General features: G+C 73.1%; 96 protein-coding genes and 3 pseudogenes (1 of these 99 running past the window's edge). 70 read left to right on the top strand and 29 right to left on the bottom strand.

Annotated elements, in window-relative coordinates; translation table 11 throughout:
- Positions 1-284, bottom strand: partial view of a hypothetical protein gene (locus ACH4T9_RS23895; protein WP_396673549.1) — the start only. 2,581 nt of this gene lie to the left of the window's left edge; the window shows 284 of its 2,865 coding nt (coding positions 1-284); it begins with the start codon at positions 282-284; the stop codon falls past the left edge of the window.
- 595 nt (positions 285-879) lie between these two features.
- Between ACH4T9_RS23895 and ACH4T9_RS23890 the strand changes: the two genes are divergently transcribed.
- Positions 880-1,305, top strand: a complete 426-nt coding sequence (locus ACH4T9_RS23890; protein WP_396673547.1) for a nucleoside deaminase — start codon at positions 880-882, stop codon at positions 1,303-1,305.
- A gap of 179 nt (positions 1,306-1,484) precedes the next feature.
- On the opposite strand, the gene ACH4T9_RS23885 is transcribed toward ACH4T9_RS23890, so the two are convergent.
- Together ACH4T9_RS23885 and ACH4T9_RS23880 are read right to left on the bottom strand one after the other, a co-directional pair.
- Positions 1,485-1,730 (bottom strand): flavin reductase, encoded by a 246-nt coding sequence (locus ACH4T9_RS23885; protein ID WP_387025171.1) that lies wholly within the window; start codon positions 1,728-1,730, stop codon positions 1,485-1,487.
- A complete protein-coding gene (locus ACH4T9_RS23880) occupies positions 1,730-1,909 on the bottom strand; it encodes a hypothetical protein (protein ID WP_396673545.1) in 180 nt (59 codons plus the stop codon). The genes ACH4T9_RS23885 and ACH4T9_RS23880 overlap by 1 nt, the downstream gene beginning before the upstream one ends.
- Before the next feature lie 584 nt (positions 1,910-2,493).
- Here ACH4T9_RS23880 and ACH4T9_RS23875 point away from each other — a divergent pair.
- The 3 genes from ACH4T9_RS23875 (at position 2,494) to ACH4T9_RS23865 (ending at position 4,170) form a co-directional block, all read left to right on the top strand.
- Positions 2,494-3,261: a DUF5753 domain-containing protein gene (locus ACH4T9_RS23875; protein WP_396673544.1), complete on the top strand. Its 768-nt coding sequence runs from the start codon at positions 2,494-2,496 to the stop codon at positions 3,259-3,261.
- Positions 3,252-3,452, top strand: coding sequence for a DUF397 domain-containing protein (locus ACH4T9_RS23870; protein WP_396673542.1), 201 nt, complete (start codon positions 3,252-3,254; stop codon positions 3,450-3,452). Before ACH4T9_RS23875 ends, ACH4T9_RS23870 begins: the two co-directional genes overlap by 10 nt.
- A 64-nt stretch (positions 3,453-3,516) precedes the next feature.
- Positions 3,517-4,170, top strand: coding sequence for a GNAT family N-acetyltransferase (locus ACH4T9_RS23865; protein ID WP_396673540.1), 654 nt, complete (start codon positions 3,517-3,519; stop codon positions 4,168-4,170).
- Between the two features lie 98 nt (positions 4,171-4,268).
- On the opposite strand, the gene ACH4T9_RS23860 is transcribed toward ACH4T9_RS23865, so the two are convergent.
- A complete protein-coding gene (locus ACH4T9_RS23860; RefSeq protein WP_396673538.1) occupies positions 4,269-5,837 on the bottom strand; it encodes a polysaccharide lyase family 1 protein in 1,569 nt (522 codons plus the stop codon).
- A 659-nt stretch (positions 5,838-6,496) separates the two neighbouring features.
- Between ACH4T9_RS23860 and ACH4T9_RS23855 the strand changes: the two genes are divergently transcribed.
- The 9 genes from ACH4T9_RS23855 to ACH4T9_RS23815 are packed head-to-tail and all read left to right on the top strand — an operon-like array spanning position 6,497 to position 34,336.
- Entirely contained in the window at positions 6,497-10,060 is a 3,564-nt protein-coding gene (locus ACH4T9_RS23855) for an amino acid adenylation domain-containing protein (RefSeq protein WP_396673536.1), read from the top strand.
- The gene (locus ACH4T9_RS23850) at positions 10,057-13,206 is read left to right on the top strand and encodes a thioesterase domain-containing protein (protein WP_396673535.1); all 3,150 of its coding nucleotides are present in this window, start codon (positions 10,057-10,059) and stop codon (positions 13,204-13,206) included. The genes ACH4T9_RS23855 and ACH4T9_RS23850 overlap by 4 nt, the downstream gene beginning before the upstream one ends.
- Positions 13,203-15,521 carry a lantibiotic dehydratase gene (locus ACH4T9_RS23845; RefSeq protein ID WP_396673533.1) on the top strand — a complete coding sequence of 773 codons (2,319 nt, stop codon included), beginning with the start codon at positions 13,203-13,205 and terminating at the stop codon, positions 15,519-15,521. The genes ACH4T9_RS23850 and ACH4T9_RS23845 overlap by 4 nt, the downstream gene beginning before the upstream one ends.
- Positions 15,518-19,036 carry an amino acid adenylation domain-containing protein gene (locus ACH4T9_RS23840; protein WP_396673531.1) on the top strand — a complete coding sequence of 1,173 codons (3,519 nt, stop codon included), beginning with the start codon at positions 15,518-15,520 and terminating at the stop codon, positions 19,034-19,036. Before ACH4T9_RS23845 ends, ACH4T9_RS23840 begins: the two co-directional genes overlap by 4 nt.
- A 14-nt stretch (positions 19,037-19,050) precedes the next feature.
- Entirely contained in the window at positions 19,051-24,552 is a 5,502-nt protein-coding gene (locus tag ACH4T9_RS23835) for an SDR family NAD(P)-dependent oxidoreductase (RefSeq protein WP_396673530.1), read from the top strand.
- Positions 24,553-24,580: 28 nt separating this feature from the next.
- Entirely contained in the window at positions 24,581-25,534 is a 954-nt protein-coding gene (locus ACH4T9_RS23830; protein WP_396673528.1) for a TauD/TfdA family dioxygenase, read from the top strand.
- Positions 25,534-25,722: an MbtH family protein gene (locus tag ACH4T9_RS23825; protein WP_396673526.1), complete on the top strand. Its 189-nt coding sequence runs from the start codon at positions 25,534-25,536 to the stop codon at positions 25,720-25,722. Before ACH4T9_RS23830 ends, ACH4T9_RS23825 begins: the two co-directional genes overlap by 1 nt.
- A complete protein-coding gene (locus ACH4T9_RS23820; protein ID WP_396673524.1) occupies positions 25,719-28,838 on the top strand; it encodes an amino acid adenylation domain-containing protein in 3,120 nt (1,039 codons plus the stop codon). The genes ACH4T9_RS23825 and ACH4T9_RS23820 overlap by 4 nt, the downstream gene beginning before the upstream one ends.
- Positions 28,835-34,336: an amino acid adenylation domain-containing protein gene (locus tag ACH4T9_RS23815; protein WP_396673523.1), complete on the top strand. Its 5,502-nt coding sequence runs from the start codon at positions 28,835-28,837 to the stop codon at positions 34,334-34,336. The genes ACH4T9_RS23820 and ACH4T9_RS23815 overlap by 4 nt, the downstream gene beginning before the upstream one ends.
- A gap of 111 nt (positions 34,337-34,447) precedes the next feature.
- Here ACH4T9_RS23815 and ACH4T9_RS23810 read toward each other — a convergent pair whose 3' ends face one another.
- The 3 genes from ACH4T9_RS23810 to ACH4T9_RS23800 form a co-directional block, all read right to left on the bottom strand.
- Positions 34,448-35,707: a hypothetical protein gene (locus ACH4T9_RS23810; protein ID WP_396673521.1), complete on the bottom strand. Its 1,260-nt coding sequence runs from the start codon at positions 35,705-35,707 to the stop codon at positions 34,448-34,450.
- A gap of 30 nt (positions 35,708-35,737) precedes the next feature.
- Entirely contained in the window at positions 35,738-36,253 is a 516-nt protein-coding gene (locus ACH4T9_RS23805; RefSeq protein ID WP_396673520.1) for an NUDIX hydrolase, read from the bottom strand.
- A gap of 185 nt (positions 36,254-36,438) precedes the next feature.
- The gene (locus tag ACH4T9_RS23800; protein ID WP_396673784.1) at positions 36,439-37,041 is read right to left on the bottom strand and encodes a DUF4291 domain-containing protein; all 603 of its coding nucleotides are present in this window, start codon (positions 37,039-37,041) and stop codon (positions 36,439-36,441) included.
- Positions 37,042-37,165: 124 nt separating this feature from the next.
- Between ACH4T9_RS23800 and ACH4T9_RS23795 the strand changes: the two genes are divergently transcribed.
- A complete protein-coding gene (locus tag ACH4T9_RS23795; protein WP_396673518.1) occupies positions 37,166-37,657 on the top strand; it encodes a type II toxin-antitoxin system PemK/MazF family toxin in 492 nt (163 codons plus the stop codon).
- A gap of 69 nt (positions 37,658-37,726) precedes the next feature.
- Here ACH4T9_RS23795 and ACH4T9_RS23790 read toward each other — a convergent pair whose 3' ends face one another.
- Positions 37,727-38,377: a GGDEF domain-containing protein gene (locus ACH4T9_RS23790; RefSeq protein ID WP_396673517.1), complete on the bottom strand. Its 651-nt coding sequence runs from the start codon at positions 38,375-38,377 to the stop codon at positions 37,727-37,729.
- A 266-nt stretch (positions 38,378-38,643) separates the two neighbouring features.
- On the opposite strand from ACH4T9_RS23790, the gene ACH4T9_RS23785 reads away from it, so the two are divergent.
- The 5 genes from ACH4T9_RS23785 (at position 38,644) to ACH4T9_RS23765 (ending at position 43,590) form a co-directional block, all read left to right on the top strand.
- Positions 38,644-38,883, top strand: a complete 240-nt coding sequence (locus ACH4T9_RS23785) for a DUF397 domain-containing protein (RefSeq protein ID WP_387025209.1) — start codon at positions 38,644-38,646, stop codon at positions 38,881-38,883.
- Positions 38,884-39,034: 151 nt separating this feature from the next.
- A complete protein-coding gene (locus ACH4T9_RS23780; RefSeq protein ID WP_396673783.1) occupies positions 39,035-39,916 on the top strand; it encodes a helix-turn-helix domain-containing protein in 882 nt (293 codons plus the stop codon).
- A 106-nt stretch (positions 39,917-40,022) separates the two neighbouring features.
- Entirely contained in the window at positions 40,023-40,871 is an 849-nt protein-coding gene (locus ACH4T9_RS23775) for an SAM-dependent methyltransferase (protein WP_396673515.1), read from the top strand.
- Positions 40,872-40,997: 126 nt separating this feature from the next.
- On the top strand, positions 40,998-42,632 hold the full coding sequence (locus ACH4T9_RS23770) for a serine/threonine-protein kinase (RefSeq protein ID WP_396673514.1): 1,635 nt from the start codon (positions 40,998-41,000) through the stop codon (positions 42,630-42,632).
- 127 nt (positions 42,633-42,759) lie between these two features.
- Positions 42,760-43,590 carry a DedA family protein gene (locus ACH4T9_RS23765; RefSeq protein WP_396673512.1) on the top strand — a complete coding sequence of 277 codons (831 nt, stop codon included), beginning with the start codon at positions 42,760-42,762 and terminating at the stop codon, positions 43,588-43,590.
- Positions 43,591-43,644: 54 nt separating this feature from the next.
- On the opposite strand, the gene ACH4T9_RS23760 is transcribed toward ACH4T9_RS23765, so the two are convergent.
- The gene (locus ACH4T9_RS23760) at positions 43,645-44,160 is read right to left on the bottom strand and encodes a nuclear transport factor 2 family protein (protein ID WP_396673511.1); all 516 of its coding nucleotides are present in this window, start codon (positions 44,158-44,160) and stop codon (positions 43,645-43,647) included.
- A gap of 17 nt (positions 44,161-44,177) precedes the next feature.
- Positions 44,178-45,053 (bottom strand): TIGR03619 family F420-dependent LLM class oxidoreductase, encoded by an 876-nt coding sequence (locus ACH4T9_RS23755; protein ID WP_396673510.1) that lies wholly within the window; start codon positions 45,051-45,053, stop codon positions 44,178-44,180.
- A gap of 387 nt (positions 45,054-45,440) precedes the next feature.
- On the opposite strand from ACH4T9_RS23755, the gene ACH4T9_RS23750 reads away from it, so the two are divergent.
- The 10 genes from ACH4T9_RS23750 to ACH4T9_RS23705 all read left to right on the top strand — a co-directional run bounded on the left by ACH4T9_RS23750 (position 45,441) and on the right by ACH4T9_RS23705 (position 54,908).
- A complete protein-coding gene (locus ACH4T9_RS23750; protein ID WP_396673508.1) occupies positions 45,441-46,616 on the top strand; it encodes an acyl-CoA dehydrogenase family protein in 1,176 nt (391 codons plus the stop codon).
- A 5-nt stretch (positions 46,617-46,621) separates the two neighbouring features.
- Positions 46,622-47,653, top strand: coding sequence for a bifunctional MaoC family dehydratase N-terminal/OB-fold nucleic acid binding domain-containing protein (locus ACH4T9_RS23745; protein ID WP_396673506.1), 1,032 nt, complete (start codon positions 46,622-46,624; stop codon positions 47,651-47,653).
- Complete coding sequence (locus tag ACH4T9_RS23740) at positions 47,653-48,783, top strand: acyl-CoA dehydrogenase family protein (protein ID WP_396673505.1); 1,131 nt, start codon at positions 47,653-47,655, stop codon at positions 48,781-48,783. Before ACH4T9_RS23745 ends, ACH4T9_RS23740 begins: the two co-directional genes overlap by 1 nt.
- Positions 48,780-49,226, top strand: coding sequence for an acyl dehydratase (locus ACH4T9_RS23735; RefSeq protein ID WP_396673504.1), 447 nt, complete (start codon positions 48,780-48,782; stop codon positions 49,224-49,226). The genes ACH4T9_RS23740 and ACH4T9_RS23735 overlap by 4 nt, the downstream gene beginning before the upstream one ends.
- Positions 49,223-50,404, top strand: a complete 1,182-nt coding sequence (locus ACH4T9_RS23730) for a lipid-transfer protein (RefSeq protein ID WP_396673503.1) — start codon at positions 49,223-49,225, stop codon at positions 50,402-50,404. The genes ACH4T9_RS23735 and ACH4T9_RS23730 overlap by 4 nt, the downstream gene beginning before the upstream one ends.
- A gap of 23 nt (positions 50,405-50,427) precedes the next feature.
- Entirely contained in the window at positions 50,428-51,369 is a 942-nt protein-coding gene (locus ACH4T9_RS23725) for an ABC transporter permease (RefSeq protein ID WP_396673502.1), read from the top strand.
- Positions 51,366-52,274, top strand: coding sequence for an ABC transporter permease (locus ACH4T9_RS23720; protein ID WP_396673501.1), 909 nt, complete (start codon positions 51,366-51,368; stop codon positions 52,272-52,274). Before ACH4T9_RS23725 ends, ACH4T9_RS23720 begins: the two co-directional genes overlap by 4 nt.
- 1 nt (position 52,275) lies before the next feature.
- Positions 52,276-53,310 carry an ABC transporter ATP-binding protein gene (locus ACH4T9_RS23715; RefSeq protein WP_396673500.1) on the top strand — a complete coding sequence of 345 codons (1,035 nt, stop codon included), beginning with the start codon at positions 52,276-52,278 and terminating at the stop codon, positions 53,308-53,310.
- Positions 53,310-54,140 carry an ATP-binding cassette domain-containing protein gene (locus tag ACH4T9_RS23710; RefSeq protein WP_396673499.1) on the top strand — a complete coding sequence of 277 codons (831 nt, stop codon included), beginning with the start codon at positions 53,310-53,312 and terminating at the stop codon, positions 54,138-54,140. Before ACH4T9_RS23715 ends, ACH4T9_RS23710 begins: the two co-directional genes overlap by 1 nt.
- 102 nt (positions 54,141-54,242) lie before the next feature.
- Positions 54,243-54,908 carry a PaaI family thioesterase gene (locus ACH4T9_RS23705; RefSeq protein ID WP_396673498.1) on the top strand — a complete coding sequence of 222 codons (666 nt, stop codon included), beginning with the start codon at positions 54,243-54,245 and terminating at the stop codon, positions 54,906-54,908.
- Positions 54,909-54,925: 17 nt separating this feature from the next.
- Here ACH4T9_RS23705 and ACH4T9_RS23700 read toward each other — a convergent pair whose 3' ends face one another.
- Positions 54,926-55,849: a zinc-binding alcohol dehydrogenase family protein gene (locus tag ACH4T9_RS23700; protein WP_396673497.1), complete on the bottom strand. Its 924-nt coding sequence runs from the start codon at positions 55,847-55,849 to the stop codon at positions 54,926-54,928.
- 113 nt (positions 55,850-55,962) lie between these two features.
- Entirely contained in the window at positions 55,963-57,285 is a 1,323-nt protein-coding gene (locus ACH4T9_RS23695) for a MaoC family dehydratase N-terminal domain-containing protein (protein WP_396673496.1), read from the bottom strand.
- A 328-nt stretch (positions 57,286-57,613) separates the two neighbouring features.
- On the opposite strand from ACH4T9_RS23695, the gene ACH4T9_RS23690 reads away from it, so the two are divergent.
- The 3 genes from ACH4T9_RS23690 (at position 57,614) to ACH4T9_RS23680 (ending at position 62,032) form a co-directional block, all read left to right on the top strand.
- A complete protein-coding gene (locus tag ACH4T9_RS23690) occupies positions 57,614-59,227 on the top strand; it encodes an AMP-binding protein (protein WP_396673495.1) in 1,614 nt (537 codons plus the stop codon).
- Positions 59,228-59,246: 19 nt separating this feature from the next.
- Positions 59,247-60,410, top strand: coding sequence for a CaiB/BaiF CoA transferase family protein (locus tag ACH4T9_RS23685; protein ID WP_396673494.1), 1,164 nt, complete (start codon positions 59,247-59,249; stop codon positions 60,408-60,410).
- 227 nt (positions 60,411-60,637) lie between these two features.
- Positions 60,638-62,032 carry an ABC transporter substrate-binding protein gene (locus ACH4T9_RS23680; RefSeq protein ID WP_396673493.1) on the top strand — a complete coding sequence of 465 codons (1,395 nt, stop codon included), beginning with the start codon at positions 60,638-60,640 and terminating at the stop codon, positions 62,030-62,032.
- Between the two features lie 336 nt (positions 62,033-62,368).
- Here ACH4T9_RS23680 and ACH4T9_RS23675 read toward each other — a convergent pair whose 3' ends face one another.
- Positions 62,369-63,580: an MFS transporter gene (locus tag ACH4T9_RS23675; RefSeq protein WP_396673492.1), complete on the bottom strand. Its 1,212-nt coding sequence runs from the start codon at positions 63,578-63,580 to the stop codon at positions 62,369-62,371.
- Positions 63,581-63,709: 129 nt separating this feature from the next.
- Entirely contained in the window at positions 63,710-64,471 is a 762-nt protein-coding gene (locus tag ACH4T9_RS23670) for an SDR family NAD(P)-dependent oxidoreductase (protein WP_396673491.1), read from the bottom strand.
- A 147-nt stretch (positions 64,472-64,618) separates the two neighbouring features.
- Between ACH4T9_RS23670 and ACH4T9_RS23665 the strand changes: the two genes are divergently transcribed.
- The 3 genes from ACH4T9_RS23665 to ACH4T9_RS23655 are packed head-to-tail and all read left to right on the top strand — an operon-like array spanning position 64,619 to position 67,733.
- A complete protein-coding gene (locus tag ACH4T9_RS23665; RefSeq protein WP_396673490.1) occupies positions 64,619-65,494 on the top strand; it encodes an SDR family oxidoreductase in 876 nt (291 codons plus the stop codon).
- A 19-nt stretch (positions 65,495-65,513) separates the two neighbouring features.
- Positions 65,514-66,662 (top strand): acyl-CoA dehydrogenase family protein, encoded by a 1,149-nt coding sequence (locus ACH4T9_RS23660; RefSeq protein WP_396673782.1) that lies wholly within the window; start codon positions 65,514-65,516, stop codon positions 66,660-66,662.
- Positions 66,663-66,671: 9 nt separating this feature from the next.
- Entirely contained in the window at positions 66,672-67,733 is a 1,062-nt protein-coding gene (locus ACH4T9_RS23655; protein WP_396673489.1) for an acyl-CoA dehydrogenase family protein, read from the top strand.
- Between the two features lie 32 nt (positions 67,734-67,765).
- Here the strand turns inward: ACH4T9_RS23655 and ACH4T9_RS23650 are convergent, their stop codons facing one another.
- Both ACH4T9_RS23650 and ACH4T9_RS23645 read right to left on the bottom strand, forming a co-directional pair.
- Positions 67,766-68,587 (bottom strand): SDR family oxidoreductase, encoded by an 822-nt coding sequence (locus ACH4T9_RS23650; RefSeq protein ID WP_396673488.1) that lies wholly within the window; start codon positions 68,585-68,587, stop codon positions 67,766-67,768.
- Positions 68,562-69,719, bottom strand: coding sequence for an acetyl-CoA C-acetyltransferase (locus ACH4T9_RS23645; RefSeq protein ID WP_396673487.1), 1,158 nt, complete (start codon positions 69,717-69,719; stop codon positions 68,562-68,564). The genes ACH4T9_RS23650 and ACH4T9_RS23645 overlap by 26 nt, the downstream gene beginning before the upstream one ends.
- 45 nt (positions 69,720-69,764) lie before the next feature.
- Here ACH4T9_RS23645 and ACH4T9_RS23640 point away from each other — a divergent pair, with 45 nt between their 5' ends.
- Positions 69,765-71,360, top strand: a complete 1,596-nt coding sequence (locus tag ACH4T9_RS23640; protein ID WP_396673486.1) for a FadD3 family acyl-CoA ligase — start codon at positions 69,765-69,767, stop codon at positions 71,358-71,360.
- 288 nt (positions 71,361-71,648) lie between these two features.
- Positions 71,649-72,869, top strand: coding sequence for an acetyl-CoA C-acetyltransferase (locus tag ACH4T9_RS23635; protein WP_396673485.1), 1,221 nt, complete (start codon positions 71,649-71,651; stop codon positions 72,867-72,869).
- A gap of 139 nt (positions 72,870-73,008) precedes the next feature.
- Here ACH4T9_RS23635 and ACH4T9_RS23630 read toward each other — a convergent pair whose 3' ends face one another.
- Positions 73,009-73,602, bottom strand: a complete 594-nt coding sequence (locus ACH4T9_RS23630) for a TetR/AcrR family transcriptional regulator (RefSeq protein WP_396673484.1) — start codon at positions 73,600-73,602, stop codon at positions 73,009-73,011.
- A gap of 260 nt (positions 73,603-73,862) precedes the next feature.
- Between ACH4T9_RS23630 and ACH4T9_RS23625 the strand changes: the two are divergent.
- From ACH4T9_RS23625 to ACH4T9_RS23570, 12 genes and pseudogenes are all read left to right on the top strand, one after another.
- Positions 73,863-74,699 (top strand): annotated as a pseudogene (locus ACH4T9_RS23625) (CoA transferase subunit A); the annotation flags it as partial.
- 95 nt (positions 74,700-74,794) lie between these two features.
- Positions 74,795-75,547: a CoA-transferase subunit beta gene (locus ACH4T9_RS23620; protein WP_396673781.1), complete on the top strand. Its 753-nt coding sequence runs from the start codon at positions 74,795-74,797 to the stop codon at positions 75,545-75,547.
- Positions 75,544-76,617 (top strand): NAD(P)H-dependent flavin oxidoreductase, encoded by a 1,074-nt coding sequence (locus ACH4T9_RS23615; protein ID WP_396673483.1) that lies wholly within the window; start codon positions 75,544-75,546, stop codon positions 76,615-76,617. The genes ACH4T9_RS23620 and ACH4T9_RS23615 overlap by 4 nt, the downstream gene beginning before the upstream one ends.
- Before the next feature lie 110 nt (positions 76,618-76,727).
- The gene (locus ACH4T9_RS23610; RefSeq protein ID WP_396673482.1) at positions 76,728-77,495 is read left to right on the top strand and encodes an SDR family oxidoreductase; all 768 of its coding nucleotides are present in this window, start codon (positions 76,728-76,730) and stop codon (positions 77,493-77,495) included.
- A gap of 31 nt (positions 77,496-77,526) precedes the next feature.
- Positions 77,527-77,970, top strand: a complete 444-nt coding sequence (locus ACH4T9_RS23605; protein WP_396673481.1) for a MaoC family dehydratase N-terminal domain-containing protein — start codon at positions 77,527-77,529, stop codon at positions 77,968-77,970.
- Complete coding sequence (locus ACH4T9_RS23600) at positions 77,967-78,425, top strand: MaoC/PaaZ C-terminal domain-containing protein (RefSeq protein ID WP_396673480.1); 459 nt, start codon at positions 77,967-77,969, stop codon at positions 78,423-78,425. Before ACH4T9_RS23605 ends, ACH4T9_RS23600 begins: the two co-directional genes overlap by 4 nt.
- Positions 78,422-79,159 (top strand): enoyl-CoA hydratase family protein, encoded by a 738-nt coding sequence (locus ACH4T9_RS23595; RefSeq protein WP_396673479.1) that lies wholly within the window; start codon positions 78,422-78,424, stop codon positions 79,157-79,159. The genes ACH4T9_RS23600 and ACH4T9_RS23595 overlap by 4 nt, the downstream gene beginning before the upstream one ends.
- The gene (locus tag ACH4T9_RS23590) at positions 79,160-80,293 is read left to right on the top strand and encodes an acyl-CoA dehydrogenase family protein (RefSeq protein WP_396673478.1); all 1,134 of its coding nucleotides are present in this window, start codon (positions 79,160-79,162) and stop codon (positions 80,291-80,293) included.
- Between the two features lie 26 nt (positions 80,294-80,319).
- Positions 80,320-81,312, top strand: a complete 993-nt coding sequence (locus tag ACH4T9_RS23585) for an acyl-CoA dehydrogenase family protein (protein ID WP_396673477.1) — start codon at positions 80,320-80,322, stop codon at positions 81,310-81,312.
- 8 nt (positions 81,313-81,320) lie between these two features.
- Entirely contained in the window at positions 81,321-82,265 is a 945-nt protein-coding gene (locus ACH4T9_RS23580) for an enoyl-CoA hydratase (protein WP_396673780.1), read from the top strand.
- A 104-nt stretch (positions 82,266-82,369) separates the two neighbouring features.
- Positions 82,370-83,341, top strand: a complete 972-nt coding sequence (locus ACH4T9_RS23575; protein ID WP_396673476.1) for a pirin family protein — start codon at positions 82,370-82,372, stop codon at positions 83,339-83,341.
- Between the two features lie 75 nt (positions 83,342-83,416).
- Positions 83,417-84,082 (top strand): hypothetical protein, encoded by a 666-nt coding sequence (locus ACH4T9_RS23570; RefSeq protein WP_396673779.1) that lies wholly within the window; start codon positions 83,417-83,419, stop codon positions 84,080-84,082.
- Positions 84,083-84,299: 217 nt separating this feature from the next.
- Here the strand turns inward: ACH4T9_RS23570 and ACH4T9_RS23565 are convergent, their stop codons facing one another.
- Together ACH4T9_RS23565 and ACH4T9_RS23560 are read right to left on the bottom strand one after the other, a co-directional pair.
- Positions 84,300-84,947, bottom strand: coding sequence for a DUF1345 domain-containing protein (locus ACH4T9_RS23565; RefSeq protein WP_396673475.1), 648 nt, complete (start codon positions 84,945-84,947; stop codon positions 84,300-84,302).
- Positions 84,948-84,972: 25 nt separating this feature from the next.
- On the bottom strand, positions 84,973-85,242 hold the full coding sequence (locus ACH4T9_RS23560; RefSeq protein ID WP_396673474.1) for a DUF2795 domain-containing protein: 270 nt from the start codon (positions 85,240-85,242) through the stop codon (positions 84,973-84,975).
- A 199-nt stretch (positions 85,243-85,441) separates the two neighbouring features.
- Between ACH4T9_RS23560 and ACH4T9_RS23555 the strand changes: the two genes are divergently transcribed.
- Positions 85,442-85,855 carry a DUF2267 domain-containing protein gene (locus ACH4T9_RS23555; protein ID WP_396673473.1) on the top strand — a complete coding sequence of 138 codons (414 nt, stop codon included), beginning with the start codon at positions 85,442-85,444 and terminating at the stop codon, positions 85,853-85,855.
- Between the two features lie 72 nt (positions 85,856-85,927).
- Here the strand turns inward: ACH4T9_RS23555 and ACH4T9_RS23550 are convergent, their stop codons facing one another.
- The gene (locus tag ACH4T9_RS23550; protein WP_396673472.1) at positions 85,928-87,133 is read right to left on the bottom strand and encodes a CaiB/BaiF CoA transferase family protein; all 1,206 of its coding nucleotides are present in this window, start codon (positions 87,131-87,133) and stop codon (positions 85,928-85,930) included.
- Positions 87,134-87,393: 260 nt separating this feature from the next.
- Between ACH4T9_RS23550 and ACH4T9_RS23545 the strand changes: the two genes are divergently transcribed.
- From ACH4T9_RS23545 to ACH4T9_RS23520, 6 genes are all read left to right on the top strand, one after another.
- Positions 87,394-88,413 (top strand): TerC/Alx family metal homeostasis membrane protein, encoded by a 1,020-nt coding sequence (locus ACH4T9_RS23545; RefSeq protein WP_396673471.1) that lies wholly within the window; start codon positions 87,394-87,396, stop codon positions 88,411-88,413.
- 169 nt (positions 88,414-88,582) lie between these two features.
- On the top strand, positions 88,583-89,173 hold the full coding sequence (locus ACH4T9_RS23540; protein WP_396673778.1) for a sulfite oxidase-like oxidoreductase: 591 nt from the start codon (positions 88,583-88,585) through the stop codon (positions 89,171-89,173).
- Positions 89,170-89,916 (top strand): ferredoxin reductase, encoded by a 747-nt coding sequence (locus ACH4T9_RS23535; RefSeq protein ID WP_396673470.1) that lies wholly within the window; start codon positions 89,170-89,172, stop codon positions 89,914-89,916. Before ACH4T9_RS23540 ends, ACH4T9_RS23535 begins: the two co-directional genes overlap by 4 nt.
- 64 nt (positions 89,917-89,980) lie before the next feature.
- Positions 89,981-90,274, top strand: a complete 294-nt coding sequence (locus ACH4T9_RS23530; RefSeq protein WP_396673469.1) for a DUF6510 family protein — start codon at positions 89,981-89,983, stop codon at positions 90,272-90,274.
- A 213-nt stretch (positions 90,275-90,487) separates the two neighbouring features.
- Complete coding sequence (locus ACH4T9_RS23525; RefSeq protein WP_396673468.1) at positions 90,488-91,645, top strand: ThiF family adenylyltransferase; 1,158 nt, start codon at positions 90,488-90,490, stop codon at positions 91,643-91,645.
- A 408-nt stretch (positions 91,646-92,053) separates the two neighbouring features.
- Positions 92,054-93,355: an NAD(P)/FAD-dependent oxidoreductase gene (locus ACH4T9_RS23520; RefSeq protein ID WP_396673467.1), complete on the top strand. Its 1,302-nt coding sequence runs from the start codon at positions 92,054-92,056 to the stop codon at positions 93,353-93,355.
- 76 nt (positions 93,356-93,431) lie between these two features.
- Here ACH4T9_RS23520 and ACH4T9_RS23515 read toward each other — a convergent pair whose 3' ends face one another.
- From ACH4T9_RS23515 to ACH4T9_RS23505, 3 genes and pseudogenes are all read right to left on the bottom strand, one after another.
- Positions 93,432-94,490: an AI-2E family transporter gene (locus ACH4T9_RS23515; RefSeq protein WP_396673466.1), complete on the bottom strand. Its 1,059-nt coding sequence runs from the start codon at positions 94,488-94,490 to the stop codon at positions 93,432-93,434.
- Between the two features lie 62 nt (positions 94,491-94,552).
- Complete coding sequence (locus tag ACH4T9_RS23510) at positions 94,553-95,341, bottom strand: spermidine synthase (protein ID WP_396673465.1); 789 nt, start codon at positions 95,339-95,341, stop codon at positions 94,553-94,555.
- A gap of 75 nt (positions 95,342-95,416) precedes the next feature.
- A pseudogene (locus ACH4T9_RS23505) lies at positions 95,417-96,067 on the bottom strand (DUF2267 domain-containing protein); the annotation flags it as partial.
- Positions 96,068-96,275: 208 nt separating this feature from the next.
- On the opposite strand from ACH4T9_RS23505, the pseudogene ACH4T9_RS23500 reads away from it, so the two are divergent.
- Positions 96,276-96,603 (top strand): annotated as a pseudogene (locus ACH4T9_RS23500) (hypothetical protein).
- A 70-nt stretch (positions 96,604-96,673) separates the two neighbouring features.
- On the opposite strand, the gene ACH4T9_RS23495 reads toward ACH4T9_RS23500, so the two are convergent.
- The gene (locus tag ACH4T9_RS23495; RefSeq protein WP_396673464.1) at positions 96,674-97,009 is read right to left on the bottom strand and encodes an STAS domain-containing protein; all 336 of its coding nucleotides are present in this window, start codon (positions 97,007-97,009) and stop codon (positions 96,674-96,676) included.
- A gap of 238 nt (positions 97,010-97,247) precedes the next feature.
- Between ACH4T9_RS23495 and ACH4T9_RS23490 the strand changes: the two genes are divergently transcribed.
- The 5 genes from ACH4T9_RS23490 (at position 97,248) to ACH4T9_RS23470 (ending at position 101,629) form a co-directional block, all read left to right on the top strand.
- Positions 97,248-98,990: a SpoIIE family protein phosphatase gene (locus ACH4T9_RS23490; RefSeq protein WP_396673463.1), complete on the top strand. Its 1,743-nt coding sequence runs from the start codon at positions 97,248-97,250 to the stop codon at positions 98,988-98,990.
- 25 nt (positions 98,991-99,015) lie between these two features.
- Entirely contained in the window at positions 99,016-100,062 is a 1,047-nt protein-coding gene (locus tag ACH4T9_RS23485) for a B12-binding domain-containing protein (RefSeq protein WP_396673462.1), read from the top strand.
- Positions 100,063-100,150: 88 nt separating this feature from the next.
- Complete coding sequence (locus ACH4T9_RS23480; protein WP_396673461.1) at positions 100,151-100,498, top strand: STAS domain-containing protein; 348 nt, start codon at positions 100,151-100,153, stop codon at positions 100,496-100,498.
- A 70-nt stretch (positions 100,499-100,568) separates the two neighbouring features.
- Complete coding sequence (locus ACH4T9_RS23475) at positions 100,569-101,015, top strand: response regulator (protein WP_396673460.1); 447 nt, start codon at positions 100,569-100,571, stop codon at positions 101,013-101,015.
- A 128-nt stretch (positions 101,016-101,143) separates the two neighbouring features.
- Positions 101,144-101,629: an ATPase gene (locus ACH4T9_RS23470; protein WP_396673459.1), complete on the top strand. Its 486-nt coding sequence runs from the start codon at positions 101,144-101,146 to the stop codon at positions 101,627-101,629.
- Positions 101,630-101,686: 57 nt separating this feature from the next.
- Here the strand turns inward: ACH4T9_RS23470 and ACH4T9_RS23465 are convergent, their stop codons facing one another.
- The 3 genes from ACH4T9_RS23465 to ACH4T9_RS23455 form a co-directional block, all read right to left on the bottom strand.
- On the bottom strand, positions 101,687-102,532 hold the full coding sequence (locus ACH4T9_RS23465; RefSeq protein ID WP_396673458.1) for a hypothetical protein: 846 nt from the start codon (positions 102,530-102,532) through the stop codon (positions 101,687-101,689).
- Positions 102,533-102,774: 242 nt separating this feature from the next.
- Positions 102,775-103,200, bottom strand: coding sequence for an OsmC family protein (locus ACH4T9_RS23460; protein ID WP_396673457.1), 426 nt, complete (start codon positions 103,198-103,200; stop codon positions 102,775-102,777).
- Positions 103,201-103,406: 206 nt separating this feature from the next.
- Complete coding sequence (locus tag ACH4T9_RS23455) at positions 103,407-104,366, bottom strand: serine/threonine-protein kinase (protein WP_396673456.1); 960 nt, start codon at positions 104,364-104,366, stop codon at positions 103,407-103,409.
- A 189-nt stretch (positions 104,367-104,555) separates the two neighbouring features.
- Here ACH4T9_RS23455 and ACH4T9_RS23450 point away from each other — a divergent pair, with 189 nt between their 5' ends.
- The 4 genes from ACH4T9_RS23450 to ACH4T9_RS23435 all read left to right on the top strand — a co-directional run bounded on the left by ACH4T9_RS23450 (position 104,556) and on the right by ACH4T9_RS23435 (position 107,963).
- A complete protein-coding gene (locus ACH4T9_RS23450) occupies positions 104,556-104,780 on the top strand; it encodes a hypothetical protein (RefSeq protein ID WP_396673455.1) in 225 nt (74 codons plus the stop codon).
- A 233-nt stretch (positions 104,781-105,013) separates the two neighbouring features.
- Positions 105,014-105,760, top strand: coding sequence for a response regulator transcription factor (locus ACH4T9_RS23445; RefSeq protein WP_396673777.1), 747 nt, complete (start codon positions 105,014-105,016; stop codon positions 105,758-105,760).
- On the top strand, positions 105,738-107,231 hold the full coding sequence (locus ACH4T9_RS23440) for an ATP-binding protein (protein ID WP_396673454.1): 1,494 nt from the start codon (positions 105,738-105,740) through the stop codon (positions 107,229-107,231). Before ACH4T9_RS23445 ends, ACH4T9_RS23440 begins: the two co-directional genes overlap by 23 nt.
- A 45-nt stretch (positions 107,232-107,276) precedes the next feature.
- Positions 107,277-107,963, top strand: a complete 687-nt coding sequence (locus tag ACH4T9_RS23435; protein ID WP_396673453.1) for a helix-turn-helix domain-containing protein — start codon at positions 107,277-107,279, stop codon at positions 107,961-107,963.
- 71 nt (positions 107,964-108,034) lie between these two features.
- Here ACH4T9_RS23435 and ACH4T9_RS23430 read toward each other — a convergent pair whose 3' ends face one another.
- Positions 108,035-108,433: a VOC family protein gene (locus tag ACH4T9_RS23430; protein ID WP_396673452.1), complete on the bottom strand. Its 399-nt coding sequence runs from the start codon at positions 108,431-108,433 to the stop codon at positions 108,035-108,037.
- A 192-nt stretch (positions 108,434-108,625) separates the two neighbouring features.
- Between ACH4T9_RS23430 and ACH4T9_RS23425 the strand changes: the two genes are divergently transcribed.
- The 4 genes from ACH4T9_RS23425 to ACH4T9_RS23410 all read left to right on the top strand — a co-directional run bounded on the left by ACH4T9_RS23425 (position 108,626) and on the right by ACH4T9_RS23410 (position 113,792).
- Positions 108,626-108,775: a hypothetical protein gene (locus ACH4T9_RS23425; RefSeq protein WP_396673451.1), complete on the top strand. Its 150-nt coding sequence runs from the start codon at positions 108,626-108,628 to the stop codon at positions 108,773-108,775.
- Between the two features lie 15 nt (positions 108,776-108,790).
- Complete coding sequence (locus ACH4T9_RS23420; protein ID WP_396673450.1) at positions 108,791-110,221, top strand: class I SAM-dependent methyltransferase; 1,431 nt, start codon at positions 108,791-108,793, stop codon at positions 110,219-110,221.
- Positions 110,214-112,265: a sulfatase-like hydrolase/transferase gene (locus ACH4T9_RS23415; RefSeq protein WP_396673449.1), complete on the top strand. Its 2,052-nt coding sequence runs from the start codon at positions 110,214-110,216 to the stop codon at positions 112,263-112,265. The genes ACH4T9_RS23420 and ACH4T9_RS23415 overlap by 8 nt, the downstream gene beginning before the upstream one ends.
- Positions 112,266-112,508: 243 nt before the next feature.
- Entirely contained in the window at positions 112,509-113,792 is a 1,284-nt protein-coding gene (locus tag ACH4T9_RS23410; RefSeq protein ID WP_396673448.1) for a citrate synthase, read from the top strand.
- A gap of 681 nt (positions 113,793-114,473) precedes the next feature.
- Here ACH4T9_RS23410 and ACH4T9_RS23405 read toward each other — a convergent pair.
- On the bottom strand, positions 114,474-115,343 hold an 870-nt coding region (locus ACH4T9_RS23405; protein ID WP_396673446.1), incomplete at its 5' end, for a glycosyltransferase family 4 protein.

The raw sequence follows: 115,343 nt of genomic DNA, 5'->3' as shown, positions 1-115,343 counted from the left end.
ACCAGGCGCACCGGTGATGCCTCCGGGTCCGCACACCACGTCTGCAACCCCCGCAGGACCCAGCCCCGGCCGAAGAACCGAATCACCGCCGCTTGGGGATGCAACAACCACGCCACCGAGGCCGGGAGGTCCGCCACCAACACACCGGCCACCGCCCGGCCCTGCCGCTCGTGTCGTTCTCGCCGGGCCGCCGCCCACTGCCCCAGGGACGGGCCGAACCCACCCGCAACGGCCGCCGTAGCGCCCGCGACGACCGTCCACCCCGTCTTGTCGTCGGCGACCAAGGCCCACACCGTCGCCCCGGCCACACCCCCCGGCACCCCCGCAGCCAGGAACCGCCACCACAACCCGCCGCCCCGGCCCCGGACCATGCCCGCACCCTACTGAAAGCGATCGAGCCAACACACCTACGAACATCCGGCGGCGACCTCCGCTTATCGGTCGCAGCGAGCCTGTACGCGTGGGATGAGGCCCGTCCCGGGCCGGCCCCTGGGAGGGAACCGGATGGCTCTCCCTCGTCCCTCGAGATTGGAGAGGGGACCGCCCGCTCGGCTCGGTGCGGAAGGCCCCAGGGCGGCCCCCTCGACGAACGCGAGCCGGGAACTTACCAGCCGACCCCGTGTCGCCCTGAGAACGCCATCGCTCTCCGGATTTGAGTGCCTACAATGCGTAGGCATGTGTTCTGTAGGTGTTGAGGACGTCGGTGAGGGATGAGGATGACTCACGCGCTACGGGCAGCGATGGTCGCCACAGGCCAACCTTTCGAGAGCCTTGCTGGGCAGGTCGGTTCAACGGCGACCTGACTGAGATCCGTCAGCCCGAACGCGCCTGGCGGGCACCAGCGGCCGTGGCCGCACACCACGAATCCCAGGAGGACCGATGATCCCCGACGACGAGATATTTCTCCGCCGTGCCTTGGAAATCGCCAGCCAGGCCGGGGCGTCCGGCGAACAGCCATTCGGCTCGTTGCTTGTCGGTGCGGACGGCACAGTCCTGGCCGAGGACCACAACACCGTGGTCTCCGACTCCGACATCACCGCCCATCCGGAACTGAAGCTGGCCCGCTGGGCCGCCCGGGAACTTGCCCCCGATGTGGCGGCCGGCACCACCATGTTCACCAGCTGCCAGCCCTGCCCGATGTGCGCTACCGCGATCGAACGCTCCGGCCTCGGCCGGGTGGTGTACGCCCTGTCCACCGAACAGCTCAAGGAGGTCAGATCGGCTGCCCCGCCGCTGCCCCCGGTGCGGTACGAGGGGCCGGCACTATTCGATGAGGCGCGCCAGCCGATCGACAACTACTACTAGCGCACATGTGAGTGCGGTGACTCGCTCCGCCACGCTGGCATCCTGGGCCCTGTCGTCGGAAGAAGGGTTGTGCGCCAGCGAGGTACGAGCTGTTCGCGCGGGATCAGGCCCGCCCCGGGCCGGTCCCGGGGGAGGGAACCGGACCGGGGCGGGCGGTCGGGGAGAGCGGTCGGGGAGGGCTACCGTGGCGCGCGGACCCAGGACAGGAAGCGGTTGGTCAGGTCGACCGGCGGATTCGACGGATTCAACGCCGTCAGGTGGACGTTTGCCTCTTCTTTGAGCATCGCCAGGTAGAACAGCAGGGCCGTCCGGTTGCCCTGGTACTCAGCCAGCAGCGACAGCCGCGCCGGGCCGCACGGCCACGGGGCCCCGCAGCGCCTGCACAGCCAGAGAGGACGGATCGGGAGGTGCGGGCTGCCGGGCATCAGCGGTACCGCAGCGCGGTCGCCCGCGCCTCCTCGTCGGTCATCGGCAGGAACCACAGGAACCGCTTCACGATTTCCGGCGGGGTCGGGCCCTCGGGTCGGCCCCGCAGGTCGCGGATCGCCGGGCGGAGGAACAGCGTGAAGCTCGCCAGCAGTGCGCCGCGAAGGTGGTCGTCCATCGGCAGACCTCGCCATACGGAGCACGGGAACGGCTCGCCGTCGGCCTCGCACAGCCAGGCGGGGCCCGCCGCACAGTGCAGTTCCAGCGCCAGCGGGCCGGGAGTCGACCTCACCACCGACCCCCGTTCCCGTGCCACGTCTCCGTCCGGCCGCGCGGCTCGCCGGCGAGGCTCCACCTGACCCGCGTCTCCGCGTCGTTACGCGGTACGCGCAGCGGCGGGATCATCGGGCCGACAAGCGGCGGGTCGTACCGCGCGGTCTTCGGCTCGGTCTTCGGCTCGCGCTTCTCCTTCCTGGCCCTGTCCTCCCTGCACACCTGGCACGCGCAGTGCCGGCCGCGATAGGCCCGGTGAAGTCCTCCTCGGTGCGACATGGCTCTCCTTGCCCGTCGAGATTGGAGAGGGAGCCGCCCGCTCGGGGTGTGGTGCGGGAAGGACCGGGCGGCCCCCTCGACGAACGCGAGCCGGGAACCTGTCAGCCGACCCGCGCCGCCCTGACACCAGCTTTCTGACGGTTGCGAGACAATCACACCGCGTAGCATTATGGGGTCGGAGTGGACGGGACAATCCAGATGGGAAGCCGGATGAACCATGCCGTGATCGAGGCCATGACCTCCGGCGGGTTGACCGCCGAAACTCTCGCAGCTCAGGTTGGTGTGGATCCCAAAACTGCGGCACGGTGGGCAAACCCAGGGCATATTCCGCAGTCCCGCCACCGCGCGAAGGTCGCGAAGCTGCTCGGGAAGGAAGTAGGCACGCTGTGGCCTGACGCTCTGAAGCGCCGAGCACCAGCCTGGTTCCGACCATGGGCCGAGATCGAACGGGAGGCTGTGTCCCTGCGGAGCTTCCAGCTCGCCTGGGTGCCGGGTCTGCTGCAGATCGAGGCGTACGCACGGGCGACGCTCGCGGGTGAAGCGTTGTCGTCGGCCGAGGTGGATAATCTCGTCGCAGCTCGACTCAGCAGGCAGGGCATCCTACGGCGGGACCGTCCGCCTCTACTCGTCGCGGTGATCGATGAATCCGTGCTGCGGCGGACCCTCAACGGTGACCGCGCCATGATGGCGGACCAGCTCGCCCACCTGGCAGAGTGTGCCGCCCGGCCCGCCATCCAGGTATTCATAGTGCCGGTGTCCACCGGGATGTATCCGGGGCTCGGCGGCCCCTTCACCGTCGCCGAACTCCCTGACGGCGGTCGGGTCGTACATGTCGATAGCCAGGCGGAAGCACAGATCATCGAACGGACCGCCGACATTGCTACGCTCGAACGACGTTGGGAGTGCGTGCGCGGGGAGGTCTTGTCCCGAAGGCACTCCCTAGACCTCATCAGGGAAGCGGCAGCCTCATGGACCTGACCGGCGCGCAGTGGCGCAAGAGCACGAGGAGCGGAAACAACGGCGGCGACTGCGTCGAGGTCGCCGACAACGTTGCCGGCGTCGTCCTCGTCCGTGACACCAAGGACCGCGACGGCGGGACGCTGGCCTTCGCGCCGGCCGCCTGGGCCGGTTTCGTGGACTTCGCGAGGAAGCTCGGCCCCGTCACCTGACGGACCAGCGCAGATCGGCAGTAAATGGCTCGCACCGCCAGCAGCGTCATGTGATTCTCGCCGGATGGCTCAACCAGTCCTGCGCACCGGCCGCCTGCTGCTGATTCCGCTCGCCGACCGGCACATCGAGGCAGCGGTCCAGCTCGACTCCGACCCGGAGGTGCTTCGCTACCTCACCGGCCGGGCGAGATCCAGGGACGAGGTGGTCGAGTCCCATTCGCGGAGGATGGCCCTGGCCGACAAGGTCGACGGCCTGGGCTACTGGATGGCCTTCGGCACTGACGGTGGCGCGCGGGGCTCGACGCCGCCGGCCCATGAGGACGAGGGCGAGTTCATCGGGCTCATGATGCTTCCGCCGGCGCACGGCCCCGACCAACCCGACGACCCGACCGTCGCGGAACTCGGTTACCGCCTCGCCCGTCGGCACTGGCGCAAGGGCTTGGCCAGCGAGGCGTCCCGCGCCCTGCTGCGGCACGCCTTCGACACCGTCGGGCAGCGCCGGGTGATCGCGCAGACCATGGCCGTGAACATCGGTTCCCGGGGCGTGATGGAGGCCGTCGGCATGCGGTACGTGCGCACGTACTTCCCGACCTGGGACGACCCGCTGCCGGGCACGGAGCTGGGTGAGGTCGAGTACGAGATGACCCGCGCGATGTGGGCGGCGGACCGCTCGGCGATCCTGATTCCGGGGCGTCCGCCGGCCCCCGCCCCCGGGTGATCAGCGGCGGGCGGAGGTCACCGCGTCGATGCCGGGTCGGTCGCCGCCGCCCGGCGGGTCCGGGGCTGCCGGAGCCGCCGGGCAGCGGGACCGCACTGCTAGCCGGCGTACGTCTCGAACTCGGCGACCCTCGGCGCGCCGGTCGAGCTGTTGATCTCGAAGGTGACCTTGGTCAGCGAGGTCGGGGGGAAGGTGATGGTGCCCGCCCCGCTGCCGGAGGCCAGGACGGCGCCGGTCCCGCCGTTGGTGACCCGCCAGGACCCGATGTTGCCCACGGCGCCCGACGCCTCACGGATGATGATCCTGGACACCGTGGTGGGGGAGCCCCACTTGATCGAGATGGAGCCGGTCGAGCCGGCCGGCGACCAGTAGGTGCTCATGTCGCCGTCCCGCACGTTGCCGTAGCTCGTGCCGCTGGCCTTGCTCGACCCGTCGGAGCCGGCACCGATGCTGAGGTTGGTCCCGCCGGGGCTGGTCGGTCCCGGCGTGGGGCTGGTCGGTCCCGGCGTGGGGCTGGTCGGTCCCGGGGTGGGAGTGGTCGGTGTCGGCGACGGCGTCTGCGGCGAGCAGCTGCCGTTCGACTCCTTCAGGCCCGTGTTGGCGCCTGCCGTCTGGCGGACGACGTCCGGCACGCAGCCGGCCCCGTCGAGGCTGTAGGAGTACGGGATGCTGACGGTGGTGTTGGACTGCGGGTCGGGGCCGGCGGGGTTGTTGTCGCTGCCAGGGCTGGACCAGGTGACGTTGTCGAAGACGTTGCCGCTGACCTGCCAGTAGCCGGCCTCGCTGGTGTAGAAGGTGCCCAGGACGTCCTTGGAGTTCTTGAAGTGGTTGTTCTCCACCTTGGCCTTGGCCCCGGCCCGGGAGTTGATGCCGGACTCGTGCAGGCTCACGTAGGAGTTGTTGTAGATGTGGGCGATGCCGCCGCGTAGCAGGGGCGTGCGGGAGTCGATGTTCTCGTACAGGTTGTGGTGGAACGTGACGAAGCCGTTCGAGCGGTCGCTCTCGCTGGAGCCGATGAGGCCGCCCCGACCGGAGTTGCGCAGGATGCTGTAGGACAGGGTCACGTACTGGACGTTGTCCTTCATGTCGAACAGGCCGTCGTACCCCTCCGACTCCCCGCCGGACGCCTCCAGGGTGACGTGGTCGACCCAGACGTTGCGGACGGTGCTCTCCATGCCGATGGCGTCACCACCGTTGGACGTGGGCGAGCCCGACTTCTTGACGTTCCGGACGGTCACGTTCCGGATGATGATGTTGCTGGAGTCGCGGATGTGGATGCCCAGCTGGTCGAAGACGGCTCCGCCGCCGACCCCGATGATCGTGACGTTGCTGATCTGCTTGAGTTCGATCACGCCGGCGGCGGTGTTGCAGCTGTCGCCCGACACCTTGCTGGTGTTGCCGTGGTTGATGGTCCCCGTGACCTCGATGATGATCGGGGTGCTGCTGCTGGCCCGGGTGCACAGGGCCGTGTGGATCGCGGTCCCCGTGCTGGCTCGTACCGTCTGCCCGCCCGCGCCGCCGGTGGTCCCACCGTTCTGGGTCGCGTACCCGGTGGCGCTGCCGGCCGCCGCCGACGCCCGGGGTGTCGGCAGAGCCACACCGATCGCGACCCCGACGGCCGCTGTGGCCAGCGCCGCCTGGAGTCGCAGTGCGACTGGTCGTCTCATTGTCGCCTCACCTTCGTCCTCGAATGCTGGATGTCGCCGCGACGTACGTGTCGGTCGAAGCGGAACCCGACGAGACGCTTGCCGTCGCGGTGGAGTGATCCGAGATCGTCCCGGTGGCATCGGCGGCGGCAGCACCAGTTGCGCGGCGACGGTTGGGCAGAGTCGCCGCAGGTGCCGCGGTGGTCGCCCCCGCCGGGGGGATGATCCGCGGGCCTGGAAAGCGCTTTCCACCGTGAGAATAGGGATCCATCTATCTGCGTGGCAAGGCCCCGTCCGGATTGCAGCACTATGGACAGCTCCACCTGATGCGCGATCGCCATCCGGCGGCGCTGACCCTGCCGGCGACCCCTTCTGAGCTGCCACTCAGGGTGTGCCGCATGGGAAAACCCCCTGCCAGCAGGCGCTTTGGCCGCAAAATTACTGGCGGGTACACCCGTAAATCCAAGATCCTCTACGCGCTAGAGGACTGATCGGGTGGATCTGGCCAGCCGTCCCGGGCGGGCGTCGTCGGCTCTTCGGTCCGACTCCAATCGATGATCTTGCCGCCCGGTTGTAGGCCCATATGCTGCATCCATTGTGTAGTCCTGGGGGGGGGATCGTGATCACAGTGACCGGATGCCGCGCGCCCGCCGACGGTGTCGCGAACCGCGCCCGCTGACATGGAAAAACACGCCATCATCGATCGATTCGCCCGCCTCGCGGCCGAGGTTCCGGCCCGTCCGGCGATGCTCGGCGAGGGCCCTGCGGTCAGCTACGCCGACCTCGCCGTCGCCGCTGGTGGGCACGCCACGCTCCTCGCCGCCGCCGGGGTCCGCCCCGGCGACCGCGTCGCCCTGCTCACCCCGCACGGCGCGCCCACCGTCGCGGCGCTCCTCGGCGCGCTCGCCGCCGGCTGCGCGTACGTGCCGCTGGACCCGGGCTTCCCCGTCGACCGGCTGCGCCACATGCTCGCCGCCGCCGACGTGCGGACCGTGCTGGCCGCCCCGGAGCACTGGGAACTGGCCGCCCGGCTCGCCGCCGAGCGTCCCTGGACCGCCGTGCTGACCACCGACGCGGTGGCCCCCGCGCCGCTGCGCCCGACCGCCGTCGACCCGGACGCGCTGGCGTACGTGCTGTTCACCTCCGGCTCGACCGGGCTGCCGAAGGCGGTCGGGCAGACCCACCGCAACCTCGCCCGCGTCGTCGACAACCAGATCGACACCCTGGCCGTCGGCCCGGACGACCGGCTCAGCCTGCTCGCCTCGTTCAGCTTCGACGCGGCCATCCCTGACCTGTACCCGGCGCTGCTCACCGGCGCCGCCGTCGTCCCGGTCGACCTGCGCCGGCACGGCCTCGCCCACGCCGTCGACCAACTCGTCCGGCACCGGGCCACCGTCTACCACTCCACCCCCACGGTGTACCGGTTCCTGCTCGACGCCCTCGGCGACCGGCGGCTGGACGCCGTCCGGGCGGTGCTGCTCGGCGGCGAGCAGGCCACCTTCGCCGACGCCGCCCGGGGACGGGACCGGTTCGCCCCCGGCTGCGTGCTGGTCAACGGCTACGGCGCGACCGAGATGACGTTCGCCGCCCGGTACGCGCTGCCGCTGGCCGACGCCGACCCCGCCGCCACCGGCCCGCTGCCGATCGGCACCGCGCTCCCCGGCTACGAGGTGCACCTCGCCCCGGCCAGCGGCGAGAACCCCGCCAGCGGCGAGAACCCGGCCAGCGGCGAGATCGTGGTGCGCGGCCGGCACGTCGCCCCCGGCTATCTCGACCGGGCCGACGACCGGTTCACCCGGGAGCCCGACGGGGTCTGGTCGTACCGGACCGGGGACCTCGGCGCGCGGCTGCCCGGCGGCGAGCTGGTCTGCCTCGGCCGGCTCGACCGGCAGGTCAAGGTGCGCGGGTTCCGGGTCGAGCTGACCGAGATCGAGGCCGTCCTCGCCGCCCAGAGCGGCGTCGGCGCGGTCCGCGCCATCGCCCGCGACGGCGAGCTGCTCGCGTACGCCCGACCGGCCGGCGGGCCCCTCGACCCGGCGGCCCTGCGCGCCGCCCTCGCCCGGCGGCTGCCGGAGTACGCGCTGCCCCGCGCCGTCGTGGTGGTCGACGAGTTCCCGCTCACCGTCACCGGGAAGATCGACGAGCGGGCGCTGCCCGACCCGGCCCGGGACGTCCCGGCGGGGGAGGAGCCGGCCACCGCCACCGAGCGGGCCGTGCACGACATCTGGTGCGCGGTACTGGGCCGCCCGGCGGTGGCCCGCACCGCCAGCTTCTTCGACGTCGGCGGCCAGTCGCTGCTGCTCGGCGTGGTCCAGCAGCGTCTCGCCGAGCGGTTCGGGGTGCGCCCGCCCCTGCTGCGGCTGTTCGAGAACCCCACGGTCGAGGCGCAGGCCCGCCTCGTGGACGCCCCGCCCGTGCCCGACCGCGCCCCGGTCGGGCCGCCCCCGGTCGCGCCGGTCGCCGCCCGCGAGTACACCGGCGACGAGATCGCGGTGGTGGGGATGGCCGGTCGTTTCCCCGGCGCGGAGGACCTGGGCGCCTTCTGGTGGAACCTCTGCGCCGGGGTCGACGCGATCCACGACCACACCGACGAGGAACTGGCCGCCCTGGGCATCGGCCCACGGCTGCTCGCCGACCCCCGGCACGTCCGGGCCACCGGCCGGCTCGACGCCGTGACCGACTTCGACGCCGCCTTCTTCGCCTTCGGCGCGCAGGAGGCCGCCCGCACCGATCCGCAGCACCGGCTGTTCCTGGAGACCGCGTGGGAGGCCCTGGAGGACGCCGGGCACGACCCGTCGCGGTTCCCCGGGCTGGTCGGCGTGTACTCGGCCGCCTCCGCCAACCGGTACTTCCTGTTCCACCTCATGGACAACCCGGCCGTCGTCGGCGACGTCGACCCCGACGACTGGGAGGCCCGGCTGGTCGGCCGGCAGTCCACCGACCACCTGCCCGGCCAGGTCGCGTACCGGCTCGGGCTGACCGGGCCGGCGATGGCCGTGCAGAGCGCCTGCTCCAGCTCGCTGGTCGCGGTCTGCGTCGCCGCCCAGAGCCTCGCCGACTACCAGTGCGACATCGCCCTGGCCGGCGGGGTCAACGTGACCTGGCCCCGGTACCGGCACACCGCCGGCGGGATGGCCTCCCCGGACGGCCGGTGCCGGGCCTTCGACGAGGCCGCCAACGGCTCCGGATTCGGCTCCGGCGTCGGGGTGGTCGCGCTGCGCCGGCTCGCCGACGCCCAGGCCGACGGGGACCGCGTCTACGCGGTGCTGCCCGGCTGGGCGGTCACCAACGACGGCGCCGACCGGGCCGGCTTCGCGGTGCCCGGCCCCACCGGGCAGGCCGCCGCCGTGGCCGGTGCGCTGGCCGCCGCCGAGGTCGCCCCCGGCGAGGTCCGGTTCATCGAGGCGCACGGCAGCGGCACCCCGCTGGGGGACGCCCTGGAGGTCGCCGCCCTGCACGAGGTGTACGGGGGAGCCGCCCCCGCCGAGTCCTGCGCGCTGGGCTCGGTGAAGACCAACATCGGTCACCTCGACGCCGCCGCCGGCATCGCCGGGCTGATCAAGACGGTGCTCGCCGTCCAGCACGGCGTCATCCCGCCGAACCTGCACTTCACCCGGCCGCACCCGGAGATCGACCTCGCCGGCGGCCCGTTCCACGTGCCGACGAAGGCCCGGGACTGGCCGCAGGTGGGCCGCCGGGTGGCCGGGGTCAGCTCGTTCGGGCTCGGCGGCACCAACGCCCACGTGGTCGTCGAGCAGCCGCCGCCGGTCGAGCCGGCCGACGCCCCGGACGCGGCGGAGCACCTGTTGCCGGTGTCGGCGCGTACCCCGACGGCGCTGCGGGCGGCGCTGACCCGGCTGCGGCGGCACCTGGCCGGCGCGGCCCCGACGCTGGCCGATGTGGCCGCCACCCTCGCGCTCGGCCGCCGGGCCTTCGCCTGCCGGGCGGCGGTCGTGGCGGGCGACCTCACCGACGCCCTGGCCGGCCTGGACGCCCTGCTCGCCGCCGACGCCCCGTCCAGCGCGGGCGCCCTGCCCCCGGCGGGCGGCATGCTCGCCGCCGGGGGTCGGGTCGCCGGCCCACCCGGCGAACTGCGCGACCTCGCCGCTGACTGGGTGGCCGGGCGGGACGTCGACCTCGCCGCCCTGCACCCCGAGGACGGCGTCCGGCGCACCGGGCTGCCCACCTACCCGTTCCAGCGCCAGCGGTACTGGATCGACCCCCCTCAGAGAGGCATGCGGTGAACTGGTTCGTCTCCGCCGGAAGCCGACCCCAGGCGCCGGTGCGGTTGTTCTGCCTGCCCTACGCCGGCGGCGGCGCGAGCGCGTTCCGCGACTGGCAGCGGGAGTTCGGCGCCGACGTCGAGGTGCTGCCGGTGCAACTGCCCGGCCGGGAGAACCGGATCAGCGAGGACCCGAACTTCACCGTCGCCGAGGTCGCCGCCGCGATCGCCGGGCGGGCCGACCGGCCGTACGCGATCTACGGCCACTCGATGGGCGGGCGGGTCGGCTTCGAGGTGGTCCGCGAGCTGCGTCGCACCGGCGGGCCGCTGCCGCTGCGGCTGTACGTGGGCGGCGCGCGGGCCCCGCACGTCGACGACGCCAGCCTCTTCGACGGGCTGTCCCGGGTGGACGACGACGAGCTGCTGCGCCGGCTCGGCGACGGCGGCGGGCTGCCGGCCGGCGTGCTGGAGCACCCCGAACTGGTGGAGCTGCTGCTGCCGCTGCTGCGCGCGGACTTCGGCCGGGTGGACAGCTACCGGTACGTCCCGGGCGAGCCGCTGCCGGTGCCGGTCGTGGCGTTCAGCGGGCGGTCCGACCGGGCGGTGAGCCACGCGCAGAGCGTCGCCTGGGAGCGGCACACCGCCGCCGGGTTCACCCTGCGCGAGATCGACGGTGGGCACTTCTTCCTGCAGGACCGCCTCCCCGAGTTGGCCGTGACGATCCGCGCCGACCTCACGACCGCCGTCCGGGTCGCCGGCGCGAACGGGACCGCACCGGCCCCGGACGGCCCGACTGATCCGAAGGGCGAGTCGCAGGCGGCCGGCGCGGCGGACCCGAGGGACGCCGCCGACACGGCGGGGCACCGGGTGCCGCTGGGCGACACCGGCTGGTCGGTGTGGCGCGACGCGATCCTGCGCACCACCGGCTTCCCCGCCGACGGGCTCACCGCCCTCGGCGCACCGCAGGCCGCCGCCGCGGCCGACGAGCTGATCGCCACCGGCGTCGGGGAGGAGCGGTTCGACAAGGAGTTCGCCGAGGCCCTCACCGCCACCGCCGGCCGACTCAGCGAGCTGGCCGCCGACCCGCTGCTGCGCGAGGCCGTCACCTGGCAGAACCGCAACGCCCTGCTCGCCCTCGACGGGCTGGCCTCCGGCGGCGCGGACGCGCCCCGCAACGTGCGCCGCCGGGACCGCGAGCGGGCCCTGCTCAAGTACTGGCAGCGCTACTGCGGCAAGAACGAGACCGTCGGCTTCTTCGGCCCGAGCTGCTGGGTCACCCTCGACCCGGAGCAGGCCGACACCGCCCGGGTGCGCCCCGGCGCGACGCTGACCCGGCGGCGCTGGGTGTGGTTCGAGTCGTGGGCGCTGTCCGCGTACGGCGACCGGATCGGCGCCGACCTCGCGGTGCGGCAGTGGTGGCCGCCGACACTCCAGCCCCACCTGAGCCTGCGCGACCGGTCCGTGCTGCGACCCGGTCGCCCCCTGGTCACCCTCACCCCCGTCGAGGCTGCCCTGCTCGCCGCCGCCGACGGCCACCGCCCCGCCCGGGACCTGGTCACCGACCCGGCCGTCGGGCTGCGCCGCGCCGAGGACGGCTACGCGCTGCTGGACCGGCTGGTCGAGCGGGAGCTGATCACCTGGGACGCCGCCCTGCCGGTCGCCCCCGACGCCGAGGACGTGCTCGCGGCCCGGATCGACGCCATCGGCGACGAGCCCGCCCGCCGGGCCGCCCGGGCCGGGCTGGACCGGCTGCGCGCCGCCCGCGACGAGGTGGCCGCCGCGGCCGGCGACCCCGACCGGCTGCGCGCCGCCCTCGACCGGCTCGACGGGACGTTCACCGAGCTGACCGGCCAGCCGGCCAGCCGCCGCGCCGGTCAGATGTACGCCGGGCGCACCCTCTGCTACGAGGACACCGCCCGCGACCTCGACGTGGCCTTCGGCGCCCCGCTGCTGGCCGACCTGGCCGCCCCGCTCGCCGTGCTGCTGCGGGCCGCCCGCTGGCTGGCCGGCGAGCTGGAGCAGGCGTACGGGGCGACGTTCCGCGAGCTGTACGACGAGCTGCGCGCCGAGGCCGGCGACGGCGCGGTGTCGCTGGCCGACCTGTGGTTCCTCGTGCAGGGCCTGTTCTGGGGCACCGGCGAGCGGCCCGTCGACGCGGTCGCCGCCGAGTTCGCCGCCCGCTGGGCCGGGCTGTTCGGCCTGGCCGACCTGCCCCCGGGCGGCACCGAGGTGCGGCTGTCCGTCGCCGACCTGGCCGACCGGGCCGCCGAGGTGTTCCCGGCCCGCGCGAGCGAGTGGACCAGCGCCCGGCTGCACAGCCCCGACCTGCAGATCTGCGCCACCGACGCCGACGCCCTCGCCCGTGGGGACTACACCGTCGTGCTCGGCGAGCTGCACGCCGCCTGGCCGTCCTTCGACTGCCAGGTGTTCACCCCGTCCCACCCGGACGTCGAGCGGCTGCGTGCGGCGCTGGCCGCGGACCTCGGCACGCACCGGATGCGGCTGCTGTTCCCGGCCGACTGGCCCCGCCGCACCAGCCGCACCGCCGAGGCGCTGGTCGGCCCGACGGACCGGCAGCTCGCGTTCCTGCCCGCGCCGGGCGCCGACCCGGACCGGGTGCTGCCCACCGTGGACCTGACCGTGTCCGACTCCGCCGGCCGGCTCGTGGCCACCGCCCGCGACGGGTCGTGCTGGCCGCTGACCGAGGTGTTCGCCGGGCTGCTGAGCGGCCACGCGGTCGACGGGTTCAAGCTGGTCGCCGCCGCCCCGTACACGCCCCGGATCACCCTGGACCGGCTGGTGGTGGCCCGGCAGACGTGGCGTACCACGGTGGGGGAGTGCGGCCTGGCCGACGTCACCAGCGAACGGGACCGGTTCCTCGCCGTCCGCCGCTGGCGGCGCGAGAAGGGCCTGCCCGAGCTGGTGTACGTCAAGCTCGGCACCGAGACCAAGCCCTGCTTCGTCGACCTGGGCAGCCCCGCGTACGCCGCGATGTTCAGCGCCATGGTCCGGGCGGCCCGCAAGGACGGCGGGGACGGGGTGTCGCTGACCGTCAGCGAGATGCTGCCGACACCCGAGGACGCCTGGGTGCCCGACGGCGTCGGCCGGCGCTACTTCAGCGAGCTGCGGCTGCACATCGTCGACGACGAGGGGCGGGCCGGGCAGTGAACCACCACCATCTGCTGCCGCTGGGCGACACCGGCTGGTCGGTGTGGCGGGACGTGCTGCTGCGCACCGCAGGCTTCCCCGCCGCCGGCCTCGACCGGTTCGCCGCACCCGACGCCGCCGAGGCCGCCGACGCGCTGCTGGCCGGTTCGGCCCTCGCCGAGGCGTACGACAAGGAACTGGCCGCCGCGCTGGCCCGGTCCTCCGCCGTGCTCGCCGAGATCTGCGCCGACCCGCTGGTGCGCGAGGCGGTCACCTGGCAGAACCCGGAGATGCTGGTCGCCCTCGACGGGCTGCTGCGCACCGACCCCGCCGCCCGCAACAAGCCCCGCCGCAAGCGGGAGATCGCGGTGCTGCGCTACTGGCAGCGCTACTGCGGCAAGGCCGAGACCATCGGCTTCTTCGGGCCGGTCTGCTGGGGCACGTTCGACCCGGACAGCCCGCACACCCGGCTGACCCCCGGCCCCGGCCTGGCCGCCCGGCGCGAGGTCCACTTCGAGGCGTGGGCGCTGATGGCGTACGCCGACCGGCTCGCCGACGACCTGGCGGTGCGCCGCTGGTGGCCCCCGGCGCTGCCGCCCCACCTGGCCCTCGACGGGCGCCGGCTGCGCCGGCCGCTGCACCCGCCGACCGAGCTGTCCGCGGTGGAGGCCCAGCTGCTGGCCACCTGCGACGGCCGCACCCCGGCCGGGGACCTGGTGCAACGGCTGTGCGCGGACGGCGACGCCGGCCTGCGCCGCCCGGCCGACGGGTTCCTGCTGCTCGACCGGCTGGTCGAGCGGGGCCTGCTCACCTGGGACGCGGGACTGCCCAACAGCCCTCGGGCGGAACGGGTGCTGGCCGAGCGGATCGCGGCGGTCGGCGACCCGGCGGTGCGGGCCGAGGTGACGGCCGGCTTCGACCGGCTCCGGGCCGCCCGGGACGAGATCGCAGCCGCCGCGGGCGACCCGGGCCGGCTCGCCGCCGCCCTGGCCGCGCTCAACGCCGAGTTCACCGCGGTCACCGGCCGGCCGGCCACCCGCAACGGCGGGCAGATGTACACCGGCCGCACCGTGGTCTACGAGGAGACGTCGCGGGACCTGGAGTTCACCGTGGGCTCGGCCGTCCTCGACGAGCTGGCCGCGCCGCTGGCGATCGTGCTGCGGGCCGCCCGCTGGCTCACCGCCGAGATCGGCGCCGGATGCGAGCGGATCCTCGCCGAGCTGCACGCCGAACTGGCCGCCGACGGGCCGGTTCGGCTGGCCGACATCTGGTCGCTCGCCCAGGGGCTGATCCTCGCCCCGGACGGCCCGGTTGCGGCGGCCAGCGCCGGCTTCACCGCCCGGTGGGCCGAGCTGTTCGGGCTCGCCGACGTGGCCGAGGACCAGCCCGAGCTGCGGCTGAGCAGCGCCGACCTGGCCGCCCGGGCCGACGCCCTCTTCCCGGCCGCCGCCCCCGGCTGGCCCACCGCCCGCATCCACAGCCCGGATGTGCAGGTCAGCGCGCCCAGCGTCGACGCGCTCAACCGGGGGGAGTTCCTGCTCGTCCTCGGCGAGCTGCACCCGGCGACCACGCCGTTCGACAGCGCGGTCTTCGCCCCGTTCCACCCCGACCCGGCGGCGCTGCGCGCCGACGTGGACGCCGACCTGGGGCCGGCGCGGCTGCGGCTGCTCTACCCGGCGAGCTTCCCCCGGCAGACCACCCGCACCACCTGGCACCTGGACGGCCCGGGCGACCGGCAGCTCGGCATCGACACCGCCCGCGGCGCCGACATCGAGCGGATCGTGCCCGCTGCGGCCGTGCGGGTGGAGGCGGCGGCCGGGGGTCGGCTGACCGCCGAGCTGCCCGACGGGGCCCGGTGGCCGCTGGTGGAGGTCTTCGCGAACCTGCTCGGCGCCCTGCTGCTGGACAGCTTCAAGCTGCTCGCCCCGGCACCGGCCACCCCGCGGATCACCATCGACCGGCTGGTGGTGGCCCGGCGCACCTGGCGGACCACCGTCGCCGAGAGCGGGCTGGCCGGGGTCACCGGCGAGTCCGCGCGGTACCTGGCGGTGCGCCGCTGGCGGGACCGCCTCGGCCTGCCCGAGCGGGTCTTCGTCAAGGTCGGCACCGAGGTCAAGCCCTGCTACGTCGACCTCACCGGCCCGCTGTACGCCCAGTCGCTGTGCGCGATGGTCGACGCCGCCGCCCGGACCGCCCCGGACGTCTCGCTCACGGTCAGCGAGCTGCTGCCCGCCCCCGCCGACGCCTGGGTCACCGACGCGGCCGGGCACGGCTACGTCAGCGAGCTGCGCCTGCAGATCACCGATCCAGCCACCTATCCGGGAGAACACGGGTGACCGACATCCTGTCCATCAGCGCCGCGCACGGGGAGCCGCTGCCCTGGCCCGACGCCACGCTGGCCGAGCTGATCGCCGCCCAGGCCGCGCGGGCCCCGGATGCGGTGGCGGTGCGCCAGTGGGACGAGCGGCTCACCTACCGGGAACTGGTCGGCCGGGCCGCCGGGGTGGCCGCCGCGCTGCGCGAGCGCGGCGTCGGCCGGCAGAGCCGGGTCGGGGTGTGCGGCGAACGGCGGCCCGACCTCGTCGTCACCGTCCTCGGCGTGCTGCTCGCCGGCGGCTGCTACGTGCCGCTGGAGCCGGGCGGCCCGCGCCGGCGGCTGCGCGAGATCGCCGCCGACGCTCGCGTGCGGGTCGTCGTCGGCGACGCCGCCGAGGCCGAGTTCGGTGACGTGCCGGGCGTGCAGACCGTCGCGCTGCCCGGCCCCGCCCCGCTGGCCCCCTGCCCGGCCCGCCCCGGCGACCCGGCGTACGTGCTGTTCACCTCCGGCTCCACCGGCCGGCCCAAGGGGGTGCTCACCACCCACCGCAACGTCGTCGAGTTCGTCACCGGTTACGCGGCCCGGTCCGGCGCGGACGCCTCGGTGCGCAGCCTCGGCATCGCCTCGCTCGGCTTCGACGCGGCCGTCATCGACCTGTTCGTCCCGCTGCTGCTCGGCGGCGCGGTGCAGCTCCTCGGCGGCGACGACCGGTCCGACCCGGCCCGGCTGACCCGGTTCGTCGTCGAGCACGAGGTGAACTGGGGCTTCATCACCCCGACCGTGCTGTCCATGCTGGACCCGGCCGAGCTGCCCGGCTGGCGCACCGTGCTCTGCGGCGGCGAGGCCGTGCCCGCCGAGCTGGCCACCCGCTGGGCTCCCGGCCGGCGCTTCGTCAACAGCTACGGCCCCACCGAGACCACGGTGGTGGCGGTCAGCGGGGAGCTGACCGCCACCGAGACCGACCCGGTGCCGATCGGCGCTCCGCTGCCCAACCACCGGGCGTACGTGGTCGACGCCGAGCTGCGCCCGGTGCCGCCGGGGGAGACCGGTGAGCTGCTCATCGGCGGCCCCGGCCTGGCCGACGGGTACCTCGACCGGCCCGGCCTGACCGCCGAGCGGTTCGTGCCCGACCCGTTCTCCGGGCAGCCCGGGGAGCGGCTGTACCGCACCGGCGACCTGGTCACCCAGGCCCCCGACGGGCGGATCGTCTACCACGGGCGCACCGACCGGCAGGTCAAGATCCGCGGGCAGCGCATCGAGCTGGGCGAGGTCGAGGGCGTCCTCGCCGGGCTGCCCGGCGTCGAGCGGGTCGCCGTCGAGGCCGTCGACGGGCCGGCCGGCGCCGAGCTGGTCGCGTTCCTCACCCCCGCCGACGCCCCCGACGACGCGGCGCTGCGCGCGTACGCCGAGCCCCGGCTGACCGCCGCGATGCGCCCGGCCCGGACGGTGCGCCTGGCCGCGCTGCCGGTCAGCGCGATCACCGGCAAGCTGGACCGCCCGGCGCTGCGCGCCCTGGCCGCCGCCGCCCGCCCCGCGCCGGTGGCCGACGGCGGGCCGGCCGACGCCGACCCGGTCACCCGGGCCGTGGCCCGGGCCTGGACCCGGCTGCTCGGCGCCGCCCCCGGCCCGGACACCGACTTCCTCGCCTCCGGCGGGAACTCCATCGTCGCGATGCGGCTCGTGGCCGCGCTCCGGGCCGAGCTGGGCCGGCACGTCGACACCCGGGACGTGTTCGCCGGACGCACCCTGACCGGCCTCGTCGAACGGATCACCGCCGCCGCACCGGACCCCGGCGACGGGCTGACCACCGGGAACCCGCCCACCCTGTCCCCGCCGCAGCGCCGGCTGTGGTTCGTCGACCAGCTCGCCCCGTCCAGCGCGCCCTACAACATCGCGGTGGCCCACCGGTTGCGCGGCGAGCTGGACGTCCCCGCCCTCGGCGCGGCCCTGCGCGCCGTGGCCGAGCGACACGACGTGCTGCGCTGGCGCATCCCGCAGACCGCCGGGGTGCCCTACGCGGTGTGCGAGGAACCCACCGACGTGGCGGTGCCGGTGGTCGACCTGACCGGCGGGGCGGACCCGGAGGCGGAGCTGGCCGGAATGCTCGCCGCCGGCGCGGCGCACGCGTTCGACCTGGCCACCGGGCCGCCCTGGCAGGTCGCCGTGTACCGGCTCGGACCGGCCGCCCACGTGCTCGCGATCACCTGGCACCACGCGGTGTTCGACGGCTGGTCCGAGGCGGTGTTCTACGACGACCTGGCCGCCGCGTACGCGCGGGCCGTGGCCGGCGCGCCCCCCACCCTGCCCGCCGTGGCCGCCCGGTACGCCGACTACGCCGTGTGGCGGGCCGAGCGGGACCGCCGGCGCGGCGCCGAGGACCTGGCCTGGTGGGCCGGGCACCTGCGCGGCGCGCCGACCGTGCTGGACCTGCCCCGCGACCGGCCCCGCCCCGCCGTGCAGACGTACGCCGGCGTGGAGGCCGCGGTCACCCTGTCCGTCGAGGCGGACCGGGCGGTGCGGGCGCTGGCCGAGCGGCGCGGCACGGGCGTCGCGGCGGTGCTGCTGGCCGGCTTCGGCGAGCTGCTGAGCCGGCTCACCGGCGGCGACGACCACGTCGTCGGCGCGATCGTCGCCGACCGGCGGCTGGCCGCGTTCGACGACGTCGTCGGGTTCTTCATCGACACCGTGCCGGTGCGGGTGCGCACCGGCGGGGCGAGCTTCGCCGAACTGGTCGACCGCTGCGCGGCCGAGCTGCACGACGCCACCGCCCACCCGGGCGCGCCGCTGGAGAAGATCGTCGAGGCGCTCGGCGTCGGCCGGGACACCTCCCGGGCGCCGCTGTTGCAGGTGCTGTTCAACGTGCTCAACTTCACCCAGCCCCGGCTGGCGCTGACCGGGCTGACCGGCGAGCCCGCGCCGGTGCCCAAGCCCGGCTCCCCGTTCGACCTCACCGTCTACGTGGCGGAGCGGGCCGGCCGGCTCGGCGTCGAGGTGGTGCACAACCCGGACCTGTTCGACGCCGACCGGATCGACGCGCTGCTGGCCGACCTGGCCACCCTGGTCGGTGCGCTGGCCGCCGCCCCCGACGCGCCGGCCGGCGAGGTCGCCGCAGAGCTGCCCCGGCCGACCGTGCGCACCGCTCAGCTCGGCGCGATGACCGTCGCCGCGACCGCCGAGCCCGCGCGGACGGTGGCGCTGCCCGCCGGCCCGGACGCCCTCACCGACACCGAGGAACTGGTCGCCGGCATCTGGCGGGAGGTCCTGGAACGCGACCGGGTCGGGGTCACCGACAACTTCTTCGACATCGGCGGGCACTCGCTCGCCCTGGCCGCCGTGCACGCCCGGCTGACCGCCGCCACCGGCCGGTCGATCGCGATGCTCGACCTGTTCCGCCATCCCACCGTCCGGGCCCTCGCCGCCCATCTCGACGGCGCGGCCGACCGACCGGAACTGGCCCGTGCCGCGCTGCGGGCCGCCGCCCGCCGCAGCCGGACCCGACGTATCCCTCCCCGCCGCCCCGGCGGCACCGCGTGACGAAGGACGACCTGATGGACAACGCGATCGAAACTGACAATTCCGCCGACGACGGCATCGAGCCGATCGCGATCGTCGGGCTGGCCGCCCGGCTGCCCGGCGCCGCCGACGTGCACGAGTTCTGGCGCAACCTGGTCGACGGCGTCGAGTCGGTCACCGAGCTGACCCGGGAGGAGCAGCTGGCCCGGGGCGTCACCCCCGAGGAGCTCGACGACCCGGGCTGGGTCAACAAGGCCCCGCTGGTCGACGGCTACGACCGGTTCGACGCCGCCCTGTTCGGGATGACCGCCCGGGAGGCCGAGGTCACCGACCCGCAGCACCGGCTGTTCCTGGAGACCTGCTACACCGCCCTGCAGGACGCCGGCTACGACCCGGCCCGCTACGACGGCGCCGTCGGCGTGTACGCCGGCACCGGCGGCACCGCGTACCTCCACCGCAACGTGCTGCACAACAAGCGGGTCGGCGGCAACCCGCACAACGCCGTCTCCATCGCCACCAGCAACTCGCCCAACTACGTGGCGACCGGCGTGTCGTACCGGCTGGACCTGCGCGGGCCCAGCCTGACCGTGCACACCGCCTGCTCCACCTCCCTGGTCGCCTTCCACCTGGCCTGCGAGGCGCTGCGCAACGGCGAGTGCGACATGGCCCTCGCGGGCGGCGTCAACATCGAGCTGCCGCACGCCGGGTACCTCGGCATGGACGGCTTCACCTCCCCCGACGGGCGGTGCCGGCCGTTCGACGCGGAGGCGAACGGCACCATGTGGGGCAGCGGCGTCGGGGTGACCCTGCTCAAGCGCCTGTCCGACGCGATCGCCGACGGCGACCACATCCGCGCCGTGGTGCTCGGCAACGCCATCAACAACGACGGCGCCGGCAAGGTCGGCTTCACCGCCCCCAGCGTCGACGGGCAGATGGAGGCCGTCGCCCAGGCCGTCGGGATGGCCGGGATCGACCCGCGCACCATCAGCTACGTCGAGGCGCACGGCACCGGCACCGCGATGGGCGACCCGATCGAGGTCGCCGCCCTGTCGGCGGTGTACACGAAGGACACCGACGAGCGGGGCTGGTGCGGCATCGGCTCGGTGAAGTCCAACATCGGCCACCTCAGCCAGCCCTCCGGCATCGTCAGCGTGATCAAGACGGTGCTGGCCATGGAGCACGGGCTGATCCCGCCGACCATCAACTACGAGACCCCGAACCCGGCGATCGAGTTCGCCGACACCCCGTTCTACGTGGCGAACACCCTCACCAAGTGGGACGCCGACTCCGGGCCCCGCCGGGCCGGGGTCAGCTCCTTCGGCATCGGCGGCACCAACGCCCACGTGGTGCTCGAGGAGGCGCCGGAGGCGTACCGCACCGACCGGCGGGTGCGCCCCGCGCAGCTGCTGCACGTGTCGGCGAAGACCGCCACCGCGCTGGAGACCGCCGTGGACCGGCTCGCCGAGCACCTCGCCGGCAACCCCGACGGGGCCGCGCACCTGGCCGACGTCGCGCACACCCTGCGGGTGGGCCGCCAGCAGTACGCGCACCGGGTCGCCGTGGTCGCCACCGACCTGCCCGACGCCGTCGCCGCCCTGCGCACCAAGCGACGCCGGCAGGCCGGCGTCGCCGACGGTCCCGCGCCCCGGGTCGCCTTCCTCCTCTCCGGCCAGGGCAGCCAGTACGCCGGGATGGGCGCGCAGCTCTACGCCGAGGAGCCCGGCTACGCCGCCGTCGTCGACGAGTGCGCCGAGCTGCTCCGGGGCGAGCTGGGCCTGGACATCCGCGACCTGATCCTCGACCGGGACCCGGAGGCGGCCGAGAAACTGCTCCAGACCCGCTACACCCAGCCGGCCCTGTTCGTCGTCGAGTACGCCCTGGCCACGTACTGGCAGCGCGTCGGGGTCCGGCCGGCGGCGATGGCCGGGCACTCCATCGGCGAGTACGTCGCCGCGACCGTCGCCGGGGTGCTCGACCTGCCCGACGCGCTGCGGATCGTGGTCGCCCGGGGCCGGCTCATGCAGTCGCTGCCGGCCGGGTCGATGCTGGCCGTCCCGCTGGACGAGTCGGTGGTCGCCGGGCTGCTGCCCGAGGGTGTCTCGATCGCCACGGTCAACGGCCCCGGAACCTGCGTGGTGGCCGGGGAGACCGACGCGGTCGCCGCGTTCGCCGAGACCCTGAAGGCCACCCGTAAGGTCAAGAGCAAGGCGCTGCGCACCTCGCACGCCTTCCACTCGCCGATGATGGACCCGATCCTCGCCGAGTTCACCGCGCTGATGGCCGCCGTGCCGCTGCGCGCGCCGAAGGTCCCGTTCCTGTCGAACGTCTCCGGCACCTGGATCACCGACGCGCAGGCCACCGACCCGGCGTACTGGGCGGCGCACCTGCGCCAGCCGGTGCGCTTCGGCGACTGCGTGGCGACCCTGCTCGCCGAGGGCACCTGGGCGCTGGTCGAGTGCGGCCCCGGCCGGCAGCTCGCCAACCTGGCCCGGATGCAGGTCGCCAAGGGCTCGCCGGAGCAGCGGGCGCTCGTCCCGCTGGGCAGCCTGCCCGGCCCGGGGGAGCCGGCCGGCGACCTGGCCGCCCTGCTCACCACCGCCGGGGCGCTGTGGTGCGCCGGCGTGGGCGTGCGCGCCGGCTCCGACCCGGACGCCCGGCGGGTGCCGCTGCCGACGTACCCGTTCGAGCGGCGCCGCTACTGGGTCGACCCGGACCCGCAGGAGCAGGCCACCGCCGCGCCGGCCGAGACCGGCCCGCGGGCGCTGCCCGAGTGGTTCGCCGTGCCGGTGTGGCGTCAGGCCGCGCCCGCGCCGGCCACCGCCGCACCCGGCCGCTGCCTGGTGCTGACCGACGGCCCGCGCGGCGACGCGCTCGTCGCCGGCCTGCGCGCCGCGGGCGCCGAGATCGTCGAGGTACGCGCCGGCGACGCCTTCGCCGCCACCGACGGCGGCTGGGTGCTGCGCCCCGGCGTGCGCGAGGACCACGACGCGCTGGTCGCCGCCCTCGGCGACGCCCTGCCCGAGCGGCTGGTGCACGCCTTCGCCCTCGACGGTGAGCCCACCGGCACCGACATCGCCGCCGGTTGGGCCGCCCAGGACCGGGGCTTCTTCAGCGCCCTGCACCTGGCCCAGGCCCTCGCCGGGGCCGGCCGCACCGCCGAGGACGGCTCGCTGGCCCTGGACCTGGTGACCGCCGGCATCGGCGACGTGACCGGCGCGGACCTGACCCGGCCCGAGCACGCCACCCTCACCGGCCTGGTCCGGGTGCTCCCCGTCGAGCTGCCCGGGCTGACCGTCCGGCTGCTCGACGCCGACCCCGCCACCACCGGGGCGGACGCCCTGGTCGCCGAGCTGCGCCGCCCGGTCGACCCGGAACACACCGAGGTGGCGCTGCGCGGCACCCGCCGCTGGGTCACCGGCTACGAGCAGGTCACCGTCGACGCCGAGGGTGAGCCCGGGGCGCTGCGCGAGGGTGGCCGGTACGTGATCACCGGCGGCCTCGGCGGCATCGGCATCACCCTCGCCGAGGACTTCGCCCGGCGGGCCCGGGCGAAGCTGGTGCTGCTGGCCCGCTCCGGCCTGCCGCCGCGCGAGCAGTGGGACGACCACCTCGCCGTGCACGGTTCCGGCCAGTCCGACCGGGTGGGCCGGGCGATCGCCGCGATCCGCCGGATGGAGGAGGCCGGCGCGTCGGTGCTGGTGCTCGCCGCCGACGTCACCGACCCGGCCGACCTGCGCCGGGTCCGGGCCGCCGCCGAGGCCGAGTTCGGCGGGATCGACGGCGTCGTGCACGCCGCCGGCCTGCCCGGCGGCGGCATGGCCGAGATCAAGGAGCGGGCCGAGGCCGAGCGGGTGCTCGCCCCGAAGCTCGCCGGCACGCTCGCCCTTGCCCAGGTCTTCGGCGACCTGCCGCTGGACTTCGTGGTGCTGTGCTCCTCGATCACCGCCGTGATCGGCGGCTTCGGCCAGGTCGACTACTGCGCGGCGAACAACTTCCTCGACGCGCACGCCCGCGCGGGCACCGGCTGGTCCGTTCCGGTGGTGTCGCAGAACTGGGGCGGTTGGGCCGAGGTCGGCATGGCGGCGGAGAGCACCGCCCCGGCCGGGTTCCGGGCCCTGACCCGGGACACCGTCACCGCCGCCGTCGACCACCCGGTGCTCACCACGAAGGTGACCGGCCCGGAGGGCACGGTGCTGCACGGTCTGGTCTGCGCCGCCACCCACTGGCTGCTCGACGAGCACCGCATCGGCGGGGTGCCGGTGGTGCCGGGCACCGCCCACCTGGAGTCCGTCCGCGCCGCCGTGGCCGCCGCCGTCCCCGCCCCCGGCCCGGACGCGGCGGTGGAGCTGCGCGACGTGGTGTTCCTGGAGCCGTTCTCGGTGCCGGACGGCTCGGTCGCCCAGTACCGGGTGACGCTGACCGCAGCCGAGGACGAGTCGACGGAGTTCGTGGTGCAGAGCCTCGCCGCCGGGGTGCTGCGCACCCACGTGCGCGGCGCGGCCGGCTGGACCGCCGACCCCGCCCCGCAGGCGCGGGACCTCGCCGACGTGGTCGCCCGGTCCCGGCGGGTCGACGACGACTCGTCGTTCGGCCGGGGCCGCACCAGCATGCTGACCTTCGGGCCGCGCTGGCACTCGCTGGCCGAGCACCACCTCGCCGACGGCGAGGAGTTGGCCCTCGTCGAGGCGCCCGCCGAAGCGGTCGCCGACCTGGCCGCGTGGGGGCTGCACCCGGCCCTGCTGGACGTGGCCACCGCGTTCGGCCGGGGTCAGGGCTCAGGCACCTACCTGCCGCTGTCGTACGGGCGGATCGTGGTGCGCGGAACGCTGCCGCAGCGGTTCCACAGCCATCTGCGCCACCGCGACGGCGGAACCGACGAGGTGATCACCGCCGACCTGACCCTGACCGACGCGTCCGGCCGGGAGCTGGTCGCGATCAGCGACTTCGTGCTGCGTCGGGTGGACCAGTCGGCGGTCACCGGAGGGCTCACCGCCGACGCCGCCCCGGCCGGCACCGTCCCGGCCGCCGACGTTCCCGGCGAGGACATCCGGCCGGTCGACGGCGCGGAGGCGTTCCGGCGCAGCCTCACCGCCGGCCTCGGCGCCCAGGTGGTGATCACCACCCGGTCGGTGGCCGACATCCGGCGTCGCGCCGCCCGGGTCACCACCGAAAGCCTGGAGTCGGAGACCGACCCGACCGCGTCCACCGCCACGCTGGAGGCCGGCGGCTCGGCGGCGCCACGCACCGAACTGGAGGCCACCATCGCCCAGGTGTGGCGCGACGGGCTCGGGGTGCCGGTGGTGGGCGTGGACGACGACTTCTTCGCCCTCGGCGGCAACTCCCTCGTCGCGGTGCAGCTCATCGCGTCGATGCGCAAGGCGACCGGGGTACGGCTGCCGATGCGCAGCCTCTTCGAGACGCCCACCGTCGCCGGGTTGGCCGTCCGGATCGAGGAGTTGCGCGCCGAGGCGTCCGCCGTAGCCGAGCCGGCCACCCCGGCGGCGACCACGAGCATCCCGCGGCTGCCCCGCGCGTGAGCACCGAGGAACAAGGGAGTACAGAGCTATGAGCGACACGATCGCCACGCTGCCGGTGGTCGTCGAAAGCGACGGTCGGGCGCTGACCGACCTCATCGACGCCCGTCGGGCCGAGCTGCGGGCCGCCCTCGTCGAGCACGGCGGGCTGCTGTTCCGTGGCTTCGACGTCGGCGGCGTCGACGGCTTCGACGCGGTGGTGCGGGCGCTGGCCGGGGAGCCGCTGGTCTACACCGAGCGGTCCTCGCCCCGGCACTCCATCAAGGGCCGGGTCTACACCTCGACCGACTACCCGCCGGACGAGGAGATCTTCCTGCACAACGAGAACTCGTACCAGGCGCGCTGGCCGCTGACCCTGTTCTTCTGGTGCGTCACCCCGCCACAGACCCGGGGCGCGACCCCGCTCGCCGACGTGCGCCGGGTGTACGAGCTGATCGACCCGGCCGTACGGGAGGAGTTCGTCCGCCGCCGGTGGATGCTGGTGCGCAACTTCCACGCCGACTTCGGCACCCGCTGGCAGGACGTGTTCAACACCGACGACCGGGCCGAGGTCGAGGCGTACGCGGCGGCCAACCGGATCGCCCTGGAATGGGTCGGCGGGAACGGGCTGCGCACCCGCGCCGTGCGCGACGTGGTGCACCACCGGCCCGGCTCGGACACGCCGCGCTGGTTCAACCACGCCACGTTCTTCCACGTGAGCACCCTGCCGGAGGAGTACCAGGAGGGGCTGCTGGCGATGTTCGGCCCCGACGGGCTGCCGTCGAACACCTACTACGGCGACGGCGGCGAGATCCCCGGCGACGTGCTGGACCACCTGCGGGCCGCGTACCGGGCCGCCAGCGTCCGCTTCGACTACCAGCGCGACGACGTGCTGGTGGTGGACAACATGACCGCCGCGCACGCCCGGGAGCCGTTCACCGGCCCCCGCAGGATCGCCGTCGCGATGGCCGAGCCGCACACCCCCGAGAGCACTGGAGACAACTGATGGCCGAATCACGCTTCCTGGTCGTGCGCAACGACGAGGAGCAGTACTCGATCTGGTCGGCCGACCGTGAGCTCCCCGCGGGCTGGAACGGCACCGGCTTCGCCGGCACCCGCGAGGAGTGCCTGGCGCACATCGACACCGTGTGGACCGACATGCGCCCCCGTTCCGTCCGCGAGGGCACCTCATGACCGGGGAGTGGACCTTTCCCGCCTCCTTCGCGCAGGAGCGGGTGTGGATGGCCAACCAGCTCGACACCGGCTCGCCGGTCTACAACGTGTCCAACCTGTGGTCCTTCCCGGCCGAGCTGGACGCCGACGCGGCCGGCGACGTGTTCAACCAGGTCGTCGCCCGGCACGAGGCGCTGCGCACCCACCTGCGGATGGCGGACGGGGTCCTGGTGCAGGTGGTCCGCGCGCACGAGCCGGTCCGGATCGACGCCGAGGACCTGTCGGGCCTGCCGGAGGCCGAGCGGCTCGCCCGGTACGCGGCGATCAAGGAGGAACTGGCCCGCACCCCGATCCCGCTGGACGCCGCGCCGCTGTGGCGGGCCCGGCTGATCAAGGGCGACACGGCGTGGACGTTGCTGGCCGTGATGCACCACGCCGTCTACGACGCCCACTCGGCGGTGGTGTTGACCGGCGAGCTGGCCGCGTTCACCACCGCCGCGCTCACCGGCGCCCCCGCCGAGGTGCCCGAGCTGCCCATCCAGTACGCCGACTTCGCCGCCTGGCAGCGCGACCAGCTCACCGGCCCGGAACTGGACCGGCAGCTCGCCTTCTGGACCGGCCACCTGGCCGGGGCCCCGGCGGTTACCGGTCTGCCGCTGGACCGGCCCCGCCCGGCCCAGCTCGGCTTCGCCGGCGACGAGGTGCGCTTCGACCTGCCCGACGGGCTGCTCGACTCCGTCGGCCGGCTCGCCGCCGCCTCGGCCGCCACCCCGTACATGGTGCTGCTGACCGGGTTCGCCGCGCTGCTGTCCCGGATCTCCGGCGACGACACGGTGGTGGTCGGCGTGTCCACCGCCGGCCGGGACACCGACGAGGTGGCCCCGCTGGTCGGCATGTTCGTCAACCCGGTGGCGCTGCGCTGCGACCTGACAGGCGACCCCACCGTCGCCGAACTGCTCGGCCGCGTCCGGGGCGGCCTGATCGACGCGATGGAGCACGGGCAGACGCCGTTCCAGAAGATCGTCGAGGCCGTCGCCCCGCAGCGGGACCCGTCGGTGCAGCCGATCTTCCAGACCGCGCTGAACTTCATCCCCGACTCCGGCCTGGACCCGGTGCCGCTGGGCACCACCAAGGACGACCTGGCCTTCGACGTCACCGCCGGGGAGAGCCGGCTGGTCTACCGCACCGACCTGTTCGACCGGGCCACCGCCGAGTCGATCGTCACCCGGTACGTCCGGCTGCTCGCCGCCGCCGTCGCCGACCCCGGCCGGCGGGTCTCCGAGCTGCCGCTGCTCGACGACGCCGAGCGGCGGCTCGTCCTCTCCACCTGGAACGCCACCGCCCACCACCGGCCGGTGAGCACCGTGGTCGACGAGGTGCAGCGCCAGGCCGCGGCCACCCCGCAGGCCCTCGCGCTGGTCTGCGACGGCGCCGAGCTGACGTACGCCGAGCTGAACGCCGCCGCGAACCGGCTGGCCCGGCTGCTGGTCGCCCGAGGGGCCGGCCCGGAGACCCGGGTCGCGCTCGCGCTGCCCCGCTCGATGAACCTGCTGGTGGCCATCCTCGCGGTGCTCAAGTCCGGCGCGGCTTACGTGCCGGTGGACATCGGCTACCCGGCGGCCCGGATCCGGTACCTGCTGACCGACGCCGAGCCGGCGCTGGTGCTGGCCGACGCCGACACCGCCGCCAACGTGCCCGGCGACGCGCTGGTGCTCGACCCGCTCACCGCCGCCGACCTCGACGCGGCGGACCTGACCGACGCCGACCGGGCCGCCCCGCTGCGCCCGGACCACCCGGCCTACGTGCTGTACACGTCCGGCTCCACCGGCCGCCCCAAAGGCGTCGTGGTGGAGCACCGGTCGGTGACCGCGTACCTGGCCTGGGCCCGGCACACCTACCCGGGCCTGGCCGGCACGGCCCTGCTGCACTCGCCGGTGTCGTTCGACCTCACCGTCACCGGGCTGCTCGGGCCGCTCACCGCAGGCGGCACGGTCCGGCTCGCGGCGATCGACGAGCCGGCCGCCCGTGCCGGCGGCCGGCCGACCTTCCTCAAGGTGACCCCGAGCCACCTGCCGCTGCTCGACGAGGCGCTGTCGCCGACGGCCGATCTGGTCATCGGCGGCGAGGCGCTGACCGGCGAGCAGCTCGCCGACTGGCGGGCCGCCCACCCCGAGGTGGCGGTGATCAACGAGTACGGCCCGACCGAGGCCACCGTCGGCTGCGTCGCCGCCCGGATCGCGCCGGGGGCGGAGCTGCCCGCCGGGGCGGTGCCGATCGGCACCCCCACCTGGAACACCCGGGCGCTGCTGCTGGACGCGGCGCTGAACCCGGTGCCGCCGGGCGTGGCCGGCGAGCTGTACGTCGCCGGCGACCAGCTCGCCCGCGGCTACCTGCGCCGCCCCGGCCTCACCGCCGAGCGCTTCCTGCCCTGCCCGTACGGGCAGGCCGGGCAGCGGATGTACCGCACCGGCGACCTGGCCCGGTGGCGGGCCGACGGGACGCTGGAGTACCTGGGCCGCCGCGACGAGCAGGTGAAGGTGCGCGGCATGCGCATCGAGCTGGGCGAGATCGAGTCGGCCCTGCTGGCCCGGCCCGGCGTCCGGGAGGCGGCGGTGGCCGTGCGCACCGACACCGGCGAGCCGACCCTGGTCGGTTACCTGGTCGGCGACGCCGACGGGGCCGCGCTGGCCGCCGACCTGGCCCGGGAGCTGCCGGCGCACCTGGTGCCGGCCGCGTTCGTCCGGCTCGACGCGCTGCCGCTGACCCCGAACGGCAAGCTGGACCGGGCCGCGCTGCCCGCCCCGGCCACCGGGACGGTCGACGACGCGTACGTCGCCCCGCGCACCGACGCCGAGGCCCTGGTGGCCGAGGTGTACGCCGACATCCTCGGCGTGGAGAAGGTCGGCGCGACCGACGACTTCTTCGCCCTCGGCGGCAACTCGCTGCGCGGCATGCGGGCGATGGCCCGGATCCGGGCCGAGGTGGACGTCGACCTGCCGATGCGGGCGCTGTTCGGCAGCCCGGTGGTGGCCGACCTGGCCGCCCAGCTCGAGAGCCTGATCGCCGCGGAACTCGACGAGCTCTCCGACACCGAGGTCGCCGCGTTGCTGGCGACGGAAGAGGGACGTACCACATGACCGACCTGAAGGATCCGGCCCGGGAGGCGGCCCGGCAGGCGCTGATCGCCAAGCGGCTACGCCGCCGTCAGGCCACCCCGGCCGCCCGGATCACCCCCCGGCCCGAGAACGCCGAGGTGCCGCTGTCGTACGCCCAGGAGCGGGTCTGGTTCATGGACCAGCTCGCCCCGGGCGAGGCCGCGTACCACATCGCGGTGCCGCTGCGGGTGCGTGGCCCGCTCGACCTCGCGGCCCTGCGCGGCGCGCTGGCCGGGCTGACCGCGCGGCACGAGTCGCTGCGCACCCGGTTCCCGGCCGACGCCGACGGCCGCCCCACCGTGGTCGTCGAGGACACCGTCGAGGTGCCGCTGACGGTGACGGGGGCGGCCGACGAGGCGGCGGCGCAGGCGCTGGTCGACGCCGCCTCGACGGAGCCGTTCGACCTGGCCGCCGGGCCGCTGCTGCGCGCCCTGCTGATCCGGCTGAACGACGACGACCACGTCCTGTTCCTCGGCAAGCACCACATCGTCGGCGACGGCTGGTCGGTGGACGTGCTGCTGCGCGACCTGATCACCCTCTACCACGGCGGCGAGCCGCCGGCCCTGCCCGTGCAGTACGGCGACTTCGCCGCCTGGGAGGCCCGCGAGCTGGACGGCCCGGCGGCCCAGGGCCACCTGGACTGGTGGAAGTCCCGACTGGCCGGGATCACCCCGCTGGAGCTGCCGCTGGACGCGCCCCGCCCGGCGACCCAGACCTACCGGGGCGACTTCGTCGAGTTCCAGCTCGACCCGGCGGACACCGAGCGGCTCAACGCGCTCACCCGGGCCGGCGGCGGCACGCTGTTCATGACGCTGCTCGCCGCGTACCAGGTGCTGTTGGCCCGGCACGCCGGCCAGGACGACTTCGCCGTCGGCGCGTCCGTGGCCGGCCGGTCCGCCCCCGAGCTGGAGAACGTCGTCGGCATGTTCATCAACATGCTGCCGCTGCGGGCCGAGCTGGCCGGCGACCCGACGTTCACCGAGCTGCTGGAGCGCACCCGGCGCAGCGTGCTGGACGGCTTCGAGCACGCCGAGGTGCCGTTCGCGAAGGTCGTCCACGAGCTGGGGCTGCCCCGCGACGTGAGCCGGTCCCCGGTGTTCCAGGCCATGTTCGTGCTCCAGAACTACGAGATGGGCCGGTTCACCGGGGTCTCCGACGCCGCCACCGTGCGCTTCCAGTGGACCCCGATGGAGCTGCGGGCCACCCGGTTCGACTTCGAGCTGCACGCCGTGGAGACCACCGAGGGCCTCTGGGGGAAGCTGGTCTTCAACACCGACCTGTTCACCCGGGAGACCGTCGAGCGGATCGCGCGGCGCTGGACCACCCTGCTGCGGGCGGTCGTCGCCGCCCCGGACACCCCGGTCTCCGCGCTGGAGCTGACCGCCCCCGCCGAGCGGGAGCTGCTGGCCGGCTGGAACGACACCACGGCCGACTTCCCGCAGGCGCAGACCCTGCACGGCCCGTTCGAGCAGCGGGCCGCGGCCACCCCGGACGCGGTGGCGCTGACCTTCGAGGACCGCTCGGTGACGTACGCCGAGCTGAACGCCGCCGCGAACCGGGTGGCACACCGGCTGCGCGCCGCCGGCGTCGGCCCGGAGACCCTCGTCGGAGTGTGCGCGGAACGCTCGGTGGAGCTGGTCGCCGGGCTGCTCGGCGTGCTCAAGGCCGGCGGCGCCTACCTGCCGCTGGACCCGGAGTACCCGGCCGACCGGCTGTCCTTCATGGTCACCGACGCCGCCGCCGGTGTCGTGCTGGTGCAGGAGCACCTGCGTGACGTGCTGCCCGACACCGGCGCGACCGTGCTGGTCCTGGACGACGAGGCGGTGTGGGCCGACCAGCCCACCGTCGACCCCGCGCCGACCGCCGGACCGGGCAACCTGGCGTACGTCATCTACACCTCCGGCTCCACCGGCCGGCCCAAGGGGGTGCCGAACACCCACCGGGGCATCGTCAACCGGCTGGACTGGATGCAGCGGACGTACCGGCTCGGCGCCGACGACGCGGTGCTGCAGAAGACCCCGGCCAGCTTCGACGTGTCGGTGTGGGAGTTCTTCTGGCCGCTGCGCGAGGGGGCCCGGCTGGTGCTGGCCAGGCCCGGCGGGCACAAGGACGCCGCGTACCTGCGCGACCTGCTGGTCTCCGAGCGGATCACCACCGCCCACTTCGTCCCGTCGATGCTGACCGTGTTCCTCGGCGAGGACGGGGTCGAGGCGGCGACCGGCCTGCGCCGGGTGATCTGTTCCGGCGAGGAGCTGCCGCTGGTCTCGGCGGTGGAGCTCACCGCCCGGCTGCCCTGGTGCGAGCTGCACAACCTGTACGGCCCCACCGAGGCGGCCATCGACGTCAGCGCCTGGCACTGCGACCCGGCCAGGCTGGCCGGGCTGACCAGCGTCCCGATCGGCGGCCCGATCGCCAACCTGCGGCTGCACGTGCTGGACCCGGCCGGCAACGAGTGCCCGGTCGGCGTCGCGGGCGAGCTGCACATCGGCGGCGTCGGGCTGGCCCGGGGCTACCACCGCCGGCCGGCGCTGACCGCCGAGCGGTTCGTGCCCGACCCGTTCTCCGGCGAGCCGGGCGCCCGGCTGTACCGCACCGGCGACCTGGCCCGCTGGGTGGCCTCGCCGGACGGCTCGGGGGTCGTCGAGTTCCTCGGCCGCATCGACCACCAGGTGAAGCTGCGGGGCCTGCGCATCGAGCTGGGTGAGATCGAGAGCGCCCTGCGCGAGCAGCCCCAGGTGACCGAGGCCGCGGTGATCGTCCGCGAGGACACCCCGGGCGACAAGCGGCTCACCGGGTACGTGGTCGGCGACGCCGAGCACGCCGCGCTGAAGGCGGCGCTGAAGGAGACCCTGCCCGAGTACATGGTGCCGACCGCGTTCGTCACCCTCGACGCGCTGCCGCTGAGCCCCAACGGCAAGCTCGACCGCCGGGCGCTGCCCGCCCCCGTGGTGACCCGCGAGGCGTCCGTGGCGCTGGTCGAACCGCGCGACGACACCGAACGGCTGCTGGCCGGGATCTGGTCGGAGGTGCTGGGCGTCGACACGCTCGGCATCGACGACGACTTCTTCGACCTGGGCGGGCACTCGATGCTCGCCACCCAGGTGGTGGCGAAGATCCGCAAGGCCGAGCACGGTGGCCGGGCGGTCGGCGTGATGGACCTGTTCCAGCAGCGGACCATCCGGGAACTGGCCGCGTTCATGACCGGCGACGCCGCCGACGACGGCCCGCGCCGGCTGCTCTACGAGCTGACCAAGCCGATCCCGGTCGGCAAACGGGTCCGCACGTACGTCTGCGTCCCCTACGGCGGCGGCAGCGCCATCGTCTACCAGCCCCTCGCGGACGCCCTGCCCGCCGGCAACGCCCTGTACTCGCTGGCCATCCCCGGCCACGACGTCGGGCTCAGCGAGGACGGCCTGCCGTTCGAGGAGCTGACCCGGCGGGTCGCCGACGAGATCGTCGAGCGGATCGAGGGCCCGATCGTGCTGTACGGCCACTGCGGCGTCGGCAGCGCGATCGTCGCCGAGGTGGCCCGCAAGGTCGAGGCGGCCGGCCGGGAGCTGGAGGCGCTCTACATCGGCGCGATGTTCCCGTTCGCCCGGCCGAAGGGCCTCTTCGCCGCCGCCCGCAACCGCCTGGAGCGGCTGCGCAGCAACAAGCACTACGCGAGCTGGCTCAAGTCGATGGGGGTGGACACCGACGAGCTGGACCCGGAGCAGGCCGACCGGATCATCAGCAACATGCGGGCCGACTCCCGCGCCTCGGAGGAGTACTTCACCGGCCTGCTGGACGCCGGGACGGCGAAGCTGCACGCCCCGATCGTCTCGGTGGTCGGCTCCGAGGACCCGGTGACCGACTACTACACCGAGCGGTACGCCGAGTGGGGGTTCCTCTCCGACACCCTCGGGCTGGTCGTCCTCGACCAGGCGGGGCACTTCTTCCTCAAGTACCGGGCCGACGAGCTGGCCGAGATCGTCACGGCGGCGCACCCGGCGGTGCTCGCCGGCGACACCACCGCCCTGGAGGCCCCGGCCCGGGGCGAGGACGCCGGCTGGGTGGTCGCCGACCACCAGCGCATCGGCGCGGCCCCGGGCTCGGAGAAGGCGGTGGTGAAGCCGAGCATGGGCCGGTTCGTGGCGGTCACCGCCGGCCAGTTCGTCTCCACCACCGGCTCGGCGCTGACCGCGTTCGCCGTGCCGATCTGGCTGTTCACCCGCACCGGCTCGGTGGCCAACCTGGGCATGCTCTGGGCCCTCGCGCTGGTCTGCGGCGTGCTGATGCTGCCGATCGCGGGCGCGGTCGTCGACCGGGTCAGCCGCCGGAAGATCATGATGATCGCCAGCTCCAGCGCCGGGACGATCCAGCTCGTGCTGGCCGCCCTGCTCTGGACGGACAACCTGCGGCTGTGGATGATCTACATCCTGGTGGCGCTCAGCCAGGTCGCCGGGTCGTTCCAGCGCATCGCGTTCTCCTCGGCGGTGCCGCAGCTCGTGCCGAAGCGGTACCTCGGCCACGCGATGGGCGTCACCCAGCTCACCAACGGCTCCGCCATGCTGCTGATGCCGGTCTTCGCGGCCGGCCTGCTGGCCGCCATCGGGCTCAAGGGCATCCTGCTCATCGACGTGGCCAGCTACGTGGTGGCGGTGCTGACCCTGGCCGTGGTCCGCTTCCCGGACCTGCTCGGCTTCCGGCCCCGGGAGCGGCTGCTGACGGCGATCGCCAACGGGATGCGCTACTCGTGGCAGCACCGGGGCTTCCGGCTGATGCTGGGCTACTTCGCGATCGGCAACATCTTCCTGGCCCCGGCCCTGGTGCTGACCACCCCGATGGTGCTCTCCTTCGCCACCGCCACGGAGGTGGCGCAGGTGGCCCTGGCCGAGGCGCTCGGCGCGGTGGCGGGCGGCGTGCTGATGTCGCTGTGGGGCGGCCCCCGCAGCCGGCGGATGATCGGCGTGCTGATCGGCAACCTCGGCACCGCCGTGGGGTGCATCGTGATCGGCCTCGACGCCTCGGTGACGGTGATCTGCGTCGGGGTGTTCTGGCTGGGCCTGTCGATGACCACCGCCCAGTCGATCTACGCCACCATCGTCCAGGTGAAGGTCCCCCAGCGCTACCACGGCCGGGTGTTCAGCCTGAACCAGACCATCTCCTGGTCCACGCTGCCGATCGGCTTCGCGCTGATCGCCCCGGCCGCCACCGCCCTGTTCGAGCCCATGCTCGCCCCGGGCGGCGCGCTGGCCGGCTCGGTGGGCGCGGTGATCGGCACCGGTCCGGGCCGCGGCATGGGCTTCGCGTACGTCTGCTTCGGCGCGGCGCTGGTGCTGGTCACCCTGGGCGGCTTCGCGATCCGGCTGCTGCGGCGCTTCGACATGGAGGTGCCGGACTCGCTGCCGGACGACCTGATCGGCGCCCAGGAACGCGAGCGGCGGCTGGCCGCCCGGGCCGCCGAGCGGCAGGAGGAGAAGGTGCCGGTCGCGGCGTGACGACGCCGGCGGCGTCGTGAGCGAGGGTCGGGGGTCTCCGGTGCGCTGCGGAGGCCCCCGACCCTGTCCCGGGCCGGATCCGCGTGCCCGGCCTCGCGTCGTTGCGGGCCCCTACGCCACGGGCGAGTCGGCGAACTCGGCCTCGGGAACGTCGTCGGGCTCGGCGACCCAGCCGGAGAAGACCGGCACCTCGTGCCACGGGCCCACCCCGCCGCCCCGTCGGTCGGTGGCGACGGCCACCACCGCGTACGGGTGGCCGAAGCGCAGCTCGGCGGTGCGGGCGATCCCCTCCGGGGGCAGGCCCACCGTCCCGAACACTCCGGTCACGGCCGCGGCCTCGAACCCGTACCGGCTGTACCGGGCGACGACGGCCTGCCGTGCCTCGACCTCGGTGCCCCCGATCAGCGGGGCGAGGACCCGGGCGAGGGCGGAGAACCCGAGCCCCGGCCCGGTCAGGTCGTGCTCGGCGCGGGCCGACCAGCAGGGCAGCGCCGCCGTGTGCCGCTCCACCCGGCGGTCGCGGGCGTGGGTGCGGACTTTCTCCTCGCGCAGCGTCCACAGCGGCGTCGCGCCCAGCGGCAGGTCGAACAGCGACCGCCGGCCGGCGGGCTCGTCGGCGTCGGCGTCGGCCGCGATCCGGTACGCGGCGGCGAGCACGTCGGCGGGTGCGACCTCGGGGGCGGCGGCCACCGACACGACCAGCAGTCCGGCCCCGTCCCCGGCTCCGGCGGCCCCGTTCCCGTTCCCCGGTTCGGCCGCCGCCGTGTGCACGGCGACGTCGCCGGCCTCCGGCGTCGCGGCGATCCAGGCCTTGTGCCCGTACGCCGGGGTGTGCAGCACCCGGGTCAGCCGCCCGGCCCAGGGGCTGTCCGGCCCCAGCGCCGAGGCCGGGGCGAGGCCGAACGGGTCGGCCCAGGAGATCCGGGTGGCCACGGCCGAGGCAAGCGCGAGCACGACGCGGGGCGAGAGGGTCAGCGGGAACCTGTCGAGCAGACCAGCGCTGTGTCTGCGCGCCCAGGCGTCCAGGCCGGCCTGGACCGGCAGCGGGCCGGTCTCCGTGGCGCGGGGGAGGGTGGCCCGCCAGGCGGCCAGCGCGTCGGTGTCCGCGTCCGGCCGGTGCCAGACGGCGGTGGCGGCCGGTGCCAGCGGGTGCGGGGCGTCGAGCAGCGCGGCGGCGGTCCGCGCCGCCGCCTCCGGGTCGGTGCCCAGCGCGTCGGCGAGGTCGCCGGCGTCCCGGTCGGGGACGGCCGACCCGCACAGCGCGAGCAGCAGCCAGGCACCCAGCGGGGACGCGACGTGGTGTCGGTCGCCGACCGAGCCGTGCAGCCGGGCGGCGTAGCGGGCCAGCGGGCCGTGCAGGTTCGTCGTCATGCCTTCACTCTGCCCCGCCCGGGCCGGTCCTCACGAAAACAGCTCGAACGGCTCGTCGATCTCCTCCCCGGCCAGGAAGGCGGTGAGCAGCCCGGGCAGCCGGCCCGGATAGAACCGCTCCCGGCTGCCGACGACGTCGGCGACCGGCCACCAGCGGAACCCGAAGTAGTCCTCCCGCTCGTAGTCCAGCCGGTCGGTCTCGTCGACCTCCGGGCCGGGGCCGTCCAGCCGTACCGCCACGACGACCTCGTCCTGTATGTGGCGCAGCCGGCGGTGGATGAAGCTGGCCCGCCGCCGCCAGCGCGGCGGACCGACCCGCTCCGGGGCCACCCGGATGCCGGTCTCCTCGCGCAGCTCCCGCACGGCCGTGTCGAGGTACGTCTCGCCGGGGTCGACGCCGCCGCCGGGTAGCTCCCACCAGGTGCCGAGCCGGGGGTGGTCCGGGTCGCGGGTGTGGAACAGCAGCAACCGCCGGTCGGCGTCGAGCACCACCAGCCGCACCGCGCGCCGCTCGACGACCGGCAGGTCGTCGGGGATACCCGTCACCGTGGCTCCTCCCGTTCGCCGCCTCAGGTGGCCCGGTCGCACCCATGGTGCCCGACGGTGGCGGCGGCCCGCACGTCAGCCGGGGACGCGGCAGGCCCGCGGGCCTGCCGGGGTGGCGGCGGCCCGCACGTCAGCCGGGGACGCGGCGGGCCCGCAGGCCAGCGGCGTGCGCGGCGGCCCGGACGTCAGCCGGGGTGCGCGGCGATCGCGTCGCCCACGCCGGTCGGCAGCGGGTAGGGGCGCTCCGCGGGCAGCATCGCCTCGGCCGAGGCGTCGTCGCCCGCGTCCAGCCGGGCCCGGATCGCCCGCGCCGTCGCGGTGACGTCGGTGATCCCGACGATCCACTCGTCGACGTACCGCCGGGCGGCCTCGCCGGTCAGGCCCATCTGCAGGGAACGGTGCCGCAGCGGCTGCGCCCGCACGGTCCGCTCCGGGTCCCACTGCACCCGGACCGGGCTGGTGCGCAGCCGCCGGGCCCAGTCGTCCTGGTCGGCGTGCGCGCCGGGCGCGTAGCCGCTCAGGCAGGCGTGCGCCAGGGCCCACTCGAATCCGACGCGGGTGATCTCGACGGCGAGCACCCGCTCCTGGCCCGGCTTCCGGGCCCAACCGCAGCGGTACATCATCCAGCGGAACGACGGCTTGATCCAGGTCATCCGGTCCCGCTTGAACGGAGGCACGAACCGGCCCGCCGCCACCGCCGGCCCGGCGATCTCCGGCGGGTACGCCTGGTACACGGTCAGCGTGTCGGCGGTGTACCGGGCGCGGATCTGGTGCAGGGGGACGGTCACGTCGGCATCGTCGCGGATCAGACCATCCGCCTCCACCGCTTTTCGCCTCCGCCGTTCCTGACCCGGTTGCTCTTCGCCCGAGGCGGGTCGGCGGCGGGCCGGGGGAGGGGCTAGGCTGCCCGCCGTGGCAGGTCTGTTCAGGAGTGTGGCGTCCCGGCTAGGGCGGGTGACCCGTGGGGCCGTCCCGGCGGGCACCCCCGGTCCGATCCCGGCCCAGGTCGCGCGGCGCCGGCAGGTCGCGGCGTTGCAGCGGCGGGAGCTCAGCTACGCCCCGGAGCCCGACGGCCAGGCCGACCCGGGCGAGGTCGTCTGGACCTGGGTGCCCTACGAGGACGACCCCCGGCAGGGCAAGGACCGGCCGGTCCTGGTCGTCGGCCGGGCCAGCCGCACGCTGTTCGGCCTGATGCTGTCCAGCCAGAGCGAGCGGGACGGCCAGCGACACTGGTTCTCCCTCGGCCCCGGCACGTGGGACCGCGACAACCGGCCGAGCTGGGTACGCCTCGATCGGGTGCTCACCATGCGGGAGGACAGCATCCGGCGCGAGGGCGCGGTGCTGGACCGGCCCCGCTTCGACCGGGTCGGCCAGGCCCTGCGTGCCGGCTACGGCTGGCGCTGACCCCGCGCCGCTGCCCGGCCCGGGCGGTCACCATCCGGCGAGGTGTGCGCTGTCGCCAACCTTGGGCGGTCACCACTCGGCGAGGTGTGCGCTGTCCACGAGCTGCCGGGTGGGGCCGGACGCGCCGACGCTCTTGGCCCGGTACATGGCCGCGTCGGCGCGGTCGAGCGCCTCGGTGAGCTGGGCGGGGCCGGTCACCGGGGCCAGGCCGACCGAGGCGGTGACCCGGAGGCTGAGACCGTCGAGCGGGATGGGCGCGGCGAGCGCCTCGCAGAGCCGGCGGGAGGCGTGCTCGATCCACCGTCGGTCGACCGTCGGGCTGGTCAGCAGGCCGGCGAACTCGTCACCGCCGAGGCGGGCCACCAGGTTGTCGCCGGCGAACGCGGCCAGTCGCTCGGCCACGCTGATCAGCACCCGGTCCCCGGCGGCGTGCCCGTAGCGGTCGTTGACCTGCTTGAAGTCGTCAAGGTCGAGCACCACCGCGATCAGCGGCTGGCCGACGGCATCGGTGAGCAGAGTGGTGGCCAGCCGGAAGAAGGCCCGTCGGTTGGGCAGCCCGGTGAGCGGGTCGTGGCTCGCGGCGTGCCGTTCGGCGGCGAGTTCCGCCTGGAGGTGCTCGATCTCCGCCTCGGCCAGCAGGGCGCGGCGGCGTAGCTGCCACGCGGACACGAGGGCCCCGGCGGCCGAGATGCCGGATGCGATGGTCAACGGATCCGGCACGAACCCTCCCCTCGCCGCGTCCGCCCGCTGGCCCTGCGCGATGCCGGCCGGCGCGTTCCTACACACCCGCATTTTGCCTGGTGCGGCCCCGATTCGAGTAACCCAAAGTGAACGAATGGGTACACCGCACGTGCGTTATCATGCTCGTTGTCCGGTGCAGATGCAATAGCAGATGCACGTGCAGCAGCATCGTTTTCGACCCACCCCCTCGCCAGCACCGCTCCTCCCCGCGGCATAGGCAGGCTCTTGAAGAGAAAGACGCCCCCATGCAGCAGCCCCACAACGGCGTTCCCGCCGCGCAGCTCCCCCCGCTGAAGTGGCAGAAGAGCCGACGGAGCAACCCCAGCGGCAACTGCGTCGAGTTGGCCGAACTCCCCGGCGGCGGCGGGATCGCCCTGCGCAACTCGCGCCACCCCGAGGGTCCGGCGCTGATCTACACGGTGGACGAGATCGCCGCCTTCGTGCTGGGAGCCAGGGACGGGGACTTCGACGATCTGATCGCCTGACCCAGCGTAACCGTCCGGCTCCGTCCCGTCGATGGGACCAAAACACCCTTCGGGCGGGTACACCTCACTGTCGGTCCATGGCATGCTTACACGTCGGCCGGGGTCGGGGCCCGGTTGACGGAGGCTGGCAAGCGGAGGTCGGCACGTGACGATGGTTCCCACGGAAGGTGGCCCAGCCACCGGCCCGACCGTGCTGCGCATGCTGCTCGGCGCCCAACTGCGCCGCCTGCGTGAGGCCGTCGGGGTGACCAGGGAGGGCGCCGGCTGGGAGATCCGGGCCTCCGAATCGAAGATCAGCCGGATGGAGCTGGGCCGGGTCGGCTTCAAGGAACGCGACGTCGCCGACCTGCTCAGCCTCTACGGGGTCACCGATTCCGAGGAGCGCGAGGCCCTGCTCAAGCTTGCCCGGGACGCCAACAGTCCGGGCTGGTGGCACCGTTACGGCGACGTGTTGCCGTCCTGGTTCCAGTCCTACCTGGGCCTGGAGGCGGCCGCCGCGCTGATCCGCAGCTACGAGGTCCAGTTCGTGCCCGGCCTGCTCCAGACCCCGGAATACGCCCGGGCGGTCGTCCTGCTCGGCCACCGCAGCGCCGGCGCGGACGAGATCGACCGGCGGGTGGGCCTGCGCATGCAGCGCCAGGAGTTGCTGCGCCGCCCGCAGCCGCCCCAGCTGTGGGCGGTGGTCGACGAGGCGGCGCTGCGCCGACCGATCGGCGGCCCCGAGGTGATGCGCGGCCAGTTCGCCGCCCTGATCGAGGCGACCCGGTCGCCGCACGTGCGGTTGCAGATCATCCCGTTCGACGCGGGCGGGCACGCCGCGGCGGGCGGTGCCTTCACCATCCTGCGCTTCGGCGACCAGGACCTGCCGGACATCGTCTACATCGAACAGCTCACCAGCGCCATCTACCTCGACAAGCGCGAGGACCTCGACTACTACGCGGCGGCCATGGAGCGCCTCTGCGTGGAGGCCGAGCCCCCGGAGCGAACGCCGGAGCTGCTGGCCCGGCTGCGTGACGAGATCCTTCCGGGGTGACGGGTTCCCGGGCGCGGAGCCGGCCCGGGAGCATCTACCATGGTCGGGACCGACGACAGTGGACGGACGTCGGCGCGCCGATGCCAGCGCAGAGCATGGAGGAGCCTTGACCACCGACGCCCCCGGTGCCCCGACCGACCCCGCCCACCGCAGGGACCGGATCGACACCTCGGTGGCGCATCCCGCCCGCCGCTACAACTACTGGCTGGGCGGCAAGGACAACTTCCAGGCCGACCGAGACTCGGGTGACGCGATGGCCGCGGCCTTCCCGACCATCCGCGTCACCGCCCTGGAGAACCGCCGCTTCCTCCAGCGGGCGGTGCGCTACCTGGCCCGCGAGGCCGGCCTGCGGCAGTTCCTCGACATCGGCACCGGCATCCCCACCGCCGACAACACCCACGAGGTCGCCCAGGCCGTCGCCCCGCAGACCCGGGTGGTGTACGTCGACAACGACCCCATCGTGCTCGCCCACGCCCGCGCCCTGCTGACCAGCGCGCCCGAGGGCGCCACCGCCTACATCGACGCCGACCTTCGCGACCCGGAGAAGATCCTCTCCCACCCCGACCTGCGGCGCACCATCGACCTCGGGCAGCCGGTGGCGCTGATGCTGGTGGCGATCCTGCACTTCCTGCCCGACCCGGACGAGCCGTACGCGCTGGTCCGGCGGCTGCTGGACGCCCTGCCCCCAGGCAGCCACCTGGCCGCCACGCACGCCACCTACGACCACCTCCCGGGGCAGGTCGGCGAGGACGCCAGGGCGGCGACGAGGAACGGGGGCGGGTACGGCGCGCTCTACCTGCGCAGCCTGGCCGATTTCACCCGGTTCTTCGACGGCCTGGAACTGGTCGACCCGGGCATCGTCTCCGCAGCCGAATGGCGTGCCGCCGCGGAGCCGCAGCCCCGGCCCTCGGCGGCCGACGTCAGCCTCTACGCGGCCGTGGCGCGCAAGCCCTGACCGGACCCCGCCCCGGCGCGCCCGCCCCGGGCCGCCGGATAGCGATACCGCCCATGTCCGGACATCCCGGCCCGGCCGAGCGCCGGGACTGGTGCCCGTCCCGACCGGCAGGCAGACTGGACCATCATGTCGCCGTTCACCCCCGGCCTACGGCTGCACGACCGGTACGTCCTGCGTGAGCGCATCGGCCTCGGTGGGATGTCCGAGGTGTGGCGTGCTGACGACGAGGTGCTGCACCGTCCTGTGGCGGTCAAGGCCCTGGCGGGGCAGCCCGCCGCCGACCCGCAGCTACGCGCCACCATCCAGCGCGAGGCCCGGGCCGCCGCCCGGCTCACCCATCCGCACGTCACCCAGGTGTACGACTACGGCGAGGCGACCCTGGCCGCCGGCACCGTGCTGCCCTACCTGGTGATGGAGCTGGTCGACGGGCACAGCCTGGCCGACCGGCTCACCGCAGGGCCGCTGCCCTGGCCGGAGGCCGTCCGGGTGGCCGGGCAGGTCGCCGCCGCCCTCGCCGCCGCGCACCGCATCGGCGTGGTGCACCGGGACGTCAAGCCGGGCAACATCATGCTCACCGGGACCGGCGCCAAGGTGCTCGACTTCGGCATCGCCGCGGTCGCCGGCCCGCGCCACCCGCTCGCCGGCCCGCCCTCCGGCCACAGCGGCGAGTTGATGATGGGCACCCCGGCGTACTTCGCGCCCGAGCGGATGACCCCCGGGCCGCCGGACCCGGCCAGCGACGTCTACGCCCTCGGCGCGCTGCTCTACCGGGCCCTGACCGGTGGCGCGCCGCTGCCCGTGCAGACCTGGGAGGACGCCGTCGAGGTGCACGCCCGGCATATGCCGGTGCCGCCGCTGCGGGTCACCGGGCTGCCCCCGGACGTCGCCGAGCTCACCCTCGCCTGCCTGGACGCCGACCCGGCCCGCCGACCCACCACCGCCGAGCTGGCCGTCCGGCTCGGCGCGGCCCCGCCGGCGGAACCGCCGACCGCGCTCCTGCCCGTCGTTCCGCCGGCCGCGCCGCACCCGCCCACCCTGATCGACCGGTCGGGCCACCCCGCCACCCGTGCCACCTCCGGCCCGGCGACCGGGCCCGCATCGCGGTTCTCCGCGTCGCCCTCGCCGACGTCGCGGTTCTCCGCGTCGCCCTCGGCCGCCTCGTCCTCGCCCGCGTCGTGGCCGGGTACGTCGTCGTCTGCCGCCTCGCCTTCGGGCGCGTCGTGGCCGGGCGCGTCGTCGTCGGCGGGCCCGGCCAGGCGGTCGCGGCGTTCAAACCGGTTGCTCGGCGTCCTCGTCCTGGCCGGGATGGCGCTGCTCGTCGGGCTGATCGGGCTGTTCGCCCCGGTCGGCGGGTCCCCGAACCCGCCGGCCGCCGCGCCCGGCGTGACCACTCCCGCTGCCCAGTCGACGGCGACGCGGGCCGCGCCTCCCACGCCGACCAGAACCGCGCCGAGCCGGGTCCCCCCGACCACCGCCCGAAGCCGGCCGGTCAGCCTGGGCGACTTGGCCGCCGAGTTCATCGCAGTGATCGACGAGGCGAAGGCCCGTGGCGAGATCGAGCGGAAGACCGCCGACGAACTGCGGGACAAGGCCGAGGCGCTGAACCGGGGCAAGCTCAAGGACCGGTTCAAGGGGATCAGGGACCTGCGCGAACGGCTCGCCAAGGCGGTTGAGCGGGACCAGATCGGCGCGGCGGTGGCGAACCGACTGCGCGACCTGCTCACCGGCTACGGCCAGGTGCGCGGCGACGAGACGGACTGACCGCCTTCAGCCCAGCGCGACGGCGTCCCCCACCGCCACCCGATCCGCACCGCCCCGCCGACGGACGCGCCGGCGACGGATCGGGTGACGCATGGCGGTCGGCGAAGATGGTCATTAGCTTTGTCGGATGATCAGCACGCAACAGCTCCTGCCCTTCCCCCGTACCGTCGCCGTCGGCCCCGAGCCTGGCTCCGACGGACCGGTGGGGTTCGTCACGGGGCTGGTCGAACGGCTGGGCGGTCCCGGCGCCGGACTGGCGGTCGCGCTTGAGAATCTCTTCCCACCCATTCCCAGCGAGGTGATCCTGCCGCTGGCCGGCTTCGCCGCCAGCCAGGGCAAGATGAGCCTGGTCGGGGCGATCGGGTGGACCACCCTCGGCTCCGTGGTCGGCGCCCTCGCCCTGTACGCGATCGGCGCCATGCTGGGCCGAGACCGGATGCGCGCCATCGTCGCGCGACTGCCACTGGTCAAGCTCGACGACGTCGACCGGACGGAGGCGTGGTTCCTCCGGCACGGCGTCAAGGCGGTGTTCTTCGGCCGGATGATCCCGGTGTTCCGCAGCCTCATCTCGATTCCGGCCGGCGTGGAACGGATGCCGGTGCCGACCTTCCTGGTGTACACGACCCTGGGCAGCCTGATCTGGAACACGATCTTCGTGATGGCGGGCTACCTGCTCGGGGAGAACTGGCACGTCGTCGAGGGTTACGTCGGCGCGTTCCAGAACGTGGTCATCGTGGTGTGCGCGGTGGCGCTCGGTTGGTTCGTGGTCACCCGGGTGCGGCGTGCCCGTGCCGCCCGGCAGGCGGTGGCCGGAGCAGCCCCGGCCACCCCGGTCGATGCTGTCCGCGCATCCGACGCGGAGTCGTCGCCGTCGGCCCGGCCGGAGTTCGGTGCGGCACGTGAGCACCGGGGGACCATCTACCGCAGCGGGTCCTGGCAGGGAGGGCCTGAACGCTGACCCCGTACCATCACTGGCCTCTGCGCCCTGCGCCTTTCCGGGGTGACGGGCCCGTCAGTCGGAGATCTCCCGATCCGCGCTCGGTGTGCCGTTGACGGCGGCACCCAGCAGGTCGCGTGCTTCGACGGAACCGTCGAGCTGGCGGTTGATCCGGTGGGTGGTCTTCCAGCCTTCGGCGGTACGGATGAACTCCCAGCGGTTGACGCCGGTGCGCCAGATCCGGTAGCTGTCGCTGTCGCGGTTGCGCAGGACGAGCTGCGAGTACGCGGTGACGACGGCGGTGTCTCCGGCCACCTGGATGTGTGGGATGCCCTGGAGATGGGCGGACCCGTCCTCGATCAGTTGATGGTGCCGATCGCTGGTGACCATGTCGGCGATGGCCGTACGGCCTGCCATCGTCACCAGGTCGGTGTCGTAGGTGCCGTCCTCGGTCCACAGTTCGGCGGTGGCGGTGGCGGCTCCGCTGTCCACGCCCGGACCGTAGCTGGCGAGGATCTGAAGCAGGGCCAGCCGGTCCTCCAACTCCTGAACCCGGCGTTCCAGGGCGGCAATCGGGTCGTTCCGGGTCATGGTTGCTCCTCGCTGACTCACAGGGGGGCCGGTCGGGTCCAGCCGGCGTCGGGAAACAGCTCGGTGAGGGCCACCATCTGTTCGATCAGGTGGTCGGCACTGTGATGGGTGAACTTGGTGTTGATGACGGTCGCGCCGGCCTCGATGACGCGTTCGACGTTCGACCGGGCGCCGGCGGGGTCGCCCAGCGGGTCGAGGTTGCGGGGTTGCAGGATCACCTCGAACCCGGCGGGCCGGTCAACGGCACGGAGCAGGGCGGCGATCTCGGTGAAGGTCAGTCCGAACGGCTTCCAACCGTCACCGAGTTCGCAGGCGCGTCGCAGCGACCGGCGGGTCCGGCCACCGACCCAGATCGGCAGGTGTGGCTGGCAGCCGTGCGGATCCACCACCAGGTCACGGAAGCTGTAGTGGGGTCCGGCGTACTCGGGAACGGCCTTCGCCCACGCGGCCCGCAACGCCCGGATAGCGTCGTCGGCTCTCGGCCCCCGGCCGGCGAACGGCGCGCCCAACAGGTTGAACTCCTCTTCGAGGCTGCCCACGCCGACGCCGAGTACGACCCGTCCGTCGCTGAGTTGGTCCAGCGTTCCGTAGGACTTCGCGATCGCGAGCGGGTGGTGGTAGCCGAGCACCAGAATGTTGGTGGCCAGCCGGATCTGTTGGGTGCGCCCGGCGAGATAACCCAGCGTGGCCAACGGATCCCAGTAGGTGCTGCCCCGGCTCTCGGCCCCTGCCGTGGGAATGGCGACATGCTCGCTGCAGGTCAGATGGTGGTAGCCCAGTCGGTCCGCTGCCTGCGCGATTCGGGACAGCTCGGCAACGCCGGCCGTGGCCTCCCAGGGTGCGGCTTCCGCCGGCTGCCGTATGACGATAGGGGTGAGGATCCCGAAGCGCATCCGCTGTTTCCTCCGTGTCCAGGGCTCGTGCCGCCGCGTTGCGGGCGCTCGTGGCGCGATCTGCCGGAAAGGCTCGCACGGCTCCGCTCACCTAGCAAGCATTTGCTTGATTCTGCGGCTGGCGCTGCTGGTGGGATCCGGTGCGACAGGGGATGGGCCCGCCTGGCGGGTGCCGGGAGAAGTGGTCTTGACACCCCCGGGGCCGGGTATATGCTCGCAACCAAGCGCTTGCTTGACGTGCGCTGAACTACGTACCGGCCGTGTTGACGGCTCCGCGCGGGGCCGGCAGGGCGGCCGGCAAGGTGCTCCGGAGGCCGAGGCACCCGATGTGGAGATCGGATCTGACCTTCACCCGTTCCTGCCTTCCGAAGGAGAAAGGCCGAGCATATGTTCTTGGACTACACCCTTGAGCAGCAGGAGCTGCGCAAAGACCTGCGGGCCTACTTCGACGCGCTGCTGACGCCGGAGGTTCGGGAAGCGATCGGCGGAACCAACGAGGACCGGCCGGCGTACCGCGAGGTGGTCCGGCAGATGGGCCGGGACGGGTGGCTCGGGCTTGGGTGGCCGACCGAGTACGGCGGTCAGGGCAGATCGGCTATCGACCAGTACATCCTGTTCGACGAGGTGCAGCGGGCCGGTGCCCCGTTCCCGTTCGTCACCATCAACAACATCGGGCCGATGATTCAGCGGTTCGGCACCGAGGAGCAGAAACGTACCTACCTGCCCGGCATGCTGACCGGAGACATCCTGTTCGCGATCGGATACAGCGAACCGGAGGCCGGTACCGACCTGGCCGCCCTCAAGTCGAAGGCTGAACTGGTCGGTGACCAGTGGTTGATCAATGGCAACAAGGTGTTCACCAGCGGCGCCAGCCAGGCCGACTACGTCTGGTTCGCCTGCCGGACCGACCCGGACGCGCCCAAGCACCACGGAATCTCGATCATCATCGTGCCGACCTCGACGCCGGGGCTGAGCTGTACGCCGATCGCCACCTCCGGTCTGACGCACACCAACACCACCTACTACAACGATGTCCGGGTGCCCCGCGAGAACCTGGTGGGTGAGATCAACAAGGGCTGGAAGTTGATCACATCGCAGCTGGGGCACGAGCGGGTCGGCCTCGCCGCCTTCGGTGGACGTACCGAACAGTTGTGGAGCGACACCGCCGACTGGTGTCGGCAGGCGCAGGTCGACGGCGAGCGGGCCATCGACCAGAGCTGGGTTCGCCAGGACCTCGCCCGCAGCTATGTCGAGGTCGAAGCCATGCGGCTGCTGAACTGGAAGCTCGCGGTGCTGGGCGAGGGTCAGAACCCGGCCCCGGCTGCGGCGGCAGTGGCCAAGGTCTTCGGCACGGAGACACATGACAGCGTGTGCCGCACCCTGCTCGGGGCGGTCGGACCGTTGGCCACCCGCCGGCCGGGCGCTCCCGACGCCCCGCTGGCCGGCCGACTGGAAGCGCTCACCCGAGGCTCATACATCAACACCTTCGGCGGCGGCACCAACGAGGTGCTGCGCGACATGATCGCCGTCAACGGCCTCGGCATGCCCCGAAAGGGTCGGTGATTGCGATGACGACCACGACAGCAGCTGACGAACAGGTGTTCCTGGAGAACCTCCGCGCCTTCATCGGGCAGGAGGCGACGCCGGTCCGGCGCGCCCAGGAACCGGTCAACCGGCCGATGATCCGGCACTTCGTCGAGGCCATGGGCGACGAGAACCCGGTCTACCTGGACGACGAGGCTGCCGGTGCCACCGGCCGGGACGGCATCGTCGCTCCGCCGCCCATGCTCTCGACCTGGCTCATGGTGGGCTATCGGGCTCACCGGACGGCTGCCTCCGGCGACGCGCCGGACACCCCGATGGCCCGGCTGCTGGGCCTGCTGGCCGAGGCCGGATTCACCGGTGTGGTCGCCACCAACGACGAGCAGACCTACCACCGGGAGCTGCGGCTCGGGGACGACCTGTCGATGACGACCGTCATCGAGGACGTCTCGGCGTGCAAGCGGACCGGTCTGGGCGCCGGGCACTTCATCACCACCCTGCGCACCTACCGCGACCAGCACGGACAGATCGTCGCCGAACAGCGGTTCCGGATCCTGCGCTTCAACCCGCGGAGCACCACGTCCGCCGCAGCGCCGGCACCGGCGGCGGCGAAGAACACGGAGGCCGCCCCCGCCGCGACCACCGGCGCGGATCCGGCCGTACGACCGAAGCCGTTCATCCTTCGGGACAACGAGTTCTGGTTCAAGGCGGCCCGGGAGCGCCGGTTGGTGATCCAGTGCTGCGACGACTGCGGCGTACTGCGTCACCCGCCGTCGCCGGCCTGCCCGCACTGCCGTTCGTTCGGCTGGCACGAGGCTCCTGCGTCCGGCCGGGGAACCGTGCACAGCTACGTGACCAGCCACCACCCGAAGGCGCCGGGGTTCGACTACCCGCTGCCGGTGGTGTTGGTGGACCTCGATGAGGGCACCCGGCTGGTCGCGGACTACGCCGGCGACCCGACGGACATCCACATCGGCATGCCCGTCGAGATCGACTGGCTCGACCGGGATGACGAGCTGACCCTGCCCCGATTCCGCGCCGTGGGAGAAAAGGCCTGATGGACTTTCAGTTGACCGAGGGCCAGACCACCGTACGCGAGCTGGCCGAGGGCGTTTTCGCCCGGCACGGCGACCCGCAGCACCTGGCCGAGATCGAGGCCGGGGAGGAGCGGTTCGACCGCCGGTTGTGGCGGGACCTCGCCGAATCGGGGGTGCTCGGACTGGTCGTGCCGGCCGAGCACGACGGTGCCGGCCTCGGCCTGTCGGAGTTCGGCCTCGCCCTGATCGAGCAGGGGCGGCGGGTTCCACTCGTGCCGCTCTGGGAGACCGTCGTGCTCGGCGCGCTTCCGCTGATCCGGTACGGCACCGAGAAGCAGCAGGCCATCTGGCTGCCGAGAATCGCCGAGGGCGGTGCGGTGCTGACCGCCGCGCTGGAGTTCCTCGGCGCCGGTCGGCCCTCGACGACCGCCGGCCGGGCGGGTGGCGCTGACGGCGCAAACAGCACCGACGGCTGGGAGATCTCCGGAACCTGCGCCTCTGTTCCCTTCGGGCACCTCGCCGACGCCGTGGTCGTGCCCGCCAGCACGCAGTCCGGTGCCGTCGAACTGTTCCTGGTCGAGACCGACCAGCCCGGAGTTGTCCGGTCCGGCTACGAGCGGACCGACCGTGGCCGGTCCGCCGATCTGAGGCTGGCGTCGGCGTACGCGCAGCGGCTCGGCATCGACGACCCCTCGGAAGACCCGGTGTCCTGGCTGCTCCAGCGGGCCTGGATCGGGCTGGCCGCGCTCCAACTCGGAGTGAGTCAGGAGTCGGTCCGGCAGACGGCCGACTACCTGTCGCACCGGCACCAGTTCGGTGTGCCGCTGGCAACGTTCCAGGCCGCCGCGCACCAGGCCGCCAACTGCCACATCGACACCGAGGCGATGGAGGTCACCTTCTGGAACGCCCTGTGGCGGCAGGAGACCGACCGGCCTGCTGTCGCTGCGGCCCACACGGCGAAGTGGTGGGCCGCCGACGCCGGCGACCGCGTCGCACGTACCGTCCAGCACCTGCACGGCGGGCTCGGCGCCGACGTCACCTACCCGATCCACCGCTACATGCTCTGGAGCAGTCAACTGGCCAACACGCTCGGCTCCGCGAGCTTCCACCTGCACCGGATCGGCACGCAGATCGCCGGAGGCACCGCATGACCACCAGAACGCGCCTGCTCGACGAGGTATCCGTGGGCGACGAGCTTCCCGAACTCCAGATCCCGGTCACTCGTACCGTGATCGTGGCGGGAGCCCTGGCCACCCGCGACTTCGAGGACGTGCACCACGACCCGCAGCGTGCGGTGGAGCGGGGCACTCCGGACACCTACATGAGCATCAACAACACCAACGGACTGGTGGGCCGCTACGTCACCGACTGGTCAGGCCCGGGCGCCGTGCTGACCCGGCTGTCCACCCGACTCGGCGTGCCGAACTTCTCCGGCGGCACCCTGGTCCTGACCGGTCAGGTCAAGGCCAAACAGGCCGACACCGTCACGGTCGCGGTGACCGGCACCAACAGCAAGGGGGTGCACACCACCTCCGAGGTGACCCTGCGCCTGCCGACCGGAGAATCCCGCCAGCAGCCGGAGGTGGCGCAGTGACATCGGACTTCCTTTCCGGAAAAGCGGCGATCGTCGGGATCGGGGCCACCGACTTCTCCAAGAACTCGGGCCGCAGCGAGCTGCAACTCGCCGCCGAAGCCGTACTCGCCGCGTTGGCCGACGCGGGCCTGAGCCCGCAGGACGTCGACGGCATGTCGACGTTCACCATGGAGAGCAACTCGGAGAACATGGTGGCGCGGACCCTCGGGATTCCGCAGCTCACGTTCTTCTCCCGGATCTCGCAGGGTGGGGGTGCGGCCTGCGCCCCGGTCCAGCAGGCCGCCATGGCGGTGGCCACCGGCATCGCCGATGTCGTGGTCGTCTACCGAGCCTTCAACGAGCGCTCCGGGGTGCGGTTCGGGCTCGGCCCGCCGCCGGCGAAGACCACCGCCACCACCGACAACGAGTACCGCAGCTGGATCAACCCGTACGGACTACTGACTCCCGCTCAGCACATCGCGATGTTCGCCCGCCGGTACATGCACACCTACGGTGCCACCAGCGAGGACTTCGGGCGGGTCGCGGTCAGCCTGCGCCGGCACGCCTCGGTGAACCCGCGGGCCTGGTTCTACGGCAAGCCGATCACCCTGGCGGACCACCAGGCGTCGCGGTGGATCGCCGAGCCGCTGCGCCTGCTGGACTGCTGCCAGGAGACCGACGGCGGTCAGGCCATGGTGATCGTGAGCAGGGAACGGGCCCGGCAGTTGCGGCAGAAGCCGGCGGTCATCACGGCGGCCGCCCAGGGCAGCGGTCCGGACCAGTACCCGATGGTCAGCTACTACCGCGACGACCTCACCCGGATTCCCGAGGTCGAACTCTGCGCGCAGCAACTGTGGGCGCAGTCGCACCTGGGACCGCAGGACATCGACGCCGCGATCCTGTACGACCACTTCACCCCCCTGGTGCTCAACCAGTTGGAGGAGTACGGCTTCTGCGGCCGGGGTGAAGCCAAGGACTTCGTCGCTGACGGCCACCTTGAGCTGGACGGGGCACTGCCCACCAACACTCACGGCGGGCAGATCGGTGAGGCGTACCTGCACGGGACCAACGGCATCGCCGAGGGGGTCCGACTCATCCGGGGCACCTCCACGAGCCAACCGGCCGAAGTGTCCCATGTGCTGGTCACCGCCGGGGTGGGCGTACCCACGAGCGGCTTGATCCTGTCCACGGACAGCTGACCCGAGGCGAGAAGGGACGTAGCATGCTGCGCTACGCAGGCAGGCGGCTGCTGGTGGCGATTCCACTGCTGTTCGTGGTGCCGCTCCTGGTCTTTCTGCTCATCGACCTGGCCCCGGGTGACCCGGCCGTCGTGCTGGCCGGCGAGCAGCCGACCCCCGAGCGGATCGAGGCGATCCGGGAGCAGTTGAACCTGAACGGCTCGGTCCTGGAACGGTACGTCGACTGGGTGGTCGCGGCGGTGCAGAGCGACCTGGGCCGGTCGTTCGTGACCAACGAGGCGGTGACCGATCTGCTCGTCCGGCGGATGGGCGCCACGATGTCTCTGGTGCTGTTCGCGATGGTGATGGCCGTGTTGTTGGGTGGCAGCCTGGCGATGCTGGCCGCGCTACGGCCCGGCGGCCTGGTTGACCGGTTGGTGAACGCGGTCGCCTCGATCGCCATCGCCATTCCAGCGTTCTGGTTCGGGTTGGTGCTGGCCTCGGTGTTCGCGGTGACCCTCCAGTTGCTGCCCACCTTCGGGTTCGAGCCACTGTCCGCCGGATTCTGGCCCTGGCTGTCGCATCTCATCCTGCCGGGCATCGCGTTGGGCCTGCTGCCGGCGGCCGAGGTGACCCTGCAACTGCGATCTGCGTTGGGCCAGGTGCTCAAATCGGATTACATCCTCAACGCGCAGGCGAAGGGGCTCAGCCGAAGCTCGATTCTGTTCAAGCACTCGCTGAAGAACGCTTCCGTGCCAGTGGTCACGGTGCTCGGCTTCCGGGTGGCCGAGGTGCTCGCCGGATCGGTCACGATCGAGGTCATCTACAACATGCCGGGGCTCGGGAGCCTGGCGGTCGACAGCGTACTCAGCCGGGACGTGCCGGTGCTGCTCGGCTTCGTCCTGTTCTCCACCGCCGTCGTCGTGGTGGTGAACCTGCTGGTCGACATCTCCTACGGTTACTTCAACCCGAAGGTGCGGACATGACGAACGCCACCATGCCTGCGGACGGTCTCGTCGACGACGACCAGCAGGGGGAGGCCCGACCCGCCGGAATGCTGCGCGGCATCCTGCGGCGCAGGTCCACGATCGTGGCGGGTGGCTTCCTGGTGCTGCTCGTTGCCGGGGCTGTCGTGGCACCGCTCATCGCGCCGTACGATCCGGACGCCCAGGACATCTACCAGCGATTGCGGCCACCCAACGCGGAGCACTGGCTCGGGACGGACGACTACGGCCGGGACGTGTTGAGCCGGCTGATCTTCGGTGCCCGGGTGTCGTTGCAAGCCGCGATACAGGCCGTGGTCGTCGCCCTGGTGATCGGCCTGCCGCTCGGGGTGACGGCGGGTTACGTGGGCGGCTGGTTGGGTGCCGGGCTGACCCGGATCATGGATGCCCTGATGAGCGCGCCTTCCCTGGTGCTGGCCATCACCATCGTGGCGGTGCTCGGGCCCGGGATCACCAACGCCATGCTGGCCATCGGTCTGATCATGGCGCCCCGGTTCTTCCGGGTCGCCCGGGCCAGCACGATGGACGTACGACACGAGACGTACATCGAGGCTTCGATCGCGCTCGGTTGCAGCAGTCTGCGGACCGTCGTCCGGCATGTCCTGCCCAACGTGATGCCACCGATCATGCTGGTGATCTCGGTGTCCCTCGGTACCGCGGTCGCGGCGGAGGCGAGTCTGAGTTTCCTCGGGCTGGGGGTGCAGGCTCCCGCGTCGAGTTGGGGCTCCATGCTCTCCACCGCGTCGTCGAACATGGGCCTGGCGCCGTACCTGGTATGGCCACCCGGCGTGATGATCTTCCTGACCGTTCTGGCCTTCACCTACCTCGGTGACGGTGTGCGCAGGGGGATGCTGCGTAACCGGTCCACGAACAGCAACGGAGACTGATATGGCGGAGTTGGGGCGGGCACGGGAAGCCGAGCGCCGACCGCTGCTCGAGGTTCGGGACCTGGCGGTGTCCTTCCCGACGGCCACCGGTGGGTGGCTGCCGGTGGTGGAGAACGTGTCGTTCACCCTCGGCCAGGGCGAGTCCGCCGCACTGGTCGGGGAGTCGGGCTCCGGAAAGACGGTCACCTCGCTGGCCGTCATGGGTCTGACGGGCGTCTCCGGCGGGCGGATCACCTCCGGTTCGATCACCTTCGACGGCCGCGAGCTGACCGCGCTCCCGGAGCGCGAATGGCAGCGGCTGCGGGGGGCCGGGCTGGGGATGATCTTCCAGCAGCCGATCCGGAGTTTGAACCCCGCCTTCACCGTCGGAGACCAGATCGCGGAGTCCGCGCGCCGACACCTCGGCCTTGACCGCCGCAAGGCCAGGGCCCGGGCGGTCGAGATGCTCGAACTGGTGGAGATTCCCCGGGCGGCGGAACGGGTGAACGACTACCCGCACCAGTTCAGTGGCGGAATGTGCCAGCGGGTGATGATCGCGATGGTGATGGCTGGCAACCCACGGTTGCTGATCGCCGACGAACCGACCACCGCGCTCGATGTGACCGTGCAGAAGCGGATTCTGGATCTGTTGCGGGAGTTGCAGGAGCAGACCGGGGTGTCGTTGTTGTTCGTCAGCCATGACCTGGCGGTGGTGGCCGAACTCTGCCAGCGGGTCATGGTGATGTACGCCGGGCAGATCGTGGAGAGCGGAACGGCCTCGGACGTCTTCTTCCGGCCGACGCATCCGTACACCGCAGGTCTGCTGGCCGCGATTCCCAAGCCGGGGCTGCGCACCGACCGCCGGCTGACGGCCATCGCCGGGAGCATTCCGGCTCCCGGCCACTGGCCGGTGGGCTGCCGATTCCATGATCGGTGTCAGTACAGTGCGCCCGGCGTCTGTGACGTCCGCGTTCCCGGGCTGCTCCCGGCCGGTCCGACGGCCGAGAGCCGGTGCCTACGGGTGGAAGAGATCGAGCTGCGGGGAGTGACGGTCTGATGAGCCTGCTGGACGTCTCGGGTGTGTCGAAGTCCTTCTCCACCGGCCGGGATCTCCTGGGCCGGCCGAAGCCGAGCCTGCCCGCGGTCCACGATGTCAGTTTCACCCTTGACAAGGGGGAGTGTCTGGCCGTCGTGGGCGAGTCCGGAGCCGGCAAGTCCACCCTGGGGCGGATGGTCCTGCGCCTGATCAAGCCCGATGCGGGACGAATCACGTTCGACGGTATCGATGTCCTCGGGGTCGGCTCGGCCCAGATGCGCCGGCTGCGACAGCGGATGCAGATGATCTTCCAGGATCCGCACAGCTCGCTGAACCCTCGGATGAGTGTGGCCGAGGCGGTCGCCGAGCCGCTGGTGGTGCACTCCGACCTCGGGCGCGTCGACCGACAGAAGCGGGCGGCGGAGCTGCTGGACCGGGTGGGAATCGGCCGCAGGTACCTCGGTCGTTATCCGGCGGAACTGTCCGGCGGGCAACTCCAGCGGGTGGCGATCGCCCGGGCGCTGACCCTCAAGCCGAGCCTGATCGTGTGTGACGAGCCGGTGGCCGCGCTCGACGTCTCGGTCCGGGCGCAGGTGCTCAACCTGTTGCGGGACCTGCAGGAGGAGTTCGGGCTGGCGTATCTGTTCGTGAGCCATGACCTGGCGCTGGTGGAGGTGATCGCCGACCGGGTGCTGGTGATGGCTGCGGGCCGGGTGGTCGAACAGGGAACCGTCCAGCAGATCTTCCAGTCGCCCACCGAGGAGTACACCCAGCGGCTGCTGGCTGCCATCCCGGTGCCGGTGCCGCGGGACACCAGCGGCCAGCGGATGATCGACGTCGCGCGTTCGTGAGGGATCCGGCCGTAGGCAGCAGCACCGGCGAGTGCGGGATCCGGCCGTCGGGAGGAGTGAACGCCAGTGATGGATTCGGCCGCAGGCTGGAGCGAACGTGACATGACGAACGCCGGGCCGGTGCCGGCCGGCCGGGGCCTCGACTGGGACCCGACGGATCACCGCGACCGGGCCGACCTGGTCGAGGCGGCCCGTCGGTTCATGTCAGCGGTCGCGTTGACCGATGTCCCACCCGACGAACTGCGTCGGGTCACGGAGCAACTGCACCAACTCACCGGCCGGCTCACCATCGCCGCCCGACCGAGGTGCCTGCGGTTTCCGCTGCCCACCGCCGGGTTCGAGGGACGGGTCCGGGGCTCGGCCGACCCCGTGCTCGGCCTGTTCAATCCGATCGCGGTCCCGCTTGTCCTGACCATCGGCGCGGACGGCACGGCACGCGGCACGGTGACGTTGGGGCCGCTGTTCGAGGGTCCGCCCGAGCTGGTGCACGGGGGCTTCAGCGCGATGCTGATGGACGGGATCATGGGAACGCTGGTGCGTGCCCTGGGGATCAACGCCATGACCGGGACGCTGACTCTGCGCTATCTGGCTCCCACACCGCTGGACCGGCCACTGGATCTGTCGGCGCGGGCAGTGTCCCGGGAGGGACGCAAGACCACCGTCGAAGGCCGGATCACCGCCGACGGCAGGCCGACAGTGCTGGGCACGGGCATCTTCGTATCACCGGCCGGCACGACCCCGGAACAACCGTCCACGGCTCGGCCCTAGAACGAACCCCTTGTTCCTCATGGCGTCGGTGACGACTGTTCCGCCCCGGTGAGCACCACCCGGCCGAAGAAGTCGGACTCCTCCAGATAGCGGTGGGCGGCCGTCGCCTCGGCCAGTGGGAAGGTCCGATCCACGATCGGCCGTTGATCCGCCGCCACCATCAGGTCCAGGCAGCCCCGCAGGTGCGCGGCGATCTCCTCGCGGCCGGGGCGACCGATGCCGTGGATGTGCCAACCCTTGGTCATCAGCCGGCCGAGGTGCAGGCTGCCCCGGGCACCGGCGGTGACTCCGCAGGTGACGATCCGACCGCCCGGCGCGAGCACCGACAGCAGCCGTTCCCAGAGTTCGCCCCCGATCGGGTCGATGATGACGTCCATCTCGGCGCCGCCCGTGGCGGCACGGATCTCGTCAACGAGGTCGGCCGAGTAGTGGTTCAGGGCTGCCCGAGCGCCGAGTGAGCAGGCGGTCTGCCGCTTCCAGTCCTGGCCGGCCGTCGCGTACACCTCGGCGCCCAGGTGCACGCCGAGTTGGAGCGCGAAGCTGCCCACGGCTCCGCCTGCGGCCACCACGAGGACGCGCTCACCGGACCGCAGCCCGGTGATGTTCGCGATCGCGTCGAACGCCGTCCGGCCTGCCGTCGGCAACGCCGCGGCCTCGGCGAACGACCATCGGGGCGGCTTGGGCAGGGTGTGCCAGTACGGTGCCAGGGCGTACTGCGCATGTGCGGCGGAGCCGAGGGCGAGCACCTCGTCACCGGCCCGGAACCCCCGGACGTTCGCCCCGACCGCCGTGACGACGCCGGCCATGTCCCGGCCGAGGGTCTGCGGCGTGGTGACCGCCATCCCGTGGGTGCCCCGACGGATGTAGTTGTCGACCCGGTCGAGACTGGCCGCGTACACCTGGATCAGCACCTCGTCCGGACCCGGTAGCGGTCTGGCCACCCGCTGATGGTGCAGCGGCTCGGTCGGACCCGACCGGCGCAGGACCGACGCGTACATCGAACCGTCACCGGAGGGCCCAGGAGCGGGGGCCCTGGTAGCTTGCGAACCGGGCATCAGGTCACCGGGAGATCCAGGGTGCACCGGGCGACCAGGTGGTCACCCAGCGAGTTGTAGCCCCGGACCGCCACCTCGACCAGCCCCGCCCCGTCCTGGAGCCGCTTGTCGCTGACGGTGCCCACCAACGTCAGGGTGTCGCCGGGGAAGTTCTGCTTCTGCAACCGGACCTGGATGGCTTTCAGCACCGTCTCGGGCCCGGCCCAGTCGGTCAGGAAGCAGTTGACCAGGCCGGTCGACCCGAGAATGTTCATGTAGACGTCGCGGGCGCCTCGACGTAGCGCGGCGTCGCGGTCCAGGTGGACGTCGTTGAAGTCGAAGGTGGCCGTGGCCAGCGCCGCGATGGAGAGTTGGGTCAGCGGTACGGGCCACGGGGCGAGGACCATGCCGGGCTCGACGTCGGCGAAGGCGATCGTGTCGACCCGCCGGGCCGGCCGAGCGGGCTGGAAGACCGGGAGCAGTTCGCCGGTACGGGTCTCGTGGGTCAGTACGTCCACCCGCATCCCGACGTGCACGGCCTGTGGCTCGACGTTGAGCAGATCGGACACGACGGTGGTGCCGTCGGCCAGTTCGACGTCGGCGACGACGAACGGTCGCTCCTCGGTCGGCTCGACGGCGTAGACGGGTTGCAGGAACGACCGCACCGTCCCGATGCCGGAGCGGGTGGGAATCGCCTTCGCGCGAGGTCGGGAGATCGGTTGCAGGCGGCCCGCGGCGCTGCTGTCGTCCGTCGGCGTCCCCTGCTGGGTCGACGGGTTCCAGCGCAGCATCCTCAGCAGCACGCGCCCCACCAGCTCGCCGGTCTCGGTGACGTACTCGCTGACCAGATCGATGAAGTGTCCCTGTCCGAGAGCGGTCTGCTTTTCCTCGGACACCGCGCCGATGTGCTGGATCTGGGACAGGTGGTCACCCGGCCGCAGCGGACGGATGTACTCGTGGTTGTTGTTGACCGCGGCGACGGAGGTGAAGCCCCGTTCCGCCAGGATCGCGGTGACGATGTCGAGCGGTTCGCCGTACCGGTGGGTCCGACGGTTCCCGGGCAGGGTCCACATGTTCAGGGTGGTCGCGGGGGCGGTGATCCCGCCGAACCGGGACTGCTGGGCCCATGCCGGGTCCTGGTAGGCCGGATTGTCGTCGCCCACCGCGTCGCACCAGATCCGGATGATCGGTTCGCTGACCGGATCCTTGGCCCGGCGTGGTTCACCCCGTTCTCCGATGACCGAGCGGAGTCTTGCCAGATACGCCAGTGAGTCCTCGGCTGGCGCCGCAGGGCTGACGGCAGGGGTGGCGGCGGCCAGGTTTCCGGGCGGGGCGACAGCCATCCGGCCCTCCTTCGGGATCGGTTCCGGGAAAACCGGATATTCGTACCAAGCTAGCGCTTGCTACGAACTTAGGGTGGACGTCTGTCGAGGTCAAGGGCTCGGGCTTCGGGTGTGCCGGATCGGGCCTCGGGGTCGACATTGCTGGCCGATTGGCCAGCTCAACTGTGTCTTGACCCACCTCGGGGCCGTTGCTACCTTGAACCAAGCGCTTGCTTGGTGACTGGCGCTGGTGACTCGGCGCACGGTCGCGTGAGTGTGACGCGCCCGAGTGGCCTGCGACGGCGAGGCGACCGGTCGGTACGCGGGGCCGGACCAAGAAGGAGGAGCAATGACGGGCAGGCCGGTCAGCGATCAACTCAGCGGAACATCGATTCTCTACGGAATCGAATCCGGTCTGGCGAGGGGGTCCGACACAACGCTCTTCTTCAACCACGAGCTTAACCCCCTGGCCGAGCTGGATCGCGAGGCCAATCAACTGGCGGACTTCTTCTCCTCGCAGGTTTCGCCGGGTGACCGGATCGGTGTGATGGCCCGCAACGGGCGCCTGGCCCTGCTGACCTGGTGGGCGGCGGCCAAGTGCGGCGCGATCGTGGTGCCCTACAACACCTCCAACGTGGGGGAGATCCTGCGGCACCAGGTGACCGACAGTGCGCCCCGCCTGCTGATCGCGCAGACCGAGTTCGCCGAGGAACTGGTGCGCTGTTCGAGCGGCGTCGCCGCCGATCTGGCCGCCGTCGTCGTCGACGGCAGCGACGCCGCCGTGTCCGGGTACTCGGGGACGACCTTCACCTTCGACACGGTGCTCGATCAGGGGGACAGTGGGTTCCGCGCTCGTCCGTCCCGGCCTCGCGACCCGAGCCATCTGATCTATACGGCGGGGACCACTGGACCGTCCAAGGCCTGCGTCGTCAGTCACAGCTACATCTGCAACATGGCCCGGGACCTCGTCGCCAACGTCGAGCGCGGGCCTGAAGAACTCCTGTGGACCCCGTTGCCGCTGTTCCACCTGGCGGCCGTCGCGCACGTCACGGCCAGTGTGCTGCTCGGCGGATCGATCAGCCTGGCCAGCCGGTTCTCGGTCAGTCGGTTCTGGGACGACATCGAGAAGAGCGACGCATCGATCGCCGCGCTGATGGGCTCCATGCTGCCCATGATCGCCCAGGCGCCCGAGACGGAGACGACTCGCCGGACCCGGGGCCAGTTGCGGGTGGTGAGCGGATCGCCGGTCTCCGCCGAGTTGGCCCGAGTGTGGCAGGAACGGTTCGGCGTGGCCCGGGTGGGCGCGGGGGCGTACGGAATGACCGAGGCCTCGCTCATCACCTCCACGCCGCCGGACCAGTACCGGGCCGGCAGCGCCGGCAAGGAGAACGACTCGTTCGAGGTGCGCATCGTCGACGAGGACGGGAACCAGGTTCCGGCGGACACCGTCGGGGAGATCGTCTGTCGGCCGAAGCGGCCGGGCGCCATGTTCGACGGTTACTGGCGTCGGCCGGAACAGACCGTGACCGTGTGGCGGGACCTCTGGTTCCACACCGGCGACCTCGGCCGCATCGACCCCGACGGGTTCCTCTACTTCGTGGACCGCAACAAGGACTACCTCCGCCGCGGCGGTGAGAACATCTCCAGCTTCGAAATGGAAGCGATCTTCGGATCCCACCCCGACATCGTCGAGGTCGCGGTCCACGCCGTGCCGTCCGAGCTGAACGAGGACGAGGTCAAGGTGACCGCGGTCCGGGTCGAGGGCAGTTCACTGACCGCGCCCGAACTGCACGAGTGGTCGGTCGGTCGGGTGCCCCGGTACGCCATGCCCCGATTCATCGAGTTCCGCACCGAGTTGCCCCGCAACCCGGTCGGCCGGGTGCTCAAGCACCGACTCCGTGCGGAGGGCATCACCGGGGACACCTGGGCCAGCGCGCCGGTAGGCCGGAAGATCCGAGTCTAGGAAGAGTGGGCAGAACCGGATGACACACTTTCGCCCCCACCCCCAAGGCCCCCTCGTCGGCGTCCGGGTGGTCGAACTGGCCGCGCTCGGCCCGGTCCCGTTCGCCGGGATGCTGTTGTCGGACATGGGTGCTGACGTGGTGCGTATCGACCGCGCGGGCCTGTCGGTGGAGCAGCGAGCCCGGGCCAGGAACAACGTGATGAACCGGGGGCGGCGCTCCGTGGCGCTGGACCTGAAGTCACCATCCGGGCAGGCTGCCGCCCATCGGATGATGGCCCAGGCCGATGTGCTGATGGAAGGCTTCCGGCCGGGCGTGGCGGAGCGGCTCGGGTTGGCTCCGCAGCAGTGCCTGGAGGCCAATCCCCGGCTGGTCTACGGCCGGATGTCGGGCTGGGGGCAGGCCGCGCCGAACCGGGGCGAGCCGGGGCACGACATCAACTTTCTCGCTGCCTCGGGGCTGCTGGACACCATCGGCACCGAGGACTCCGGTCCGGTCCCGCCCCTGATGTATCTCGGTGACTTCGCCGGTGGCGGCCTGACGTTGGCCCTCGCCATCGTCAGCGCACTGGTGGAGCGGGCCACGTCCGGGCGGGGGCAGGTGATCGACGCCTCGATCCTGGACGGCACCGCGCAACTGGGGATCGTCGTACAGGGGGCGACAGCCAGGGGAACCTGGCATCCGCAGCGGGGTACGAACGCCTTCGACACCGGTGCGCCCTACTACAACGTGTATGCCTGTCGCGACGGCCGGCACCTGGCGGTCGGAGCCGTCGAGCCGGAGTTCTACGCGAACCTTCTGCGGGTCCTGGGCTTGACGGACGTCTCGGTCGAGGGCCAGAACGACCGTTCGTCCTGGCCCGCCCTGAAGCTGCGGATCGCCGAGCTGATCCGGGGCCGTGACCTCGCCGACTGGGTGGCGGCGTTCCAGGGCGTGGAGGCATGCGTCACCCCGGTCCTGGATATCGACGAGGCGATGCGCGACCAACGGTTCCACACCTCGGACGCATACGTCGACTACGACGGCGTACGGCAGTCGGCCCCGACTCCCCGGTTCTCCCGGACGCCGAGCGGCGTGCATCGCCCGTCGCCGCTGCCCGGAGAGCACTCCGAGCAGGTGCTGCGTGAGTACGGATTCGACGCCGACGCCATCGGGCGGTTGCTCGACGACCGGATCGAGCAGTAACCGCGGCTGTCTCCCGTCCACACAATGCGGCGGCCAAAACTTCTGACTTGAAAGGAAATAACGTGCTCTTGCGGAGAAGCAAGCTAATTGCCCTATTCTGTGGCGTCGCTCTCACTGCCTCGGCCTGCACGGGCGGCGGCTCGGACAAGTCGTCCGGCTCCTCGGAGATCGACCGCGACGCGGTGTTGCGGGTGGCCTGGGCCCTGCCCATGCCCACGCTTGATCCCATGCTGCTGACCAGCGTGGCCAGCCAGGGGAACCTCTCGCCCGTCTACGACCGGCTGATCCAGGTGGACGGTAAGGACAAGCTGCTCCCGATGCTGGCCACGTCGTGGCAGTACTCGGACGACGGCGGACATCTCGAACTGAAGCTTCGTTCCGACGTCAAGTTCCACGACGGTACGACCTTCGACGCCGCGGCGGTGAAGGCCAACATCGAGCGCGGCAAGACCCACCCGAAGAGCACGGTGAAGGGGTCGCTGAAGTCGATCACCTCGGTCGAGGTGATCGACCCCACCACGGCCAGGGTGCACCTGGTCAAGGGACAGGGTGCCGAGCTGCCCAGCCTGTTCAGCTCGAACGCGGGAATGATGATCAGCCCGAAGGCACTGGCGGACCCGTCCCGTGACCTGACGAACAATCCGGGGGATGCGGGCTCCGGCCCGTACGTGATCACCGCCTTCGTGCCCCAGGAAAAGATCACCATGAAGCGGGCGCCGAGCTACTGGGACCCCGAGGTGGGCAAGCTGGCCGGCCTGGAGATCTCGCGGGTCGCGAACAACACCACGCGGTTGAACGGCGTCGCGGCGGGCGAGTTGGACATCACCGGGGTCAGCGCGCCGAACGACCTGACGCGGGCCACCGACCTGGCCGGGCGCGGCACGTTCAAACTCGACAAGGTGCAGTTCCGCAACGTGATGAGCCTCTTCCTCGACGCGAAGAAGGAAAACCTGGCCGACCTCAAGGTGCGGCAGGCGATCGCCCACGCCATCGATCCGGAAAAGATCTCGGCACTCTTCTCCGGCACCTGCACCCCGTACCGGCAGTTCTACCCCGAGGACTCCTGGCCGGCGCTGAAGAGTTACCAGTACCCGTACGCGCCGGACCTGGCAAAGGCCAAGCAGTTGATCTCCGAGGCGGGCGGCGCGAAATTCGAGTTGACCTTCTCCGCGCAGACGAACACCGAGCAGCCGGCGAACGTGATCCAGGCGGCGCTGAAGGACGCGGGAGCGGACGTCAAGCTCGTCCCGGTGCCCAACAGCGAGCACGACGCCCGTTACCAGGCAGGCGACTTCGACTCGATGGTGTCGAACGGGTTCAACCCGAAGATCGATCCGGCCGAGACGATGGCGACGTACTTCCTCGGCAGCTACCGGATCGCCGCGGACCCGGCGGCCGTGAAGCCCCTCGCCGACCAGGCGGCCAACCCGACGCTGCCCGAGGCAGAGCGGGCCAAGATCTACCAGCAGATCTGGGAGAAGGTGCTCCAGGAGGCGTGGTTCGTCCCGATCTGCCGGCAGACGCATGCCATCATCTCCAACCCCAAGGTGATCAACGCGGAGGCCCTTCCGTGGGCCAACCTCGGCTACATGGACCTGCGGTCCGTGGCCATGGTGAAGTGAGCAAGTCTGATCGTTAGCGGGAGCGGACACCGCGTCGCGCGACGGCCGCCTTCGGTGGGTCACCCCGATCCGGGAACATCAGGACCTGGGTGGTGCAACCCCCGAAGGCGGCCGTTTCGCGTGGGTTGAGCTCCCCGGTGCCGAGGGGCCATCCATGCGTACGGGCAGCTCGGTCGGCGTGGCACCCGGCCGGCTGGCCGGATGGGGGCGGGTACCAACCCGGCCGGCGTGCATGTCGTATGCCGTGGCCGCTCCATGGAAGCGGGGGAAACTCACCCCGAACCGGGTCGGCACCCGGGCTTCCCGCTGTCCGGGGCGGTTCGGGCCTGGGCGGGATCAACCGAGCCGGGCCCGACCCGGCCCGGTGCGGAAGGTCGAGGCCAGGCCCGCGACCGCGGTGACCCCGCCGAATATCGCGAATGTCCAGCCCGGGTTCGTCGCCTGACTCAGCACGCCCATGGCCAGTCCACCGAACGGCAGTAGACCGCCCCAGCAGAGGATGTAGAGACTCATCACCCGGCCACGCTGCGTGTCGTCGATCACCTGCTGGAGCAACGAGCTGATCGAGGTCATGATCGAGAGAGTGAGGCCGCCGGCGGCGATGATGAGCAGGGCTACCAGTGGCGCCGACGTGGTCATCCCGACCAGGGCCACCACGATTCCGAGAGCTGTCAACTGTTTCGCGGCGGCGGGCAGGGACATCCGGCCTCGGCGGCGCGCGACACTGAAAATTCCGAAGAGCGAGCCAATGCCGCCGAGCGTGGCCAGGACCAGAAAGGCGGTGTTTCCGTCATCGGATATGCGGGCCCCGATGACAGGCAGTTGAGCCTGGTAGGACGACCCGAAGATCGAGGTGATTGCCGTGATCGCCAGGGCCGTCGCAGCCGGCGGCCGTTGCCGGACATGGGCAATCCCCGCGAGTACCTGTCGGTGCATCCTGGCCCGGACGGGTGGGAACGCCGGCCGGGGCGGTGCCGGCAGTCGCCACGCGAGCAGCACGGCTGCGATGGCCGCCAGGCAGCAGACCGTGAAGGCCAGCGTCGAGCCGGCGAGCATGAGCAACGGGCCAGCCACGGCCGGACCGAGGATGCGGGCGAGATTGAGACCGGCGGCCTGCAGGGGGATCGCACTGGCCAGATCGGCGGTTGCCACCGTACCCGCGATGAGGGCCTGGTTGGTCGGCGAGACGACGGTGACCACACAACCGGCCAGGAAACCCAGTGCGGTGACCATGATGGTCGGCATCGCGTCGAGCCCGGCCAGCAGGATGCAGAGGCTGTCGAGCACCACCGCGCAACAGAGCACGGCGAGCAGCAGGCGTCGGCGGTCCCGCGTGTCGGCCAGCACCCCGGCCGGCAGGGAGAACAGCAGGAATGGCGCTGTCGTGAAGAAGTAGAGGATGCCCAGCAGCAACGCGTTGTTGTTCGTGCGGTTGGCGACCTCCCATTGGAAGGCGACGACCGCCAACCAGTGGGCCAGCTGAATCAGTAGCGCCGATGTCCACAGGAGCCGGAAAGGCCGGTGGCGCAGCGTGCGGAACATGTCCATCCGCCCACCTCCGCTCAACTGGGTGCTTCAGGCAATTTGGCGAGCGAAGGCTACCAAGCGCTTGCTTGAACTGGCCATGCCAGGGCTGCCCCGGAGGGATGGATCACGTTGCCGGCGGAACATGGTGGGTCAGACGGTGTATCCGCCGTCGACGTCGAGTTGTTGGCCGGTGATGAACCGGGCCCGGTCGCTGGAGAGGAAGCAGACCGCCTCCGCTATGTCCTCGGCGGTGCCGAAGGTGCGCAGCGGGATGTTCGTCCGGGCGACGTCGAGGGCGCGTTCGTCGAGGTCGCCGGAGGCGATCAGCCGAGCTGCCATGCCGTCGGTGAGCATGCCCGGTCCGACGCAGTTGGCGCGTACGCCGTACCGGCCCTCTTCGGCGGCGACGCCCCGGACCAGCGCTTCGACGGCGCCCTTGGGGCCGGTGGACAGGCCGTCGCGGGCCGGGAAGCGGCGAGTGCCGGCCGTGGTGACCGCGATCAGGCTGCCCCGGCTCCGGCGTAGCAACGGTAGGGCGGCCCGCATCAGGTGGAAGAAGCCGAGCGTGTCCTGTTCGAGTTGACTGCGGAAGGCGGCCGGGGTGATCCGGCTCAGGTGGACCATGGGCACGTGCGGTCCGGCGGCATAGATGACGGTGTGCAGGCCGCCGAAGCGTTCGGCGGCTTCTCCGAGCACCGTCGTGCTGGCCTCGGCGTCGGCCAGGTCGAGTTGCCAGGTGGCGGCGTGTTCGACCGAGGTGGCCAGGGAGTCGGCCGCCTCGGCGTTGCGATGGTAGGTCAGGGCCAGCGCGCTGCCTCGGGCGGCGAGCATTCGGGCGATGGCGCTACCGAGGCCGCCGGTTGCGCCGGCGACCAGTGCGGCGCCCGGCCGACCGGAAAAGTCGTCGATCATGGCCGCTAGCCTACCAAGCAAGCGTTTGGTAGGCTAGCGGCCATGGGTGTCACGTGGCGCGAGTGGTGATCCGGCCGGATCCGACGCGTCCGGCCAGGGCCGAAGCGACTGTGACCCGCCAGGGCGGGAAATCCTAGGAGAGTGATCATGGGCAGGACAGATGCGGGCCGGGTGGTCGTGGTGACCGGAGCCGGGCAGGGACTCGGCCGGGCCCACGCGTTGGCGTTCGCGGCAGTCGGTGCCCGGGTGGTGGTCAACGACGTGGGGGCCGGAGCGGCCGAGGTGGTCGGTGAGATCCAGCGGGCGGGCGGCACGGCGATCGCCAGCGTCGGCGACGTGGCTGACTGGGGCTATGCCGAGCAGTTGGTCGGTCTGGCCGTCGAGGAGTTCGGTCAGCTCGACGCCTTGGTCAACAACGCCGGCCTGGTCCGGGACCGGATGCTGGTGAACCTTTCCGAGGCGGAGTGGGACCTTGTGCTCCGGGTCGACCTGAAGGGGCACTTCGCGCCGCTGCGGCATGCCGCAGCGTACTGGCGGGACCGGGCCAAGGCCGGCGCGCCGGTTGCCGCCCGCGTGGTCAACACCAGCTCCGGGGCGGGGCTGATGGGCAGTGTCGGGCAGAGCAACTACGCGGCGGCCAAGGCCGGCGTGGCGGCACTCACCCAGGTCGCGGCGGCGGAGCTGGCCCGCTACGGGATCACCGTCAACGCGATTGCGCCGGCGGCACGTACCGCGATGACCGCCGCCGTCTTCGCCGACACGATGCGCGCGCCCGAGGACGGCTTCGACCAGATGGCCGCCGAGAACGTCTCCCCGCTGGTGGTCTGGCTGGCCAGCGCCGACGCCGGTGACGTCACCGGTCGGGTCTTCGAGGTGGCCGGCGGCGAGGTCAGCGTCGCCGACGGCTGGCAGCACGGCGAGCCGGTCAACGCCGGCCGTCGCTGGCAGCCCGAGGAACTGGGACCGGTGGTCCGTGACCTGATCGCCCGGGGGCCGGTCCCCGCACCGGTCTACGGAGCCTGAGATGCCCGCTGTCACGGGACTGCCCGACGCCGACTTCCGGGCCATCGTGCGGGACTGGCTCGCCATCCACCTGACCGGCGAGTTCGCCGCGTTGGCCGGCACCGGCGGTCCCGGCCGCGAACACGAGAACATCCCACTGCGAACGGCGTGGGAGCGCGAGCTGGGCGACGCCGGCTGGATCGGGCTGGGCTGGCCACAGGCGAACGGCGGTGGCGGAGCCAGCATCGCCCAGCAGGTGATCTTCTTCGAGGAGTACGCCCGGGCCGGTGGCCCCGGCCGGCTCAGTCACATCGGGGAGTACCTGCTGGCACCGACCCTGATCGCGTTCGGAACCGAGGAACAGCGCCGTCGTTTCCTACCGTCCATCGCCGCCGCCACCGAGTTCTGGTGCCAGGGTTATTCCGAGCCGAACGCCGGTTCCGACCTGGCCGCCGTGCAGACCCGGGCGGTCCGCGACGGCGACGTCTGGCGGATCACCGGCCAGAAGGTGTGGACCTCCTTGGCGCACATCGCCGATTGGTGCTTCGTGCTGGCCCGCACCGATCCGCGGGCGCCCAAACACCGGGGCCTGTCCTACCTGCTGGTGCCGATGGACCAGCCGGGCGTGCAGGTGCGCCCGATCACCCAGCTCACCGGCAGCTCCGAGTTCAACGAGGTGTTCTTCGACGACGCGGTCACCGCAGCGGAGAACATCGTCGGCCAGCCCGGTGACGGGTGGCGGGTGGCCACCGGCACACTGGCCTTCGAGCGGGGCGTGGCCACGCTCGGCCAGCAGCTCGGCTTCGCCCGGGAACTGGACGACGTGATCGGGACCGCCCGGGCCGGCGGCGTCCACGACGACCCCGTCTGGCGGGACCGGATCACCGACGCGTGGATCGGGCTGCAGGTGCTGCGGCACCACGCGCTGCGCACCCTGGGCACCCCCGAGGGCGACCTGCCGGGGGTCGAGGCGTCGGTCGCCAAGCTGCTCTGGGCGCCCTGGCACCAGCAACTGGGCGAACTGGCCATGGCGGTCGCCGGACCGGCGGCGACGCTGACCGGCGACGACCTCTCCGACATTCAGCGCCTGTTTCTCTTCACTCGGGCCGACACCATCTATGGCGGCTCCAACGAGATCCAGCGCAACATCATCGCGGACCGGCTGCTCGGCCGGGTGCCGCGCGGCTAGGGGGTACGGGTGGAGTTCGGTCTCACCGCCGAGCAGGCGGAACTACGCGACACGGTCCGGAGCTTCCTGAGCCGGCATGCCACCTCCGCGCGGGTCCGCGCGGCCGAGGGCTTCGACGCCGGGTTGTGGCAACGGCTGACCGGTGAACTGGGCGTCGCGGCGCTGGCCATCGGTGAGGAGCACGGCGGTTTCGGCGCCTCCGAGGTGGAGGTGGGGCTCGTCCTGGAGGAGGCGGGGCGGGTGCTGCTTCCGGCGCCGTACCTCGCCACGGTCACCGCAGCGGCGGCCGTCGACGGGGAACTGGCCGCCGACCTGCTGGCCGGGATCGCCGACGGCAGCACCATCGCCACCCTGGCGCTGGCCGAGCCGGGCGTGGGCTGGACGCCGGAGAACTGGGCCTGCACCGCCCGCCGGTCCGGCGACGGCTACCTGCTGGACGGCGTCAAGGAACATGTCCTGGACGGGCAGGTCGCCGACGTGGCCGTCGTCGCGGCGGTGTGCGACGCGGAACCGGGCCTGTACGCGGTGCGGACAAGCGACGCCCGGCGTACCGGGTACGCCACCCTGGATCCGACCCGTCGCCAGGCCCGACTGGAGTTCACCGCGACGCCCGCCACCCTGGTCGGCCGGCGGGGCGTGGCTCATGCCCTGGACCTGCTGTGGGCGGCACTCGCGGTCGAGTCGGTCGGGGTGGCGCGGGCCAGCCTGGAGCTGACCATCGACTACCTCAAGACGCGTGAGCAGTTCGGCGTACCGCTGGCACACTTCCAGGCGTTGCGGCACCGGATCGCCGATCTGGCCGTGGCGGTCGAGGCGGCCACCTCCAGCGCCTGGTACGCGCTGCGCGTGGCCGGTACAGCGGAGTTCGCCGTGGCCGCCCCGGTGGCCAAGCTGGTCGCCACCAGGGCCGCCTACGCGGTGACGGCGGAGAGCATCCAACTGCATGGCGGGATCGGCTTCACCTGGGAACACGACGCGCACCTCTACCTCAAGCGGGCCACCGCGAACCAGTTGCTGCTCGGTGACGAGGTGGCCCTGCGCCGGCTGATCGCCACCCGGGCCGGTCTCTAGGCGCTGCGGGCGCTCGCGGTGAGCCGGCATCGCTATGGGCGTGGGGTCGGGCGGGCGGTGTCGGCGTAGGCGGGCCGCTGGCCGCCACCGTCGACCACCAGGTTGGCGCCGGTGACGTAGCCGGCCAGTGGCGAGGTGAGAAGCAGGCACGCGTCAGCGATGTCGTCCGGGGTCGCCATCCGGCCGAGCGGGACGGTGGCGGCTACGGCGGCCAGGGCTTCCTCGTCGCCGTAGTGGTCAGCGGTCTCCTCGGTGCGCACCATGCCGACGGTGATGCAGTTGACGCGTACCACAGGGGCCCACTCCACGGCCAGAGCCTGGGTCAGCACCGCCAGGCCGGCTTTGGTGGCGGCGTAGACGGCGGTGCCCGGGGCCGGGCGGATGGCGGCGACGCTGCCGATGTTGAGGATGAGGCCGCCGGTCTCCTGCTGTTGCATGATCGCGTTCGCCGCCTGCGCGACGAAGAACGGGGCGAGCAGGTTGAGCCGGACCACCGAGGTCGCCAGGTTGGGGGAGGTGGTCGCGGCGGGCACGGAGGGGGAGCCGCCCGCGTTGTTCACCACGATGTCCAGCCGGCCGAAGCGGCGGACCGCCTCGTCGACCAGCCGGCCGGCCTGCGCCGGGTCGCGTACGTCGGCGGCGGTGAACTCGATCCCGTCCGGCAGGTCTGCGGGCTCGGACCGTCCGCAGACCAGCACCGAGGCGCCAGCGGACCGTAGTCGGGCGGCGATCGTGCGTCCGATGCCCCGGGTGCCGCCGGTCACCACCGCCACCTGTCCGGTCAACGGGGTGGCCGACCGGGCCGGCGCGGTCGCCGACCGATTCAGGTCAGAGTCGCTCGATGATGGTGACATTGGCCGTCCCTCCGCCCTCGCACATGGTCTGGAGCCCGTACCGGCCACCGGTGCGCTCCAGCTCGTTGAGCAGTGTGGTCATCAACCGGACGCCGGTCGCGCCCAGTGGGTGGCCGAGCGCGATCGCTCCGCCGTTGACGTTGACCCGGTCCAGGTCGAAGCCGGTCTCCTGCTGCCAGGCGAGCACGACCGGGGCGAACGCCTCGTTGATCTCCACCAGGTCGATGTCCTCGACGCGTAGGCCGGCGCGGTTCAGGGCGTACCCGGTGGCCGGGATCGGCCCGGTGAGCATGTAGACCGGATCGGCGGCGCGGACGCTGAGGTGGTGGATGCGAGCGCGGGGGCGCAGGCCGTGGGCGGCGACCGCGCGCGGCGAGGCGACCAGCAGCGCCGCGGCGGCGTCGGAGATCTGGCTGGCGAGCGCGGCGGTGACCCGGCCCGCCTCGGTCAGCGGCTCCAGGCCGGCCATCTTCGCCAGCGACGTGTCTCGGCGCGGGCACTCGTCGATCTCGACCCCGTCCAGCGGGGCGATCTCGCGGGCGAAGCGTCCCGAGTCGATGGCGGTGATGGCACGCCGGTGGCTCTCCAGCGCGAACTCCTCCATCTCGGCCCGGCTGATGTTCCACCTGGCGGCGATCAGCTCGGCCGCCCGGAACTGGGAGATATCCTGGTCGCCGTAGCGCTCGCGCCAGCCGGCCGAGCCGGAGAACGGGTCGGTGAAGCCGAGCGGTACGCCAGCGGTCATCGCCGAGGAGATCGGCACCCTGCTCATGTTCTGTACGCCGCCGGCCACGACCAGGTCGGCGGTGCCGGAGAGGACGGCCTGGGCGGCGAAGTGCACCGCCTGCTGCGAGGAGCCGCACTGCCGGTCCACGGTGACACCGGGCACCTCCTCGGGAAGCCCGGCGGCCAGCCAGGAGGTGCGGGCGATGTTGCCGGCCTGCGGGCCGATCGCATCGACGCAGCCGAAGATCACGTCGTCGACGGCGGCCGGGTCGATGCCGGTCCGGTCGACGAGGGCACGCAGAACGTGGGCCCCGAGGTCGGCCGGGTGGACCCCGGAGAGTCCGCCGTTGCGCCTGGTGACCGGGGTCCGAACGGCGTCAACAAGGTATGCCTCTGTGTCCGTCACGCCTCGGACCTTACCAACCAAGCGCTCGGTTGGTAACCTGCGACGGTGCTGACGGACGTGACCGACCCAACAACTGCCAGGACGATCCCCGACCTCGTACGCCGATGTGCGTACGCCTATCCGGACCGCGACGCCGTGGTCGACGGCGCGGTGCGACTCGGTTTCCCACAGCTCGCCGACGAGGTGGAACGGTTCGCCCGCGGGCTGATCGGCCGGGGCGTGACGCTCGGGGACCGGGTGGCGATCTGGGCGCCGAACGGCTGGCGCTGGGTGGTGGCCGCGCTCGGCGCGGTCAGCGCCGGAGCGGTGCTGGTGCCGCTCAACACGCGTTTCAAGGGGGCCGAGGCCGCGTACATCCTGGGCCGGACCCGGGCCCGGCTGCTGATCACCGACGACGGCTTCCTCGGCAACCACTACGTGGCGATGCTCGACGGCCAGGAGCTGCCGCACCTGTCGACGGTGGTGGTGATGGCGGGTGACCCGCCCCGATCTGTCACCGGCCGGTCCGTGCTGGGCTGGGACGACCTGCTGGCCGGCGGTGCGGCGGTCCCGGTGGCCGAGGCGCGGCGGCGGGCGGCGGCGGTCGCCCCGGACGACCTCTGCGACATCTTCTTCACCTCGGGCACGACCGGGCAGCCCAAGGGGGTGCTGCTCGCCCACGGACAGACCATCCAGCTCTATGTCTCGTGGTCCGAGCGGGCCACGCTGCGTCCCGGTGACCGCTGTCTGCTGGTCAACCCGTTCTTCCACACGTTCGGCTACAAGGCCGGGATGATCGCCTGCCTGTTGCGTGGTGCGGCGATCATCCCGCAGCCGGTGCTCGATGTGGCGGTCACCCTGGACCTTGTCGAGCGGGAACGGATCACCGTGCTGCCTGGTCCGCCGACGTTGTACACCTCGATCCTCGATCATCCGGAGCGCGCCGGGCGAGACCTGTCCAGCCTCCGGGTCGCGATCACCGGCGCGACCACGGTCCCGGTGGCGCTGATCGAGCGCCTGCGCACCGAGCTGGCCATGCCGACGGTGTTGACCGCCTACGGGCTGACCGAGTCGGGCGGCACCGCCACCATGTGCCGGCCGGACGACACCCCGGTCACCGTCGCCACCACCTGTGGCGCGCCTGTGCCCGACGTGGACGTACGGGTGGTGGGGCCGGACGGCGCGTCGCTGCCGGCCGGCGAGCCGGGTGAGGTGCTGATTCGGGGCTACAACGTGACCCGGGGCTACTTCGAGGACGAGGCGGCCACCCTGGAGGCGATCGACCCGGACGGTTGGCTGCGTACCGGCGATGTCGGGATTCTCGACGAGCGGGGCTACCTGCGGATCACCGACCGGATCAAGGACATGTTCATCGTGGGCGGGTTCAACGCCTATCCCGCCGAGATCGAACAGGCGCTGGCCCGGCATCCGGAGGTGGCCGAGGCGGCCGTTGTCGGGGTGCCGGACGACCGCCTCGGTGAAGTGGGCCGGGCCTTCGTGGTGCCGCGTCCCGGCAGTGACCTCGATGCGGCGAAGGTCATCGCCTTCTGTCGGGCGAACCTGGCCAACTACAAGGTGCCCCGGTCGGTGATCGTCGTCGAGGCCCTGCCGCGAAACGCCAGCGGCAAGGTGGTCAAGTCCTCCCTCCGGGAGGCGATGTGAGTCGGGCGCCACTGTCGGCGAGGGCGCGGGCGGCATTGCAAAATCGACCAAGCGCTTGTTAGGTTAGCGGTGTGGAGCTGGTTCCTGTGGCCGGCGAAACCGTCGCGGTGGGCGCCGACGCCAGCCGGGTCGCTCCCCGATCGCCCGCAACCCGACGTGCCGTACCGGAGCGCTGGGTGATCCCGCCGGTCCGGCTCTCTTCCCGCTCTCCCCGCTCGCCGGCATCCCAACGGCGGGCTGCTGCCGGTGGACGGCGGCTGGACGGTCACTCAACAAAGGGGACAAACTATGCCAGAAGCCGTAATTGTGGCAGCCGCGCGTTCGCCGATCGGCCGTGCCTTCAAGGGCTCGCTGACCGAGCTGCGCGGCGACGATCTTGCTGCCGCCATCGTGCGTGCCGCACTGTCGCAGGTGCCCGCGTTCGACCCGCACGACCTCGATGACGTGTTGCTCGGGTGCGCGCAGCCAGCCGGTGAGCAGGGCTACAACCTCGGCCGGATGGTCGCGTTGCAACTCGGCCTCGACGACGTACCGGGCACGGTGGTGCAGCGATACTGCGCGTCCTCGGTGCAGACGACCCGGATGGCCTTCCACGCCATCAAGGCGGGCGAGGGGCACGCCTTCCTCTCCGCCGGTGTCGAGGCCGTCTCCCGGTACGACCGGGGCAAGTCGGACGGTCTGCCGGGCACCCACAATGCCCGGTACGCCGCCGCCGAGGAACGCACCGTCCGGCGGGCCGAGGCCGGGGCCGAGGTGTGGCGCGACCCGCGCGAGGACGGTGCGGAGCCGGATGTCTACATTGCCATGGGCCAGACCGCGGAGAACGTCGCGCAGCGGTACGGCGTCACCCGCCGGGAACAGGACGAGTTCGCCGTACGGAGCCAGAACCTGGCCGAGCAGGCAGCCGTCGCCGGGTTCTGGGCCATCGACATCACCCCGGTCACGCTGCCCGACGGCACCGTGGTCAACCACGACGACGGCCCCCGGGCCGGGGTGACCCTGGACAGGGTCAGCACCCTGAGCCCGGTGTTCCGTCCGGACGGGACGGTGACCGCAGCCAACTGCTGCCCGCTCAACGACGGCGCCGCCGCGCTGGTGGTGATGAGCGACGTACGGGCTCGGGAACTGGGCCTGACCCCGCTCGCCCGGATCGTGTCCACCGGTGTGTCGGCGCTCAGTCCGGAGATCATGGGGCTCGGCCCGGTGGAGGCCAGCCGGCGGGCGCTCGCCAACGCCGGGATGTCCGTTGCCGACATGGACCTGGTGGAGATCAACGAGGCGTTCGCGGCCCAGGTGATCCCGTCCTGTCGGATGCTCGGCATCGACCCGGACCGGGTCAACGTCCACGGTGGAGCGATCGCGCTCGGACACCCGTTCGGGATGACCGGCGCCCGGATCACCACCACCCTGATCAACTCGCTGCGGTTCCGGGACAAGCAGTTCGGCCTGGAGACCATGTGCACCGCCGGCGGGCAGGGAATGGCGCTGGTCGTCGAGCGACTGTCCTGACAGGTGTCGACGTGCCCGCGCCGCCCGGCGCCGACTGCCCGGCCGGTAAGGCCGCTGGGTTGCCGACGCCGGGCAGCGGTTCCATGCGGGAACACGTTGTCCGGCTCGCCCGCTGCCTCATGCGCCGGGAACGGGCCGGTCAGGCCCGGGTGGTGGTGAGCCCGTCCAGGAACAGTGAGGTGCAGTCCTCGGCCAGGCTGGCGATGGGGTAGTCCTTGCTGGGCTTGAACCAGCGCACCGACAGCCACACGGCGTCCCGGATGAGCCGGTAGAGGATCTTCGGGTCGAGATCGGCCCGGAAGGCGCCCTCGGCGATGCCTGCCTCGATGACCTGTAGCCAGCTGTTCTGCACCTGCTTGCCGGCGGACTTCAGATAGCTGAACCGGTCGAGTTGAAGCAGGTAGTTGACGTCATTCTGGTAGATCTCGGTGGCGTGCGGGTGGGCCTCGACCACTTCCAGGGAGGCCGCGACCAGGTCGTGCAGCTTGTCACGGGGATTGGTCTCCAGCTTCAGCACATCCTCGTAACGGGTCCGGAGGTCCTCCAGATAGGACGAGATGATCTCGTCGACCATCGCTTCCTTCGAATCGAAATGGTGGTAGAGGCTGCCGGAGAGGATGCCGACCTCGTCGGCGATCTGGCGGACGGTGGTCGCGGCCACGCCCTTCTGGGCGAACAGGGAGGCGGCGCTGCCGAGGATCGCCTCGCGCCGGTCTACAGACTCTCGCGCCATGTTTTTCTCGCAGACAGCTCGACGGAATAGAGGGTATCGCTCGTTGGGGACTACGAGAGGTGCCCCGACTCAACGGCCCCCGGAGTGTACCGACGCCCGTTGTGGTGTACCGCTCGCCGCCGAGTGTAGCGCAACCAACCAAGCGCTTGCTATGTTGGCGCCAACCGGATCACCGGAGTCGAGACGCGCGGATGCTGGTCGATCCGACGGGCCCATCCGACGGTGAGTGGCCAGGCAGTACCAATGGCAAGAAGGTGGCGATGGCGAACAAGCGAATGACCGAGGACGAGGTCGTGGCGGAGCTGCGCTCCGGGATGACCGTCGGTATCGGAGGTTGGGGATCGCGGCGTAAGCCGATGTCTCTGGTTCGGGCGATTCTGCGCTCCGACCTCACCGATCTGACCATCGTCGGTTATGGCGGTCCAGACGTCGGCCTGCTGCTCGCGGCAGGCAAGGTGCGCCGGCTGATCTACGGCTTCGTCTCGCTCGACTCGATCCCGCTGGAGCCGCACTTCCGGGCCGCCCGGCAGGCCGGCACCGTCGAGGTCACCGAGTACGACGAGGGCATGCTCCAGTTGGGTCTGTACGCGGCGGCCTCCCGGCTGCCCTTCCTGCCCACCAGGGCCGGGCTCGGCTCCGACGTGCTCCGGGTCAACCCCGACCTGCGGACCGTTGTGTCCCCGTACGAGGGCGCCGAGGAGTTGGTGGCCGTACCGGCGTTGCGGTTGGACGCCGCGCTGGTGCACCTGAACCGGGCTGACATGCACGGCAACGCCCAGTTCCTCGGCCCCGATCCGTACTTCGACGACCTCTTCTGCCAGGCCGCGGACCGGGCCTACGTCTCCTGTGAGCGGATCGTGGCCACCGAGGAGTTGACCGCCACCGCCTCCGTGCACACCCTGCGGGTCCAGCGCTGGATGGTGCGGGGCGTCGTCGAGGCGCCCAACGGGGCGCACTTCACCTCCTGCGACCCGGACTACGGGCGGGACGAGAAGTTCCAGCGGGAGTACGCGACAGCGGCCGCCGATCCGGCTGCCTGGGTTGAGTTCCGGGCGCGCTACCTGGACACGGACGAGGCCGGCTACCAGGCGGCGGTGCGGAACCGGCAGACAGCGCAGACATCCGGGGCTCCGGCGGTCGCCAGCGGCAGGGGAGAGGGCAAGTGAGCGACGTGGGCAGCGGCGGTGCGGCGGTGCGGAGCGCGACCAGGGCGGAGGTCTGTGTCGTCGCCTGCGCCGAGGCGTGGCGCGGGGACGGCGAGATCCTGGCCAGTCCGATCGGGCTGATCCCGATGATCGGCGCTCGGCTGGCCCGTGCGACGTTCGAGCCGGACCTGCTCCTCTCCGACGGGGAGGCGTACCTGACCCGGGGCACCTGGGCGATCGGCGAGGCTCCGCCGGTGATCGAGGGCTGGATCCCGTTCCGGAGCATCTTCGATGTGATCTACGGCGGCCGGCGGCACGTGATGATGGGGCCGAGCCAGATCGACCGCTACGGCAACACCAACATCTCCGCCATCGGCGACTTCGACCGGCCCAAGGTGCAACTGCTCGGGGTCCGGGGGGCGCCGGGCAACACCGTGCACCACCCCACCAGCTACTGGGTGTCTCGGCACAGCGCTCGGATCTTCACCGCCACCGTCGACATGGTCAGCGGAGTCGGCTACGACCGGGCCGCCGCTGCCGGCGACGTGGTGACCCGCTTCCATGAACTGCGCCGGGTGGTCAGCAACCTCGGCGTCTTCGACTTCGCCACCCCGGACCACCGGATGCGACTGGTCTCGGCGCACCCCGGCGTCACCGTGCCCGAGGTGCTGGCCGCCACCGGGTTCGAGCTGGTCGTACCCGAGGACGTGCCGGAAACCAGGTTGCCGACGGCCGAGGAACTGCGTCTGATCCGTGAGGTCATCGACCCCCGGGACGCCCGATCGAAGGAAGTCCGTTGACGGCGGCGCTGCACACGCGGATCTGCGACCTCTTCGGAGTGCGCTACCCCGTCGTGCAGACCGGCATGGGCTGGGTCTCCGGAGCGCGGCTGACCTCGGCCACCGCCAACGCCGGCGGGCTGGGCATCCTGGCCAGCGCCACGATGAGTCTCGCCGAGCTGGAGTCGGCGATCCGTGAGACGAAGGAGCTGACCGGGGCGCCGTTCGGGGTGAACCTGCGCGCCGACGCCCCGGACGTCCTGGACCGGGTCGCGCTGCTGATCCGCGAGCGGGTGAAGGTGGCCTCCTTCGCGCTCGCGCCCAAGCCCGACCTGATCGCCCGGCTCAAGGACGCCGGTGTGGTGGTGGTGCCCTCGGTGGGCGCCCGCCGGCACGCGGAGAAGGTCGCCGGCTGGGGCGCGGACGCGGTGGTCGTACAGGGCGGTGAAGGCGGTGGTCACACCGGCCCGGTGCCGACGACCCTGCTGCTGCCGCAGGTGGTCGACGCGGTGGACATCCCGGTCATCGCGGCCGGCGGCTTCTTCGACGGTCGCGGTCTGGTGGCGGCGCTCGCCTACGGTGCTGCCGGGGTTGCGATGGGCACCCGCTTCCTGCTGACCAGCGACAGCGACGTGCCGGATGCGGTCAAGCAGCTCTACCTGGGTGCCTCGGTGACCGACACGGTGGTCACCGACGCGCTGGACGGCGTACCACAGCGCCTGCTGCGTACCCCGTTCGTGGACGGGTTGGCCGACGCGGGCCGGGCCCGGCGGCTGGGCCGGGCGCTGCGCAGCGCGATCGCCTTCCAGAAGCTGACCGGCACGCCGTGGCGGGACATGGTTCGGGAGGGGCTGGCCATGCGCGGCTCGCACGGTCTGGCGCTGAGCCAGGTCCTGCTGGCGGCGAACACCCCGATGCTGCTCAAGGCTGCGATGGTCGACGGTCGACCGGAGCTCGGCGTGATGTCCACCGGTCAGGTCAGCGGCCTGATCGACGACCTGCCGAGCTGCGCCGAGCTGATCGACCGGATCATGGACCAGGCTAGGACGGTGCTGGTGACGTTCGGCGCGGACGCCGATGCCGGCGTATGAGATCGAGGGGTTCGTCCCGGTGGCCGACCCGACCGCCCACGCCACTGTTTGCCCGGATCAGCCTGGGCGTCTGCCCGGACCAGCCGGGACGTGACCGTTAAGGAGTACCAGTGTCCGCACCCACCAGTCATCAACTGCTCGCCGGCCGCACCGTGCTGGTGACTGCCGCCGCCGGCACCGGCATCGGCTACGCGACCGCCGAACGGTGCGCCCAGGAGGGCGCCCGGGTGGCGATCAGCGACCGGCACGAGCGCCGGCTCGCCGAGGCCGCCGAACGGCTGGCCGAGGTGATGGGCAGCGAGCCGGTCTCGGTTGTCTGCGACGTCACCGACGAGACGCAGGTACAGCGGATGTTCGACACGGTGATCGACCGTTACGGGCACCTCGACGTCCTGGTCAACAACGCCGGACTGGGCGGCACCGCCGAAGTGGTCGACATGACCGACGAGCAGTGGCACAGCGTCCTGGACGTCACCCTGACCGGCACGTTCCGCTGCACCCGGGCCGCGCTGCGGCACATGATGCCCCGGCGGACGGGCGCCATCGTGAACAACTCCTCGGTCATCGGCTGGCGCGCCCAGGAGGGTCAGGCGCACTACGCGGCGGCCAAGGCCGGCGTGATGGCGCTGACCCGCGCCTCCGCGCTGGAGGCAGCCAAGGCCGGGGTACGGGTCAACGCGGTCGCCCCGTCCCTGGCGATGCACCCGCACCTGTCCAAGGTCACCACCGAGGAGCTGTTGGCCGAGCTGACCGGCCGGGAGGCGTTCGGTCGGGCGGCCGAACCGTGGGAGGTCGCCAACGTCATCGTCTTCCTGGCCAGTGACTACGCCTCCTATCTGGTCGGCGAGGTCATCTCGGTCAGTAGCCAGCACCCCTGAGGTACCCAGCACCCCGAGACGGGAGAGCCTGATGGTAGATGTCGCGGCGAAGGGCCGTACCGGAACCGAGTTCGGCATGGAGATCGAGCGCGGGAAGATCCGCGAGTTCGCGGCGGCGATCGGCTCGGTCAATCCGGCCTACCTGGCGGACCCGGCGCCGGTCAGCCCGGCCACCTTCCTCACCACGATGGTCTTCTGGCAGTCCGAGGACGCCGACCCCTGGCGGGAGGTGCGGATGGACCCCACCCGGGGACTGCACGCCGAGCAGGAGTTCATCTTCCACGGTCCGCCGCCCCGGGCCGGGGACAAGCTCACCTGCCGGTCGCGGATCGAGGACATCTACGACAAGGAGGGCCGGCGGGGTCGGCTCACCTTCGCCGTCATGGTGACCGAGTTCCGTGACGAGACCGGACGGCTGGTCGCCGAGGCGCGGCTGACCGGGGTGGAGACCGCCGGGCTGGGGGAGCCGTCATGAGCACGAACACGAGTCCGAGTCCGAGCGCCAACACCAGTGCCGCTGTCGTTCCCGAGCCGCTGGTCCACGGGCCGCTGACCCGTACCGACCTGGTCCGCTACCAGGGCGCGTCCGGGGACTTCTACGCGATCCACCACGACGAGCCGTTCGCCCGCGCCGCCGGGCTGCCGGCGCCGCTGGCGCTGGGCATGCTCTCCGCCGGCCTGCTGGCCACCTGGGCCACCGACTGGCTCGGCGTCGACGCCGTGCGCCGGTACCGGGTGCGCTTCGCCGCGCAGGTCTTCCCCGGCGACACCCTCACCTGCACCGGCCAGGTGGTGCGGGAGTACGAGCAGGACGGGGAAGCCCGCCTCGACCTGGAGCTGACCTGTAGTACCCAGAGCGGCGCGGTGGCCGTCCAGGGCTGGGCGACGTTCGTGGCCGGACGGTCACCGAAGGCGGAGGAACAAGCATGATCAGTACAACGGTGGACGGCGACGGGGTCGCCGAGGTCGTGATGGAATACCCGCCGGTCAACGCACTCCCGGTCGCCGGCTGGTTCGGTCTGGCCGAGGCGCTCACCAAACTGGGTGCCGATACCGCCGTACGGGCGGTGGTGATGCGCGCCGAGGGCCGGGGCTTCAACGCCGGGGTGGACATCAAGGAGTTGCAGGCGGCCACCGACTTCGGTGCGTTGATCGAGGTCAACCGGGGCTGCGCCGCCGCGTTCGCCGCCGTCTACGACTGCCCGGTGCCGGTCATCGCCGCCGTGCAGGGCTTCTGCCTGGGCGGTGGCATCGGCCTGGTCGGCAACTCGGACATCATCGTCGCCAGCGACGACGCCACCTTCGGCCTGCCCGAGGTGGACCGGGGCGCGCTCGGCGCGGCCACCCACCTGTCCCGGCTGGTGCCGCAGCACCGGATGCGGGCGATGATGTACACCTCCGCCACCGTTACCGCCGCCGAGCTGCACGCCTACGGCTCGGTGCTCACCGTGGTGGCCCGCGCGGAGTTGCGAGCGGCGGCGCTGGCCGTAGCCGGGGAGATCGCCGCCAAGAACCCGACGGTGATGCGGGCGGCCAAGGCGTCGCTCAACGGCATCGACCCCTGGGACGTCAAGCGCAGCTACCGCTACGAGCAGGGCTTCACCTTCGAGCTCAACCTGTCCGGTGTGGCCGACCGGGTCCGTGACGAGTTCGGGCGGTCCTGAATGGAGCTGACCGACACCCCGACCGAGGCGGCGTTCCGGGTCGAGGCCCGGGAGTGGCTGCGGGCCAATGTGCCCGCTACCCCGCTGCCTTCCGGCGACACCCGGGAGGGGTTCGCCCGGCACGTCGAGTGGGAGAAGCAGCTCTTCGCGGCGCGGTGGTCGGCGGTTTCCTGGCCAGCCCGGTACGGGGGGCGCGACGCCTCCCTCTGGGAGTGGCTCATCTTCGAGGAGGAGTACTACGCCGCGGGTGCCCCGCAACGGGTCACCCAGAACGGGATCTTCCTGCTCGCCCCCACCCTCTTCGACTTCGGTACGCCGGCACAGCAGGACCTGCTGCTGCCCCGGATCGCCGCCGCCGAGGACCTGTGGTGCCAGGGCTGGTCCGAGCCGGAGGCCGGCAGTGACCTGGCCGGCATCACCAGCCGGGCGGTGCGCGACGAGGCGGCCGGTGGCTGGCGACTCACCGGGCAGAAGACCTGGACCACCCGGGGTGCGTTCTGCACCCACCTCTTCGGGCTGTTCCGCACCGACCCGACCGCGCAACGGCACCGGGGACTGACCTACTTCCTGGTCCCGCTGGACACACCAGGGGTGACCGTACGCGGCTTCGGTCGGCTCGACGGCGACGAGGGCTTCGCGGAGGTCTTCCTCAACGACGCCTTCGTGCCGGACAGCGCCGTCCTGGGCGGGGTCAACGAGGGCTGGCGGGTCGCGATGGCCACCACCGGCTCCGAGCGGGGACTGACTCTGCGCTCGCCCGGCCGGTTCCTCTCCGCCGCCGACCGGCTCGTCGAACTGGCCCGGTCCCGTCGCCTGTCGTCCCGATCGCGGGACCGGGTGGTCCGGTCCTGGATCAACGCGCAGGCGTACCAGCTCTTCACCCTGCGCCAGGTCAGCGAGCTGCTGGCTGGCCGGCAGCCGGGGGCCAGGTCCAGCCTCAACAAGCTGTTCTGGTCGGAGCTGGACATCGACCTGCACGCCACCGCCCTGGACCTGCTCGGCCCCGCCTCCGAGCTGGACGGGCCGTGGAGCCGGGGTTTCCTCTTCGCGCTCTCCGGGCCGATCTACGCCGGCACCAACGAGATTCAGCGCAACATCGTCGCCGAGCGGGTGCTCGGTCTGCCCCGGGCCTGACGGTCCGGTTCCCCGTAGGGAGGGACATGCACTTCGCTCTCACCGAGGACCAGGTCGCGCTGCGCGACACGGTCCGGGAACTGCTCGCCGCCCAGTGCCCTCCCGACGTGGTACGGGCGGCCTGGCCCGCCGGGGAGCCCACCGCGCTCGACGGGCTCTGGGACGCGTTGGCGACCATGGGCGTCTTCGGCGCGGCGGTGCCCGAGGAAGCCGGCGGGCTCGGCCTGGACGAGACCGATCTGGTGCCGCTGCTGGAGGAGTTCGGCTACGCGGCCGTGCCGCTGCCGGTCGCCGAGACCGCCACGGTGGTGGCGCCGTTGCTGGCCGCTGCCGGTGACCGGCGCCTGCCGGCTGTCCTGTCCGGGGTCACCCGGGTCGCCCTGGCCGGTGCCGACCGCCTCGTCCCGTACGGCCTCCGGGCCGATCTGGTGCTCGTGCTCACCGACACGCAGGCCCGGCTCGTCGCGCCGCAACCCGATTCGGTGCTGCCCACGGTGGACGGCTCCCGGGCGTTGACCAGGCTGTCCGACGCCACCGGGGAACTGGTCACCGATGATCCGGAGTTGGTGTCGTCGGCCCGCCACCGGGCCGAGTTGGCCACCTCGGCCCAACTGGTCGGGCTTGGCCGGCGGATGCTCGACCTGACCGTGGAGTACGTCGGCCAGCGCCGCCAGTTCGGGGTGCCGATCGGCAGCTTCCAGGCGGTCAAGCACCATCTCGCCGACGCGCTGCTGCGCATCGAGTTCGCCGCTCCCGCCGTGCACGCTGCGGGGTGGGCACTTGCCCGGCGGCACCCTGGCCGCGCCACGGACGTCTCGATGGCGGTGGTGCTGGCGAGCGAAGCGGCCCAGGACGTGGCACGGGCGGCGATCCAGTGTCACGGGGCCATCGGCTACACCGTGGAGTACGACCTGCATCTCTATGCCAAGCGCACCTGGGCGTTGGCGGCCGGGTGTGACGTGGACGCGCACCTGGACCGGCTGGCCGGCGCGCTCGACCTGAAGGAGGAACCCGCGTGAGCGACGAAATGGCGCGCGGCGTGCGCGACGAAGGTGCTGGGCGCGATGCGGTCGACGAGGTGGTGCGTTACACGGTCGACGGCGGGGTCGCGACGGTCACCATGAACCGGCCGAGGTACCGCAACGCCCAGAACTCGGCGATGACCTACGCCCTGGACGACGCCTTCTACCGGGCGGTCGCCGACGACGAGGTCAAGGTCATCGTTCTGGCCGGAGCGGGGGAACACTTCTCGGCGGGCCACGACATCGGCACGCCGGGCCGGGACATCGACACGTCCTTTCCGCGCCGGGCCGGTCTCTGGTGGGACCACGTCGGCAAGAGCGGCGCGGACAGCCGGTTCGCCCGGGAGTCCGAGGTCTACCTGGGGATGTGCCGGCGCTGGCGGGAGATCCCCAAGCCGACCATCGCGATGGTGCAGGGCGCCTGTGTCGCTGGTGGGCTGATGCTCGCCTGGTGCTGCGACCTGATCGTGGCCGCCGACGACGCGTTCTTCGCCGACCCGGTGGTCCGGATGGGCATTCCCGGCGTGGAGTACTTCGCCCATCCGTGGGTGATGGGGCCACGGTTCGCCAAGGAGTTCCTCTTCCTCGGCGAGCGGGTCCCGGCCGCGCGAGCCCTGGAACTGGGCATGGTCAACCGGGTGGTGCCCCGGGACGCGCTGGCCGAGTCCACCCATGCCATCGCCCACCGGATCGCCGAGATGCCGAGGCTCGGGCTGGCGCTGACCAAGAAGGCCGTCAACCAGGCCGAGGACCTGATGGGCCTGCACGCCGGGATGGACTCGGTCTTCGGGCTGCACCACGTGGCGCACGCGCACAACGCCGAGGTCGGCACCGACTCGCTGGCCGGTCACGACGCCCGCTCCATGCGGGATGCCGCCGGCCGCGCCCCCGGTTCCAGCGCTACCGGCTCTCAGGAGGGCACGGCCGCCGGTGCGGAACGCCCCGCATGATCGGTCGGTACGCGGGTGGGGTCGCCCCGGTCGCCGGGACGCCGACGGTGCGGATGAGGGGCCGATCCGGCGACCGTCGAGGGGCCTGAGCGTACAGTCGGACGGTGGACCGTACCGAATCCCTGCCGGCACAGACGCGACCGCCCGGCGTGGCGCCCGCCGATCCGGGCAGCGTGCTGCTGCCCGGGCACGACGTGCCGCTCGGCCGCTACACGACGGTGCGTCGGCTGCTGCCGCAGCGCCGGCGGCGGATGGTCGGGGCCTGGTGCTTCGTCGACCACTTCGGGCCGGACGACGTCGCCGAGCGGCCCGGGATGGAGGTGCCGCCGCACCCGCACACCGGGTTGCAGACGGTCACCTGGCTGCTCGACGGGGAGATCGTGCACCGGGACAGCCTCGGCAACGTCCAGCCGATCCGGCCGGGGCAGCTCAACGTGATGACCTCCGGCCACGGCATCGCCCACTCGGAGCGGTCACCGGCGGCGCATCCGCCGGTGATGCACGGCGTACAGCTCTGGGTGGCCCTGCCGGACCCGGCGCGGGCGGCGGCGCCCGACTTCGCCCACCACGAGAACCTGCCGGTGTGGCGCGACGGCGACCTCGACGTCACGCTGCTGGCCGGTGAGCTGGGCGGGGAGCGGTCCCCGGCGGTGCTGCACACCCCGCTGGTCGGCGCGCAGCTCACGGCCCGGGGCGCGGCGCCGGCCCGGCTGTCGCTGCGCCGCGACTTCGAGTACGGCCTGCTGGCGATGTCCGGTTCCGCCCAGGTGGGTGACGTGCCGCTGGAGCCGGGCGCGCTGCTCTACCTCGGTGCCGGCCGGGAGAGCCTCACCCTGAGCGCGGCGCCGGGCAGCCGGCTGCTGCTGCTCGGCGGGGCGCCGTTCGAGGAGCCGCTGGTGATGTGGTGGAACTTCGTCGGCCGGTCGCACGAGGAGGTCGCCGCGGCCCGCGAGGACTGGGCGGCCGGCCGCCGGTTCGGGACGGTGGCCGACGACGCGGCGCCGCCGCTCCCGGCGCCCGCGCTGCCGACCACCCGGCTCAAGGCCCGCACCCGGCACGGCGACATCCGGGCCTGAACCCCGGGCGGGGCCGGGCGGCACAAGCGCCGGCGGGTGGAGGCGTGGCAGGTGGCGACGCGGGTAGTCGCGGGCATGCCGACCACCGCGATCTCCAGCCTCGAGGACAGGAAACGACTGGCTCGCCGGCTCGCCGGCAGCGGGCGAGGGTTCGCCGAGCAGTACGGGTTCCGGGTCACCAACAATCCGTCCAGCCTGTTCCAGCTCCTCGTCCTGTCGGTCCTGCTGGCCCGGCGGGGCGACTTCCGGCGGGCCCTGGACACCGCCGCCGCGCTGCGCGACGCCGGCTGGGACAGCGCGGCCCGGATGGCCCGTTCGCTGCACGCCGACCGGGTGCGGGTGCTGCGGGCGGCCGGGCAGCGCGGCGACGTGGACGCCCTCGCCGACACCCTGGGCGACCTCGCCCGTTCCGTGGTGGATCGGTATCGGGGCGACCTGCGCCGGCTGCGCGGCGCGGCGCACCACGATCCGGCCGGCGAGCGGGCGCAGCTGGCCGAGCTGCCCGGGGTCGACGCCGGGGTGGTAGACCTGTTCCTGCGCGAGGCGCAGGCGCTGTGGCGGGAGGTGGCCCCGGTGGCGGACCGACGGGCGCTCGCGGCGGCCCGCCGGCTCGGCCTGGGGCGGTCCGCGACCGATCTCGCCCACCTGGCGGGCGGCGGCGAGTCGGAGCGGCTGGCCTGGCTGGTCGGCGCGCTCGCCCGGGTGGACCTGGAGAAGCGGTACGGCGAGCTGACCGACTGAACGTGTGCCGGCCCACAGTTCCTCGAAATTTGACCGTAAGTACGATGGTGGAAGCTATGATGATCTCGGCAGTCGAGTTCGCCCGGTTCGGGCGGACGTGGCCGCCCGGCGGTGCGACCCGGTTCGGGTCGCGGTCACCGCCGGGGGACAGGTTCTGCGTGGCGCCCCAGGTCGCGGTTCGTGGCCCGGGGCGCCCGCCTGTCTCCGGCCGGCCCGCTCACCTGACGAGCCCGGCCAGCAGGTTCACCGTCGCGGCGATGATCACCGCCCCGAACAGGTACGACACCAGCGCGTGCCGCAGCACGGTCGTACGCATCTCGTTGCTGGTCAGGTTCGTGTCGGAGACCTGGAAGGTCATCCCCACCGTGAACGCCAGATAGGCGAAGTCCGAGTAGCGCGGGCGCTGCGCCTGGTGGAACATCACCCCGCCGTCGGGTCCGCCGTAGTAGATCCGGGCGTACCGGGTGGTGAAGACGGTGTGCACCACCAGCCAGGACAGCAGCACGCTGGCCACACCCAGCATGCTGTAGGCGTCCCGGGGCGGCCCCGGTCGGGCGCTGCGCGCGGTGACCAGCACGACCGCGACGGCGACCAGGCTGGCCAGGCAGGCGACCAGCAGCAGCAGGTCGCGGGTGGGCCGGTTCGGGTCCTCGCGTACGGCGAGCCGGGCGGTCCGCTCGGCGTCCGACGGCCACAGCGTGCGCCAGACCAGGACCAGCCAGCTCAGGGCCGCCGCGTCCCAACCCACGAGGGGGCCGAGCGACGGCGGGCCGACGAGCGCGAACAGGCCGCCGCCCAGCCCACCGGCCAGCCCGAGCACGGCGAGCTGGACCACCGCCGGGGTGTGCCCGTCCCTGCCGCGCACTCAGCCACTCCCGACGGCGCGGCGCTCAGATGCCGCGCAGGTGCTGCGAGACCCGGGTGTGCGGGTTGCGGGCCTGTGCCGCACGCTGCGACCTGCCGATCTCCGGGGCGGCGTCGATCTTGGCGGAGCGGGCCACCTCGTTGCCGTTGGCGTAGTCGACCGGGGGCAGGGCCCGCAACGCGCGCAGCACGTCCGGCGGCGCCCCCTCCCGCTGCGCCTCACGTACCACGTCGGCCTTCTCGGCCGGGTAGTCGAGGCTGGACAGGTACCGCAGGACGTCGTCGTAACTCGCCATGGTGTGGGCTCTCCTCGCCGGTTCGATCCGGTTCACGACTTCACGACCGGCCGCGGTTACCCACCCGCCGGTCGCCCACGCCCGTCCGTCGCGGGGAAATTCGCGGACCCGGCCCGTCCGGGTCGATCCGGCCGGTCGCCGTTTCCGGCCCCGCGGGACGGGTACGCGACCGGCCCGATGCAGCGGAAGGAGCACCGCCATGAACTACGACACCTTCGTCGAACAGGTGGCCCTGCGGGCACAGGTCCCCGGGGAGCGGGCCGTGGAGCTGACCCGCGCCACGCTGGAGACCCTGGCGGAGCGGCTGACCGGCGGCGAGGTGCTCGACCTCGCGGCCCAGCTGCCGAAGCCGTTGCAGTTGGTCCTGCGGCCGAGCCCCGACACCGAGGCAGCCGACCGGTTCGGCGCGGGCGAGTTCGTGGCCCGGGTCGGCCAGCGGGCCGGCCTGGACGAGCGGGCCGCCCGGGACGCCGTCCGGGCGGTGTTCGTCACCCTGCGCGAGGCGGTCAGCGGCGGGGAGTTCGACGACATCGTGGTCCAGATGCCGCGCGACTACCGGGACATGGTCGAGCCGGCGCTCGCCCCGGGGGCGGCCGTCCCGCGCCGTCCCTGACCAGCCGACCCACCCCGGCGGCAGCCCTCAGGCCACCGCGTCGGTGACCCTCAGGCGACCCGACGGCGGCCCTCAGGCGACCGCGCCGGCGGCGCGCAGGGCGGCGATCCGGTCGGCGGCGAGACCGGCCTCCGCCAGCACCTCGTCGGTGTGTTCGCCCGGGTGCGGCGGCGGCCGGCGCAGCGCCGTCGGCGTGCCGGTGAACCGGGGCGCGGGCGCCGGCTGGATCGCCCCGGCGTGCTCCACGAACACCCCCCGGGCCGCCAGGTGCGGGTGCTCCGGCGCCTCCCGCCAGTCCAGCACCGGCGCGACGCACGCGTCCGAGGAGCCGAGCAGCGCCGTCCACTCGTCGCGGGTACGGGTGCGGAACAGCCGCGCCCACGCCGCGCGCAGCGCCGGCCAGTTCGCCGGGTCGTCGCGGTCCGGCGCCTCGTCGCCGGGCAGCGGGAACCCGGTACGCCGGACCAGCTCCGCGTAGAAGCGGGACTCCAGGGCGCCGACGGCGAGGTAGCGGCCGTCCGCACACTCGTACGTGTCGTAGAACGGCGCGCCGCCGTCGAGCAGGTTGACCCCGCGCGGGTCCTGCCACAGGCCGAGCCGGCGCAGCGCGTGGACCTGGGTGGACAGCACCGCCACCCCGTCCACGACGGCCGCGTCGACCATTTGCCCGGGCGCTCCGGCCCGGACGGCGTACAGGGCCGAGACGATGCCCAGGGCCAGCATCATCCCGCCGCCGCCGAAGTCGCCGAGCAGGTTCAGCGGCGGCACCGGCCGCTCGCCGGACCGGCCGATGCCGTGCAGCGCCCCGGTCAGGGCCAGGTAGTCGATGTCGTGCCCGGCGTACGGGGCGAGCGGGCCGTCCTGCCCCCAGCCGGTCATCCGCCCGTACACCAGGCGGGGGTTGACCGCACGGCAGTCGGCGGGGCCCAGGCCGAGTCGCTCGGTCACCCCGGGGCGGAAGCCCTCGACCAGCGCGTCCGCGCGGCCGACCAGGGCCAGCACCGCGTCCCGGCCGCCGGCCGACTTCAGGTCCACCGCGACCGAGCGGCGGCCCCGGTTGAGCAGGTCCGGGTGCGGGGTGCCGAACGCCGACGGGTCGACGTCGGTGGCCCGGTCCACTCGGACCACGTCCGCGCCCAGGTCGGCCAGCATCATCGCGGCGAACGGGCCGGGGCCGATGCCGGCCAGCTCGACCACCCGCACCCCGGCCAGTGGGCCGGCCCCGCCGCCGCCGGCCGCCGACCGGCCCGCGTCGGGGTGGCTCACGCGCTCGTCCATCGGGCCACCATAGGCGTTTCGCGTTGTCCCGTAAGGCGCGGGGAATCCGCCCCGCGCGTCCCGGCCCGATCACCGCTGGTGACGGCCGGGGTCGCGGCTTGGCGAGTCGACCGGGCTGGCCTAACCTTGTCGCACGAGGGGAGTACTTCCCACGAATCATTCCGGTCAGTACGGCGTGCCCGGAGCACGCCTCGGGTGGTTGCCCACGGGAACGTGGGTGAAGGAGACCTCGAACATGAGACGGTGTTCGAGGGGATTCCATGACCGAATTGTCTTATCTGTCCGCCGGTGAGTTGTCATCGGTGGGCACGCCCACGCTCTGGGCGGTCACCATCGCCGGCGTGCTCGCGCTGCTGGTGCTGGACTTCCTCGTCACCCGCAAGCCGCACGAGGTGTCGCTCAAGGAGGCGCTCGGCTGGTCCGCCTTCTACATCGCCCTGCCGCTGGCCTTCGGCGCCTGGGTCTGGTCCCGCTTCGGCTCCCAGCAGGGCGTGGAGTACCTGACCGGCTACCTGGTCGAGAAGTCCCTCTCGGTCGACAACCTGTTCGTCTTCATGCTGCTGCTGGCGGCGTTCGCGGTGCCCGCCGCCCTCGCCCAGCGGGTGCTGCTCTACGGCATCGCCGGCGCGCTGGTGCTGCGGGCGATCTTCATCGCCCTCGGCGCGGCGGCCCTGCAGACCCTCGACTTCGCCTTCCTGATCTTCGCGGCCATCCTCATCGTCACCGCCGTCAAGCTGCTCCGTGACGCCGTCTCCGGCCACGAGCAGACGGTGGACATCAACAAGATGCGGTCGGTGCGGCTGCTGCGCCGGTTCATGCCGGTCGTCGAGGAGTACCAGGGCACGAGGATGGTCGTCCGGCAGAACGGCCGCCGGGCGCTCACCCCGCTCGCCCTCGTGGTGGTCGCGGTGTTCGCCACCGACATCGTCTTCGCCGTCGACTCGGTGCCCGCCGTGTACGGCATCACCGAGGACCCCTACCTCGTCTTCGCCACCAACGCCTTCGCCCTGCTCGGCCTGCGGGCGCTGTACTTCGTGCTGCACGCCGCGCTGAGCCGGCTGGTGCACCTCAGCTACGGCCTGGCCTTCATCCTCGCCTTCATCGGCGTCAAGCTCGGCCTGCACTGGGCGCACGGGATCTGGCCGGGCGTGCCGCAGATCCCCACGCTGGCCTCGCTCGGGGTGATCATCGGCGTGTTGGTCGTCGTCACGTTCACCAGCCTCCGGGCCACCCGCAACGCCGCAGCGGGCGACAAGGAGACCGTCGCCGACCGGCACTGACCGCGCGGACGGCCGGGCGTCACCGCCCGCCGTCGACATCGGCCACGCCGCGACGGGCGTGGGCGGGACTCCGGCCCGACCCGCGTCCGTCGTGGTCGTCCGCCCCGGCGGGTCTGGGCGATCGGTGCCGTCGCGATCCGGCAGGTGGTACGACTGACTGGTGGGAATCGTGTCACCGGGCTTCCAGGGCCGGCCCCGCTCGGCGGAGCCCGCCCTGCCGCCGGGGCAGTACCTGACCGAGGACTTCCCGGTGCTCTCCGCCGGCCCCACCCCGAAGGTGCGGCCGGGCACCTGGGAGTTCGTCGTCACCACCGAGACCGGCGCGGAGCGCCGCTGGTCCTGGGCCGAGTTCACCGCCCTGCCCCAGGACACCCCGACCGTCGACATCCACTGCGTCACCCGCTGGTCCAAGCTCGCGACGACCTGGCAGGGCGTCTCGCTGGACGTCCTGCTCGACGGCGTCGACACCGACGCGGCGTACGCCCTGGTCCACTCGTACGGCGGTTACACCACCAACCTGCCGCTGGCCGACCTGCGCGGCGGCCGGGCCTGGGTGGCGCACCGCTTCGACGGCCGCGACCTGCCCGCCGAGCACGGCGGCCCGGCCCGGCTGCTGGTGCCCCACCTCTACTTCTGGAAGTCCGCGAAGTGGGTGCGCGGCATCCGGCTCAGGACCATGGACGAGCCCGGCTTCTGGGAGACCGCCGGGTACCACGCCTACGGCGACCCGTGGCGCGAGCAGCGCTACACCGGCGATTGAACGCCCCGTCGAACGCCCCGCTGACCTGGCGGGTGGCCCGGCTGGTCGAGCGGCGGGGCGAGACGCCGACCGCGCGGACGCTCGTCATCGACGCGCCCGGCTGGCCCGGGCACCTGCCCGGCCAGCACGTCGACGTCCGGCTCACCGCGTCCGACGGGTACCAGGCAGCCCGGTCGTACTCCCTCGCCGGGCCGGCCGACGGCGACCGGATCGCGCTGACCGTGCAGCGGGTGCCCGACGGCGAGGTGTCGCCGTACCTGATCGACGTCTGGGCGCCGGGCGACCCGGTGGAGGTGCGCGGCCCCGTCGGCGGCTGGTTCGTCTGGCGGCACACGGAGACCGCGCCGGTGCTGCTGGTCGCCGGCGGCTCGGGCGTGGTGCCGCTGATGGCGATGGTCCGGGCCCGCCGGGCCACCGGCAGCCGGGCGCCGTTCCGGCTGGTCTACTCGGTGCGCACCCCGACCGACGTGTTCTACGCCGAGGAGCTGCGCCGCCGCGCCCGCGACGACCGGGGCCTCGACGTGGCGTACGTGTACACCCGGGCCGCGCCCGACGGGTGGCGCGGCGAGCCGCACCGGATCGGGCTGGCCGACGTGAACGTCCACGGCTGGCCGCCCGACCTGGAGCCGCTCTGTTACGTCTGCGGGCCGACCGGCTTCGTCGAGACGGTGGCGGACCTGCTGGTGGGCCTGGGCCACCAGCCCCGGCGGGTCCGTACCGAACGTTTCGGCCCGACCGGTTGACCGAGGCCCGGCCGGACGTGGCCGGCACCGGCCGATCCGGCCCCGACCCGCCCGAGGAGACCCGATGACCGAGATGACCTACCTGGACGGCAACATGCTCGACGGCCCGCTGCGCGAGCTGTTCGCCGTCGACCTGAGCACCGCCACCGGGCGCTGCCAGTCGTGCGGCATGACCGGCCCGCTCGCCGGCCTGCACGTCTACCCGCACGCCCCCGGCCTGGTCGCCCGCTGCCCGGCCTGCGCGGCGGTGATGCTGCGCCTGGTCCGGGCGCCCGACCGGGCCTGGCTGGACCTGCGCGGCACCACCTACCTCCAGGTGCCCATGCCTCCCGACCAACCCCGGCCCCGGCCCCTCTGACGCGCCGTCGCGTCGTCGATCCGCGCGATGCCGGTGCCTCCCGACCGCCTGATCGGCGGCGGCGGTGGTCCGGTGCCGGGCCACTGCGGTGCCCGTAGGGGCGGCGCGGGTACCCGACCGGCCACCGATCGGCCACCGGGTGTTGCGCTCCCCGGCCCGACTGCGCGAGGCTGATCCCCGGGACAGCGATCTGCCGTTCGGGGGCGAGGATCGATGGCATCACTGGCGACGTCCGGGTGGCATCCCCAGGTCAAACCCGAGCACGGCCTGCACCGGCTGCCGGGCGGCCGGATCCGGGTGGGCGGATCGGTCTACGGCATCGCGGCCGAGGTGCTCGATCCCACCGGCGCGATCTGGACGACGCTGTGTGCCGCCGACGGCACCCGCGGCGTCGAGGAGATCGTCCGGCAGGTGCTCGCCGCGCACCCGGGTGAGAAGGCCGGCGCCGTCCGCGCCGCGCTCGACCTGTTCGCCGCCGCCGGGTATCTCACCGACGCGGTCGCCCCCGACCCGCCGGAACTCACCGACCGGGACCGGGAGCGCCACGATCGCGGCCGCCGGTTCCACCGCTGGATCGACCTGGTTCCGCGCGCCACCTCCTGGGAGCCGCAGCTCGCCTTGAAGCGCTCCCGGGCGGTCGTGGTCGGGCTGGGCGGCACCGGCGGGGCCGCCGCGCTCGCCCTGGCCGCCGGCGGGGTCGGGAGGCTGCACTGTGTCGACCCCGACGTGGTCGAGCTGTCCAACCTCAACCGTCAGACCATGTACGCCGAGGACGACATCGGCCGGCCCAAGGTGGACGCCGCGGTGGCCCGGCTGCGCCGGCTCAACTCCGACATCGAGGTCACCGGCGAGCGGTCCGAGGTGCGCGGGCCGGGCGACCTGCGTCGGCTGGTCGCCGGCTGCGACGTGCTGCTGCTCTGTGCCGACCGGCCGGGCGCCATTCGGGCCTGGGCCAACCAGGTCTGCCTGGGCACCGCGACCCCCTGGGTGGACGCCGGGTACCACGGCCCGGTGGTGACGGCGGCGGCGTACCTGCCCCGGGTGGGTCCGTGCTACGAGTGTTTCTGGCTCGCCGAGCACGACAAGCGCCGCCGCGACGACCCGGCCGCCGAGTACACCGTGCAGCGGGAGAGCAGCAGCGCGGTCAGCGCGTCCTCGGCCGGCCTGTCCGGGCACCTCGCCGCCCACCTGGCGACGGCCCTGCTGACCGGCGTGCCGGCCGTCCGGCCCGGTCAGCTCCAGGGGATCAACCTGGTCGCTCCCGACCAGCACTTCCTCATCGCCCACCCGCCGCACCCGCGCTGCCCGGCCGGCTGCGGCGGGACACCCGTCGACGCGGCGGTCGTCGCCGGCCGGTCGGCGGGCCGATGAGGGTCGAGGCCGTCGACTGCTGCCGGGTCTGCCGCACGAGCTGCGCGCCCGGCCCGGTCCCGATCCCCGCAGAGGGAGGTGGGACCGGGCCCGACCCCCTCGGAGGGAGGTGAGAACAGTGGAGCAGATAGTCATCCGGAAGCTGGACAAGGTGGAGACGACCGGTGCGAGCAACCCCAGCGGCAACTGAAACCGGGGCCCGCGCCCGACCCCCCAAAGACGTGCCGCCGGGCGGCATCGGCAGCCTGGTCCACCTCGACACCCGGCTGGTCGGCGGTGGGGTGCTCCCCCCGCGCCTTCGGCCGCTGCCGGTAGGTCGAGGCGATCGCGCCGGGACCGCCCACGTCCGGCTCCAGCCGGACTGATTCCTGACGTTTGCCCTGGCCGGCGGCGGGAACGGCACCCCCCATGACGAAGCCTCGGGTGGTGATCGTGGGGGCCGGGTTCGCCGGTTACCACGCGGCGAAGACGTTGAGCGGGATCGCCCGGAACCGGGCCGAGATCGTCCTGCTGAACTCGACCGACTACTTCCTCTACCTACCGCTGCTGCCCGAGGTGGCCGCCGGGGTGGTCGAGCCCGGCCGGATCGCGGTGCCGCTCAGCGGCACCCTCGACGGCGTGCGGGTGGTCGTCGGCGAGGCCGACCGGATCGACCTGCAGAACCGTTGGGTCGGCTACACGATGCCGGAGGGCGACCAGGGCCGGCTCGCCTACGACCGCCTGGTGCTCGCCGTCGGCAGCGTCAACAAGCTGCTGCCCATCCCCGGCGTCACCGAGTACGCCCACGGCTTCCGCGGCCTGCCCGAGGCGCTCTACCTGCACGACCACGTGGTACGCCAGATCGAACTGGCCGAGCTGACCGACGACCCGGCCGAGCAGCGGGCCCGCACCACCTTCGTGGTGGTCGGCGCCGGCTACACCGGGACCGAGGTGGCCGCGCACGGCCAGCTCTTCACCGACCGGCTCGTCACCCAGCATCCGCACCTGAGAGTCCGGCCCCGCTGGATGCTGCTCGACGTGGCCCCCCGGGTGCTGCCCGAACTGGATCAGCGGATGTCGGTGACCGCCGACCGGGTGCTGCGCCGGCGCGGCGTCGACGTGCGGATGGGCACGTCGGTGGCGGAGGCCACGTTCGACGGGGTGCGGCTGACCGACGGCGAGTGCGTGCCCACGTGCAGCCTGGTCTGGTGCGTCGGGGTGCGCCCCGACCCGTTCGTCGCCGAGCTCGGCCTGCGCACCGAGAAGGGGCGTCTGGTGGTCGACGAGTACCTCACCGTCCCCGGCTTCCCCGAGGTGTACGCCTGCGGCGACGCCGCCGCGGTGCCCGACCTGACCCGCCCCGGGCAGGTCTGCACCATGACCGCCCAGCACGCCCAGCGCCAGGGCAAGCTGGCGGCGCACAACATCGCCGCCTCCTACGGGCAGGGCCGGCGTCGGCCGTACAAGCACCACGACCTGGGCTGGGTGGTCGACCTCGGCGGCAAGGACGCCGCGGCGAACCCGCTGAAGGTGTCGCTGTCCGGGCTGCCGGCCAAGGCCGTCACCCGCGGCTACCACCTGCTGGCCATGCCGGGAAACCGGGCCCGGATCGGCGCGGACTGGCTGCTCGACGCCACCCTGCCCCGCCCGGCCACGCGGCTCGGCCTGGTGCCCGCCAACGCCGTGCCGCTGGAGAGCTCGTCGCCGGAGGTCCCGGTCCGGCTCGGCTGAGCGCCCGGCGTTTCTTGTGATCACCCGCCGGCACGATCACCCCTTCGCGGCGCGATCACCCCCTTCGCCGGCGCGATCAGCGTTCGTCGGCCGGGCGCGGGCGGCGGCTCCTCGGCCCGAACTCGCGTAGCAGCAGCTGCCCGATCCCGGCGGCCGGGATGGCCAGTAGCGCCCCGATCAGACCGGCCAGCTCCGCCGCGAACAGCACGCTGGCCAGCACGGTCAGCGGGTTCAGCTGGACCGCCCGCGCCATGATCACCGGTTGCAGCAGATGGTTCTCCACCTGCTGGTAGACCACGAAGAACACCAGCACCACGATCCCGGCGGTGGGGGAGTGCAGGAACCCGGCGCCGCCCGCGAGGATGGCCCCCAGGGTCGCACCGACCAGGGGCAACAGGTCGGCGATCGCCACCAGCAGCGCGATCACCCCGGCGAACGGCACCCCGGTCAGGACGAGCACGAGGAAGGTCAGGACGCCGCAGATCACGCTGATCAGCAGGTTCCCGGTCAGGTAGCCGGTGACCACCCGGGACACGCCTTGGCCGATCCGCCGGGCCCGGCCCGCCGCCCGGTCGCTGAGCAGTGCGGTCACGCCTGCGGTGATCCTCGGGGCCTCCAGCACCATGAGGTACGCCAGCACGATCACGGTGATCAGCCCCGCGAGGGTTTCCAGCACGCGCCGGACCAGCCCGACGGCGGGCTCCCGCAGTTGGCTGCCGTACTGCTCGATCTGGTTGGAGTGGCCGGCCAGGTACCGCCGCAGCCGTAGCCGCTCCAGCGCCTCGCCGACCGGGCCCCGCCCCGCCCGGGTCTCCCGCAGCAGGTCCGGCGCCCGGTCGGCGAACCGGCCCAGCTCGTCCACCAGCGGCAGGAAGATCACCGCGATCAGCGCGGTGAGCACCCCGAACGCGGCCAGGAAGATCACCAGGGTGGCCAGCGCGCGGCGTCGCACGAAGCGGCGTTGCACGCCGTCGACCAGGGGCTTCAACGCGACGGAGAAGAACGCCGCGACCACGGCCCAGACCAGCAGCCGCCGGGTGGCCCAGATCAGGAACAGTCCGAGCAGGGTGGCCAGCACCAGGCCGATGACGATCGCGGCCCGCCGGGCGGTGACCCTGTCGTCGGCGTTCCTCATCCGGCGCGGCTACCCCCGCCGACGGGCCGGAAACCCATTCACGGTGGGCGGCCCGGGGCGGCTCAGGTGACGCCGAGGGAGTCGTCGGTGCCGGCGCGGGCGCCGCCGACGAACTCGTCGAGCGTCGGCCCGTGCAGCACCTGACCGGGGACCGGGTCGCGGGCCGCCCGCGCGGCCAGCCGGTCGGCCGGCAGCCGGCCCGCCCGGCCGGCGGCGAGCACCACGTTGCCGTAACGCCGCCCGCGCAGCATCCGCCGGTCGGCGACCAGGCACACGTCGGCGTACACGGCCCGCAGCGTGGCCACCCGGGACCGGGTGAACACCAACGGGGGCAGGTCGGTGACGTTGACCAGCAGGATGCCGTCCGGGCGGAGCACCCGGGCCACCTCGGCGGCGAACTCCACGCTGGCCACGTGCCCCGGCATCCGGGCCGCCCGGTAGACGTCGGCGAGCACCAGGTCGTACCCGCCGGGCGGGGCCGCGGTCACCGCCTCGCGGGCGTCGGCGACGACGACGCGTACCCCGGCTCCCGGCGCGGGCAGCTCGCGGCGGACCAGCTCGACCACGGCCGGGTCCCGCTCCACCACGAGCTGGGCGGAGCCCGGCCGGGTCGCCCCCACGTAACGGGGCAGGGTCAGGGCGCCCCCGCCGAGGTGCAGCGCGTCGACCGGGGCGCCGGGCGGCGCCGCCAGGTCGACCACGGCGGCCATCCGGCGGACGTACTCGAAGTGCAGGTGTCGGGGGTCGGCCACGTCGACGTACGACTGGGCCACCCCGCCCGCGAGCAGGGTGCGCCCGGTGCGGCGGGCCGGGTCGACCACCAGGTGCGGGCCGTCGGCGGCGGTGGGCATCCCGGCACCTTAGCCGCCGGGGCCGTACCCCGGCGGCGGGCCGGCGGGCACGACTGCCCGCCGGCCCGGGCCTCAACCGCCGGCCGCCGAGCCGAGCAGGTCGCGCAGCCCGTCCGGTACGTGCAGCGAGGCGACCAGGTCGCCGTCCCGGTCGGCCAGCGCGGCGAGCGTCGCCTCCGCCTGGTAGCGGGCCTGCTCCGGGGTACGGCCGCTGAGCCGGGCCACCTCGGCGAGGAAGCCGGGCAGGTCGTGGTGGCGCTCGATGCCGTCCACCGGGACCACGTCGTGCAGCGACACCGGCACGGCCGTCAGCAGCCGCTCCCGTGCGGCCTGGTCCAGCGCCCAGGCCAGGGTCAACACGGTGGCCTCGGCCGCCACCTTCGCGGTGCGGAAGTCGACGCCCGCCCGCCGTCCGACGTCGTCGACCAGTTCCCGGTAGCCCACGCCGATCGTCCCCGGCGCCCCTCCGGGGCCACGCTGCGGGCGCGGCTGCGGCCGGGCGGTCGGCGCGGGAGCGGCCGGAGGTGGGGCCGGCCCGCCCCGGGTGGTGTCGGGCTTGTGCCGGCCGGCCGGCGGCGGCCCGGCCCGCTTACCCCGGTCCAGGTGCGTGAGCTGCTTGGACGCGCTGAGGCTCGCGCCGGTCTCGCTGGCCTGCCGGCCCCGTTCGCGGGACTGGCGGGCCAGCGCCCGGCGGCGCTGGTTGTCACCCTCCATCTGTTTACGCATGGCACACCTCGCCCTCTCCGGTCCGTTGTCTCGACGGGTCGCCTTCCCGGGTCGTCAAGGCCGAAACGGCCGAGCCCCCTCGGGGCGGACCGGCCGACGGCGGCCGGAGGCGGCGTCATCCGGGGCGGGTGAACCAGCCTCACCCGACCGGGCTCCACGATCGGGGTGGGCCGGAGTACTTCCGACACACGCGGAAGGGAAGGTCGTCATGAAGAGGATCGTCGAAATCGTCCCCGCCCGTCCCGGTTGGTACGCCCGCTGGCGGCTCACGCCGCAGGCGACCAGGTGCTACCAGGTGCTACCGGGTGAGCCTGTGGGCCCTGCTCGAGGAGTCCGACGGCGTCGGCCGCGAGGTGGTCGGCGTCGACTGCACCGGGCAGTGGCCCGGGGCGGACGACAACGAGGCGGGTGGGGAGTTCGTCCGTTACCTGTTCCAGACGCCCGACTCCGGACCACCGGAGGACGCGGAGCCCCCGCCGGGCGACGCCGAACGGCGGGCCGACGGGCCGCGCCTGCAACCGGTGACCGCCACCTGAGGCCACCCTCCCGGCCCCCGGCTCCTGGTCCCAGGGTTCGGGGGCCACCCCCTGCCCTCGGGCCCCGGGGTCAGCCGACGTCGCGCGCGTCGACGGCCTCGGCGTCGAGCACCTCGCTCAGGCCGGTGCGGTCGAGCAACCGCTGGAGCTGGCCGTGCACCCCGGTCAGCCGGATCGGGCCGGATCCCCTGCGGTGGATCACCACCAGCGCGCTGAGCCCCGAGGAGTCGCAGAGCCCGACGCCGTCCAGGTCGATCTCCAGCTCGTGGCAGCCGTCCCGACGCAGCTCCTCGGCGGTGGCCGTCAGCTCCGGCGCGGTGTCGAAGTCCAGCTCGCCGGTCAGCCGAAGCCGGGCGCGTCCGGCCTCGGACCGGGTCACCTCGATGGTCAACAGCGGAGAGGGCATGGGCCCATGTTCCCAGCCGCCCGCGATCGGCAAACCCCTGGGCTCAGGCGGGCGCCGCCGGCCGGCGGTCGCCTGAGCCCGAGGCAGCGGACGGGCCGGCAGGCCGGTGCGGCGGCTGGTCAATCTGGCGTCAGATGGCGGTGCCGGCACACCCGCGTAGGGTGGGGTGGGGTGGGATCAGACCACATACACCGTTTCGGTGACGGGGCGGGTGTCGAGAAGGAGTGGGGCTCAGCTGGTGACTGCTGCCGACGTCAGGGGCGCGGACCCGGGCGACGGACGGATCTCCACGCCGAGTACCGCACCGGCTCCGGCCTGGCCCGCCGACGTGCCGGTGCGACCCGCGGCCGGACTGCCGAGACTTACCCCCGACCGCGGCCCACCGACCCCGGCCTGGTCCGAGGTCGTCGAGCACTTCCGCGAGGGCCTGATCGTCTGCGACGCCCGCGGTGTGGTGCGGCACCTGAGCCCGGTCGCCGGGCGCCTGCTGCCCGAGGTGGTCGTCGGCGCGCTGCTCGCCGCGTCCGGGATCGCGGGCCTGCACGCCGCGTCCGATGTCGGCGAGTTCACCCACCACGACCGCAGACTGCGGGTCCGCCAGGTGCCGCTGTCCGCCGCCCGGTGCTGCTGGTACGTCGAGGACGTCACCGAGAGCGTCGCCCGGGCCGACGCGTTGCTCGCCGAGCGGGCCCGTTCGGCTTTCCTGGCCGTGGTGGGGGAGAAGCTCGGCAACCCGCTGCACCCCGACCGGGCCGCCGCTGCGGTGGTCCGGCTCGCCGTGCCCACCCTGGCCGAGGTGGCCGTGCTGGTGTCGGCCCCCCGCTCCGGTAGGGCCCGCTGGTGGCGGGCCACCCGCGCCGCCGCCGACGACACCTCGACCGTGGACAGCGGGGTGCTCGACGCCGTCGACCTGCCGGCCGCCATCGACGAGGCGCTCGCCGGCACCGAGCCGCACGCGCTGGACTGGCTCGTGGAGCAGGCCGTCGAGGCGGGCTGGCTGCCCGGCCTCGCCGCCGCCGAGGCCAGCGTCCGGGTGGTGCCGCTGCCGGGGCGGGACCTGCCGGCGGGCGTGCTGCTGGTCGCCCGCCGCACCGCCCGCCACCACGAGGAGGCCGACCTCGACCTCGTCCGCGCCTTCGCGGCCCGGGCGGGCGCCGCCCTGACCACCGCCGTGCTCTACCGTGACCAGGCAGAGGTCGTCGACACCCTCCAGGCCAGCCTGGTGCCGGTCGAGCCGGCCGAGACGGCCGGCGTGCAGTGGGGCACCGCGTACCGACCGGCGCAGGCCGGGCTGCGCATCGGCGGGGACTTCTACGGCTCGCACCGGCTGCCCGACGGCGGCTCGGTGTTCTTCCTCGGTGACGTCTCGGGCAAGGGGGTCGAGGCGGCCGTGTTCACCGGCCAGCTCCGCCAGTGCCTCCAGGCGCTGCACCGGGTGGAGTCGCACCCCGGCCGGTTGCTGGAGCTGCTCAACGACGCGCTGCTGGAGACCACCCTGGCGCACGGCCAGGGCCGGTTCGCCACCATGGTGCTCGGCGTGGTCCACCCCCGACGCGACGGCGGGCTCACCCTGACCATGTCCGGCGGCGGCCACCTGCCCCCGCTGGTGCTGCGCACGTCCGGTGAGGTGGAGTTGATCGGCCTCAGCGGGATGCTGATCGGCGTGGTTCCCGACCCGCGTATCGGCGAGGTGACCGTCGAGCTGGCGCCGGGCGAGACCTGCCTGCTCTACAGCGACGGGGTGACCGAGGCGCGGGGCGGCCGGCGTGGCGACGAGCAGTTCGGCACCGACCGCCTGGTCCGTGCCCTCGGCGGCTGCCAGCGGATGCCCGCCCCGGCGCTGGCCGAGCGGGTCGAACAGGTCACCTGCGACTGGCTGGCCCAGCGCGACCACGACGACATCGCCGTGCTCGCGCTGCGGGCCGTCGGGCCGCACAGCCGACCGGCCCGGCACCTGCACGCCGTGTCCTCCCCGTCCTGACCGCCCTTTCGAAGGAGATCGCCGCGTGATCGCAGCCACCGCCGAGGCCTCCCCGGCCGACTCGTACCACGGCTTCCTCGGATCGTTGGAGGAGGCTGACGAGTACGCCGCGGTCGACGCCGCGCTCGGGCTGGTCGACGCCGGGGTGCCCGCCGAGCGGGTGCTGCTGGAACTGGTCGCCCCCGCCCAGGTCGAGATCGGTGAGCGGTGGGCGCGCAACGAGTGGAGTGTCGCCCAGGAACACGCAGCCACCCACATCAGCGAGCGGGTCGTGGCCGCCGTCGTCGCCCGGGTCAACCCCCGACCCACCCGGGGGCGGGTGGTCGTGGCCTGCATGGACGGCGAGTGGCACGCCCTGCCGCCCCGGCTGGTCGCCGAGGTGCTGCGGTTGCGCGGCTGGCAGGTCACCTTCCTCGGGGCCAGCGTGCCGGCCGTGGACCTGGTGTCGTACCTGCACCGGCACGACGCGCACGCGGTCGCGCTGGCCTGCGCGCTGCCGACGCGGCTGCCGTACGCGCACCGCGTGATCGAGGCGTGCCGCCGCTCCGACGTGCCGGTGGTGGTCGGCGGCCGAGGCTTCGGCCACGACGGGCGCTGGGCCCACAGGCTCGGGGTTGCCTGGGCCCCCGACGCGCCCAGCGCGGCCGAGCTGGTGGCCGACGAGCGGGCCCTGCGTCGTGTCCAGCCGGCAGACCTGTCCCCGCAGCTCGCCGACGACGAGTACGCCAGCCTGGTGAAGCGGCGCGGTGACCTGATCGACGGCGCCCTGGCCGACCTGCGTGACCGGGTTCCCGGGGTGCGGGGGTACACGCCTGCCCAGCTCGACTCCACCGTCAGCGACCTCGGCCACATCGTCGACTTCCTCGCCGCCGCGGTCTACGTCGACGACGCCTCGCTGTTCGCCGAGTTCGTGGAGTGGCTGGTCACCATCCTGGTCAGTCGGGGGGTGCCGGCCTCGGCGGTCGGGTTCACGCTCGGGCACTACGCGGGGGAGCTGCGGGACTCCCCGCGGGCGGCGCGTTTCCTGGGCGCGGCGAGAGCGTGGCTCGACGCGGGCGCGCGGTCGCGTTGAGCGTGCGTAGGTGCGGGGGGCCGCGGCTCACTGCTTATACTTGCTTCACTGCAAGCATCAGCCTGCGGTGAAGCGAGGGGAACCACGGTTGACGTTCACCGTCACGTACGCCCAGCGGGACGGTGCCGGGGCGTGCCTGCGACTCGCCGGCGAGCTGGACCTCAGCACCGCGCCCGAGCTGAACGCCGTCCTCGACCGGCTGGCCGACCAGGGGGAGCGCCATCTCCTGGTCGACCTCACCGAGCTGACCTTCTGCGACTCCACCGGCCTCGCCGCGTTCGTCCGGGGCGACAACCGGGCCGCGGCCCGGGGCGGCTGGCTGCGGGTCACCGGGGCCACCGGGCGGGTGGAGCGGGTGCTGAAGGTGACCGGGCTGGCCGAGGTCCTGCGATACCCGTTCGACACGGCGCACCCGAGGTCGCAGTCCGCCTCGTGATGGGCTAGATTTCCCCGCCAGCAGGCGATCGTGAGGTCGCCGTCCGCGTCAAATCCGAGGCAGGTCACTCATGGCTGGAAACATCCCCGGCCCCGTTCGTATCCTCGTGGTGGACGACGATCCCGGCGACGTTCTGATGATCGAGGAGGCCCTCGCCGACTCCGACGTCGACAAGGTCATCGACGTGGTCGGCGACGGCCAGGAGGCCATGGAGTTCCTGCGCCAGGAGGGGCGGCACACCGAGGCCCGCCGGCCCGACGTGATCCTGCTCGACCTGAACATGCCCCGGATGGACGGGCGGCAGGTGCTCGGCGAGGTCAAGCAGGACGACGACCTGCGCACCATTCCGATCGTGGTGCTCACCACCTCCAACGCCGACACCGACATCGTCGGCAGCTACACCCTCCAGGCCAACGCGTACGTGACGAAGCCGATCGACCTGGACGACTTCAACGACGTGGTGCGCCGGATCGACGAGTTCTTCGGCCGCGTCGTGGTGCTGCCCAAGCGGGCCTGACCCGAGCCGCCGGCGACGGGCGTCGTCGCCCGGATGCCGAACAATTCTCCCGAACCCCCTCGGCGTCCCGCCGGCACCGCCGAGGATCGGCAGGTGGGAAGAAGCACCGGCTGCCTGGGGGCGACAGGATGAGGTTCTCCGTCGTGGAGTTCGGCTACGACCGTCGGCAGGTCGACTCCTGCCTCGACGAGCTGGCGGTCCGGCTGAGCCGGCTCGCCGCGCGGGCGGAGGGCGCCGCCGTGACGGGCCGTGAGTGGGACCGGCTCCGGCGGGAGGCGGCTCGCCTGTGCGACCTGGTCGAGCGGCGCCGGGCCGATGCGGCCGGGGCGGACCCGGGCCGGTCGTCGCCGGAGGCCGAGCGGGAGGCGGCCGAGGTCCTGGCCCGGGCCCGGTTCGAGCTGGACGCGGCCCGCGAGGAGGCCCGGCAGCTCCGCGAGCAGGCGTACGCCGAGGCGGTGCGGGCCCGCCGGGATGTCGAGGCCGCCCTGGCGGCACGCCGTCTCCGGGCGACCCGGCTCGACGAGATCCTCACCGGGCCGGTCGGTGAGCCGGTGGCCGCGGACACGCCGACGGCCGCCGCGTCCGTGCCGCCCGGCGGGGTGCCCACGAGCTGAGCGGTGACCGGTGCCGAGCCTGGGAGCGGGCGCGGCGCCCGGGTGGCCCGGGCCGGCTCAGAGCAGCGCCGCCACCACCGCGGCGGCCCGCTCCTCGTGCCGGGCGTACGCGTCGGGGTACGCCGAGACCTGCACGGACTGGGCGGCGGCGGTGACGCTCATCTCCTGCCAGCCGGGAACCTTCAGCAGCGCCTCATAGAACACCCGCGCCGCGTACGCGGGGCGTATCAGGTCGCGGACGCTGCCCCAGCCGCTGCTGGGTCGCTGTTGGAACAGCCCGACCGAGTCGTGGTCGGAGCCGCTGCCCTGGTGCGGGTACTCGTAGGACTCGGGCAGCACGTTGCTGGCCAGGTTCCGCAGGTCGCTCTCCTGCATGGCGGTGGACACCGCCACCACCAGGCCCCGGCGGGGCAGTTTCAGGCCCCGCCCCACGTCCACGATGGCCTTGGCGTTGTCCATCTGGAGCTGGTCGAGGCCGGCGACCGGGCGGGGGCGGGACGGCCTGACCGGCTTCGGCTTGCGGCTGGCACCGGGGCTGGACTTCGCCGTCGGGGTGGGGGAGAGCGTCGGCGGGGCGGCGGGGGTGCGGTCGAGGGAGCGGGAGGCGCGCCGCTCGGCCTCGGCGGCGACCGCGGCCCGGTCGGCGAGGGCCTCGCGGACCGGCGCCGGGTCGGTGTCGGCGTGCCGGGTGCCGGCGAAGGCGGCCACGCCGAGGCAGCAGGTCAGGCCGGTGGCCAGGGCCGCGCGCACCGGGGTCGACCCGAGCATCGCCCGGCCGGCGCGGCGTGGCGGTTCGGGCCGGCGGTGCCGGCCGGCCGTCCACCCGGTCGATGTGGCGTCGGTCGAACGGTCATCCGGTCGGGTGGCGGTCTGCTTCTGCTCAGCGTTCTGGTCGGGACGCACCCGCCGAGGCTAGAGAGCCCGGCGCGCTTTCCCCAGGGGGCGGTTGGTGGCCTGCGCCACAATGTGCGGGATTCCGACCGGCCATATCCCTCTGTTCGGGCAGCAAGCCGGCCATCCCGGCATATCTGCGATGTCCGTTATAACCCTAGCAAGGGGGGCAAGAGTAATTTTTTGCCGGGCTGGCGCGACCCGTCAGGGTAGCTTGATCAACTCCTTCGTTCGGGTGATGATCGAATACCTGTTCAGCGTCCGCCGTTGTCCGCCGAGGTGACCGTGAGACGGTGGCGGGTGCTGTCGCCGCTGGAGAACGGCCAGAGCCGATCGGCGTGCTCGACGAGTTGGGCGAGCTGCTGCGGGCTCAGCCCGGCCGACGAGATGGAGGCGTGCACGTCGGCCCGGTAGCGTCCGTCGTCGTCACGGCCCAGCCGGGCCTCGGCGCGCACCTGCACGGTGTGCGCCTCGTCGGTGATCTCCCCGGCGGCCTCGACCGCCGCGTGGTGCAGACAGGACGCGAAGGCGGCGGCCAGCAGTTGCTCCGGCGTCAGGCCCGTACAGTGCGGCGCCAGCGGGGAGGCCAGGGCGCTGGACAGTCCTCCGTCGTCGGTGCGGACGTGGCCCCCCGCCGCCGTCGCGGTGGCCTCGTGCAGCCAGGAACTCGGATCCGGCATTCCGTTCCCCCCTCAGTCACCCGCCCGACTACCCGGCCCGCGCCCGGCGAAACCGCCACCGGCTCCGTCCCGCCGCAGCCGTGGACGCCGGCACCGTCGCCGTCGCGAGGCACTGGCACTGGCCCCGGCCCCGGCACCGGCACCGGCACCGGCACCGTCGCGGGGCCCTCGGCCGGGCCGCCGGCTCCGGGACAGGCTGCCGGGCCTCAGGACGCCCGGTCGTGCCCAGGTCCGGCCGTCCGCTCGCCGACGCCCGCCACCTGGGTCGCGTCGGTGGCGGCCTGCTCGGTCCACGGGGACACCAGCCCTTCGCGCTGCCGGGGCGGGGACATGTCGAGCATCGGCACGTACACCCGGGCGTCAACCGCCTCGGCCAGCAGCAGCGCGGCCATCAGGCTGGTCGGCCGGCACGTAGGATCGTCGGCCATCAGTTGCTCGCAGAGCCCGGCCACCTCCGGCGGCAGGCCGTCCACCGGCGGCAGCGGCTCCGGTGGCTGCCGTCGGCGTGCCCCGAGCAGCTCACTGGTGCTCTCGGCCCGGTACGGCAGCCGGCCGGTGAGGCAGTAGTAGAGCAGCACCCCGAGGGCGTACATGTCGGCGGCCGGGGTAGCGGGCCGCCGGTCGAGCTGCTCCGGAGCAAGGTACGCGGGAGTGCCCACCACCATGCCGTCCGGCAGATCGTCGGGCATGTCGGCCGAGGTGGCGATGCCGAAGTCCAGCACCTTGACCCCGCTCGGGGTGAGCATCACGTTGGCCGGCTTCACGTCCCGGTGCACGATGCCGTGCGCGTGCGCGGCGGCCAGCGCCGCCGCGATCTCGGCGCAGACCCGCACGGCGATGCGCCAGTCCAGCGGCCCGGCGCGCAGGTGCGCGGCGAGGGTGTCGCCCTCCGCCAACTCCATCACTATGTACGGCGCCGACCGGCCGGGCGGCATCGACGAGGCGCCGAAGTCGTGCACGCTGGCCACGTTCGGGTGCACCAGCCGGGCCGCGGAGCGGGCCTCGGTGCGGATGCGTTCCACCGAGTTGGCCTCGTCCCGGCCGGGGGAGATCAGCTTCACCGCGACCGGCCGGTCGAGCACCGTGTCGTGGGCCTGCCACACCTCTGACATCCCGCCGATGCCGATGCGCTGTTCGAGCTGGTAGCGCCCGTCCAGCGTTCTCATCGACCGCTCCTCGTCTAGCTCGCCACCATCGGCGGGCGGCAATCCCGTCACTTCCGCCCGGTACCCGACCTCGGAGCTGGGCAAACCGCCGGGGGTGTAGACACCGCGCCGCCCGCGTCTCTCCGGTGGGTGCGGTAGCTTCCACACGGGAAGGTCGACCCGGGGTGAGGGTGGCGAAGCGGAGGGGTGATGACCGAGGTGGCCGTACGGTTCGTCGGCGGGCCCGCGCACGACCTGGTGCGGCAGGTGCCGGCCGGGCCCGACGGGACGCCCCCGCAGTGCTGGGTGCTGCGCCACCCGGGCGGCTCCCCGGCGCCGACCGCCGACCACCTCTACCGGCGCGACCGCCCGGACGACACCGGCACCTGGACCATGCGCTTCGTCCGCACCGACCCGCTGGGCATGTCACAGTGATCCGCCGGGCCCTGCCACAGTGATCCGCCGGGCCCTGACGTGATGATCCGCCGGGCCCGCCCCGCGACCCGCCCCGCCTGACCCGGTGCGACCGTTCCCGGCCTCGGGCCGCGGCCCGCGCGCCGCACGGCCGGCAGGGGGCGGATGCGCGGTCCCGGCACCGGTCGGCTCGCACAGCTGGTACACAGGGTCTGCCGATGTGGGGCACAGCCGACCGTCCCACGATGGGAGGCATGGTCATGGAGGGGCAGGCCGCGCAGGGCCGCATCGAGCTGCGCCGACCCGACGGGGAACCCGTCCGGGTGCTGGTGGTCGACGACGAGCCCACGCTCACCGACCTGCTCTCGATGGCGCTGCGCTACGAGGGCTGGCAGGTCCGCACCGCGGGCAACGGGATGACGGCGCTGAGCACCGCCCGGCAGTTCCAGCCGGACGCGGTGGTGCTCGACGTGATGCTGCCCGACCTGGACGGCTTCCAGGTGCTGCGCCGGTTGCGCGAGCACACCCCGACCGTGCCGGTGCTCTTCCTCACCGCCCGGGACGCGGTGGAGGAGCGCATCGCCGGGCTCACCGTCGGCGGCGACGACTACGTCACCAAGCCGTTCAGCCTGGAGGAGGTGATCGCCCGGCTGCGGGCGCTGCTGCGCCGCTCCGGGTTCGCCGTCGCCACCCGGGAGGACGCGGTGCTGACCGTCGGCGACCTCAACCTGGACGAGGACAGCCACGAGGTGCGCCGCGGTGGCCAGCTGGTCACCCTCACCGCGACCGAGTTCGAGCTGCTGCGGTACCTGATGCGCAACCCGCGCCGGGTGCTCAGCAAGGCGCAGATTCTCGACCACGTCTGGAACTACGACTTCGGCGGGCAGGCCAACGTCGTCGAGCTGTACATCTCGTACCTGCGGAAGAAGATCGACGTCGGACGGGTGCCGATGATCCACACCCTGCGGGGCGCGGGATATGTCCTCAAGCCCGCGGACTGACCGGCTGCGCCGCTGGCTGGCCGGCTGGTCGCTGCGCACCCGGCTGGTGGCCGCCGTGGTGGCGCTGCTCGCCCTGGTCAGCGTCGGGATCGGCGGGCTGACCACGGTGGCGCTGCGGCACTTCCTCGTCGGCCAGGTCGACGACCAGCTCAACTTCGACCGGCACCGGGTCGGCGGGGACCGGCGGGACCGGTACCCCACCCTGCCCCCGCTGCCCCGCGACGTGACACTGCCCCCCGGCTTCCCGTCCGGCTCGATCGTCGTCCGGGTGGTCGACGGCCGGGTCGTGGAGGCGAAGATCCGCAACTCGGCCGGCTCGGTCGAGCCGCTCGCCACCGGCACGGCGGCCCCGCTGGCCGGGCTGGCCGTCGACGGCCGGCCGCGCACGGTGGACCTCGGCGACCAGGGCGACTACCGGGCGGTGGCCCGGCAGTTCGTCGACCTCGACAACGACGGCTCCGGTGGGGTGCTGGTCTTCGCGCTGCCGCTGACCGGCGTCCAGGACACCGTCTGGTGGATGGTGCTGGCCCAGGCCGGGGTCGCCGCCGCCGGGCTGCTCGTCGCCGGCGGCCTCGGCGCGCTGATCGTCCAGGCCACCCTGCGCCCGCTGCGCCGGGTCGCCGCCACCGCAGCCCGGGTCACCGAGCTGCCGCTGGACCGGGGCGAGGTGGCGCTGTCCGTGCGGGTCCCCGCCGCAGACACCGACCCCCGCACCGAGATCGGCCAGGTCGGCGGCGCGCTCAACCGGATGCTCGGGCACGTAGCCGCCGCGCTCGCCGCCCGCCAGGCCAGCGAGACCCGGGTACGCCAGTTCGTCGCCGACGCCAGCCACGAGCTGCGCACCCCCCTCGCGGCCATCCGCGGGTACGCCGAGGTGGCCCGCCGGGGCCACGACCGCGTCCCGCCGGACGTGGCGCACGCGCTGCGCCGGGTCGAGTCGGAGAGCACCCGGATGACCAGCCTCGTCGACGACCTGCTGCTGCTGGCCCGGCTCGACTCCGGTCGCCCGCTGGCGGTCGAGCCGGTGGACCTGACGGCGCTGGTCGTCGACGCGGTCAGCGACGCGCACGTCGCCGGCCCGGAGCACCGCTGGCAGCTCGACCTGCCCGAGGCGGAGCAAATGGTGCCCGGCGACGCCGCCCGGCTGCACCAGGTGGTGGCGAACCTGCTGGCCAACGCCCGGGTGCACACCCCGCCGGGTACCACCGTCACCACCCGGCTCGCCCCCACCCCGGCCGGAGTCGTGCTCAGCGTCACCGACGACGGCCCCGGCGTCCCGGCCGACCTGCAGAACGAGGTCTTCGAGCGCTTCGCCCGGGGGGACAGCTCCCGGTCGCGCGCCCACGGCAGCACGGGCCTCGGGCTGGCCATCGTGGCGGCCGTGGTGGACGCCCACCACGGCGGGGTCGAGGTGTCCAGCCGCCCGGGGCGAACCGTGTTCACGGTTTCTCTGCCGGCGGTCACGGACTGACCAGGCCCGGGCCGGCGACCGAACCGTGGGTGGGAGACTCGGGGCGTGTACCGGGAGCGTGGTGCCAGGGTGGCCGGGGCGGTGCTCTGGGAGAGCGTCGCCACCGGCGATGGGCCCGCCCGGGTGCTGCCCGACGGGTGCCTGGACCTGCTGTGGTCCTCGCGGCGGGGACTGCTGGTCGCCGGGCCGGACCGCACGGCGCACCTGTCGGGGAGCGCGGCCGGCGAGCGTTGGGTGGGGCTGCGGTTGCCGCCCGGCGCCGGGCCGGCCGTGTTCGGCGTGCCCGCCGACGAGCTGCGGGACCGGCGGGTGCCGCTGTCCGACCTGTGGGGACCGGGCGCGGTCGCCGTCGCCGACCGGACGGCCGACGGGCGGGGCGTCGCCGCCGCGCTGGAGGCGGTCGCCCGGGAGCGGCTGCGCGTGGCCGGCGGCCCCGACCCGCTCGGCGCGCGCCTGGTGGGCCGGCTGGCCGCCGGGGCGCCGGTCGGCACGGTCGCCGCCGAGGTCGGCCTCGGTGCGCGGGCGCTGCACCGCCGCTGCCGGCACCTGTTCGGGTACGGCCCGAAGACCCTCGCCCGCATTCTGCGGATGCGCCGGGCGCTCGCCCTGGCCCGGTCCGGGACGCCGCTGGCCGAGGTGGCCGCCCGCGCCGGGTACGCCGACCAGGCCCACCTGACCCGCGACGTCCGGGAGTTGGCCGGGGTGCCGCCCGGCGTCCTGCTGCGCGGCTGAGCCGCCCCGGTCGTCCTGTCGGCCCGGACGGGTCCGGGACGGGGTGGACCGTGCCGTCGGGGGCGCTGCGGTCAGTCCGTCGGCAGCGGGGCGAACAGGTCGACGGCGGTGCCGTCGGGGTCGTGCAGGATCGCGTACCGCTGCCCCCAGAACGCGTCCCACGGCGCCAGGTGGCCGTGGAAGCCGGCTCCGGTCATTTCGGTCCAGTACCGGTCGACCTCGGCCGGGTCGGCGCAGCGGAACGCGAGGCTGACCCGGGAGCCACCGGTCGGTGGCATCCAGCCGGGGTCGAAGCCGCGGATCGTCTCCACCGTGTCCCAGGCCAGCCGCAGGCCGCCGGCCAACGTGAACTCCACGTGCGGCTCGGCCTCCGCGCCGGCCGGGACGTCGAGGCCCAGGCGGCGGTAGAAATCGAGGGTCCGGGCCATGTCGGTGACCGTCAGGCCGACGAGGTCGAAGTGAGGTGTCATGCGCCGACCGTACGGCGGGGCCGGGCGTGCCGTCTTGAACGGAACGGACCCGGTCGGACTGGGCGGTGTGGCCTCGACGCGGCCCGTCGTCGCGTACGGTGGCAATGAGACAAGTCCGGCTTTTCGGCAGAAAAACCCCTGAGTGGCGGAGCCGGAAGCTGACTCCGGGACGGCGAGGGGAAGGAGCGACCCGTGATGCACCTGGCCTACCTGGACGCGGGTTCCGGCAGCCTGATCGTGCAGGCGGTGGTCGGCGGGGTGGCCGGAGCGGCGGTGGCCACGAAGCTCTACTGGCGCCGGCTGACGGCCCGGTTCCGCCGCCGGCCCACCGACCGTTCCTGAGCCGGGCCCGCAGGCATGACCACCCCCGACGCCGGTGTCCGGGTCGAGCCGGGCTCCTTCCGCGACCCGGCGAACCGCGTCTTCTACGCCGACGGCGAGGTGCTGCGCGGGCTCGACGCGCGGGCGGCCGAGGACTGGCGGGCCCTGGCCGCCAGCGAGTTCTTCCCGCCGCTGCTCGCCGCCGGCAAGGTCTGCGGCACCGAACCCGTCGCGCCGGACCGGTTCCGCGCCCCCGACGGAGTGCCGTGGGCCGCGGTCCTGCGCCACGAGCGCATCCCGTTCGTCTCCCACCCGTACGAGTGGTCGTTCGGCATGCTGCGCGACGCCGCGTTGCTGCACCTGGAGGTCCTGCGCGCGGCGCTGGCGGCCGGCTTCACCACAAAGGACGGATCGGCCTACAACCTCCAGTGGCACGGCGTCCGACCGGTCTTCATCGACGTCGGCTCGTTCGAGCCGGCCCGCGACGGCGAGCCCTGGGCCGGCTACCGGCAGTTCTGCCAGACCCTGCTCTACCCGCTGCTGCTCACCTCCCACCTCGGCGTGGACTTCCAGCCCTGGCTGCGCGCCCAGGTCGACGGCATCCCGCCGGAGCAGATGCGCCTGCTGTTCACCGGCACCCGCCGGCTGCTGCCCGGCGTCCCCACCCACGTGCACCTGCACTCCGCGATGCAGCAGCGGCACGCCGCCGCGACCACCAGCGACGTGCGGGCGCAACTGCGCACCGCCGGGTACTCCCGGGAACTGGCCCTGGCCGCCGTGCGCCGGATCGAGAAGCTGGTCCGCCGGCTGGCCCCGCGCCACGCCCGCAGCCACTGGGTCGACTACCAGCGCACCTGCACGTACTCGGCGGGGGACCGGGCCGCCAAGGAACGCTTCGTCGCCGCGGCGCTGACCGCCGGCCCGCCGCCCGGCCTGGTGCTGGACCTGGGCGCCAACGACGGCCGGTACGCCCGGATCGCCGCCCGGCACGCCGGCTACGTCGTCGCCGTCGAGCAGGACCCGGCCGTGGTGGACGACCTGTACGCGGCGCTGCGCGCCGAGGGACAACGGCGGGTGCTGCCGCTGGTGATGGACCTGGCCGACCCGTCGCCCGGGGGCGGCTGGCGGGGCGTGGAGCGGGCTGCCTTCGCCACCCGGGCCCGTGCCGACCTGGTGCTGGCCCTCGCCGTCGTGCACCACCTCGCGATCGGGCGCAACGTGCCGCTCGACCAGCTCGTCGACCAGCTCGCCGACGCCTGCGCCCCCGGCGGCCGGCTGGTGGTCGAGTTCGTCCACCCGGACGACCCGATGGCCCGGCGGCTGCTGGCCAACCGGCCGCCCGGCCTCTTCCCGGCCTACCGGCCCGACGAGTTCGCCCGGTTGCTGGCCGGCCGGTGCCGGATCGAGCGGCACGCCGAGCTGCCATCGGGCACCCGGACGCTCTACCAGGCGGTGGTGGGTGGCTGACTCGGCGCCGGCGCCGGCGACCCTACGGGACGTCGATCCGGCTCCGGGCCGCCCCACCAAGCGGACCGGGTGGCGGGCGGAGCGGGGACTGCTGCTGGAGGTGGTGGCGCTGGTCGGGCTGGTGGTCACCCAGCCGATGCTGGACGTGCTGGGCCGCAGCCCCGACTTCTTCCTGTTCCACCGGGCCACCCGGGGCGAGGTCCTGACCCTGGTGGCGCTGATCGCAATGGTCCCCACGCTGCCGGTGGCCCTGCTCGGCGCGGCGAGCCGGCTGGCCGGGCGGGGCGTCCGGGCCGCCGTGCACACCGGGACCGTCGGCCTGCTGCTCGCCGCCCTCGCCGTCCAGGTGGGCCGGCACGGCACGCCGCTGCGGGGCGTACCGCTGCTGCTGGTCGCGGCGGTGGTGGGCGTGGCCGGGGCCGCCGCGCACCGGCGGTGGCGCGGCCCGGGGTGGGCGCTGCGGGTGGCCGCGGCCGGGCCGCCGGCCTTCGTGGCGTTGTTCCTGCTCGCCTCGCCCGCGTCGCCGGTGGTGCTGCCGGGGGGCCCCGTCGGCGCGGCCGGGGCGGCCGGGGCGGGGGAGCACCCACCGGTGGTCATGCTGGTCCTCGACGAGCTGCCGCTGGTCTCCCTGCTCGGCCCCGACGCCCGGATCGACGCCGCCCGCTACCCGCACTTCGCCGAGCTGGCGGCCGGTTCCACCTGGTACCGCAACGCCACCGGGGTCAGCGGCTGGACGCCGTACGCGCTGCCGGCCATGCTCACCGGCCGGTATCCGGCGCGGCCGGTCGCCCCGCACTACTCGCAGTACCCGGACAACCTGTTCACCGCCCTCGGCGGCCTGTACGACGTCCGGGCGCAGGAGAGCATCACCCGGCTCTGCCCGCCCAGCCGTTGCGACCAGCCGGCCAGCCCCAAGCAGGGCCTCGGCGCCCTGGTCCGGGAGAGCGGCCGGCTGCTGCGCCAGGTGACCGCCCCGGTGGACAGCCGCGTCGCCCCCGAGGAGTCGTACCGCGAGCTGACCGCCGCCGAGGCGGGGCTGGACGCCGCCGAGCCGGTCCCGGTCGACCCGAAGTTCCGCTGGGACAGCCTCGACGACAACCAGCCGGCCCGGTTCACCACGTTCCTGGCCGGGCTGCGCCCGAGCGACCGGCCCACCCTGCACTTCCTGCACCTGCTGATGCCGCACGCGCCCTGGGTGTTCCTGCCGTCGGGGGCCCGCTACGCCGCCCCGCAGGACCTGCCCAACGACGGCGCGGGCTGGGTCGAGCTGGCCCGGCAGCGGCACCTCGCCCAGTTGGGGTACACCGACCGGCTGATCGGCGAGACGCTGCGCACCCTGCGCGCCAGCGGCCTGTACGACAAAGCCCTCGTGGTGGTCACCGCCGACCACGGGGTCAGCTTCGACAACGGCTTCCAGGGGCGCGGGATGAGCGCCGTGCGTGCGGCGGCCGGGCAGGTGGCCTGGGTGCCGATGTTCGTCAAGGAGCCCGGCCAGCGGGCCGGGCGGGTCGACGACCGCAACTGGGAACACGTCGACCTGCTGCCCACGGTCGCCGACCACGCGCACGTTCGGATCCCGTGGCAGGTCGACGGGAGCTCCGCCCTGCGGGCCCCGCGCGAACGCGCCGACAAACGCTTCTACGACCGGCCGGGTGAGCCGGTCAGCCTCCCCGGCGGGGTGCCGGAGCCGCCGCCCCAGCCGTCGCCCCACCCGCTGGTCGGCACAGCCGTGGGGGAGCGGCCGGTCGGCGGTACCGCCCGGGTCGCCGACCTCGCCGCGTTCCGCGCCGTCGATCCGGACGCCGGCGAGCTGCCGGCCCTGGTCTGGGGCACCGTCGGGGCGTCGGTGCGCGAGGGCACGCTGCTCGCCGTCGCGGTCAACGGCCGGATCGGGGCGGTCGTCCCGGTTGTGCCGCCCGATGCCGGCGGGCGGCGGTTCGCCGCCCTCCTCCCCGACGACCGGCTGTTCCGGGCCGGCGCCAACCGGCTGGACGTCTACCGGGTCGGCCCCGGCGACGAGCTGCGCCGACTGAGTGTTTCCTGAGAGTTTCGCCCGCCCGGTGTAAGGGCCCCTGCCGGCGTGTGACATGCCCAAGTGGGCACCTCGTGGCGCTTTGCCCCCTTTCGTCGCCCGGCTCGTGCCCGCCGGGTTTCCTCGCCTGCGGGTCGGGAATCGGGTGACGCATACCTCACCGCCGAACCACGGCGAGCGGTGTTCCCGCAACCGTGTTTACGGTAAATGTGAAGGCAATTTCAACGTAGATCTGCCGGCGAAGCGAGGAACCACATGACGGAAGTCAAGCTCGATCACCCCGGTGGGCAGCTGTCGATGCCGGTGCACTCGGCGGTCGAGGGCCCCGCCGGCATCGGCGTGAGCAAGCTTCTCAAGGAAACCGGGATGACCACGTACGATCCCGGTTTCGTCAACACCGCGGCCTGCTCCTCCGAGATCACCTACATCGACGGCGACGCGGGCATCCTGCGGTACCGGGGCTACCCGATCGAGCAGCTGGCCGAGAAGTCCTCCTTCCTGGAGGTCTCCTACCTGTTGATCTACGGCGAGCTGCCCGGCCAGCAGGAGCTGACCGAGTTCAGCGAGCGGATCTCGCGGCACTCGCTGCTGCATGAGGAGATGCGCCGGTTCTTCGACGGCTTCCCGCGCGACGCGCACCCGATGGCCGTGCTCTCGTCGGCCGTCAGCGCCATCTCGACCTTCTACCAGGACAGCCTGGACCCGTTCGACCCCGCCCACGTCGAGATGTCCACGGTCCGGCTGATGGCCAAGGTTCCCACCATCGCCGCGTACGCCTACAAGAAGTCCATCGGGCAGCCGCTGCTGTACCCGGACAACTCGCTCGGCTACGTGGAGAACTTCCTGCGGGGGACGTTCGGCGTGCCGGCGGAGCCGTACGAGGTCGACCCGGTGATGGCCAAGGTGCTGGACATGCTCTTCGTCCTGCACGCCGACCACGAGCAGAACTGCTCCACGTCGACCGTGCGGCTGGTCGGCTCCAGCAACGCCAACCTCTTCGCCTCGGTCTCGGCCGGGGTCAACGCGCTCTTCGGGCCGCTGCACGGCGGGGCCAACCAGGCCGTTCTGGAGATGCTGAGCAAGATCGAGGCCGACGGCGGCGACGTGCAGTCCTTCGTCCGCAAGGTGAAGGACAAGCAGGACGGCGTGAAGCTGATGGGCTTCGGCCACCGGGTCTACAAGAACTACGACCCGCGCGCCGCCATCGTGAAGAAGGCCGCCCAGGACGTGCTCGGCCGGATGGCCAAGCCGGACCCGCTGCTGGACATCGCGATGAAGCTGGAGGAGATCGCGCTCGCCGACGACTTCTTCGTGTCCCGCCGGCTCTACCCGAACGTGGACTTCTACACCGGCCTGATCTACAAGGCCATGGGTTTCCCGACGAAGATGTTCACCGTGCTCTTCGCCCTCGGCCGGCTCCCCGGCTGGATCGCCCAGTGGCGCGAGATGATCAACGACCCGGAGACCAAGATCGGCCGTCCCCGGCAGCTCTACACCGGAGCCCCCGAGCGGGCGTACGCCCCACTCGCGGAGCGCTGACCCGGCCACAGGCACCAGGACGACGGGCACCAGGACGACGGGCCGCTACCCCAGCCGGGGGTGGGCGGCCCGTTCGGTCGGTGGGTCATTCATCTCCGGTCGGTGGGTCACCTTCGGTCGGTGGGTCGCCTCCGGTCGGCGACAGGCGCGTCCGCGCGCCAGGTCGGTGCACCCCAGTCGGTGACCGTGGGTCCTATGGAGCTGCCCCGTTTGCGCTACCGCCGCAGCCGGTCGACAGAACGATCGTCCCGGGCCGTGGCGGTGCCGGACGCCCCGCCACGGGCACGCCGAAACTCGGCGGTGCGTGTGGCCAGTGCGCCGGGGCGGTGCGCGCCCAGTGCGTCCGGCCGGTGCGCCCCAGCCCGACCGGGGGTCCCCGGGGAAACGAGCCCGGGGGGCCCCGGGGAAGCGAGCCGGGCGGTTTCCCGACCTGGCCGTGGGCGGGCATGGGGGCGGGGCGTTACCGGAAGGCGTGTCCGGGGGCCGGTTGCCCTGGTGCGTGCCGGCTGGCCGGTAGCGCAGACGGGGCAGCTCCATAGGGCCCGCAGGAGCCGTGTCGGTGCTCGCTCGTCCGGCCAGGCCGAGCCGCGCCGTTGCGGCGACACGGCGGTATCACCGAGTTGGGGACACCGCCTATGTCGCCGTCGCATCGCGCCGTCGCATCGCGGGCACGTAGGTCGTTCAGCGGAGGCCGGCGGCGGCGAGGAGGTTGCCATCGGTGACGTGTGCCGGGGAGCGGCCCTCGGTCATCCGGCGCTCGGCGCGCTCCGCGGTGAACGCCGGGGCCTTGGCGATCGCCGCGGCGTACGTGGCGGCGGTGCGGTGCGCGATGGCCGCCCAGCCGTACTGCTCGTGCACCATGGCGCGGGCACGGCGGGCCAGCGCCCGGGCGTGCTCCCGGTCGGACAGCAGGGCGTGCACCGCCTCGGTCAGCCCGGCCGGGTCCTGCGGGGCGAAGGTCATCCCGGTTACGCCCGGCTCGACGATCTCGGCGAGCCCGCCGGTCGCGGCGACGGCCAGGGGCGCCCCGGCCGCGGCCCCCTCCAGGGCCACCATGCCGAACGGCTCGTAGATGCTCGGCACAGCGAAGCAGTCCGAGGCGGCCATCACGGCGGGCAGGTCGGTGCCGCCGAGGAAGCCCGGCATGCTCACCATGCCGCCGAGGCCGAGCCGGTGCACCTCGGCCTCCAGGGCCGACTTGTACGGCCCGTCGCCGACGATGACCGCCCGCAGCCCGGGGTGCCGCTCGCGCAGCCGGGGCAGCCCGGCGAGCAGGTGTTGCACGCCCTTCTCGTACACCAGCCGGCCGGCGAAGGTGACCAGCGGGCCGTCCCCGGCGAACCGGGCCCGGGCCGAGGCGACCGCCGAGGCCGGCACCTTCCAGCGGTGCGGCTCCACCCCGTTGGCCACCACGTCGATCCGGCTGGTGGGCACGCCGAACAGCGCGTTGACCTCGTCGCGCATGTATCCGGAGCAGGCGATCACCCGGTTGGACTCGCCGCTGATCCAGTGTTCGACGCCGTGGATGGTGCGGTTCATCTCTTCGGGGAG

The sequence above is a fragment of the Micromonospora sp. NPDC020750 genome (assembly GCF_044334565.1).
Classification (GTDB): Bacteria; Actinomycetota; Actinomycetes; order Mycobacteriales; family Micromonosporaceae; genus Micromonospora.
This window is presented reverse-complemented; position numbering and strand designations above follow the sequence as displayed.

Coding starts and splice junctions, on each gene's coding strand:
- ACH4T9_RS23680 (WP_396673493.1), top strand. CDS start 60,638: ATGCTGCTGACCAGCGTGGCCAGCCAGGGGAACCTCTCGCCCGTCTAC.
- ACH4T9_RS23785 (WP_387025209.1), top strand. CDS start 38,644: ATGCAGCAGCCCCACAACGGCGTTCCCGCCGCGCAGCTCCCCCCGCTG.
- ACH4T9_RS23675 (WP_396673492.1), bottom strand. CDS start 63,580: ATGGACATGTTCCGCACGCTGCGCCACCGGCCTTTCCGGCTCCTGTGG.
- ACH4T9_RS23870 (WP_396673542.1), top strand. CDS start 3,252: ATGGACCTGACCGGCGCGCAGTGGCGCAAGAGCACGAGGAGCGGAAAC.
- ACH4T9_RS23580 (WP_396673780.1), top strand. CDS start 81,321: ATGGCGCGCGGCGTGCGCGACGAAGGTGCTGGGCGCGATGCGGTCGAC.
- ACH4T9_RS23670 (WP_396673491.1), bottom strand. CDS start 64,471: ATGATCGACGACTTTTCCGGTCGGCCGGGCGCCGCACTGGTCGCCGGC.
- ACH4T9_RS23690 (WP_396673495.1), top strand. CDS start 57,614: ATGACGGGCAGGCCGGTCAGCGATCAACTCAGCGGAACATCGATTCTC.
- ACH4T9_RS23595 (WP_396673479.1), top strand. CDS start 78,422: ATGATCAGTACAACGGTGGACGGCGACGGGGTCGCCGAGGTCGTGATG.
- ACH4T9_RS23455 (WP_396673456.1), bottom strand. CDS start 104,366: ATGAGAACGCTGGACGGGCGCTACCAGCTCGAACAGCGCATCGGCATC.
- ACH4T9_RS23440 (WP_396673454.1), top strand. CDS start 105,738: ATGTCCTCAAGCCCGCGGACTGACCGGCTGCGCCGCTGGCTGGCCGGC.
- ACH4T9_RS23560 (WP_396673474.1), bottom strand. CDS start 85,242: ATGGCGAGTTACGACGACGTCCTGCGGTACCTGTCCAGCCTCGACTAC.
- ACH4T9_RS23590 (WP_396673478.1), top strand. CDS start 79,160: ATGGAGCTGACCGACACCCCGACCGAGGCGGCGTTCCGGGTCGAGGCC.
- ACH4T9_RS23430 (WP_396673452.1), bottom strand. CDS start 108,433: ATGACACCTCACTTCGACCTCGTCGGCCTGACGGTCACCGACATGGCC.
- ACH4T9_RS23745 (WP_396673506.1), top strand. CDS start 46,622: ATGACGACCACGACAGCAGCTGACGAACAGGTGTTCCTGGAGAACCTC.
- ACH4T9_RS23810 (WP_396673521.1), bottom strand. CDS start 35,707: ATGACGACGAACCTGCACGGCCCGCTGGCCCGCTACGCCGCCCGGCTG.
- ACH4T9_RS23650 (WP_396673488.1), bottom strand. CDS start 68,587: ATGTCACCATCATCGAGCGACTCTGACCTGAATCGGTCGGCGACCGCG.
- ACH4T9_RS23665 (WP_396673490.1), top strand. CDS start 64,619: ATGGGCAGGACAGATGCGGGCCGGGTGGTCGTGGTGACCGGAGCCGGG.
- ACH4T9_RS23635 (WP_396673485.1), top strand. CDS start 71,649: ATGCCAGAAGCCGTAATTGTGGCAGCCGCGCGTTCGCCGATCGGCCGT.
- ACH4T9_RS23770 (WP_396673514.1), top strand. CDS start 40,998: ATGTCGCCGTTCACCCCCGGCCTACGGCTGCACGACCGGTACGTCCTG.
- ACH4T9_RS23705 (WP_396673498.1), top strand. CDS start 54,243: ATGACGAACGCCGGGCCGGTGCCGGCCGGCCGGGGCCTCGACTGGGAC.
- ACH4T9_RS23755 (WP_396673510.1), bottom strand. CDS start 45,053: ATGCGCTTCGGGATCCTCACCCCTATCGTCATACGGCAGCCGGCGGAA.
- ACH4T9_RS23865 (WP_396673540.1), top strand. CDS start 3,517: ATGGCTCAACCAGTCCTGCGCACCGGCCGCCTGCTGCTGATTCCGCTC.
- ACH4T9_RS23765 (WP_396673512.1), top strand. CDS start 42,760: ATGATCAGCACGCAACAGCTCCTGCCCTTCCCCCGTACCGTCGCCGTC.
- ACH4T9_RS23750 (WP_396673508.1), top strand. CDS start 45,441: ATGTTCTTGGACTACACCCTTGAGCAGCAGGAGCTGCGCAAAGACCTG.
- ACH4T9_RS23630 (WP_396673484.1), bottom strand. CDS start 73,602: ATGGCGCGAGAGTCTGTAGACCGGCGCGAGGCGATCCTCGGCAGCGCC.
- ACH4T9_RS23495 (WP_396673464.1), bottom strand. CDS start 97,009: ATGCCCTCTCCGCTGTTGACCATCGAGGTGACCCGGTCCGAGGCCGGA.
- ACH4T9_RS23890 (WP_396673547.1), top strand. CDS start 880: ATGATCCCCGACGACGAGATATTTCTCCGCCGTGCCTTGGAAATCGCC.
- ACH4T9_RS23410 (WP_396673448.1), top strand. CDS start 112,509: ATGACGGAAGTCAAGCTCGATCACCCCGGTGGGCAGCTGTCGATGCCG.
- ACH4T9_RS23880 (WP_396673545.1), bottom strand. CDS start 1,909: ATGGACGACCACCTTCGCGGCGCACTGCTGGCGAGCTTCACGCTGTTC.
- ACH4T9_RS23725 (WP_396673502.1), top strand. CDS start 50,428: ATGCTGCGCTACGCAGGCAGGCGGCTGCTGGTGGCGATTCCACTGCTG.
- ACH4T9_RS23605 (WP_396673481.1), top strand. CDS start 77,527: ATGGTAGATGTCGCGGCGAAGGGCCGTACCGGAACCGAGTTCGGCATG.
- ACH4T9_RS23555 (WP_396673473.1), top strand. CDS start 85,442: ATGAACTACGACACCTTCGTCGAACAGGTGGCCCTGCGGGCACAGGTC.
- ACH4T9_RS23885 (WP_387025171.1), bottom strand. CDS start 1,730: ATGCCCGGCAGCCCGCACCTCCCGATCCGTCCTCTCTGGCTGTGCAGG.
- ACH4T9_RS23780 (WP_396673783.1), top strand. CDS start 39,035: ATGGTTCCCACGGAAGGTGGCCCAGCCACCGGCCCGACCGTGCTGCGC.
- ACH4T9_RS23860 (WP_396673538.1), bottom strand. CDS start 5,837: ATGAGACGACCAGTCGCACTGCGACTCCAGGCGGCGCTGGCCACAGCG.
- ACH4T9_RS23520 (WP_396673467.1), top strand. CDS start 92,054: ATGACGAAGCCTCGGGTGGTGATCGTGGGGGCCGGGTTCGCCGGTTAC.
- ACH4T9_RS23585 (WP_396673477.1), top strand. CDS start 80,320: ATGCACTTCGCTCTCACCGAGGACCAGGTCGCGCTGCGCGACACGGTC.
- ACH4T9_RS23855 (WP_396673536.1), top strand. CDS start 6,497: ATGGAAAAACACGCCATCATCGATCGATTCGCCCGCCTCGCGGCCGAG.
- ACH4T9_RS23525 (WP_396673468.1), top strand. CDS start 90,488: ATGGCATCACTGGCGACGTCCGGGTGGCATCCCCAGGTCAAACCCGAG.
- ACH4T9_RS23695 (WP_396673496.1), bottom strand. CDS start 57,285: ATGGCTGTCGCCCCGCCCGGAAACCTGGCCGCCGCCACCCCTGCCGTC.
- ACH4T9_RS23875 (WP_396673544.1), top strand. CDS start 2,494: ATGAACCATGCCGTGATCGAGGCCATGACCTCCGGCGGGTTGACCGCC.
- ACH4T9_RS23735 (WP_396673504.1), top strand. CDS start 48,780: ATGACCACCAGAACGCGCCTGCTCGACGAGGTATCCGTGGGCGACGAG.
- ACH4T9_RS23570 (WP_396673779.1), top strand. CDS start 83,417: ATGCCGACCACCGCGATCTCCAGCCTCGAGGACAGGAAACGACTGGCT.
- ACH4T9_RS23820 (WP_396673524.1), top strand. CDS start 25,719: ATGACCGGGGAGTGGACCTTTCCCGCCTCCTTCGCGCAGGAGCGGGTG.
- ACH4T9_RS23420 (WP_396673450.1), top strand. CDS start 108,791: ATGACCACCCCCGACGCCGGTGTCCGGGTCGAGCCGGGCTCCTTCCGC.
- ACH4T9_RS23815 (WP_396673523.1), top strand. CDS start 28,835: ATGACCGACCTGAAGGATCCGGCCCGGGAGGCGGCCCGGCAGGCGCTG.
- ACH4T9_RS23530 (WP_396673469.1), top strand. CDS start 89,981: ATGACCGAGATGACCTACCTGGACGGCAACATGCTCGACGGCCCGCTG.
- ACH4T9_RS23550 (WP_396673472.1), bottom strand. CDS start 87,133: ATGGACGAGCGCGTGAGCCACCCCGACGCGGGCCGGTCGGCGGCCGGC.
- ACH4T9_RS23830 (WP_396673528.1), top strand. CDS start 24,581: ATGAGCGACACGATCGCCACGCTGCCGGTGGTCGTCGAAAGCGACGGT.
- ACH4T9_RS23460 (WP_396673457.1), bottom strand. CDS start 103,200: ATGCCGGATCCGAGTTCCTGGCTGCACGAGGCCACCGCGACGGCGGCG.
- ACH4T9_RS23450 (WP_396673455.1), top strand. CDS start 104,556: ATGACCGAGGTGGCCGTACGGTTCGTCGGCGGGCCCGCGCACGACCTG.
- ACH4T9_RS23685 (WP_396673494.1), top strand. CDS start 59,247: ATGACACACTTTCGCCCCCACCCCCAAGGCCCCCTCGTCGGCGTCCGG.
- ACH4T9_RS23445 (WP_396673777.1), top strand. CDS start 105,014: ATGGTCATGGAGGGGCAGGCCGCGCAGGGCCGCATCGAGCTGCGCCGA.
- ACH4T9_RS23720 (WP_396673501.1), top strand. CDS start 51,366: ATGACGAACGCCACCATGCCTGCGGACGGTCTCGTCGACGACGACCAG.
- ACH4T9_RS23715 (WP_396673500.1), top strand. CDS start 52,276: ATGGCGGAGTTGGGGCGGGCACGGGAAGCCGAGCGCCGACCGCTGCTC.
- ACH4T9_RS23710 (WP_396673499.1), top strand. CDS start 53,310: ATGAGCCTGCTGGACGTCTCGGGTGTGTCGAAGTCCTTCTCCACCGGC.
- ACH4T9_RS23510 (WP_396673465.1), bottom strand. CDS start 95,341: ATGCCCACCGCCGCCGACGGCCCGCACCTGGTGGTCGACCCGGCCCGC.
- ACH4T9_RS23740 (WP_396673505.1), top strand. CDS start 47,653: ATGGACTTTCAGTTGACCGAGGGCCAGACCACCGTACGCGAGCTGGCC.
- ACH4T9_RS23600 (WP_396673480.1), top strand. CDS start 77,967: ATGAGCACGAACACGAGTCCGAGTCCGAGCGCCAACACCAGTGCCGCT.
- ACH4T9_RS23545 (WP_396673471.1), top strand. CDS start 87,394: ATGACCGAATTGTCTTATCTGTCCGCCGGTGAGTTGTCATCGGTGGGC.
- ACH4T9_RS23825 (WP_396673526.1), top strand. CDS start 25,534: ATGGCCGAATCACGCTTCCTGGTCGTGCGCAACGACGAGGAGCAGTAC.
- ACH4T9_RS23760 (WP_396673511.1), bottom strand. CDS start 44,160: ATGACCCGGAACGACCCGATTGCCGCCCTGGAACGCCGGGTTCAGGAG.
- ACH4T9_RS23475 (WP_396673460.1), top strand. CDS start 100,569: ATGGCTGGAAACATCCCCGGCCCCGTTCGTATCCTCGTGGTGGACGAC.
- ACH4T9_RS23470 (WP_396673459.1), top strand. CDS start 101,144: ATGAGGTTCTCCGTCGTGGAGTTCGGCTACGACCGTCGGCAGGTCGAC.
- ACH4T9_RS23835 (WP_396673530.1), top strand. CDS start 19,051: ATGGACAACGCGATCGAAACTGACAATTCCGCCGACGACGGCATCGAG.
- ACH4T9_RS23515 (WP_396673466.1), bottom strand. CDS start 94,490: ATGAGGAACGCCGACGACAGGGTCACCGCCCGGCGGGCCGCGATCGTC.